This is a genomic window from Streptomyces sp. SM11, from assembly GCF_002910905.1.
Taxonomy (GTDB): Bacteria; Actinomycetota; Actinomycetes; order Streptomycetales; family Streptomycetaceae; genus Streptomyces.
Window position 1 is genome coordinate 1 of the sequence record NZ_NEUE01000244.1, and the last position, 103,577, is coordinate 103,577.

The 103,577-nt window shown below is 71.4% G+C and carries 62 protein-coding genes, 1 tRNA gene and 11 pseudogenes; 37 read left to right on the forward strand and 37 right to left on the reverse strand.

The window, feature by feature from the left end; translation table 11 throughout:
* The 8 genes and pseudogenes from B9S58_RS39385 to B9S58_RS25675 all read right to left on the reverse strand — a co-directional run.
* Positions 1–481 (reverse strand): HEXXH motif-containing putative peptide modification protein (locus B9S58_RS39385; RefSeq protein WP_258045012.1); only part of this gene is annotated, 481 nt, incomplete at its 3' end.
* A gap of 688 nt (positions 482–1,169) precedes the next feature.
* The gene (locus B9S58_RS40295) at positions 1,170–1,484 is read right to left on the reverse strand and encodes a hypothetical protein (protein WP_374935709.1); all 315 of its coding nucleotides are present in this window, start codon (positions 1,482–1,484) and stop codon (positions 1,170–1,172) included.
* Positions 1,445–1,765, reverse strand: coding sequence for a hypothetical protein (locus B9S58_RS39395; protein ID WP_258045014.1), 321 nt, complete (start codon positions 1,763–1,765; stop codon positions 1,445–1,447). The genes B9S58_RS40295 and B9S58_RS39395 overlap by 40 nt, the downstream gene beginning before the upstream one ends.
* Positions 1,766–1,920: 155 nt before the next feature.
* Positions 1,921–2,726: pseudogene (locus B9S58_RS25655) on the reverse strand (ATP-grasp domain-containing protein).
* Between the two features lie 31 nt (positions 2,727–2,757).
* Positions 2,758–4,011 carry a cytochrome P450 gene (locus tag B9S58_RS25660; RefSeq protein ID WP_103534411.1) on the reverse strand — a complete coding sequence of 418 codons (1,254 nt, stop codon included), beginning with the start codon at positions 4,009–4,011 and terminating at the stop codon, positions 2,758–2,760.
* The gene (locus tag B9S58_RS25665; protein ID WP_103534412.1) at positions 4,008–5,309 is read right to left on the reverse strand and encodes a cytochrome P450; all 1,302 of its coding nucleotides are present in this window, start codon (positions 5,307–5,309) and stop codon (positions 4,008–4,010) included. Before B9S58_RS25665 ends, B9S58_RS25660 begins: the two co-directional genes overlap by 4 nt.
* Before the next feature lie 236 nt (positions 5,310–5,545).
* Entirely contained in the window at positions 5,546–7,285 is a 1,740-nt protein-coding gene (locus B9S58_RS25670; RefSeq protein ID WP_103534413.1) for a hypothetical protein, read from the reverse strand.
* A 309-nt stretch (positions 7,286–7,594) separates the two neighbouring features.
* Positions 7,595–9,565: a regulator gene (locus tag B9S58_RS25675; protein WP_308457923.1), complete on the reverse strand. Its 1,971-nt coding sequence runs from the start codon at positions 9,563–9,565 to the stop codon at positions 7,595–7,597.
* A 140-nt stretch (positions 9,566–9,705) separates the two neighbouring features.
* Between B9S58_RS25675 and B9S58_RS25680 the strand changes: the two genes are divergently transcribed.
* The 6 genes from B9S58_RS25680 to B9S58_RS25705 all read left to right on the forward strand — a co-directional run bounded on the left by B9S58_RS25680 (position 9,706) and on the right by B9S58_RS25705 (position 15,668).
* Positions 9,706–10,413, forward strand: a complete 708-nt coding sequence (locus B9S58_RS25680) for a response regulator transcription factor (protein WP_103534414.1) — start codon at positions 9,706–9,708, stop codon at positions 10,411–10,413.
* The gene (locus B9S58_RS25685) at positions 10,406–12,379 is read left to right on the forward strand and encodes a HAMP domain-containing sensor histidine kinase (RefSeq protein WP_103534415.1); all 1,974 of its coding nucleotides are present in this window, start codon (positions 10,406–10,408) and stop codon (positions 12,377–12,379) included. Before B9S58_RS25680 ends, B9S58_RS25685 begins: the two co-directional genes overlap by 8 nt.
* Before the next feature lie 126 nt (positions 12,380–12,505).
* Positions 12,506–12,853: a hypothetical protein gene (locus B9S58_RS25690; RefSeq protein WP_103534416.1), complete on the forward strand. Its 348-nt coding sequence runs from the start codon at positions 12,506–12,508 to the stop codon at positions 12,851–12,853.
* Between the two features lie 111 nt (positions 12,854–12,964).
* Complete coding sequence (locus tag B9S58_RS25695; protein WP_103534417.1) at positions 12,965–13,615, forward strand: class F sortase; 651 nt, start codon at positions 12,965–12,967, stop codon at positions 13,613–13,615.
* 158 nt (positions 13,616–13,773) lie between these two features.
* Positions 13,774–14,766, forward strand: coding sequence for a sphingomyelin phosphodiesterase (gene sph / locus B9S58_RS25700; protein ID WP_103534418.1), 993 nt, complete (start codon positions 13,774–13,776; stop codon positions 14,764–14,766).
* Positions 14,767–14,837: 71 nt separating this feature from the next.
* Positions 14,838–15,668 (forward strand): N-formylglutamate amidohydrolase, encoded by an 831-nt coding sequence (locus tag B9S58_RS25705; protein WP_103534419.1) that lies wholly within the window; start codon positions 14,838–14,840, stop codon positions 15,666–15,668.
* Here B9S58_RS25705 and B9S58_RS25710 read toward each other — a convergent pair.
* Positions 15,628–16,131: a hypothetical protein gene (locus B9S58_RS25710; protein ID WP_258045019.1), complete on the reverse strand. Its 504-nt coding sequence runs from the start codon at positions 16,129–16,131 to the stop codon at positions 15,628–15,630. The two genes, B9S58_RS25705 and B9S58_RS25710, sit on opposite strands and share 41 nt — an antisense overlap.
* A 220-nt stretch (positions 16,132–16,351) precedes the next feature.
* Positions 16,352–17,578: a DNA sulfur modification protein DndB gene (locus tag B9S58_RS25715; RefSeq protein WP_103534420.1), complete on the reverse strand. Its 1,227-nt coding sequence runs from the start codon at positions 17,576–17,578 to the stop codon at positions 16,352–16,354.
* Between the two features lie 262 nt (positions 17,579–17,840).
* On the opposite strand from B9S58_RS25715, the gene B9S58_RS25720 reads away from it, so the two are divergent.
* The 6 genes and pseudogenes from B9S58_RS25720 (at position 17,841) to B9S58_RS25745 (ending at position 27,916) form a co-directional block, all read left to right on the forward strand.
* The gene (locus tag B9S58_RS25720) at positions 17,841–20,063 is read left to right on the forward strand and encodes an N-6 DNA methylase (RefSeq protein ID WP_258045020.1); all 2,223 of its coding nucleotides are present in this window, start codon (positions 17,841–17,843) and stop codon (positions 20,061–20,063) included.
* Between the two features lie 86 nt (positions 20,064–20,149).
* On the forward strand, positions 20,150–22,162 hold the full coding sequence (locus tag B9S58_RS25725) for a class I SAM-dependent DNA methyltransferase (RefSeq protein WP_103534422.1): 2,013 nt from the start codon (positions 20,150–20,152) through the stop codon (positions 22,160–22,162).
* Positions 22,159–23,415 carry a restriction endonuclease subunit S gene (locus tag B9S58_RS25730; protein WP_103534423.1) on the forward strand — a complete coding sequence of 419 codons (1,257 nt, stop codon included), beginning with the start codon at positions 22,159–22,161 and terminating at the stop codon, positions 23,413–23,415. The genes B9S58_RS25725 and B9S58_RS25730 overlap by 4 nt, the downstream gene beginning before the upstream one ends.
* Positions 23,412–26,590 (forward strand): annotated as a pseudogene (locus tag B9S58_RS25735) (type I restriction endonuclease subunit R). The gene B9S58_RS25730 and the pseudogene B9S58_RS25735 overlap by 4 nt, the downstream one beginning before the upstream one ends.
* Before the next feature lie 10 nt (positions 26,591–26,600).
* Positions 26,601–26,786, forward strand: a pseudogene (locus B9S58_RS25740) (ATP-binding protein); the annotation flags it as partial.
* 143 nt (positions 26,787–26,929) lie between these two features.
* Positions 26,930–27,916, forward strand: coding sequence for a hypothetical protein (locus tag B9S58_RS25745; protein WP_146063562.1), 987 nt, complete (start codon positions 26,930–26,932; stop codon positions 27,914–27,916).
* Between the two features lie 43 nt (positions 27,917–27,959).
* On the opposite strand, the gene B9S58_RS25750 is transcribed toward B9S58_RS25745, so the two are convergent.
* The 4 genes from B9S58_RS25750 to B9S58_RS25765 all read right to left on the reverse strand — a co-directional run bounded on the left by B9S58_RS25750 (position 27,960) and on the right by B9S58_RS25765 (position 32,581).
* Entirely contained in the window at positions 27,960–29,204 is a 1,245-nt protein-coding gene (locus B9S58_RS25750; RefSeq protein WP_103534426.1) for a VWA-like domain-containing protein, read from the reverse strand.
* Complete coding sequence (locus B9S58_RS25755; protein ID WP_103534427.1) at positions 29,201–30,454, reverse strand: MoxR family ATPase; 1,254 nt, start codon at positions 30,452–30,454, stop codon at positions 29,201–29,203. The genes B9S58_RS25750 and B9S58_RS25755 overlap by 4 nt, the downstream gene beginning before the upstream one ends.
* 104 nt (positions 30,455–30,558) lie before the next feature.
* A complete protein-coding gene (locus tag B9S58_RS25760) occupies positions 30,559–32,067 on the reverse strand; it encodes a hypothetical protein (RefSeq protein ID WP_103534479.1) in 1,509 nt (502 codons plus the stop codon).
* A gap of 253 nt (positions 32,068–32,320) precedes the next feature.
* On the reverse strand, positions 32,321–32,581 hold the full coding sequence (locus B9S58_RS25765) for an ALF repeat-containing protein (protein ID WP_181009460.1): 261 nt from the start codon (positions 32,579–32,581) through the stop codon (positions 32,321–32,323).
* Between B9S58_RS25765 and B9S58_RS25770 the strand changes: the two are divergent.
* Positions 32,501–33,847, forward strand: a pseudogene (locus tag B9S58_RS25770) (UvrD-helicase domain-containing protein); the annotation flags it as partial. The gene B9S58_RS25765 and the pseudogene B9S58_RS25770 overlap by 81 nt on opposite strands.
* A 245-nt stretch (positions 33,848–34,092) precedes the next feature.
* Here the strand turns inward: B9S58_RS25770 and rbsD are convergent.
* The 6 genes from rbsD to B9S58_RS25800 all read right to left on the reverse strand — a co-directional run bounded on the left by rbsD (position 34,093) and on the right by B9S58_RS25800 (position 40,629).
* Positions 34,093–34,482: a D-ribose pyranase gene (gene rbsD, locus B9S58_RS25775; protein ID WP_103534429.1), complete on the reverse strand. Its 390-nt coding sequence runs from the start codon at positions 34,480–34,482 to the stop codon at positions 34,093–34,095.
* Entirely contained in the window at positions 34,479–35,402 is a 924-nt protein-coding gene (locus tag B9S58_RS25780) for a ribokinase (RefSeq protein ID WP_103534430.1), read from the reverse strand. Before B9S58_RS25780 ends, rbsD begins: the two co-directional genes overlap by 4 nt.
* A gap of 57 nt (positions 35,403–35,459) precedes the next feature.
* Positions 35,460–37,418, reverse strand: coding sequence for a substrate-binding domain-containing protein (locus B9S58_RS25785; RefSeq protein WP_103534431.1), 1,959 nt, complete (start codon positions 37,416–37,418; stop codon positions 35,460–35,462).
* Entirely contained in the window at positions 37,408–39,012 is a 1,605-nt protein-coding gene (locus tag B9S58_RS25790) for a sugar ABC transporter ATP-binding protein (RefSeq protein WP_103534432.1), read from the reverse strand. Before B9S58_RS25790 ends, B9S58_RS25785 begins: the two co-directional genes overlap by 11 nt.
* The gene (locus B9S58_RS25795) at positions 39,009–40,025 is read right to left on the reverse strand and encodes a LacI family DNA-binding transcriptional regulator (RefSeq protein WP_103534433.1); all 1,017 of its coding nucleotides are present in this window, start codon (positions 40,023–40,025) and stop codon (positions 39,009–39,011) included. The genes B9S58_RS25790 and B9S58_RS25795 overlap by 4 nt, the downstream gene beginning before the upstream one ends.
* Positions 40,026–40,470: 445 nt before the next feature.
* Positions 40,471–40,629, reverse strand: a complete 159-nt coding sequence (locus B9S58_RS25800; RefSeq protein ID WP_258045024.1) for an acyl-CoA dehydrogenase C-terminal domain-containing protein — start codon at positions 40,627–40,629, stop codon at positions 40,471–40,473.
* 37 nt (positions 40,630–40,666) lie between these two features.
* Here B9S58_RS25800 and B9S58_RS25805 point away from each other — a divergent pair.
* Positions 40,667–41,400: pseudogene (locus B9S58_RS25805) on the forward strand (SpoIIE family protein phosphatase); the annotation flags it as partial.
* 33 nt (positions 41,401–41,433) lie between these two features.
* Here B9S58_RS25805 and B9S58_RS37325 read toward each other — a convergent pair.
* Together B9S58_RS37325 and B9S58_RS25810 are read right to left on the reverse strand one after the other, a co-directional pair.
* Positions 41,434–41,616: pseudogene (locus B9S58_RS37325) on the reverse strand (cytochrome P450); the annotation flags it as partial.
* A 1,056-nt stretch (positions 41,617–42,672) separates the two neighbouring features.
* Complete coding sequence (locus B9S58_RS25810; protein WP_103534434.1) at positions 42,673–43,365, reverse strand: TetR/AcrR family transcriptional regulator; 693 nt, start codon at positions 43,363–43,365, stop codon at positions 42,673–42,675.
* Positions 43,366–43,583: 218 nt separating this feature from the next.
* On the opposite strand from B9S58_RS25810, the gene B9S58_RS25815 reads away from it, so the two are divergent.
* From B9S58_RS25815 to B9S58_RS25830, 4 genes and pseudogenes are all read left to right on the forward strand, one after another.
* Positions 43,584–44,786: an MFS transporter gene (locus B9S58_RS25815; protein ID WP_219818914.1), complete on the forward strand. Its 1,203-nt coding sequence runs from the start codon at positions 43,584–43,586 to the stop codon at positions 44,784–44,786.
* Positions 44,783–46,639: an ABC transporter ATP-binding protein gene (locus B9S58_RS25820; RefSeq protein WP_103534436.1), complete on the forward strand. Its 1,857-nt coding sequence runs from the start codon at positions 44,783–44,785 to the stop codon at positions 46,637–46,639. Before B9S58_RS25815 ends, B9S58_RS25820 begins: the two co-directional genes overlap by 4 nt.
* On the forward strand, positions 46,636–48,375 hold the full coding sequence (locus B9S58_RS25825; protein WP_103534437.1) for an ABC transporter ATP-binding protein: 1,740 nt from the start codon (positions 46,636–46,638) through the stop codon (positions 48,373–48,375). Before B9S58_RS25820 ends, B9S58_RS25825 begins: the two co-directional genes overlap by 4 nt.
* 127 nt (positions 48,376–48,502) lie before the next feature.
* A pseudogene (locus B9S58_RS25830) lies at positions 48,503–49,182 on the forward strand (transposase); the annotation flags it as partial.
* Here the strand turns inward: B9S58_RS25830 and B9S58_RS39400 are convergent.
* The 4 genes and pseudogenes from B9S58_RS39400 to B9S58_RS25845 form a co-directional block, all read right to left on the reverse strand.
* Positions 49,108–49,281, reverse strand: a pseudogene (locus tag B9S58_RS39400) (transposase family protein); the annotation flags it as partial. The pseudogenes B9S58_RS25830 and B9S58_RS39400 sit on opposite strands and share 75 nt — an antisense overlap.
* Before the next feature lie 168 nt (positions 49,282–49,449).
* The gene (locus B9S58_RS25835; RefSeq protein WP_103534438.1) at positions 49,450–50,202 is read right to left on the reverse strand and encodes a TetR/AcrR family transcriptional regulator C-terminal domain-containing protein; all 753 of its coding nucleotides are present in this window, start codon (positions 50,200–50,202) and stop codon (positions 49,450–49,452) included.
* Between the two features lie 13 nt (positions 50,203–50,215).
* Positions 50,216–51,976 (reverse strand): ABC transporter ATP-binding protein, encoded by a 1,761-nt coding sequence (locus tag B9S58_RS25840; protein ID WP_103534439.1) that lies wholly within the window; start codon positions 51,974–51,976, stop codon positions 50,216–50,218.
* A complete protein-coding gene (locus B9S58_RS25845; RefSeq protein ID WP_103534440.1) occupies positions 51,973–53,844 on the reverse strand; it encodes an ABC transporter ATP-binding protein in 1,872 nt (623 codons plus the stop codon). The genes B9S58_RS25840 and B9S58_RS25845 overlap by 4 nt, the downstream gene beginning before the upstream one ends.
* A 1,057-nt stretch (positions 53,845–54,901) precedes the next feature.
* Here B9S58_RS25845 and B9S58_RS25850 point away from each other — a divergent pair.
* The 3 genes from B9S58_RS25850 to B9S58_RS25860 are packed head-to-tail and all read left to right on the forward strand — an operon-like array spanning position 54,902 to position 58,010.
* Complete coding sequence (locus B9S58_RS25850; RefSeq protein ID WP_258045026.1) at positions 54,902–55,969, forward strand: iron ABC transporter permease; 1,068 nt, start codon at positions 54,902–54,904, stop codon at positions 55,967–55,969.
* The gene (locus B9S58_RS25855; protein ID WP_103534441.1) at positions 55,966–57,135 is read left to right on the forward strand and encodes an iron chelate uptake ABC transporter family permease subunit; all 1,170 of its coding nucleotides are present in this window, start codon (positions 55,966–55,968) and stop codon (positions 57,133–57,135) included. Before B9S58_RS25850 ends, B9S58_RS25855 begins: the two co-directional genes overlap by 4 nt.
* Before the next feature lie 14 nt (positions 57,136–57,149).
* Complete coding sequence (locus tag B9S58_RS25860; RefSeq protein ID WP_219818916.1) at positions 57,150–58,010, forward strand: ABC transporter ATP-binding protein; 861 nt, start codon at positions 57,150–57,152, stop codon at positions 58,008–58,010.
* 346 nt (positions 58,011–58,356) lie between these two features.
* Here B9S58_RS25860 and B9S58_RS25865 read toward each other — a convergent pair whose 3' ends face one another.
* On the reverse strand, positions 58,357–59,022 hold the full coding sequence (locus tag B9S58_RS25865) for a GNAT family N-acetyltransferase (protein WP_181009453.1): 666 nt from the start codon (positions 59,020–59,022) through the stop codon (positions 58,357–58,359).
* 627 nt (positions 59,023–59,649) lie between these two features.
* Between B9S58_RS25865 and B9S58_RS25870 the strand changes: the two genes are divergently transcribed.
* The 14 genes from B9S58_RS25870 to B9S58_RS25940 all read left to right on the forward strand — a co-directional run bounded on the left by B9S58_RS25870 (position 59,650) and on the right by B9S58_RS25940 (position 94,693).
* Complete coding sequence (locus B9S58_RS25870) at positions 59,650–60,522, forward strand: aspartyl/asparaginyl beta-hydroxylase domain-containing protein (RefSeq protein ID WP_103534444.1); 873 nt, start codon at positions 59,650–59,652, stop codon at positions 60,520–60,522.
* A gap of 122 nt (positions 60,523–60,644) precedes the next feature.
* On the forward strand, positions 60,645–67,277 hold the full coding sequence (locus tag B9S58_RS25875; protein ID WP_181009454.1) for a non-ribosomal peptide synthetase: 6,633 nt from the start codon (positions 60,645–60,647) through the stop codon (positions 67,275–67,277).
* A 79-nt stretch (positions 67,278–67,356) separates the two neighbouring features.
* Positions 67,357–68,715, forward strand: a complete 1,359-nt coding sequence (locus B9S58_RS25880) for a SidA/IucD/PvdA family monooxygenase (RefSeq protein WP_181009455.1) — start codon at positions 67,357–67,359, stop codon at positions 68,713–68,715.
* 20 nt (positions 68,716–68,735) lie between these two features.
* Positions 68,736–74,855 carry a type I polyketide synthase gene (locus B9S58_RS25885; protein WP_181009456.1) on the forward strand — a complete coding sequence of 2,040 codons (6,120 nt, stop codon included), beginning with the start codon at positions 68,736–68,738 and terminating at the stop codon, positions 74,853–74,855.
* Positions 74,848–76,023: an acyl-CoA dehydrogenase family protein gene (locus tag B9S58_RS25890; protein ID WP_103534447.1), complete on the forward strand. Its 1,176-nt coding sequence runs from the start codon at positions 74,848–74,850 to the stop codon at positions 76,021–76,023. The genes B9S58_RS25885 and B9S58_RS25890 overlap by 8 nt, the downstream gene beginning before the upstream one ends.
* A gap of 43 nt (positions 76,024–76,066) precedes the next feature.
* On the forward strand, positions 76,067–82,060 hold the full coding sequence (locus B9S58_RS25895; RefSeq protein WP_181009457.1) for a non-ribosomal peptide synthetase: 5,994 nt from the start codon (positions 76,067–76,069) through the stop codon (positions 82,058–82,060).
* Positions 82,050–82,856, forward strand: coding sequence for an SDR family oxidoreductase (locus tag B9S58_RS25900; protein ID WP_103534449.1), 807 nt, complete (start codon positions 82,050–82,052; stop codon positions 82,854–82,856). Before B9S58_RS25895 ends, B9S58_RS25900 begins: the two co-directional genes overlap by 11 nt.
* A gap of 77 nt (positions 82,857–82,933) precedes the next feature.
* The gene (locus B9S58_RS25905; protein WP_103534450.1) at positions 82,934–83,926 is read left to right on the forward strand and encodes an ABC transporter substrate-binding protein; all 993 of its coding nucleotides are present in this window, start codon (positions 82,934–82,936) and stop codon (positions 83,924–83,926) included.
* Positions 83,927–84,028: 102 nt separating this feature from the next.
* Complete coding sequence (locus tag B9S58_RS25910) at positions 84,029–85,264, forward strand: MFS transporter (RefSeq protein ID WP_103534451.1); 1,236 nt, start codon at positions 84,029–84,031, stop codon at positions 85,262–85,264.
* A complete protein-coding gene (locus tag B9S58_RS37565; protein WP_181009458.1) occupies positions 85,261–87,072 on the forward strand; it encodes an ABC transporter ATP-binding protein in 1,812 nt (603 codons plus the stop codon). Before B9S58_RS25910 ends, B9S58_RS37565 begins: the two co-directional genes overlap by 4 nt.
* Positions 87,069–88,790, forward strand: coding sequence for an ABC transporter ATP-binding protein (locus tag B9S58_RS25925; RefSeq protein WP_103534453.1), 1,722 nt, complete (start codon positions 87,069–87,071; stop codon positions 88,788–88,790). The genes B9S58_RS37565 and B9S58_RS25925 overlap by 4 nt, the downstream gene beginning before the upstream one ends.
* Before the next feature lie 74 nt (positions 88,791–88,864).
* Positions 88,865–89,089 carry an MbtH family protein gene (locus B9S58_RS25930; RefSeq protein WP_103534454.1) on the forward strand — a complete coding sequence of 75 codons (225 nt, stop codon included), beginning with the start codon at positions 88,865–88,867 and terminating at the stop codon, positions 89,087–89,089.
* Positions 89,090–89,174: 85 nt separating this feature from the next.
* Positions 89,175–93,845 (forward strand): non-ribosomal peptide synthetase, encoded by a 4,671-nt coding sequence (locus tag B9S58_RS25935; RefSeq protein WP_103534455.1) that lies wholly within the window; start codon positions 89,175–89,177, stop codon positions 93,843–93,845.
* On the forward strand, positions 93,842–94,693 hold the full coding sequence (locus tag B9S58_RS25940) for an alpha/beta fold hydrolase (RefSeq protein ID WP_258045031.1): 852 nt from the start codon (positions 93,842–93,844) through the stop codon (positions 94,691–94,693). Before B9S58_RS25935 ends, B9S58_RS25940 begins: the two co-directional genes overlap by 4 nt.
* A 15-nt stretch (positions 94,694–94,708) precedes the next feature.
* Here B9S58_RS25940 and B9S58_RS40300 read toward each other — a convergent pair whose 3' ends face one another.
* Positions 94,709–95,110 (reverse strand): transposase, encoded by a 402-nt coding sequence (locus B9S58_RS40300; RefSeq protein ID WP_374935708.1) that lies wholly within the window; start codon positions 95,108–95,110, stop codon positions 94,709–94,711.
* A 440-nt stretch (positions 95,111–95,550) separates the two neighbouring features.
* Positions 95,551–95,700, reverse strand: a complete 150-nt coding sequence (locus B9S58_RS39405) for a hypothetical protein (protein ID WP_258045046.1) — start codon at positions 95,698–95,700, stop codon at positions 95,551–95,553.
* Here B9S58_RS39405 and B9S58_RS39410 point away from each other — a divergent pair.
* On the forward strand, positions 95,633–96,286 hold the full coding sequence (locus B9S58_RS39410; RefSeq protein WP_258045045.1) for a BrxA/BrxB family bacilliredoxin: 654 nt from the start codon (positions 95,633–95,635) through the stop codon (positions 96,284–96,286). The two genes, B9S58_RS39405 and B9S58_RS39410, sit on opposite strands and share 68 nt — an antisense overlap.
* On the opposite strand, the gene B9S58_RS25960 is transcribed toward B9S58_RS39410, so the two are convergent.
* A tRNA-Leu gene (locus B9S58_RS25960) sits at positions 96,265–96,352 on the reverse strand. The two genes, B9S58_RS39410 and B9S58_RS25960, sit on opposite strands and share 22 nt — an antisense overlap.
* 163 nt (positions 96,353–96,515) lie before the next feature.
* Here B9S58_RS25960 and B9S58_RS25965 point away from each other — a divergent pair.
* Positions 96,516–97,820: a DUF2254 domain-containing protein gene (locus tag B9S58_RS25965; protein WP_103534457.1), complete on the forward strand. Its 1,305-nt coding sequence runs from the start codon at positions 96,516–96,518 to the stop codon at positions 97,818–97,820.
* Positions 97,821–97,876: 56 nt separating this feature from the next.
* Here the strand turns inward: B9S58_RS25965 and B9S58_RS25970 are convergent.
* The 7 genes and pseudogenes from B9S58_RS25970 to B9S58_RS39420 form a co-directional block, all read right to left on the reverse strand.
* Positions 97,877–98,701: pseudogene (locus B9S58_RS25970) on the reverse strand (sugar phosphate isomerase/epimerase family protein); the annotation flags it as partial.
* Between the two features lie 56 nt (positions 98,702–98,757).
* Positions 98,758–99,486, reverse strand: a pseudogene (locus B9S58_RS40305) (IS3 family transposase); the annotation flags it as partial.
* 5 nt (positions 99,487–99,491) lie between these two features.
* Positions 99,492–99,818: a hypothetical protein gene (locus B9S58_RS39415; protein WP_258045033.1), complete on the reverse strand. Its 327-nt coding sequence runs from the start codon at positions 99,816–99,818 to the stop codon at positions 99,492–99,494.
* Between the two features lie 165 nt (positions 99,819–99,983).
* Positions 99,984–100,895, reverse strand: a complete 912-nt coding sequence (locus tag B9S58_RS25985) for a LysR family transcriptional regulator (RefSeq protein WP_103534460.1) — start codon at positions 100,893–100,895, stop codon at positions 99,984–99,986.
* Between the two features lie 114 nt (positions 100,896–101,009).
* Positions 101,010–101,792: a trypsin-like serine protease gene (locus tag B9S58_RS25990; RefSeq protein WP_103534461.1), complete on the reverse strand. Its 783-nt coding sequence runs from the start codon at positions 101,790–101,792 to the stop codon at positions 101,010–101,012.
* A 305-nt stretch (positions 101,793–102,097) separates the two neighbouring features.
* Positions 102,098–103,102, reverse strand: a pseudogene (locus tag B9S58_RS25995) (sugar ABC transporter ATP-binding protein); the annotation flags it as partial.
* A gap of 227 nt (positions 103,103–103,329) precedes the next feature.
* On the reverse strand, positions 103,330–103,577 hold a 248-nt coding region (locus B9S58_RS39420; protein ID WP_258045036.1), incomplete at its 5' end, for an ROK family protein.

Here is a 103,577-nt window from a genome sequence, read left to right on the forward strand (position 1 = left end):
GCCCGTCCACCGGTTCGCGCAGCCAGCCGTCGACGGTGCAGGTGAGACCGGCGACCAGCCGGCGGCCGGGCCCGGTGAGCCGGGCACGGGTCGCCAGGGTCCGCAGGACCGTACGGGTCTGGATGCGGCGGAGCGCGAACCGGAAGGGTGCCAGGTCCAGTGGATCGGCCGCCCGGTCACCGATCCGGGCCCGCCAGAATCCGGCGACACCGACGAAGGCGTACGCACCGTGGAGGAACCCCGGCAGATGGCGCGGGTCCGGGCACCACGGGGCGTAGTGCTCCTCCTCGCGGTCGTCGTCGAGCATCGCGAAGAGGTGGAGCAGCGCGCCGAGCTTGCTGTGCTGGAACTCGTGGACCATCGTTTCGGCCAGCGATGCGCCGTCCGGGGGCCCGGCCACCACCATCGAGCCGAACGCGTCCGCGGTGGAGCCACTGAGCCCCTCGACGGGGCCGTTCGGCAACTTCCCCGGCCAGGGCACGATGCGTCTGATCGCCTCGGGGCAGGGTCCCGGGGCCGGTGCCGCCGGAGACGGGGGTGGAACCGGCGCCGGAGCCGGAGTCGAGCAGGGTGACCGCTTCGGCGAAGAGCCGTCGCCAGGTGTCGAGCTCGCCGGGCGTCAGCCAGCGGGGCGGGACCGGCCGGTCGAGGTCGCGGTAGGGGTCGGTGTCGTCGAGGACGACCTCGGGCCCCCCGGGCCGGACCACGAGCCGGTGCGCCGACCACCACAGGGCGCTCTGCGGTGCGGTGAGCGGGCACACCGTCAGCGCGGTCGCCCCGGTGCCCCGCACGGTCGGCGTGAGGACCAGCTCCCGCTCCCGTACGCACGCGCGGACCGACTGGAAGCCCGGCAGCGGGATGCCCGGCAGCCGGGCGAGACCGAGCGTCGGCAGGGCCACCGCGCCCTCCCTGGCGGGCACGACGAGCTCGGCGGCCGTCCCGGCCCGCAGGGCGGCCACCAGGGCGACGGCGGCCAGATGCCCGGTCTCCACCCACAGCGGAGGGCCGGCGGAGGTGCCGTGCAGCCGGCGCAGCGTGCAGCTCGCTGGATCGCGAGGTGCTCTCGGGCCTGCGGTCCCAGGCGGCGAGACCGACGCCCTCGACGACGGCGGTCTGCAGCGCCTCCAGGCCGTGCCCCTGGACCGCGGGGGCGTCGAGAATGACCGCGGTCAGCGACTCGTCGCCGGCGCCGCGGGGCTCCCCGTGGCCCAGCGGTCCGACCACCGGCGCAGCGGTGCGCCCCGCTCGGCCGACAGGGCGGCGGCGGCCTCGACCAGGACGACGGCGGCCGGCAGACCGTCGGCGCGTGCGGTCATGTCCTGGGCGTGGTCGAAGAGTTCGGCCGGTTTCCGCTGTCCGGCAGCTCGCCGGGCAGCTCCTCGGCGAGGAGGGCGCGCAGCCGGTCGCCGTCGATGTCCGTGGCCTCGCCGAGCAGTCGGCGCGCCTACTGGGCGACGCCCTCGGCGAAGACGGGCGCGGGCCAGGGCCCCGGCCGCTCGCCGTCGGTCCGGATGCCCGCCTCGGCGGCGATCCGCTCGGCGTCGTCCTTGCCGGAGACGGCGCGGACCGCGTAGATCAGTGCCTCGGGGCCGCCGGGCCGGTGGATCACCTTGCGGACCAGATGCATCATGTCGATGCGGGGCGTGCTGTCCGGGTAGGTCAGTTCGACGTCGAGTCCGAACGCCACCGCGTTCACGAACTCGAAGCGCTGGCCCCGGTCCTTGACGCAGTCGAGCAGGGTCAGCTCATCGACCAGAGTCTGCACCAGGTCTGGTCCCGGGCGCCCGTGCGGGACAGCGTTGATCACCGACCATCCCCCGCCGAGTCGGTCCACCTCACATGGCTGACGGCGAAGTTACCACGATGAATCTTCGGCAACCAGGATCTTGTCCGGCCCCTTCGCCTCCTCCCGGACACCCCCTACGGCGCGGCCTCGGTGGGGCGGGCCCGCCGGAACGCCAGGTCCCGTTCACGGACCAGGCCGCGGGGGCCCGCCGAGCGGAGCACCACGTCCAGGGCACGGCCGGGGTCGGCGGCGTACAGGGTGCTGAACCAGGCCATGTTGGCCTCGACGACGGCCCAGTCGGCGGCACGGCCGGGCCGGCTCATGTACCCGACGTCCACGACGACGGCTCCGGGCAGGGTGTCGCCGCACTCGCCGGCGAGCCGGTGGGCGAAGGCGCGCACGGCGGCCTCCCGGGGGTGGCCCGCCAGCGGGGCCGCGTCGAGTCGCCCGTACCGGGCGTACTGGGATCCGGTGCGGATCTCGCCGTCGAGCAGGAAAAGCCTGAACTCATCTTCCCAGAGGACGACTTCGCTGATCTGGACGAGCGGGTCACCGGAGTCCGGCGGGAGTGGCGACAGGGAGGCGCCGTCCGGGTGGACGGCGGCGGGGAAGCTCTTGTCGGTGGGCGGTTTGACGAAGAGCGGGCCGGTGCGGCGGCGGGCCTCGGAGAGGGGCACCCGGCAAACGCTCCGGCGGGTGAAGGCGACCGGAAGGTCGTCCAGCCACCCGTCGTGCGGCTCCAGGAGCGCCGCCCCGAGGGGAGCGGCGACGCGGGCGGCGAAGCGCGGGCCTCCGTAGTAGTGCCCGTCCTCCCTCCCCCGGTACCGCTCGGGGACTCCGTCGGCGGGCAGCACGGCCACCTCCATGCCGCGTCGGACAGGAGGGAGGCCGTGCCGGAGCGGTGCGGCGCGAGCACCAGGAACCCCGGTTCCGATGACATACGACCTCTCCCCCGCCCGCCGGCACTGCCGTCAGCCCAGGAGGACGGGGAAGGCGGCCATGTCGTTCTGCGTCATCACCGGAAGCTTGGTGATCTCCTCGTCCGGGACGGCGAGGCGAAGTCCGGGGAAGCGCCCGAACAGGGCAGGCAGCGCGATGGCCGCCTCGACGCGCGACAGGGCCGCGCCGGGGCAGATGTGCGGGCCGTGGCCGAAGGTCATGTGGCGGCCCCGGGTGGGCCGGGTGATGTCGAAGGCGTCGGCGTCGGGGCCGTGCTGATCGGTGTCGCGGCCGATGGCCCGGTAGGAGATGACGACTCCTTCGCCCTTCCGGATCACCTCGTCGCCGACGGCTATGTCCTCGGTGGCGAACCGCATCAGCAGATGGGTGGTGGGGGTGTCCCAGCGCAGCGTCTCCTCGATCACCGCGTCCCAGCCGGCCTCTTGGGCGAGCACCATGCGGAGCTGGTCGGGGTGGGAGAGCAGGGCCCGCACCGCGTTGAGGACGAGGCCGATGGTGGTCTCGTGCCCGGCGGCGACCATGGCCTTGAGGTTGCCCACCACCTCCTCCTCGGTGAGTGGCTCGCCGCCCTCCTCGGCCAGGATCAGCGCGCTGGTGAGATCGTCCGTCGGCCGGGCGGTCCTCTCCCGGACGAGGCCGGTGTAGAAGACGTCCAACTCGGCCAGCAGCGCCAGGCGTTCGTCCTGCGGGGTGAGCATGGAGAAGAACGCCTTGTACTGCCTGGTCAGCATGGCGTGCTGGGACTCGTCGACGCCCATGAGCATGCCGACGACCCGCATCGGCAGCGGCTGGGCGAAGACCGCCTTCAGGTCGACGACCCCGTCCTCGCCCCGCGCGGCGTCGAGGTCGTCCAGCAGCTCCTCGGTGAACTTCTCGATGTCCGGGCGGATCGCTTCGAGCCGGCGCGGGGTGAGCGCCTGCGAGGTCTTGGTGCGCAGCCGCCGGTGCTCGGGCCCGTCGACCGTGAACATGGAACGCCCGGCGTCGATCATGCCGATCAGCGGCCACGCGTGCGTCACCACCCCGCTCTGCCAGAGTTCCCAGGCGTTGATGTCCTTCACCAGTCTCGGGTCGACCAGGAGTTGACGCGCCTCGGCGTGCCGGGTGACCGTCCGGGCCGGAACGCCGAGCAGGTCGATCCGGGCGAGGACCCCGGCGTCGCGCAGCCGTGCGGTCTCGCCGTCCAGGTCCTGGACCATGGGGTCGATGGTGATGGTCCCGGCGTTCCGGTCCGCTGGTGCGGCGTCGGCGTGCGGGCAGTTCACAACGCGTCTCCTGTCGTGCGTACGGGGGTGAAGCGGACGGGCAGCGCGGTCATGCCGCGCAGGAAGGCGGACGGCCGGCGAACCAGTTCGGCTGCGGGGACTGCCAGTTCGAGGTCGGGCAGCCGGTCCAGCAGCACCTCGATGCCGGTACGGGCGATGATCTCGGCGATCTCCTGGGCGGGGAAGGGGCAGCGGTACTCGCCGTGGCTGAACGCCAGGTGCGCGCTGTTGCCGCCCTGCCCGGAGCGGACGGCGGAGGCGGTGACCTGCTGCCGGATGTGGGGGTCCGCGTTGGCCGCGCCGAGGCCGAGGAGCAGCATGTCGCCGCGGGCGATGTTCCGTCCGCCGAGCCGGGCGTCGCGCGCGGCCCAGCGGCCGGCCAGGATCTGGGTGGGGCCGTCCTCCCAGAGCACTTCGTTCATGGCCTCGGCGACACTGTGCCGGCCGCCGGACAGGGCGTCGGCGAACTGGTCCTCGGTGAGCATCAACCGGGTGGAGTTGCTGATCCAGTCGGCGGTGGTCAGGTGCCCGGCCGCCGTGATGGCCATCAGGTCGAGCGCGTACTCCTCGTCGGTGAACGGCCCGGGGTGGGCGAGCATCCGGGAGGTCACGTCGTCCCCGGGCCGCGCCCGCTTGGCCGCGACGAGCCGGTGCATGTGCTCGCCGAAGCGCAGGTGTGCCTTCTGGGCCCCGGGCCCGCCGTCGGCGAGGTCCTTGAGCACCCGCGCGATGTCGGCGCCCTCGTCGTCGGGGAAGCCGACGAGCCGGGCGAGCACGAGGACGGGCAGCGGCTCGGCGAACTCGGCGACGAGATCGGCGGTGCCCCGGCTGCACACGGCGTCGATGAGCCGGTCGGCCAACTGCTCGCAGTGCTGCCGGATCTCGAAGGGGTCCGCCCCTTCGAGAGCCGGTACGACCATGTCGACGTGCCGGCGGTGCTCGGCCCCCGCGGTGAAGTAGATGGACGGCATGGGCGTCCCCACCATGGGCAGCAGCGGCCAGTCGGCGGGGATGTTCTCCCACTGGTTCCACAGCGAGACGTCCCGGGGGTACAGCTCCCCGTCGCTGGTGACCTGGTGGAGTTCCCGGTAGCCGATCACCAGCCAGGCGGGAAAGCCGCCGGGCAGTTCGACCGGGACGACGGGCCCGTGTTCGCGCCGCATGGACCGGTAGAGCACCTGCGGTTCGGTGTGGAAGCCGGGCCCGCCGAGGGCTACGGCACCCTTGCCGGCGCCCACGGGACAGCCTCCGCCGGCACCGGCCGTGGACGCGGGCGTGGCGGACGAGGGGTTCGGCATCGTACGGACTCCCGTGGCGGCGGCTTCGCGCGTTGTGACCATACGATCAACGCGGCACCACTATAAGGAGGTTGCATGAACCCTCGGAGCCCTTCGCAAGCATTCTTGCCCGAACTCCAAACGATTCGGCCTCGCTTTCCGCTCATTTCCCTATGACATCTGCACACCTTTGATCACAAGGTCGGCATCGGCGTGGATCATCGCCGGCCACCGCAGGGCATCGGCCCCGGCCGGAATCACGTCCGGGACGCGGACGGCGGGGTGAAGGCCACCTGGACACTCCACTGTCCGGTGCGGAGCGTCAGGCCGTCCGTCAGGTCCTTCGACCGCTCCGGGTCGGTCAGCCACAGATTGACGGCCGAGCCCAGGAGCACCGGATCGAGCGCGGGCCGCCGGGCGCCCCAGGCGCGTTCGGTGCGCGCCTCCAGCTGCCGCCCGCCACGCAGCCGGACCAGACAGCGGGTCTCGTCCAGCCGGGCGACCAGGACGTTGAGGTTCTCGTGGCGCAGGGCCGCGTCCGCGATCCAGTCGAGCGCGGCCACCTCCGCGTCCGTGACCGTGCGGGCCAGCACCTCCGCGGCGTCCGGCCAGTGGGGGTGGGTCTCCTCGGTGGTGACGGCGTAGAAGCCGAGAGCCCGCGTGTGGTGCCCCGCGACAAGGGGCCGCCGCTGGACCTCGACCGTGCCCCACGCATCGTGGGCGCCCGTCACGTCGTACGCCGTGACCGACGCCCGGCGCACCGGTTCGGGTGCCGGTACGGGGACGGGCCGCGGCGCCTCCCGGGGCACCCGGACCCCGCGCCCGGCGAGGAACTCGTACATCCGGGCCCGCGTCACCTCACCGGAGGTGTCGACCGACGCGAGCTGCCCGTCGACCACGGTCCTCAGCGCCGCCGGGTCGTGCCGGCGCGCCGCGTCCAGCAGTTGCGCGTGCACGTCCCCGTCGGGGTCCAGCCGCGGCGCGCCCCGTCCGAACGCGGCGGCGGGGGAGAGCGGGTCCAGCTCGTCGAGGCCGGTGGCCGCGAGCATCGTGACGCGGTCCGCGGCGGCCGAGTAGAACGACGTACTGCCGTGATCGCCGACCACCCAGTCGCCGGCCACCACCGCGGCCCGCCAGCCCTCCTGAGGCGGAATGATCATGAGTCCGGCGTCCATCGCGGCTCCGAGCCGTTCCAGCACACCGGCGGGACTGTGCCGGGCCCACACGTTGGGGTGGAAGACGGCCGCGACGGCGAACTCGTCGGCGGGGAGAGCGGTGACCAGCCGCAGCGGCAGTTCCGGATGCCGCCCGAGCAGCGAGTGCTCGCTCCAGGTGGAGTGGATGACGACCAGCCGCCGCCCGTCGACCGCGCCGAGCCGCTGGCGGTACCGGTCCCGGTGGGGCATGCTCGCGATGATGCGCTGGAAGCACCAGTCACCGACGGTCAGGGCGTACGGCGCCGCCTCGGGGCAGACCTCGGCGAGCCGGTCGATCTGCGCCTGGTGGGAGACGCCGATCGCAGCCGGGACCACCTTGCCCCGCCACATCAGCTCCCGCCGCGACAGCCCGGCGGGGGCGAGGGCGTCGCCCGTCGACTCGGTGACGAGGCGGTTGTACCCGGCGCCGTGCGGCAGCACCATCAGCGGGGCGTCGAGCCGCCGCATCGTCGGATGCACCGAACAGCTCACGGCCAGGTCGAAGGAGCGCCGGGTCGCCTCCTGCCAGCTCAGCACGTGGATCCCGAGGCCGGACAGATAGGAGTCGAGTCCGTCCGCGAACGCCGATCCCGGATTGACCGTGTAGTACTTCTCGATGCCGTCCTCGCTGCGCAGCAGATGCATCACGTCCGCCACCCGGGTGGCGGACGTGAGCGTCCGGGCCACTCCGAGCACCTCGGCCTTCGGCGGGTCCCAGGTGTTCCAGCGGGACGGGGCCGACCTGCCGGAACGACGGAACCAGCTGGACGGACGGCTCAGCAGCGATGACACCGAGGACAACGTGGCTCCGGGAAGAGGAAAGGAACAAGGACGGGAGGGAACAAGCGAGTGGAATGCGGGATGGACGGGATGCCGGGACGGCGGCCGACCCGCCGGGACAGGCCCGGCGCGGGCCCGGTGTCAGCCCGTGCCGGCCGGGGGGCTTCAGCCCCATCGCCTGCCGCAACGCCCGCAGTTTCTCTTCGCACGCGGCCCGCAGGGGCTCGTCCTCGGTCCGTTCGGCCAGCGAGACCAGCAGGGCGAGGGCCTGGTCGAGCTTGGCCAGCTGCTTGAGTTCCGCGGAGCCGTCGGCCGCGGAGCCCGCCGCGGTCACCGCCCGGCCCAGCTCCCCGAGTCCGGCGAAGGCACGGGCCCGGACCAGGTCGATCCTCGGCAGCATGGGGTCGTCGCCGGTGACCCGGGCGACGCCGGCCGCTTCGTCCAGTACGCCGAGAGCGGCGGCCCACCGCGCACCGGCCACCAGCGCCTGCCCGACGTTGTAGCTCTGCACGACGACGCCGTGCGGGTCCGGCACCGCGCGGTTGGCCTCCAGCGCTCGCTCGAACAGCTCCCGGGCCTCCCCGGCCGGTCGCGAGCCAGCGCGATCAGACCGCGGGTCTCCCACACGACACCGCTCAGCCGCGGGTCGGCGGCCAGGCCGAGCAGCTCCGTGGCGGCGGCCAGTTCGACGTCCGCGTGGTCGAGGTCGCCCTGTTCGTACGCGGCACGGGCGACCTGGTTCCGCATCCGGATCTCGGCGTCGGGACGGGCCTCGTGCTGGGCCGCCTCAATGCCCAGCCGGCCGGTCGCGACGCAGTCGGCGAGGTGTTTACGGCTGTGGTAGAGCGCCCACAGCGATTCGCACAGCCGCCACACGTCCTCGTACCACTCGTGCTCCGCGGCGGTCCGGACGATGTTCTCCAGATTGACGCGCTCGGCGTCCAGCCAGTCCAGTGCGTCGGGCCGCCCCACGAACAGCGGTTCCTTCGCAGAGAGTTCGGCCAGGGTGCGGACCGGCGGCGGCTGGATCCTGAACCGGTCACCGAGCACCAGCGCGTCCGCGTGCGCCGCCGCGTCCCGGTAGAAGTCCACGGCGAGCCGCAGGGCGGATCGCCGCCCGTCCTCGGGAAGCGCCCGCGCACACAGCCTGGCGTGGGCCCGCACCACATCGTGCAGCCGACAGCGCCGGGGCCGGTCCGGCGACTCCACCAGGACCGCGAGCCGGGACGAGACGAGCTCGCCGAGCGCCTCGTCGACCCGGACGGCACCCGTGGCCCGCAGCAGATCCGTCGTCACCGTCGTGCCGGGCAGGATCCCGAGGAGGTCGTAGAGATGCCGGGTGTGCTCGGACACCTCGGCGACCACCGAGTCCAGTACCGTGTCGACCGCCTCGCCCACGCCGCCCTCCCGAGGTCCCTCGCTCCCGCCCATGGCCGCTCCCTCCGCCTCATGTACGCCGTCGTCCCCCGTGCCGTACCGCCCGGCCGCCGTCAGATCACGCACCACGTCGTCGAGGGTCAGATGCGGCCGCGCCGCCAGCCACTCCACCGCGGCCCGCAGCGCCAGGGGGTGCCCCGCGCACAGCCGTACGACCTCCGCGGCGGTCCCCTCGTCGGCGTCCGTGTGCCAGCGGCGTACGAGCTCCGTCCCCGCCGCCTCGTCGAGCGGGTCGACACCGATCAGCACGGCCCCGTCCATCAGCAGCGACGGCAGGACCCGGCGGCCGGTCACCACGAGCAGCCCATCCGGCGGCACGAGCGCCCGGGCCTCCGGGGCGTGCTGGGCGTTGTCCACCATCACGAGCAGACGCTTCCCGGCGGCGACACTGCGGAAGAGAGCCGTGCACTCGGCGAGTCCGCCGGGCACATAGTCCTTGCTCACTCCGAGGGCGCGCAGGAACCGGCCGAGGACGGCGGCGAGATCGACCGCTCCGTCGCGGCGGAGGTCCTCCAGGTCGACGTAGAGCTGCCCCTCCGGGAAGAGCTCCTTCAGCTCCCGTCCCACGCTCTGGGCGACGAGCTGTGTCTTGCCGACCCCGCCGACGCCGACCACCAGCAGCATCCCCGGCCCCGGTTCGGCGGCGAGGGCCACGGCGGCGTCCCGCAGACCGGCGAGCTCCTTCGTCCGGTTGACGAACACCCCGCTGGGCGGGGGCCCCTGGCTCGGCGGGGCGTCGGGCGCCCTGTCCGGCATCCGAAGGCCCTCGATGTGCTGTGCCATCAGGACGGGCCCGACGATGACGGCGTCCCCCGACACCGTGTTGTACGTCGCTCCGCCGCCGTCGGTACCGAGGCTGTTCAACCCGTCTCCTTCCGCCGGTGCGGCCACCTCGCGCGGGTGAACGCGCCGCATCCTTTCCCGGCTCCCGTGATCCGGAACCCGCCCCGGCCCTCGCACTGTAGTCCCGCCGCTCTACGATCGGGGGCGTGTGCGCAGACGTCATGGTTGCCGAGGACGACGAGAAGCAGGCCGAACTCGTACGCCGCTATCTGGAACGGGAAGGACACGTCGTACGGATCGTGGGCGACGGCCTCGCCGCGCTCGACGCCGTCCGGCACCAGGAGCCCGACCTGCTTGTTCTCGATGTGATGATGCCCCGGGCCGACGGCCTGGACGTGGTACGGGTGCTGCGGGCCGAGGACCGCGAACTGCCCCTGCTGATGCTGACCGCCCGCTCGGCGGAGGACGATCTCCTGCTCGGTCTCGACCTCGGCGCCGACGACTACATGACCAAGCCCTACAGTCCGCGCGAGCTGATGGCCCGCGTACGCACCCTGCTGCGGCGGACCCGGCGGCCCGCTTCCCCGGAGCCGGTGGCCGAGGAACCCGTCCTGCGCGTCGGCGCCCTCGTGGTCGACCCGGAACGGCACGAGGTGTCGGTGGGCGGCGGGACGGTGGAGTGCACCCCGGGCGAGTTCCGGATCCTGGCGGCCCTGGCGGCGGGACCGGACCGGGTGTTCAGTCGTCAGCGACTGCTGGAGGAACTCCACGGGTTCGACCGCTACATCAGCGCCCGGACCGTCGACGTGCACGTCATGAACCTGCGCAAGAAGATCGAGCGGGCCCCGCGGCGGCCGGAGCGGCTGCTCACCGTTTTCGGCGTCGGCTACAAACTCACCGACCCGGCGAAGGCGACCCGGCGTGCGTAGGACGCGCGACGAGAACAGGGGAACGGGCCGGGCGCGGCTGCCGCTGCGCCGGAGCCTGCTGGGGCGGCTGCTCGCCGTTTCGGCGCTGGTGGCCGCTTGTTCGGTGGCGGCCACCGCCTGGATCGCCGTGCAGACCACCTCGGGCGCGATCAAGCAGGAACAGGGGCAGAACCTCACCGCGGACGCCCGGATCTACGACACCCTGCTGGACTACGCCGCCCGCAACCCGACCTGGGACGGGGTCGGTGCGACGGTGCGGGAGCTGGCCCGGGAGTCGGGCCGCCGGGTCGCCCTGACCACGCAGAGCCGGCAGCCGCTGGCCGACTCCGCCACCGGGGAGGCCGCCCCGACGTTCCCGCCGCAGGCGTCCGCCGTGGTCGACCCGTTGTCCGTGGACACCGTCCTGGCGGCGCGCGGCGCCGAGGGGCAGGGCACGGCGGCCGACCGGATCGATCCCCGGGCGGTGGGGCCGTTCCGGCTGTCGGCGGCCGACAGCCGGGCGTTGCGGCGGACCGCCGACGACAAGGTCGAGTGCCTGAACCGGGCGGGGATCGCCTCGGACGTGGTGGTCGGCGCGAGCGGCCGGCCCCGGGTGCAGGTCGTGGGCAACGACCCCGAACGTGCGCTGGGCACCCGTTGTGATCTCGCCGCCCTGGACACGCCCACCCGTTCGGAACGGAAGGCGCTCGACGCGCTCACCGAGCTGGCCGACGCCTGTCTGAAGCGCCAGGGCCGCGAGGGCGTACGGCTGAACAGCGACCTGTCCTGGGGCGACCCGGCCGGCGTGTCCCTGGCGCCCGGGTTCGGGCCGCTGCCGAGCGAATCCGAGCCTCGGGTGCCGGCGCCGGGTGACGCCCCCGCGAAGGAGGCCGCGCCGTCCGTCGTGACGCCGGAGCGCACCGGGGAGAACGACCGGGCCATCGCGTCCTGTGTGGGCACGGCCCGGAGCGAACAGCTCAGCTCGTACGTGGCCTCCCCCGCCCTCCTCTTCATCGGCGACGAGGGCGGCGCGACGCTGCCCGGCTTCGACCTCTCCCCCGCCAACACGGCCAGGATCGCCGGCGCGGCGGCGCTCGTGCTGGCCCTCACCGTGGGCGCGTCGGTGTTCGCGGGAGCCCGGCTGGTGCGCCCGTTGCACGCGCTGACGGGCGCCGCACAGCGTATGCGCGAAGGCGAGCAGCCGGAGTCGGTGCCCGTCACGGGGGACGACGAGGTCGGGCGGCTGGCCGCGGCGTTCAACGACATGTCCGCGCACCGGGCGCGGCTGGAGGAGCAGCGCAAGGCCATGGTGAGCGACGTCGCCCATGAGCTGCGGACCCCGCTGAGCAACATCCGGGGCTGGCTGGAGGCCGCCCAGGACGGACTCGCCGACCCCGACCCGGCGTTCGTCTCGTCGCTGCTGGAGGAGGCCGTAATGCTCCAGCACATCATCGACGACCTCCAGGACCTGGCCGCGGCCGACGCCGGGGTGCTGCGGCTGCGTCCCGAATCCGTCGAGGCCCGGGAGCTGCTGAGCCAGGTCGCCGCTGCCCACCAGGCGCGGGCGGAGAACGCGGGCGTCATGCTCGCCGTCGCGGCCACCGCCCCGGGCCTGGCCCTGCGCGCGGACCCGGTCAGACTCCGGCAGGCGGTGGGCAACCTGGTGTCCAACGCCGTGCGGCACACACCGGAGGGCGGGCGGGTGACGCTGCGCGCGTACGCCTCCGAGGTGGGCGAGGGGACGGTGCTGGTCGAGGTGACGGACACCGGATCCGGCATCCCGCCCGAGGACCTTCCCCATGTCTTCGACCGGTTCTGGCGCGCGGAGAAGTCCCGCAGCCGCCGCACGGGCGGCAGCGGCCTGGGCCTCGCCATCGTCCGCAAACTGGTCGAGGCCCACGGCGGCACGGTGGACGCGACGAGCGTCGTGGGCAAGGGTTCGGCCTTCGTCCTGCGGCTGCCCGGAACCACACCGTCCGGCCCCTGATGGGATGACCACGGCGTTCTGACAGCTTCTTCATATCTCCGCGCCAGCCTGGCGGCATGCCCCGTACCCGGCGCGAACCCGCGTCCGGGACCGTCACGGGGCCGAGTATGGAATGGAGCCATCCGTATGACCGCTTTCACCGCACGCTTCACCCTTCGTGCCGCCGTGCTCACCGCTGTCGCGGCCGGCGCGGTGCTGGTCCCGTCCGCCGCCGCCTTCGCGGACTCCTCCCCGAAGCCGTCGGAGCCCGCCGTCGTCGACCTGTCCGAGCGCGAGGCCGCCGATGACGCCTCGAAGGACGCCGACCGGCCGGCGGTGACACCGCGCGGCGGTGTCGCCGCCGGTGAACGTCCCGCCGGCAGCGGCGACAACAGCACCGCGGTGCTGGCCGGTTCGGTGGCCGGGGCCGCGCTACTCGCGGGCGCGGGCACGATCGTGCTGCGCCGCCGCTCGGCGGCCGGCCACAACGGCTAACCCGCACCGCTCACCTGCGCTGACCGTGGCGCCGCCCCGCACCGGGGCGGCGCCACGCCCGCTCGTCCGCCCACAGCACTTCCCCTGCCCGCACCGATTCCGGAGTCTCCTGTGCCGTCCCGTACGCCCCACCGCTTCCGGCGGACCGCAGCCCTGTTGACCGCCGTCGCGGCCTGCGTCGCCCTGGCCGGATGCTCGTCCGACGAGCCCTCCGCGCCCTCCTCCGCCGCCACGTCCGGCGCGCCCTCCGCCTCCGCTCCGGCGCAGGGCGAGGCCGTCTCGGGATCGACCGGGCCGCCCACGGCCGATCAGCCGGACCGGCCGGCCCCCACCCAGGTCTCCATCCCCTCGATCGGTGTGAAGAGCGCCCTCATGGAGCTGGGGCTCAACGCGGACGGCACGGTCGAGGTCCCGCCTTCGGAGAAGGGCATGACGGCGGGCTGGTACAGCGGCGGGTCCGTGCCCGGGGCGCCGGGGCCGGCCGTACTGATCGGTCACAACGACACCCGCTTCGGCCGGGCCGTCTTCCACGACCTCAAGAACATCCGCAAGGGTGCCGAGGTGCTGGTCCGCGACGGGGCGGGGAAGACCCTGCGCTACACGGTCACGGACAAGGAAGCGGTCAGCAAGAAGTCGTTCCCCACCGAGAAGGTCTACGGCCCGACGAAGGACAGCACACTGCGGCTCATCACCTGCGACGGGGAGTTCGACGCGAAAGGCCATACGGTCGACAACCTCATCGTGTACGGCACCCTCGTCTGAGCGGCGGCGCCCCTGAGCGGCGACATGTACGGCCGGGGGGAATCCGGATGGCAGTCGGCCTGACAGACTCGTGACATCCGATGTCTACCCATGGGTAACTACCGCTGCTTTGATGGGGGCACCCGGTAAGCCCCCCCCACTCAACCGCAGGAGACCTCGTGCCGAACACCGCACTGCGCCGTCTGACCGGCGTGGCTCTGTCCGCCACACTCGCCACTGTCACGCTCGCCGTGACCGCACCGCAGGCAGCGGCTGCCGAGACCCCCGCCGAGACCCCCTCGCTGCGCGTGCTCTCGTACAACGCGTTCCTTTTCAGCAAGAGCCTGTACCCCAACTGGGGCCAGGACCACCGAGCGGCCGAGATCCCGAAGACCTCGTTCTTCCAGGGCAATGACGTCGTGGTGATCCAGGAGGCCTTCGACAACGGCGCCTCCGACGCACTGCTGCGGAACGCCGCCGCCCAGTACCCGTACCAGACCCCGGTGGTCGGCCGGAGCAAGAGCGGCTGGGACGCGACGGGCGGTTCGTACGCGGCGGCGACGCCGGAGGACGGTGGCGTCACGATCCTGAGCAAGTGGCCGATCGTGCGCAAGGAGCAGTACGTGTTCAAGGACGCATGCGGCGGCGACTGGTGGTCGAACAAGGGCTTCGCGTACACGGTGCTGAACGTCAACGGCACCCGGGTCCACGTCGTCGGCACCCACGCCCAGTCGACCGACCCCGGCTGCTCGGCGGGCGAGGCGGCGCAGATGCGCAGCCGGCAGTTCAAGGAGATGGACGCCTTCCTCGACGCGAAGAACATACCGGCCGCCGAACAGGTCGTCGTGGCGGGTGACTTCAACGTCGACGGGCACTCGGCGGAGTACGCGTCGTTCCTCTCCGACGCCGGCCTCACCACGCCGGAGACCCGGACGGGCCACCCGTACTCCTTCGACACCCGTGACAACTCCATCGCCTCCGAGCGCTACCCAGACGACCCGCGCGAGGACCTGGACCACGTCCTGCACCGCGCAGGTCACGCCAAGCCGTCGGGCTGGAAGAACGACGTGGTCAAGGAGGAGAGCGCCCCCTGGACTGTGTCCAGCTGGGGCAAGAACTACACCTACACGAACCTCTCCGACCACTACCCGGTGATCGGTTCCGCCAACTGACGCCACGGGTGGGACAATCGAGGGCCTCCCCGCCCCGCCCTCGCCCGCCCCGCCCGTGAAGGACCCGCTCCATGAGCACCGCCCCCCAGCCGTCGTTCCGCCTCCTTCCCGGAAGCCCCGAGTCCCCGGTGCTGCTGCACGTACCGCACGGGTCCCGGACGATTCCCGGGGAGGTACGCGGCGGAATCCTGCTGGACGACGGTGCTCTGGAGCGGGAACTCGACCACATCACCGACTGCCACACAGCCGAACTGGCGGCCCGGGCGGCCGCGGCCTCGCCCGTCCGGCCCTGGTGTCTCGTCAACTCCCTCTCGCGCCTGGTCGTCGACCCCGAGCGCTTCCCGGACGACCGCGAGGAGATGCGCGCCGTGGGCATGGGCGCGGTGTACACGCACACCACCCACCGGGAACGGCTGCGCGCCCCGGACGTCGACGAACACCCTCTGCTGGAGCGGTACTTCCACCCGTACGCGCGGGCGGTCACGGAGGCCGTCGACGCCCGGATCGCCGCCACGGGCCGTGCGGTGATCGTCGACGTCCACTCGTACCCGACGGCTCCGCTCCCGTACGAGCTCCACGGCACCGGCCCCCGGCCGCCCGTCTGCCTGGGCACCGACCCGTTCCACACCCCGCCTCAGCTGCGCTCCCTGGCGGAGACGGCGTTCGCGGGCTTCGGCGGGACGGGCGTCGACAGCCCGTTCGCCGGTACGTACGTCCCGCTGGAGCACTACGGCACGGACCGCCGGGTGGCGGCCCTGATGATCGAGATCCGCCGCGACACGTACATGACCGAGCCGGGCGGGCCCGCGGGGCCGGGGCTCCACGCGCTGGCGGGGGCGCTAGTAGAGCTGGTGGGGGCGCTCAGCCGGCCTTCTTCCAGTCCTGACATCCGGTGGACTTGAAGATCTCCCCCTTGTTGACGGAGACCCGCCCACTGCCTTCCAGGTTTCCGTTGGCGATGATGGCGTCGAACTCCCCGCTGGAGTTCCTCGCCCGCTCCCAGTAGCACCCGAAGGAGTCACCGGGGCCGCCCGTCCTGTACGTACCGGGGCGCATCTCCTCCCCCACCAGGTATTCGCCGTCCCCACCCACGGTGGTGGGCGGCCCCTTGGGCTTCGGCTGCTTCGACGGCTTCGGCGGCTCCGCGGTGACGGTGGCCGTCTTCGTGACGGTGACCTCCGGGCCGGGTACCTTCACCTCCTTGGTCACGGTGATCCTCGGGGTGGGGCCGGCGTCCGAGGCCTCGGCCCGGGCCTCGTCGTCCGAGATACCGATGCCGACGCCGAGGAACAGGGCGACGGCCCCGACGGCTCCATGGGTCACCCACGCCTTGCCCCGCGACGGCTGCCGCGGGGAAGGGGGCACGAGCGGGGCCCCTTGCGGAGGCGCTCCCCACGGCGTGGTGGGCCGGCCGGGCTGATCGGTGTTTCCACCGAGCGGTCCCGGGAACCGGTGCTCGTCGGGCTGTCGCGGGTTCATGTGTGTGCTCCAGGTCCTGGTGATGCGACGACAAGGGGAAGGCAACAGGTGGCGGGCCGCCGGGACGCGTCGACCACCGATCCGTACGGCAGGCGGGGACGGGCGGTCACCGGCCGCGGATGCGGCGCCCCGCCTCCGTGGCCGGGTAGAGGATCGCGTCGGCGACGCGCCCCCCGGAGTCCTTGACGCCACCGCTGAAGTTGAGCCGCCCGGAGGCACCCGCCTTCGCCGCCACACCGTCCCAGTAGCGGGCGTCCCGTTCCCATCGGATGTCGGACAGCAGCCGGCTCAGCTGATCGGCGGCGAGTGCGTTCGACGGCTCGGCCCAGGGCGTGGTGTGGTGCACCGCGATGCCCAGCCCGGCGAGCACGGCCGGCGCGGTGAGGGCGCTCCGCGCGACGAAGTGGGCGCTGTGACCGGAGATCAGGCCCGCGAGCACGGGCACGACGCACCGTTCCACCTGCTGGGCGTCCGTCTCCGCGGGCAGCTCGTCCTCGTGCACGGTCTCCGCCGAGCGGGAGAGACCGCCCCGCCCGTAGACCGTCGTGATCACGAGGGCCCGGAGTGCGGAGAGGGTGATCACCTCGGGATCGGTCTTTCCCACCTGGCGCTTGCTCGCGTTGACCAGCTTGGCGAACGACATGATCCTGTCGTCGATCTCGACCTTGACGGCATCGGCGACACGATGGGCGAGGCGCGTGGCGAAGTCCCGCTGGTCCATCGACATGGCCAGGTTCTTGGCCACCACGACGCCCTGCACGTTCCGGTCGTAGAAGATCTGCCGGGCATCGGCCACGGACAGGTCCACGTACAGCTCGAAGGGGATTCGCACGGCCGCGAGTTCGGCGTACGTGAGGCCGAAGCGCTCCGGGTCGTCGTACAGCTCGTGCCAGGCGGTCGTCTGCGTCTCGCCGTCGATGGCGACGATCGAGGTGCCGGGCGTGATGGTCAGGGTCCGCAGTCCGGTGCCCGTCACCAGTTCGTCGCTGAGGGCGGCGAGCGGTCCCGCGTGCCAGAACGTGATGGGCGGGGTGGACCAGCCGGCGCCCAGCTCCCCCTTGACGCCGTCGGCGATGTACTCGGCGTACGAGCCGACGTTCTTCCCCTTCTGTGTGGACTTCAGCGCCCGCTGGACCAGCGAGCGCAGTTCGGCATGGCGGCGCACGGCCCCGGACGCGGCCTTCAGGGTCTTCACGTCCTCCTCGCGGCGGGGCGACGGAACGAGCTGGACGAGCGTCGGTACGGACATGGTCCCGATCACCGCGTCGGCCCGGAAGGGCATGACGGTGAGCTGGGTCCCCTCGATGACCGCGGTCGGCATGGTGATGCGCATGGCGATTCCCCCCTGGGATGGACGCCTCCACTCGGAAGCGTCCCAACATAAGCATCCCCATGAAAGCACTGTCAAACATCTTGACGTGGTTACTCGCTGGTGTAGGTTGTGAGCTGTTCCGCAGCAAGCGGCCACTGACCGCGTGGAGTCGTCGACCGTGTCTTCGACCGTCGCCAGGAAGCCGTTCACCACCGACAGATCGTTCGCAGCCGTTCGCAGCCCTTCGCAGACGTTCGCAACCGAGAGGCCCAGGACTCCCGCCATGCCCCAGCCATCCGCACAGGTGACGGCGGCAGAGATCTCCCGCATCGCGGGGGTCACGCGCGCCACCGTCAGCAACTGGCGCCGTCGGCACGACGACTTCCCGGCGCCGACGGGAGGCAACGAGAGCAGCCCGCTGTACGACCTGCCGGCAGTGCGGGCCTGGCTGGCCACGCGCGGCCACGCGACGGCCACGAACGCCCTGGAGGAGTTGCGCACCACCCTGCGCCTGCACCCCCGGGCCGGTGTCGCGGTGGCGAAGCTGCTCCCACTCGTACTCGCCGCGGCCCGCCGCGCTCCGGATGAGCTGACCGCCCTGGCCGAGCTGCCGGACGCCGACCTCGTCACCCACGCGGACGGCTCGGCCGCCCGGCTGGCCGACAGCGTTCCCGGCCCGGAAGCGGTGGCCTTCTCGCCGGAGGACACCGCGGTGCTGCGGGCGCTCGCCCTGTGCGTACGGGACGAGGGTGGCGAGGCGGCCCTGGGCGTCCTGGCGGAGCGGGAGCTGGAGGACACGGCCGCCAGTGGCACATACGTGACCCCGATCCAGCTCGCGGATCTCGTGGCCCGGCTGCTTCCCGGCCGGCCCGTCCGCGTGCTCGACCCTGCCTGCGGTAGCGGCTCCCTGCTCGCGGCGGCGTCCCGGCGGGGCGCGAGCGAGCTGTACGGCCAGGACAGCGTCCCCGTGCAGGCCCGGCGCAGCGCGGTCGGCCTGATGCTGGCGGCCCCGGAGGCGACGGTCACCGTAGGCATCGGGGACAGTCTCCGCGCCGACGCCTTCGGGCAGCTCACCGCAGACGCGGTCGTGTGCAACCCGCCTTACGGTGACCGGGACTGGGGTCATGACGAGCTGGCCTACGACCCGCGCTGGGCCTACGGCGTGCCGCCGCGCGCCGAGTCGGAGCTGGCCTGGGTCCAGCACGCGCTCGCGCACCTGGAGCCGGGCGGCCACGCGGTCATGATCCTCCCTCCGGCCACGGCGTCCCGGGCGTCGGGCCGCCGTGTACGGATGGACCTCGTACGCAGCGGAGCCGTACGGGCCGTCGTGGCCCTGCCGCCCGGCGCGGCGGTCCCCTTCCACATCGGTCTCCAGCTCTGGGTGCTGCAACGTCCCGGACCGACGGGCCCCGAACGCAAGTCGGTGCTGTTCGTCGACACGACGGAGGCCCAGACCTCGATGGCGGGCCGCCCCGGCGACGACCGCTCGTCCGGCGCGACGAGTACGGGCAGACGTGGTGGCGGCCCGAACGTGGGCTCCCCCCGAACCGGCCGCACCACGTTGGACTGGGCCGCCCTGTCGGAGATCGCACTGACCCACTGGGAGGCGTTCTCCGGGGCTCCGGACGAGTTCGCCGACGAGCCGGGGACCGCGCGCGCGGTCCCCGTGATCGACCTGCTCGACGATGTCGTCGACCTCTCCCCCGCCCGGCATGTGCGGGTCTCACGGACCGACGTCGAACCGGCGGAGCTGGCCCGGGAGGTGGACGAGGCACGCCGCCGTCTCGTCGTCCGCGCGGATTCCCTGGGCGAGGCGGCGCGCTCGGCCGACTGGTGCGCCGCCCCTGGCCCGGCGCCCCGCGAGTGGCGTACGGCCACGGCGGCGGACCTGGCCCGGGGAGGCGCGCTCACCCTGCTCCGTACCGCGCCGGAGACGCGGGAGCCCGATCCCGCCGGACCGGCCGCCCTCCCCGTGCTCACGGGCATGGACATCGCCCGGGGCACGGGGCCGACCGGCGACCCGACGGGCCTGCGTACGGAATCGGCACCGGTGGTCGCGGTGGGCGACGTGGTCGTACGCGCGGTCGCGGGCGGCGGCGGGGCGATGGCCCGCGTGGCGGACGAAGCGGACGAGGGCGCGCTGCTCGGACCGCAGGTCCATCTGTTCCGGCCCGACCCGTCGCGGCTCGACGCCTGGTTCCTCGCCGGTTTCCTGGGAGCGGAGGAGAACATCGCCGCGGCGTCGACCGGCAGCACGATCGTGCACGTCAGCCCGGGCCGGCTGCGCGTACCGCTCCTGCCGCTGGAGGAACAGCGCCGCTACGGCGAGGCGTTCCGCCGCGTGAACGAGCTACGGGCGGAGGCACGGCACGCCACGGAACTGGCCGAGCGAACGGCGGGGCTGCTGGCGGGCGGGCTGACTGGGGGCGGGCTGGTACCGCCGCCGGGGGCGGACGGCCCGTCGAACGCCGACACACCTGCGCACGCATCCGACGCTTCGGTCTGAATCGGCACCACGAACGTCACGTACCGACACACTTGTACGCACCCGTCCCGGTGGGGGCGGGGTCCGAAAGGAATCCGGGGAACCCCTTGAACAGCAGCAAGCACACGGAACTGGCGAACCACGCCTGGTCCGTCGCCGACCTCCTGCGCGGCGACTACAAGCAGTCCGACTACGGAAAGGTCCTTCTTCCGTTCACCGTGCTGCGCCGCCTGGAGTGCGTACTGGAGCCGACGAGGCAGAAGGTCGCCGAGACGGCGGCCCTGTACGAGAGCCAGGAGATCGACGGGGACTACTTCCTGCGGAAGGCGTCGGGTCACTCGTTCTACAACAAGAGCGCGCTGACGCTCAAGATGATCGCCGCCGACCCGCAGAACGCGGCGAAGAACCTTCAGGTGTACGTCGGTTCGTTCTCGGAGAACGCGGCCGAGGTCCTGGACAGGTACGAGTTCGCGCAGCAGATCAAGAAGCTGGACGGCGCGAACCTGCTCTACCAGGTGATCGGCAAGTTCACGGACCTGGACCTGCGCCCCGAGGTCGTGTCCAACCACAACATGGGCTACATCTTCGAGGAGCTGATCCGCCGCTTCGCGGAGCAGTCCAACGAGACCGCGGGTGAGCACTTCACCCCGCGCGAAGTCATCCGGCTCATGGTCAACCTGCTGATCGCCCCGGACGGCGACGCCCTGAGCCTGCCCGGCGTGGTGCGCACGGTCATGGACCCGGCCTGCGGCACGGGCGGCATGCTGAGCGCGGCCGAGGAGCACATCAAGGCGCTGAACCCGGACGCCACGGTGGAGGTGTACGGGCAGGAACTCAACCCGGAGTCGTGGGCGATCTGCCGGTCCGACCTGATGATCAAAGGGCAGGACCCCGAGAACATCTCGTTCGGCAACTCCTTCTCCGACGACGGCCACGCCCGGGAGAAGTTCGACTACCTGCTGGCGAACCCGCCGTTCGGGGTCGAGTGGAAGAAGGTCAAGGAGGACGTCGAGTACGAGTACAAGAACCTCGGCGACTCCGGCCGCTTCGGCGCGGGCCTCCCCCGTATCAACGACGGATCGCTGCTCTTCCTCCAGCACATGATCTCGAAGATGAAGCCGGTGGACGCGAAGGGCGGTGGCGGCTCGCGCATCGCCGTCGTCTTCAACGGCTCGCCGCTCTTCACGGGCGCGGCCGGCTCGGGTGAGTCGGAGATCCGCCGCTGGATCCTGGAGAACGACTGGCTGGAGGCGATCGTCGCTCTGCCGGACCAGCTCTTCTACAACACCGGCATCTCCACGTACTTCTGGATCCTGACGAACCGGAAGGACGCCCAGCACAAGGGCAAGGTGGTGCTGCTGGACGCGCGCGACCAGTGGGTCAAGATGCGAAAGTCGCTGGGCGACAAGCGCAAGGAGCTGGGTGACGGCACGGACGGCAGGCCGAACCACATCGGCGACATCACGCGCTTGTACGGGGACGCGGTAGCGGCTGCGGCGGATGTGGAACACCCGCCGCACGGCAAGGTGAAGGTCTTCGACAACACGGCCTTCGGCTACCAGCGGATCACGGTGGAGAGGCCGCTGAAGCTGCGATTCGAGCTGACAGAGGAGACGCTGGCGGCGCTGGAAACCTCAAAGGTGATCCAGAAGCTGCCGAACGCTTCAGCGCTCGTGGACGCTTTCAAGGCGATGGAGGCACCCCGGTCCTGGGCGACGAAGTCCGAGGCATGGGTGGCGCTGAAGGACGCGGCGGTGGCAGCCGGCACGACCTGGCCGGGCGGGGCTCCGTTCAGCAAGGCGTTGCGGGAGGCGGTGGGGGTGCGGGACCCGGAGGGCGAGGTCCAGCTGGTGAAGGGGCAGCCCGAACCGGACAGCGAACTGCGGGACTACGAGAACGTGCCGCTGGACGAAGACGTGGAGGAGTACCTGAAACGCGAAGTGCACCCGCACGTGCCGGACGCGTGGATCGACCACGCGAAGACGAAGGTGGGGTACGAGATCCCGTTCACGCGGCACTTCTACGTCTACGAGCCGCCGCGGCCGTTGGTGGAGATCGATGCGGATCTCAAGGCGCTTGAGGCGGAGATTCAGGCTCTGTTGGGGGAGGTGACGGAGTGACGTTCCCAACGACCTGGCCGACTCACCGGATCCGTTTCCTCTTCGACCGGCGCGATGTACGTGGCGCGGAGGCTCCCCTCGCCTCTGCCACGAAGAGCGGGGTCACCCTGCGCAGCGAGCTCGACTACTCGGTGTGGAATCCAGATTCCGACGTCAGCAACTACAAGCTTGTGGAACCGGATGATTTCGTCATCGGTCTACGGTCCTTCCAGCACGGGATCTCACACTCGACGGTGCGGGGCATCGTCAGCCCCGCCTATACCGTTCTGCGCCAGGCAGGCGCCCTGGATCCGCACTTCACCAAGCACTACTTTCGCTCCAGCCTGCTTATTTCCCACCTGGCCAACGTCACACAGGGGATCAGACAGGGCCAGGCCATCGACATCGAGGCGTTCCGGAACCTCCTCATGCCGGTTCCTCCCCTGGAGGAACAGCGCCGCATCGCCGACTTCCTCGACGTCGAGACAGCTCGAATCGACCGATTGATCGTCGCCACTCAGAAGCAGTCGGCACTCCTCAACGATCGGCTCATCGAGACGTTCAGAGAGCTGACGACAACGGGAGGCGGCGAAGAAACGGCGACTACGGGTGTGCCGTGGATGCCTCGTATGAACTCCACCTGGGCGCTGATGAAAATCGGCCAGAGTTTCAGGGCAAGCAGCGGAACGACGCCTCGAACCAGCGACTCCGCCTACTTCGGCGGAGAAAACTACTGGATCAACACGGGTGACCTCCGGGACGGGACCGTGGAAAGCCCGAAGAAGACCGTGACGGACCTCGCGCTGGCTGACTATCCCACATTGAAGGTCTACCGTCCCGGATCCCTTGCCGTGGCGATGTACGGGGCCACCACCGGACGGGTGGGCATTCTCGGAACGCCCGCATGCGTGAATCAGGCGTGCTGCGTTCTTTCCGAACTGGGACCGGTGAGTTCCCTCTACGCGTTCTTCTGGTTCCGTGGCCATCGCGAAGAGATCCTGAGACTGGCGTCAGGCGGCGGGCAGCCGAACATCAGCCAGGATCTCGTCCGTAGTTTGCGCCTGCCGGCCCCCTTTCCTCGCGAGGAGCAGGAGGAGATCGCCGCCCGGGCTGCCGCCGTGGAGACCGCCGTGTCACGCCAACGACAACTCCAGATGCGGCGCGCCCTCCTGTTGGCGGAACGCCGCCAGGCCCTCATCACCGCCGCCGTAACCGGCCAGTTCGACGTCTCCACCGCCGGCGGCCGTAACGTAGCGGACGGAGTACAGGCATGAGCCCCATCCACCACGAGTCCGCCTTCGGCGCGGCCGTAGTCTCCGCCATGTCCGAGCGCGGATGGCGCGAGGTCGGCCCGAGGACTACCGGGCCGACCTCGGCCTGGACACCAACGAACTGTTCGAGTTCATCCGCGAGACGCAGATCGACGAGTGGAACGACCTCCTCGCCGTCTACGGCAACGACGTCAACGAGGCCCAGCGCGGCTTCGCCCGCCGCCTCGACCGGGCCATCAGCGACGACGGCCTGCTCACCGTCCTCCGCAACGGCGTCAAGGACCGGGGCGTCCGCCTCCGCGTGGCCTGCTTCAAGCCGAATCTGGTCGCCGCCGACTCCGCCCTCGACGGCTACCGGGCCAACCGCCTCACGGTCGTACGCGAGCTCGTCTACGCCACCAAGCAGGCCGACTGGGGCAACAAGCTCGACCTGACCCTGTTCCTCAACGGCATCCCCCTCGCCACCGCCGAGCTCAAGAACCCGCTCACTCGCCAAGGCGTTGAGCACGCCAAGGAGCAGTACCGCACCGACCGCGACCCCACCGAGCTGATCTTCACGCGCCGCGTCATCGCCAACTTCGCCGTCGACCCGGACCTCGTCTTCGTCGCCACCCAACTCCGGGGCTGGAACACCCACTTCCTGCCCTTCAACACCGGTTCCAACAGCGCCGGCCAGCCCGGTGGAGCAGGCAATCCGGACCCGACGGCCTACGGCACGTACACCACCTCCTACCTGTGGGAACAGGTCTGGGCGCGGGACAACTGGCTGGACCTGCTCCAGCGGTTCGTGCACCAGCAGAAGACCAGGACGCCCGGTGGCGGAACCACAAAGACGACGATCTTCCCGCGCTTCCACCAGTGGGACGTGGTCAAACGGCTGACCACCCACGCCGCCACGCACGGCGTCGGGCAGAACTACCTCGTCATGGCCTCGGCCGGTTCCGGGAAGTCGAACACCATCGGCTGGCTCGCTCACCGCCTGAGCGATCTGCACGCCGACGCCGACCCGCGCACCCTCGACACCAAGGCCCTCGCGGCCGGACGGGTCAAGCCGGGAGCCCCGGTCTTCGACAAGGTCATCGTGATCACCGACCGCCGCAACCTGGACGCCCAGCTCCGGGAGACCGTCGGCAGCTTTTCGCAGACGGAGGGCCTGGTCGTCAAGGTCGACGAGAAGCACGGGGCGAAGAGCGAACAGCTCGCCCGCGCCCTCTCCCGCGACACGGGAAAGATCGTCACGGTCACCCTGCACTCGTTCCCCGCGCTGCTGGACCACATCAAGCGCAACCCGACCGAGCTCACCGGCACCAGCTTCGCGATCATCGTGGACGAGGCGCACTCCTCGCAGTCGGGCGACGCCGCCACCGCCGTACGGACGGCCCTCCGGGACCTCGGCCTGGACTCCGACTCGGAGGACCAGGGCACCACCGCCGTCACGGTCGACGACAAGCTGAAGAAGAAGGCCATCGAGCGCTCGCGGGCCGCGAACCTCTCGTACTTCGCGTTCACCGCCACCCCGAAGGCCAAAACGCTCGAACTCTTCGGCACGGAACACACGGTGGACGGCAAGGCGGTCTACCGGCCGTTCCACACGTACTCCATGCGCCAGGCCATCGAGGAAGGCTTCATCCTCGACCCGCTGCGGAACTACGTCACGTACAACACGTACTGGAAGCTGGTGAACCAGAACCCTGACGAGCGTGAGGTCGACCCCGCGAAGGCGAACGGCCTGCTCGCCCGGTACGCGCTCACTCACGAGCACACCGTCTCCCAGCACGCCCAGGTGATCGTCGAGCACTTCCTCGCCCACTCCCGCGGCCGGCTCGGCGGGCGGGCCAAGTCCATGGTGGTCACCGCTTCGCGGGACTCCGCCGCGCAGCTGGCCCGAGCGGTCAAGAGCTACATCAAGGACCGTGACTACGACACCAAGTACCCGGACCTGGGCGTGCTCGTCGCGTTCTCCGGCTCGCTCACCATCGACGGCGAGGAGACGACCGAGCCGAAGGAGAACGGCGGGATCTCGGAGAGCGCCCTGCCGAAGGCGTTCGCGTACACCCGTGCCGACGACAAAGCGGTGAACGCGGGCGGGCGAGGTCAGCAGGAGTACAAGATCCTGGTGGTCGCGGAGAAGTACCAGACCGGCTTCGACCAGCCGCTGCTGACGACGATGTACGTCAACAAGAAGCTGACCGGTATCTCCGCCCTGCAGACCCTCTCCCGCCTGAATCGCACCGCCGAGCGCAAGACCCAGGCGGACCTGGCGGTGCTCGACTTCGCCAACGAGGCCGAGGACATCCGGGAGGCGTTCCACCCGTATTTCGAGGAGGCCAACACCCTTCCGTCGGACCCGAACCTGCTCTACACCGCGCAAAGCCGGGTCATGTCGGCGCCGATCATCTCCGAGCCGGAGATGGACGAGTTCGGCGCCGCGTACTTCGAGGCGAAGGAGAAGGCGGCCGGTTCGCAGGCCAAGTGGGAGAAGCTGCACGCCGAGTTGTACCGGCTGCTCTCACCCGCCGTCGCCCGCTTCACCCCCCTCCTGGAGAGCGAGGAGGAGGACGACGTGAAGACGGCGGAGGACTTCCGCGCCGATCTCAACGACTACGTACGGAAGTACGGCTTCCTCGCCCAGATCGTGCCCTACCGCGACGCCGAGCTGGAACGCCTGCACCTGTACGGCCGCTACCTCCTCAACCGGCTCCCGCGCCGGGCGGACGGCGGCGTCGACATCGGTGAGATCGACCTCAGCCACCTGCGGGTCGAGAAGACCGGCGAGGTCGACATCTCCCTCTCCTCCGAAGGTCCCGCCGAGCTCAGGGGCTTCGGCGACGGTACGGGCGGGGCCGCGGAGGCCGAGAAGTCGCTGCTGTCCGAGCTGATCGACAAGTTCAACGCCAAGTTCGGGACGGACTTCACCGAGGAGGACGTGCGGAAGCCGTTCAACGAGGCGATGGCCGAGGGCAAGGTACGGGCCGCCGCCGTCGTCAACGACGAGAACAACTTCGGCAAGGTCTTCGACAAGGTCTTCGCCGACAAGATGGCCGACCACATCGCATCGACGGCCGGCATGGGGCGGCAGTACTTCGGCCCCGACAAGAGCTTCCGGTCCAACCTGGACCGCAGCGCACGCCGGGCGGCCTGGCGGATGATCCGCCGCGACGAGGGCGTTGACGAGTAGTCGACCCGTACGCGTGGAGGTCACCGACCCCCGGGGCGAACGCGTCCCCGCACTCGGCGACCTGTCGACCGACGACCAGGAAGGCGGCCGAGGGCTGCTCCTCGTAGCCGCCCTGACCGGCCGCTGGGGCTGGTTCCCCCGCACCGACGGCCCCGGAAAGACCGTCTGGGCCTCGCTCGACGTACGACCCCTCTGATCCGGCCCGAAACGCATGTGGTCGCTGCCTGCAGAGACACCACCAGCGGCAACGCTGGCGAAACTCAGCGGGGAGAAGCCGACGCGCCCCGACACGCGTAGCGCCTAAGCTCCAAGGGTCATCGCGTGGCGAGGGGGCCGGGGATGCGTGGGACTGGGCGAAGAGAGCGTGAGCGGGAACTGGAAGCCGAAGTCACGGCCTTCGGCGAGTTGTTGGCCGAGCACAGCTTCGCTCCGGGCGATCCCGGAACACCGTCGAAGGCGGTGGACGACTGGGCGCGCGCCCTCGACGCGTACGATGCGGCCTCTCGGGCCTTGCACCGCCGCAAACAGGTGAAGGTCGTACCCCAGCTGTTGCAGCAAGGCATGGACGCCCTGGTTGACCTGGAGGCCCGCGTCGCCGGCGAACCGCTGCCCCAACGGCTTCCGCCCTGCTTCTTCGACTCGCGGCACGGGCAGGCGACCACCGAGGCCAGGTGGGCCCCCAGCGGCGGTGCGAAGCGCCTCATCGCCGTGTGCGCGGCCGACGGCGTACGGCTCCGTGAGGATTCGCCCCATCTGTTCAGCGGGCATCCCGCCTCGGCCGACGAGGTTGACAGCCTGCCTCTGCGCCCTGCCGGCGACCTGCCCCTTCCGTGGGCGATCGGGCTGCTCGCGCTGCTCTTCGGCTACGCGGCCGCCCTGGCAGCCGCGGGCGACGGACCAGGAGCCGTTGTTGCCCTCATCGCTGCGGGGGCCTTCGGCGCAGTGGCCGCTCTCTCGGGTCTTCTCGTTGCGAGTGCCGCGGTCGACCTGTGGGCACTGGTGCGCCGCGGCCATCGGGCACAGGCGACTTTCGCGCGATCGACGGTCAGTCCGCACGGGGCTCGCCAGCACGTCTACGTGGTCACCGACGCCTCCGGCCGACAGCGTGAGTGCACGCGGGCGGCGGGGGGCGGAACCGGGAAACCCGTGCCGATCCGGTCCGTCTGGTATCTGCCGAGAACGGACGGCGCAGGCAAGGCGGTGAGTTCCTGGTCCCCCGTCTGGCTCCCTCTCCGCATTCTCGTCGGCCTGCCGGTCCTCCTGAGCAGCGCGGCTGTCACCCTGTACCTGATACCGGGACGTCTGATCATCGCTCTCCTGTCATGACTGCCGCACCGTCCCGCCCCCGGCGGCGAAGAAGAAGGTGTCGCTAACCGATCTCCACCACCCGCGCCCACGCCGGCGGTCGGCGAGGGACGTAGTCGGGGTTGTCCTCGTCCCAGGAGCGGCGCCTGTGGTCCCTCGGGAACAGGCCGATGACCGTGCGGCAGGCCGGTTGCGTGGCGGGCCACGGTGTCTGCCCGTCGGTCAGGACCACGATGGCGTCGGGGCGGGGATGGGAACGGAGCGCCTTGGCGAAGCCCGTGCGCAGATCCGTACCGCCGCCTCCCAGCAGCGGGATGCCCTCGGCCTGGCACAGCGGGTGCACGACCCGGGTCGCCGCGTCGCAGGCGAGGACGGTGACCAGGTCGCGGCTGCCGCCCACCGCACGGGAGATGGCGGCGACCTCCCGGAGGGCGCTGCCCAGTTCGACGTCGCTGACCGAGCCGGAGGTGTCGATGACGACGGAGACCCGGGGCGGTCGGCGGCGGAGGCTCGGCAGGACGACGCCGGGCAGTCCGGTGGAGCGGCGCGACGGACGGCCGTAGGTGTAGTCCTCCCCCGCGCCGGGCCCCGAGGCGGCCGAACGGACAGCGGCGCCCAGCAGATCCCGCCAGGCCTGCGGAGGATGGAACGCCTCCTCCGCCCATCGCTTCCACCCCTTCGAGGCGTTTCCCGGCCGTCCTGTGATGCCCTGCGCCACCCGGAAGCGGACCGCGTCTTGTTCGTGCGCGCTGAGCCCGTGCGCGCCGTCGGGCCCCAGATCCCATTCCCGCTCCAGCCCGTCGGCGCCGCTTCCGCAGTCCAGCCAGGCCAGGTCCTGGGTGCGCGATCCGAGGCGGAACTGGTACAGGTAGTCCTCCATCAGCTCGCCGGGCCGCAGGTGCAGAGTCGACGGGCAGACGATGCCCTTCGGGCTGGCCAGGCCGTCGCCGTACACGTCGTCGTTGATCTCGCAGTCGGCGGCGATGTTCATCCTCAGTCGCTCCCCCGGGCCGGTCAGCCCGCGCTGCCGGGCGACCCGGTCGCTGCGGCCGTGGTGGTCGCGCAGCAGGTGCGACACCTCGTGGACCCAGACCCCGGCCAGCTCCTCGACGGGGGTCCGGGCCACGAAGGGCGGCGAGACGTAGCACCGCCAGTGCCGGTCGACGGCCATGGTCGGGACCTGCCGTGACTCCACGGTGTGCAGGGCGAACAGCGCGGTCGCCAGGTAGGGGCGGGCCCGGGCCGCCTGCAGGCGGGCGGCGAAGAGTCTGTCCAGGTCGAGCGCGTTCGGCGCGTCCGTCGTCGTCATCGGCCCGCCGTCGCCTTCGCCGTGACCCGGGCCGCGGCCCGGTCCGCGCGCCCGGACACGGAGACGACGCCCGCGAGCTGTTCGATGGAGGCCGGTACGTCCCAGTCCTCCTGGCGCAGCGCGGCGAGGGTCGTCGCCGGGACGACCACCAGATCCGGGGCTCCGGACTCCAGCGCCCGGACGAGCAGCGCCCACGCCGCGTCCCAACGGGCCCTGTCCGGGCGGGCGCGGACCGCCGCGACGACCCCGTCCAGCGCGGCCTGGCGGAGATCGCCGCGCTCGGGCAGGACGGCGCCCGCCGGGTCGGCGAGGATGTCCTCGGGGTCCGGAAGGTCCATCCGGTCCAGGCTCGCCAGCAGTTCAAGGCCCGGGCCGTCCCCGACCGTGCCCCTGACCAGCAAGGACAGCACGTCCCGGGAGGAGCCGGCGGCGGTCGCGAAGGCGATCAGGTTCAGCGTCATTTCCCAGCTGCGCGGCGAGGGCCACGGGCCGCCCCGGCGGGTCTCCGTGGTGGGCAGCCGGTGCACGAGCGTGGGGCGGGCGGAGAGGAGTCCGCACACCGCACGGCGGGCGAAGTCCACGGCCTCGGGCAGCTTTTCGGGGTCGAGGCGGGGCAGTGTCGCGCGGGGCCAGGTGCCGGCGAGTCCTCGTACGACGACCTCGTGGTCGTGGGTCCACTGGAGGCGGACGAAACGGTTGGCGAGCGGCGGGCTCAGCTCCCAGCCGTCGGCCGCCGAGGAGCGCGGGTTGGCGGCGGCCACGATCCTTACGCCGGGCGGGAGTTGCAGTGCTCCGATCCGCCGCTCCAGTACGAGGCGGAGGAGCGCGGCCTGCACGGCGGGGGGCGCGGTGGAGAGCTCGTCGAGGAACAGCAGCCCGCGCCCCGCCCGTACGAGCCGAACGGCCCAGTCCGGCGGGGCCATCGGCACTCCCTGCTCGGCGGGGTCGTCGCCGACGACGGGCAGCCCGGAGAAGTCGGACGGCTCGTGCACGCTGGCGATGACCGTGGTGAGCGGCAGGTCCAGGGAGTCCGCGAGCTGGGTGAGGGCCGCGGTCTTGCCGATGCCCGGCTCACCCCAGAGCAGCACGGGCAGGTCGGCGGAGACCGCCAGGGTCAGCGCCTCCAGCTGGATGTCGGGACGCGGCTCGGTGGTGGTGTCGCGGAGAAGGCTCATCAGCGCGTCGGCGACGGCGAGTTCTGAGACGGGGGCGGCATCGGCGGGCGCGGCGGACGGAGTGTGCAACAGCATGGGAGATCACCTGGTGGTGTGCGAGAGGGCGAATGGGCATGGGTGGGTACGGGGCGGGCAGGCGCGGTGCGGTGCGGGGACCGACAGGCCCGGCAGCCCCGGGGTCAGCGGACGGCTGTGTGGCGCGGGCGCCGGGCCCGGCGGGGCCGGGGGTCGACGGGGCGGCGAGGGTCCGAGCGGCGACGGATGGGGCCGGGCCCGAGCAGGTCGGCCCGGAACAGTCCGTAGGTGATCCGCCGTTGTGCGGCGGCTTCCAGTTCGTCCCGCAGCGGGCCGTTGCGCAGCACCGCCTCCGGACCGAGCAGCCCTTCCACGACGGCCAGCGCACCGGCGATGTCCCCGTGGTCGAGGCGTTCCCGGACACCGGTGAGGCAGTCCGGCCGCCGGTACGCCTCGTCGATGGCCTGGAGGCAGGGCAGCGGAGTACCGGTCAGGGCGACCAGCAGCTCTTCGCGGCGGATCTCGGCCGGGTCGTGGTCCAGCGGAGCGAGGGCGCCTTCGACCAGGCCGATCCGGTGCTGCGCTCCCCGGCATTCCACGAGGCGCGAGGTTCCCGCCCGGTCCCCGGTACGCGAGCCGGCCGATGCCGGAACCGGGGCCGATGCCGATACCTGAACCCGAACCGATGCCGGAGCCGGGAGATCCGGCACGAGGGCCCCCGCTACCAGCGGGTGCAGCTGACCTGCCTCGATCGCCCCGGTACGGAGCAGGTCGAGGTCGGGCAGCACCCAGGTGGCCGCGTCCGGCAGCACCGGTGACGCGGTCGGCCCCCGGTCCGGGGTGACGGCGGCGATCCGCGCCACAGGCGTTCCGCGGCTGTCCGCCTCCCCGGCCGCCATGTGCAGGAGAAGGCGACTCCGGCCGCCCAGCCGCACGCTCACCGTTCCGCCCGGCCCCTGGCCCTCGGCCCGGAGCAGGATCGCCGCCTCCGCCGCCCACCGATCGACGGCGCAGCGGCGGTCCGCCGGCACGGCGCTCCACAGGTCCGGTTCAGCGGCCGCAGCAGCATCGCCGGTTGACCGGTCGTCGACGCCGGAGCGGATGCGCAGCTCATCGGCCCTGCGCGCATCCCACAGGTGACGATGCAGGTCGAGGCGGTAGCGCCGGTTCGGATGCGGGTGAGGGTGACGGCGGGCGCCCGGCTCGGTGTGCGAACCGTCCCACAGTGCGAGGCTGATCCGCTGCCCGGCGTCCGCCCAGGCGGGCGGGGTCCGGACGACCAGGTGCAGGGGGCCCGGCCCGTCGCGCTCGGGTGGGTCGTAGCGGGCCAGGGCGATGGTCAGCCCCGGGCGCAGCAGCCCGTGCGGGGCGATGCGCGGCAGGTGCCAGCGCAGCAGGTCAGGAGCCAGCCGGCGAAGGTCCGCCCGGATGCGGGCGGCGAGTTCGGGGCCGTGGCCGCGTGCCACGGAGCGGAGGCGGAAGTCGATGTCGACGCCTGCCGCGGCGCACGCTCCTGCCCAGTCCCCGGCCTCACGGCGGACGGTCGCAGTCTCGATCATCGGGGCCGGCACGGCGAACTCGCGCACGCGCGGCCAGAAGGACGGGGAGGACAGGAAGGAAGGGGAGGACAGGAAGGACGGGCGGGAATCCCGGTTCGCGGTCGAAGTGAGCATCAGCACTCACCTTGCGCGGACGGGTCCCCCAATCTGTTCATGGAGTGAGTCATCGCCGGGAGCCTAGCTCCGGTCACCGGGATCTGCCAGAGCTTTTTCCTCCGGTGGAACGCCGACCGGACGCCGTCAGGGCGCCCGCATCGCCCTGAGCAGCACTAACGAGCCACTCCACTGTCCGGAACAAGACGGCTCCCCCGTCGCCCCGTGCCGCCGGTGGACCTGGAACGCCCGCACCGGCCAGACTCGTCCCCAATCACGCAGTGGTCGGCCCCGTCCACGTCGACCGCATCCGCACAATCCCGGGGGACTTGTCCTCCGATCCCGAGTTCAGGGCAGCGCGACCGCTCTCCTGGACGTTGGGTCCGCCGCTGCTGATGATCTGTGCGATCTGCACGCGGAAGTCGTCGGACGCGGCCATGTACTGGCCCGTCTCCAGGAATACTCCGGCCCCGCCCAGGTCACCGGTGGCCCGGGCACGGGGAAGACCGTCGTCGCACTGCACCGCGTACGGCATCTGCTGGGGCACCTGCGCGACGGCGACCGCATCCTGCTGACCACGTACACGAACGCGCTCGTGGCCGCGCTGCGCGACGGGCTGGCCACGCTGGTGGAGGACGAGGCCCTGCGCGACCGCGTCGACATCATGACCGTCGACGCGTTCGCGGGGCGTGTCGTGTCCACATCGCGACGTCCCCTGCGAGGCGGCGAGGAAGAGACGCGGTGGGGGCAGGCGGCGCGGGCGACCGGGTTCTCCGGGACCGGGCAGTTCCTGGCTCAGGAGTACAAACACGTCGTCCTGGCGCAGGATCTGCGCACCCTGGAGGGGTACGAGAGCTGTGAGCGGCGGGGGCGCGGCAGTGCCCTGCCCAGCTCCTCGCGCGCGCTGGTGTGGCGCACGATCGAGGAGTTCACCGGTCGGCTGTCGGCCGACGGGCTGCGCACCTATCTCGGTACCTGTGCGGAGGTGGCGGACCTGCTGGAGTCCTGTGGCCCGCGCTATCGGCACGTCGTCGTGGACCAGGCGCAGGACCTGCATCCCGTGCAGTGGCGGTTGCTGCGGGCGGCCGCCCCGTCCCGCCCGGACGACCTGTTCATCGCGGGCGATCCGCACCAACGGATCTACGACTCGAAGGTGTCGCTGAAGGCCGTCGGGGTGAGGGTCGCCGGACGTTTGACGAAGATGCGCAAGAACTACCGCTCCACGCACGAGATCCTCAGTTGGGCGACCGCGCTGCTGGTCGGGCGGCCCTTCGAGCAGCTCGCGGACGACGCGCGCAACGAGACCCTGCTGGGCTACCGCTCGTCCCTGCACGGCACACGGCCCGAAATGCTCGGGGCGGCATCGGAGGCAGCGGAACTGGACGGGCTCGTGGAGCGGGTGCGCGGCTGGCTCGACAGCGGCATCGCCGCGGGCGAGATCGAGGTCAGCGCCCGGTTCAACAAGAACGGCGACAAGGCGGTGGACCGGCTCAGGCAGGCCGGCATTCCCGCGGCTCGCCTGCGGGGCGACACGGTTTCGGAGGCGGATGCCGTCCAGGTCGGCACCATGCACGCCTTCAAGGGTCTGGAGTTCCGGTCGGTCGCGGTCATCGGCGCGAGCGTCGGCGCACTCCCGTTCCCCAAGGCGGTGACACCCATCGAGGTCGACCGCCTTCAGCACGCCGCCGACCTGCTGGCGGAACGCTGCCTGCTCTTCGTGGCATGCACGCGGGCGCGGGACGACCTGTACGTGTCGTGGACCGGGGAGCCCAGCACCTTCCTGGTGGAGGCCGGGGTGTGAGCAGCGGCCGTGCCGCATCGCCGTCCCCTGGGTCCCGGCGGCCCCCACAACCTCCCCGGTAGCAAGGCATCTTCCGTTGCGCACCATACGTGGCGAAGTTGTCCGGTGGCGGCAGCGACGAACCGCACGAGTACACCGTGACCGGCTGAGCGGGGGACGAACGGCAGCGGACGGACCGCTCCCCCGCGTGGGGTGCGGCCCGTCCTCGTACCGACGTCGGATGGGTCCGGAAGGAGGGCGCCCGGTCAGAAGAAGGCCCCGCACCTCAGCAGTACGTTCGCGTACGGCCGGGCCTCCCCCGTCCGTACGATCAGGCGGGCGGCGGGCGTGAGCGCCTTCAGGTCGTCGTGCGGGACCAGTTCCAGCCCGGGGAAGTGACCGTCCAGGAGCACCGCGGCCTCCGGGTTGGCCTCGCGGATCTCCTCGGCGGCCGTCGCCCCCTCCACGACCAGCTCGTCGAGGAGGCCGTCCAGCACCTCGGCGAACGACGGGGTTCCGGCGCGGAAGGCCAGGTCGACGACGCGGGGGCCGGGTGGGATCGGCATGCCGGCGTCGCAGATCAGGACGCCGTCGCCGTGGCCGAGTTCGGCGATCGCGCCCGCCAGATGGCGGTTGAGGATGCCTGACTTCTTCACAGCGCGTCGACCTCCTCCAGCGTCGGGAACGACTCCTGCGCCCCCCGCGCCGTGACCGCGGCCGCGCCCACCCGGGCCGCGAAGGCCGCCGCCTCCCGCAGATCGTCGCCACGGCCCAGCCGCCAGGCCAGGGCCGCCGTGAACGCGTCCCCGGCGCCGGTCGTGTCGAGGGCTTCGACCTTCGGGCTGACCAGATGGTCCAGGGAGTCCGTGCGGCTGTCGGCCACCAAGGCCCCGGCGGCGCCCAGGGTGACCACGACCGAGCGGGGGCCGAGCGCGAGCAGCGCCGGAACCCAGTCGTGCGGGGTCTTCCCCGCGCCGTCGCCGAGGATGTACCGCGCCTCGTGCTCGTTGACCACCAGCGGATCGCAGGCGGCGAGCACCTCGTCGGGGAGCGGGGCGGGCGGGGACGGGTTGAGGACGAGGCGGGTGTCCGGCCCCCGGCCGCGTACCGTCTCGGCCACCGTGTCCAGGGGGATCTCCAGCTGTACGGAGATGACCCGGGCGGCGGCCAGCAGCGGGGCCGCCGCCCGGACGTCCTCGGGGGTGAGGCGTCCGTTGGCCCCCGGCGAGACCACGATGCTGTTGTCGCCCGAGGGGTCGACGGTGATCAGCGCGACGCCCGTGGGGGCTCCGCCCACCAGGACGCCGTCCGTGTCCACGCCCGCCGCACGCTGGGTCTCCAGCAGCAGGCGTCCGTGGTCGTCGTCGCCGACCCGGGCGAGCAGGGCCGTCCTGGCGCCGAGGCGGGCGGCGGCCAGCGACTGGTTGGCACCCTTGCCGCCGGGGTGGACGGCCAGGTCGGAGCCGAGGACCGTCTCGCCGGGCGCGGGGCGACGCTCGACGCCGATCACCAGGTCGGCGTTGGCCGACCCGACGACCAGCAGGTCGTACCGGTCGTCGGGGGCGTTGTCGTGCATGGGCGTGCTTCCTGCTTTCGTCGGTCCGGGATCAACGGGGCGGTTCACGGTCCGGGTTCAGGAGAAGTCGGCGACGTTCTCCCGGGTGACCACCTTGACCGGCACCTTCACCGTGCTCTCGACCTTCTCGTCCTTCGCGGCCTTCACGGCGTTCCGCACCGCGATCTTCCCCAGTTCGGCGGGCTGCTGGGCCACCGAAGCGTGCAGCGTGCCGGCCTCGACCGCCTTCAGACCGTCCGGGGTCCCGTCGAAACCGACGACCGAGACCGACTTTCCGGCCTTGCTGCCGAGCGCCTTGACCGCGCCGAGTGCCATCTCGTCGTTCTCGGCGAAGACGCCGGTGATGCCGGGGTGCGACTGGACGAGGTTGGTCATGACGTCCAGGCCCTTGGTGCGGTCGAAGTCCGCGGGCTGCTTGGCGACCACCTTGATGCCGGGGTACGCCTTGAGTCCCTCGGCGAAACCGGCCCCGCGCTCACGGCTGGCGGAGGTGCCCGCCGTGCCCTGGAGGATGACGATGCTGCCCTTGCCGCCGAGTTTGTCGGCCAGCGCGTCGGCGGCGAGCTTGCCGCCCGCCACGTTGTCCGAGGCGACGAGCGTGGCGGTGTCCGCCTTGTTGACGCCCCGGTCGGCGGCGATCACGGGGATGTCCGCCTTGTTGGCGCTGCGGACGCCCGGTCCGACGGCGTCCGAGTCCACCGGGTTGACGATGATCGAGGAGACGCCCGAACTGGTGAAGTTCTGGAGCTGGTTGGCCTGCTGGGAGGCGTCGTTCTGGGCGTCGGTGACGGTGAGGTCGATGCCCGCCTTCTCGGCCTCCGCCTGTGCGCCTTCCTTCATCTGCACGAAGAAGGGGTTGTTGAGCGTGGAGAGCGACATGCCGACCCTTGTCGTGCCGCCGGACGAGCCGGGGTTGAAGAAGGAGACCGCGCCGACGACGAGGGCGACACAGAGCGCCGCACCTGCGAGCTTGAGCGCTCCCTTGCGGCCGGCCCCCGGTGCGCCGGGTGCGGATCCCGCCGACGAGGCCGCTCCCGAACCGGCCTTGCGGCGCAGCGTGTCGAGCAGGACGGCGAGTGCGATGACGACGCCGATGACGACCTGCTGCCAGAACGCCGACACGGAGAGGAGGTTGAGGCCGTTGCGGAGGACCGCGAGGATGAGCGCGCCGATCAGGGTGCCGGAGGCCTTGCCCACGCCGCCGGCCAGGCTCGCCCCGCCGATGACGACGGCGGCGATGGCGTCGAGTTCGTACCCCTGGGCGGCCTGCGGCTGGGCGGAGACGAGGCGCGAGGCCAGGACGATGCCCGCGACGGCGGCGAAGAGGCCGGACAGCGCGTAGATGACGATCTTCTGGCGCTTGACGCGGAGGCCGGAGAGCCGGGCCGCTTCCTCGTTGCCGCCGATCGCGTACATCGAGCGGCCGATGAAGGTGCGCCCGAGGACGATCGCGGTGATCAGGCCCATCGCGATCATCACGAGGACCGGTACGGGGAGCCAGCCGCCGAGCGTGTCGCCGAGCCGCGAGACCGACTCGGGGAACGCGATCGGGCTGCCCTGCGAGATGACGAGGGAGAGGCCGCGGGCGATCGAGAGCATCGCCAGCGTCGCGATGAACGGCGGGAGTCTGCCGTACGAGACGAGGGCGCCGTTCACGAAGCCGCAGGCGATGCCCGTGGCGATCGCGAGCACGACCGCGAGGACGACCGGCACCCCGGCGGAGGTCGCCGACCAGGCGAGGACCGTCGCGGACAGGGCCGCCACCGAACCGACGGACAGGTCGATGCCCGCCGAGACGATGACGAAGGTGACGCCGAACGCGAGGATGGCGGTGACGGCGGCCTGGACGCCGACGTTCAGCAGGTTCTGGGTGGTCAGGAAGTCGCCGGAGAGCAGCGACATCACCACCACCAGGACGACCAGGGCGCTCAGCGCGCCGTTGTCGAGCAGGACGCGGCGTATCACGGAGACTCCGCCGCCCGTTCCCGCGTCACTCCTGGCTGTCTCAGTGGCCACGGGGGCCCTCCTCTTCCTTCATCGGTGCGGGGTGTCCGGTGGGTGTGGGTACGTCGGTGGGGGCGGGGCCCCGGGTGGTGGCCGGGGTGCCGACCGCGAGGGCCATCACCGCGTCCTGGGTGGCCTCGTCGGCGGGGAGCTCCCCGGCGATCCGGCCCTGGGCCATGACGAGCACCCGGTCGCTCATGCCGAGGACCTCCGGCAGATCGCTGGAGATCATCAGGACGGCGTGCCCGGAGGCGGTCAGCTCGTTGATGAGCTGGTAGATCTCGACCTTGGCGCCGACGTCGATGCCCCGGGTGGGTTCGTCGAGGATGAGCACCCGGGTGTCGGCCAGCAGCCACTTGCCGATGACGACCTTCTGCTGGTTGCCGCCGGAGAGCGTGCGGACATGCTGGCCGAGGCCGGACATGCGGACGCCGAGCTGCTGCGCGATACGGGCGGCGGCCGTGCGCTGTCCCTTGAGGTCCACGAGCCCGGAGCGGGTCGCGGACCTCAGGGTGACCAGGCCCAGGTTCTCCTGCACGGAGGCGTCCAGGACCAGGCCCTGGCCCTTGCGGTCCTCCGGTACGAGTCCGATCCCGGCGCCCATCGCGGCGGGGACGTCGTGCCGGGCGAGGCGCTCACCGCGTACGTCGACGGTACCGGCGTCGTAGGGGTCGGCGCCGAAGACCGCGCGCGCCACCTCCGTACGCCCGGCGCCGACGAGGCCCGCGAGGCCGACGACCTCGCCGGCGTGCACGTCGAAGCTGATGTCGTGGAAGACGCCGTTGCGGGTGAGTCCGCGCACCGACAGCAACGCGTCGCCGGTGTCCGGGCGTTCGCGCGGGTACTGCTGCTCGATACTGCGGCCGACCATGAGCTGGACGAGTTCGTCCTCGGGGGTCGACGCCGGCACCTGGTCGACGCTGCGGCCGTCGCGGAGGACGGTGACGCGGTCGCCGAGTGCGGCGATCTCCTCCAGGTGGTGGGTGATGAAGACGATCCCGACGCCGTCCTCACGGAGCTGGCGGACGATCGCGAAGAGCTTGTCGACCTCCTCGGAGGTGAGTACGGCGGTCGGCTCGTCCATGATCAGGACGCGGGCCTCCAGGCTGAGCGCCTTGGCGATCTCCACCATCTGGAGCCGGGCGATACCCAGTTCACGGACCTTGGCCTCGGGGCGTACGTTGACGCCGACCCGGCGCAGCAGCTTCTCCGCGTCCTGGCGCATCCGACGGTGGTCGATGAGCCCGAAGCGTCGTGGCTGGCGGCCCAGGAAGATGTTCTCGGCGACGGTGAGGTCGGGTACGAGGTTGAACTCCTGGTAGATGGTGGCGATGCCGAGCCGTTCGGCGTCCTGCGCACCATCGATGCGGACCTCGCGGCCCTCGGCCAGGATGCGGCCGCGGTCGGGGCGGTAGGCGCCGGAGAGCATCTTGATGAGGGTGCTCTTGCCCGCGCCGTTCTCGCCGAGCAGGACATGGACCTCGCCTCTGCGGAGGTCGAAGTCGACGTTGTCGAGCGCCACCACGCCGGGGAAGGTCTTGCGCAGACCTTCGATGCGGAGCAACTCGTCCGGTGCGGTCGCCAGTTGCTTGTCCGGTGCGGTCACCGGTCGCTCCTCTGGTTCGATGCGGCCCCACCGCACGAGCGGCGTGCGACGAGGCGGGCGGGCAGGGTGACGGACTGCGGGGTCCGCCCTTCGATGCTGTCGGCCAGCGCGCGCACGGCGGCCCGCGCCAGCTCGGCGGTCGGCTGGGCGATGGCGGTGATCGGCGGATCGGTGTGGACGAACCACGGGATGTCGTCGAAGGCTGCGAGCGCGATGTCGTCGGGGACCCGCAGCCCCCGGGCACGGATCGCGTCCAGTGCGCCGAGCGCCATCAGGTTGTCGGCGGCGAACACGACCTCGGGCGGCTCGGGCAGGGCCAGGAAACTCTCGGTGGCCCTGCGGCCGCTGGCCGCCTGGAAGTCGCCCTGCCCGATATAGGCGTCGGGCAGGGCGAGCCCGAGCTCCCGCAGTGCGTCCCGGAAGGCCTCGACGCGCTCGTTGCCGGTGGTGGTGGCGGCGGGCCCGGCGATGATGGCGAGCCTTCGGTGACCGAGTCCGTGCAGATGCGCGACGAGGTCCTTGACCGCGCCCGTACCGTCGGCACGGACCACGGGGACGTCGATGCCGGGGATCCAGCGGTCCACGAAGACCATCGGCGTACCGCTCAGGGCGACGTCCCGCAGCACCGGGGAACCACCGTCGGCGGGCGACACCAGGAGCCCGTCGATCCTGCGGTCGATGAGCGTGCGGATGTGGTGGTCCTGGAGCTCGGGCCGCTCGTCGGCGTTGCCGATGATGACGCTGTAGCCGAGCGCGCGGGCCTCCTCCTCGACGAAGCGGGCCAGCTCGGTGAAGTACGGGTTCAGCACATCGCTGATGACCAGGCCGAGGGTGCGGGTCTGGGCCGTGCGCAGCGAGCGGGCCACCGCGTTGGGCCGGTAGCCGAGGGCCTCGACGGCGGCGAGGACGCGGGTACGCGCCTCTTCACTCACGGACGGATGGCTGTTCAGCACGCGCGAGACCGTCGCGACGGACACGCCCGCCTCGGCCGCGACATCCTTGATGCCCGCCATGTCCGGACCACCTCCTTGTGGTTTCCGTACGCCTCGAAACCGGGGGCCGACCGTGACGGACCGGTGACAGACCGGTGGCACGACGACCGTGGAATCGATTACACGGATGATTGGAATCGATTCCACGACCGAAAGCAAGACCCCCTCCCGCCTCCGAGACCGGATCGTGACGGGAGGGGGTGGCGGCTGCCGGAAACCCTCGTTCAGCCCCTGCCCTGATCCGGCCGGGCAACCACGGCCGACGCGATGCGGCGGAAGGCCGACCAGGGGTGGTGGCACGTGACAGCGGAGGTCCGCGGGCCGGAGTGCGTTCCGCCGAGCCGTCTCGCCCGGGTCGACGACGCACCGAGCGTCCACCTGGGCGGCCGCCTCCGGGTGCTCAGCGTGCCGATCGCCGGACTGTCCACGCGCACCCGGGCAGTGCCCCGAGGTACCGAACGGCCTCTCAGAACGCCGCCTCCGGGAGCTCCATCAAGGAGAGGTCGGCTCCCTCCACGATCAACCGCCGCGGAGGGACCAGCGGCAGGACGATACGGGCGAAGAACTTCGCCGCGGCGACCTTGCCCTGGCAGAAGGGCCGGTCCTTGGCCGAGGCGGCAGGCAACTTCCGCAGTGCCACTTCCGCCTGCCGCTGGAGCAGATACGCCCTGGCGAGCGCGGGTCATCCGCCACCGCTGCTGGTGGACGCCGCGGGGTGCGCCACGCACGTCGACGTGCCGCCGGGCGCTCCGCTCGGGGCCGGCGTCATTCCGTACACCTCGGTCCGTCTGTCGGAGCCCGTCGGAAGCCGGCTCGTGCTCTACACCGACGGATTGTTCAAGACCCGCACGGATGATGTGGACACCCAGCTGGAGCGGCTGCGCGAGACCGTGTCGCGGATGGACCCCGCTCACCTGGGCACTCTGGTGACGTCCGGGGCGGGATCCGGCACCCGCTTCGACGAAGCCGTCATGCTGATGGCCACCAGCCGTTCCGCTTCCAGCGGGGGCGACGTCGTCGTCTGGGAGCTGCCGACCGACGCCACCGCCGCTTCCGCCGCCCGCCGGCTGGTCAGGGAGCAGCTCGACCGGTGGAACCTGGCCGGGCTGGCCGACACCACCGAGCTCGTCGTCAGCGAGCTGGTCGGCAACGCTCTGCGTTACGGAGGCGGCCCCGGTCAGCTGCGGCTGCTGCGACACGACCGGTGACGGTCGAAGTCACCGATACGGGAGCGGACCTCCCGCATATTCAGCCCCCGACCCTCAGCGACGAAGGCGGCCGGGGCCTGCAGCTCATCAACATGCTGTGCCGACGCTGGGGTTCCTGCCGGACGCCCACCGGCAAACTGGTCTGGGCCGAACAGGACGTCACCACCTCTGCTTCCGCCCCCGACTGATCTGGACCAGTCCGCCGGATCGGCCCCGGAGCAGCGATGGCGGCCCACCCCGAAGGAAAGGTGGTCGCGCACGTTTGCCCGGTGCGGACAGAGCTGCTCCGGGTTCTCGAAGATCTCGGTGTCCGAGCCCGTGGACGCCGCCATCAGCAGCAGCGAAGCCCCCTTGGGCACATCCACATCGGACAGGGTCACGGGCCGGTCGGTGACCCGCCGCCAATTCGTGGGTGACCGGCGACGGTCCGCACGTAGCCGGTGAACCGGGTCGCCTTAAGGACGCCGCCCCCGCTGCCGGTGAGCGCCCTGTGCACGATCTCGTGGCTGCCCTCCGCGAACCCGCAGAGGGCCAGATCGCGTCCACCACAACAACAAAGCCGGTCAAAGCGACAAAGTGTCGCTTTGACCGGCTTTATTCGGTCGGTTGACCCTGGTGGCCAAACGACACAATGTCCTGGCCTGAGCTGATGAGCCCCGCCGGAAGTGATCGTTCCCAGTTCGGACAAGATCAGTTCCCAGGAGATCGCCTCTGGTGACCCCTGTGGGTGTCACCAGAGGCGAGCAGGCCGGTAGCATAGGCGGTCGCCCGGCAGGGGCGTGGCCCAGCGCGGATCTAGTCTCGCCGTTTCACTTGGATACGGCCGACCTTGGGGAGGAAACGCGAAAGTGCGTTCCTGACCTGGAACGATGAACCGTGCTGAGGGGCTCTGTCGGTCCACATCAGGCGTTCCTCACCGACATACTCCGGGGATGTATCGGCCCAGCAGCGCCTGGAGGTCCGCCACCGCGAGCATGCCACCGTCGAGGACCACATCCGATGCGGCACGACCACCGGCTTGGCCCGATTCCCCTCCCGCGACTTCGACATCGACACTGTCCGGCTCGAAATCAGCCTCGCGGCAATCGACCTGCCGGCCTGGACCCGTGTCCTGCTGCTCGACGGCGAACTCGCCACTGCCGAGCCGAAGAAACTCCGCTACGGCTGCTGCACGCCGCCGCCCGCCTCACCCACGGCGGTAGACGTCTGCGCATGCGGATACCAGCGACCTGGCCCTGGAGGAACGACCCGGCCACAGCCTTCCACCGCTTCGCCGCCCTGCCCCGACTTGGCGGCTGACCGGCAGCCCCTCATCCACTCACGCCCCGAGAGACCTTGAAGAACCCGGCCACCGCGCCGGGATCCCTCCATGCTCGAACACCGAAAACGCGTCAGCCACCCGACGGTTCCCCTCAGCAACGCCTCATCGCCCCAACCGAAACAGCGAGACTGAGAAGCGCTCACTGACCGCCGCACTGAAGTGCTGCCACCCCCGCGATCGTGCTCTCGACGATGTAGTCGTAGTAGCGTCGGCGCTCGAGCCGTGCGGCCGCACCCCCGTCAAGAAACGGCTGCATGAACTGGTCGAGCATTGGGGCGATGTCGGGGATCTGAGCACCGGCGCGCTCGAACTCCGCCATCAGCGCGTGGTGATCGCGTGGACCATCGTCCTCGTGCATCAGCCTGTCGTCGCCCGTTGAGACGGTCATGAGTGCGTTGTTCAACATGGCCGCATAGGCGAAGCTCGCGTTCTCGGCGAAACCCGCCCCGACCAACTTCGCAATCCCGGCCTGGAGTATCGGAAGCACGGCCGGAAACGCCGGGCCGTGCATGAGCAGCCATTTCGCGGTACCTGGACACGAAGTCACGCGTGGGTAGATGTCCCCCAGCAGAACGCGGAACCACTCCTGCCATGCCAACTCCGAGGGCGGCACCGCCAGCCCTCCTGTGGTGCGCTCGGTGACACGGCGAGCAAGAAGATCCTTACCTCCTACGTGGTGGTACACGACCGGCGGTGTGACATCGAGATGACGCGCCAGATCACGGATGGACCACCCCCACAGGTGAGCCTCGCGTGTGAGTTGAACGGCACCATCGATGACGCGCTCCGGCGTCATGCCCACATGGAACGGGCTCGTCGAGGTCTCTGTCATGTGTGAGCCTCCTCAATCCTTCGTCACCCATTCTCACCGACATCGACACCCCTTGACGGCGAAGTTAGGCATGCCTTACTTTGCTTCTGGCCCATTATTACAGCGTTAACATGGCCGCCCGCTCATCCACTGCCCGCGTAAGGGACACCATGACCGCACATCACCCACCGGGGCCGACCGCCGCACCCGAAGCGGCTCAGAGGGAACCGCAGGTACCCTTGCTGCTCGGCGCGATCTTCCTGGTCTTCCTCGGCCACATGAGTCTCAGTCCGATCATCGCTCCGCTGTCGCGCGAGGTCGGACTCGCCGAATGGCAGGTCGGGGCGACCGTCAGCACAGCGGCACTGGCCGTGGTACTCACCAGCCAGTTCTGGGGCCGACGCTCACAGTCGCTCGGGCGCAAGCCGGTACTCGTCACCGCATTCGCGATCGCCACCGCCGCGATGATCGGGTTCGCGATCGTGGCCTGGCTCGGCATGACGGGAGCGATCGCCGGAACCGCGCTCTTCGTCGCCTTTCTGCTGCTGCGCGGAGTTGTCTTCGGCGGCGCGATCGCCGCGGTGCCGCCGACCGCCCAGGCGTACATCGCCGACATCACAACCGACGAGAAGGCCCGCGTCAAAGGGATGGCCGGTGTCGGATCAGTGCAGGCCATGGCAATGGTCGGCGGTGCACTCGTCGGCGGCGCGCTCTCGACGTTCGGGTTGATCGTGCCGCTGATCGCGATTCCCGTGCTCATGGCAGCCGCGCTGTTTCTGCTCGCCACACGGCTGCGCCCCGAGTCACGACACGAGCTCATCCCCTCCCCGGCACACGTGAGCCCACTCGACTCCCGAGTGTGGCCCTTCCTGGTCGCCGGATTCGGAATGTACACCTCACTGGGCTTCATCCAGGTCATCATGGGATTCCTCATACAAGACCGACTTGACCTGGAATCAGCACTGACCGGCGTCGTCACCGGCGGCACGCTCCTTGCCGCCGGCATCGGCCTCATCCTCGCTCAAGCGATCATCGTCCCGCGCGTGAACTGGACGCCACCGAGGCTGCTGTGTGCCGGGAGCACCACCGCCGTGTTCGGGTTCATCCTGCTGACCCCCGATCTCGGACTGGCACCGCTTGTCGCCGCGAACGTCCTCATCGGGATCGGGCTCGGGATTGCGACGCCCGGGTACACGGCAGGTCCGACCCTGCTGGTGAGGCGCGACGAGCAGGGCGCGCTGGCCGGTCTGGTCAGCGCCACCAACGGGCTCACCTTCGTCGTCGCCCCCATCGTCGGCACGGTGCTGTACGGCATGGCTCCTTCCCTGCCGGCCCTTGTGGGCGCGGTGATCATGGCGGCGGTTGCGCTGTTCACGTTCACCCACCCGAGGTTTCGCAGAGGATTCCGATCCCACCCCGAAGACATGAGACAGGCGCTATGAACGACAGCGAGACACTGCGACGGTTCGAGAAGACCGAACGGGTGAACGACGCTCAGACCGGCGCGGCCGACCTCACTCTGTGGCGCATCACCTCACCGGTCAACCGCGAGATCTATACCGGCATGGCGGTCTCCTTCGTGAGCCTGGTGGCCTGGCTCGCAGCGACGGTGCTGTTCGTGCCGATCACCTACGAACTCATGTCGGGTTCTCGGTCGACGAGCCGGATCTGGACCTTGTTCGGCATCAGCGTGACGCTCGTCGCCCTGGCATTCGTCTGCCGAGTGCTGTCGTTCCGCATCTCTCATCTGGGCGCGTTCCGGCTGGAGCAGATCCTCCGTACAGAGATGGCTTCCCATCTGGCCAAGGTCCCCCTCGGATACGTGGTCAGCGCCGGATCCGGTGCCCTGAAGAAGGTCATCTTCGATGATGTTCGCGCACTCCACGGCTTTGTGGCCGACAGCACTCCGCTGTTCGCGAAGACGTTCGCCGCCCCTGTTCTCGGCACTGTCGTGATGCTGGCCATCGATTGGCGCATGACGTTCGCTGCGCTGTCGGTGTTCCCGATCGCCCTGATCGGCTTGCTCTTCGCCTTCCGAGACTACGGGGAGGCCCGCGAGAGAGTCGATGCCGCCAACGAACGCATCAGCGTCGTCATCAACGAGTACGTCCAAGGCATGAGCGTCGTCCGAGCGTTCGATGATGGCTCGGGATCGTTCGATCGCTACAGAAGCGCCCTCGACGAGTCGACCGACGCGTTGCGGGAGTGGACCAGCAAGACCCAGACGGGTGCCTTCGTCGCGCGGACCTTGTTCGCGGCCCTGCCCTCGGTGCTCGTCGTGCTGCTCTTCGGGTTGCCGATGCACCAGAGCGGCTCCCTCGAGCTGCCGGTTCTGGTGGCCTTCCTCCTGCTGGGGCCGACGGTCAACGCGTCCATCGAGCCCATCATCTGGCTGCAGCACCACCTGATCAGCGCCGACGCCGCGGTCAAGCGGATCGGCCTGTTCCGCCGGGTGAAGCCGATCCCCGAGGTGGAAGCCGGCAGCGCCCCGCGCGACGGCTCTGTCGAGTTCCGCAATGTCACGTTCCGCTACGACGGACGAAACGACGAGGCGCTGTCCGACGTCAGCTTCAGACTGCCCGAAGGCACAGTGACAGCCCTGGTCGGCCCGTCGGGCGCGGGGAAGAGCACGGTGGCGCAACTGATCCCGCGGTTCTGGGACGTCACTTCGGGCAGTGTTCTCGTCGGCGGTGTCGATGTACGTGACATGACCGCAGACCAGCTCATGAGCACGGTCGGGTACGTGTTCCAATCGCCGTTCCTGCTCAACGACACGATTCGCGCCAACATCCGCCTCGGGCGGCCTGATGCCACCGACGCCGACGTCGAAGCTGCTGCCAGAGCGGCCCATATACACGACTTCATCGTGAACCACCTTCCCAACGGCTACGACAGTGTCGTCGGGGAACGCGGCACAACCCTCTCGGGCGGGCAGCGACAGCGCGTCACGATAGCGCGAGCCATCCTCCAGGACCATCCGATCATCGTCCTCGACGAGGCCACAGCCTTCGCCGACCCCGACAATGAGGCCAGGATCCACCGGGCGCTGGCCGAGTTGGCCGTCAACAAGACCGTGATCCTCATCGCGCACCGCCTGTCCACGGTGCGCGATGCCGATCAGATCTTCGTGCTCGACCAGGGCCGCGTCAGCGAGCAGGGAACCCATGACCAGTTGGTCGCCGACTGCGGAGGCTACGCCCGATTGTGGGCGCACTTCACAGATGCCCAGGAGTGGGGGCTTCGGTCGAGCCCCTCCGACCCGGCCGAGGTCGAGCACACGGAGGTCTACCGGTGATCACCACCCTTCAGAGCCTGATCGATGCCTGCGGCACGCGGGCACCGCTGATGAAGCAAGCGCTTGTGATGTCCGTTCTCTCGTCAATGGCCCAGGGCCTGGCCTACGGCCTTCTGATTCCCCTGTTCTTTGCCATGGTGAGTGGCTCGGGCGACGCCTGGGGATGGTTGAGCATGATCGCCGCGCTGGTGCTGGTCGACGCGGGCCTGCGATTCTCCGGCAGCCGCATAGAGTGGCGCATCCACATGGAGGTCGCCGACGAGACGCGCACGCGCCTCGGAGAACAGCTGAAACGGATACCCCTGCAGCAGTTGCTACGACGAGACACCGGCGACCTCAACAACGTGCTCACAGGCAACGTCAACGACGTCGTGTCGGTCGCCGGAGGGCTTTTCGGCATCGTCATCAACAGCATCGTGGCGCCCTTCGCAGCAGCCATCGTCCTGCTCTGCTTCGATTGGCGGCTCGCATTGTGCATGGCGGTGCTCTTCCCTCTTGCCATTCCCCTCTACCGACTCATGAGGAACCGCGCGGCCCACGAGAATCGAGTCTCGGCCGCCGCGTACGCCGACACGTCCTCTCAGCTGATCGAGTACGCCCAGGGGGTGGCCGTGCTGCGGGCGACCCGTCAGGTGGGCGCACAGTCGAAGCGACTGCAGCGCTCCCTGACACGCCTTCGAGAAGCGCAGATGCACAGCACAAGGCTCGGAACCATGCCGTCGATCGCGATGTCGGCCATCGTCCAGATCGGAATCCTCGGCATCACGGCGTTCTCCGTACTACTCGCCTTCGATGAACCCGCCGCGGTGCCCGTGGCGCTGGGCATCATCGTCGCCAGCATCCGGTTCAGTGAACCCCTGGCACAGTTCGCCAGCATGTCGCAGATGTTCGACTTCATGCAGGCGGCCGTTGACCGCATCCAGGCGCTGTCGAGCCTCGAACCACTCCCCGTCCTCGCCGGCGGCGGGCCTCCGACGTCGTCGGAGATCACCTTCGAAGGAGTGACCTTCGCCTACGACCGTGCCGGCGAGCAGGCTCTGACGGATGTGTCGCTGGTGGCGCCACCCCGGAGTCTGACCGCTTTGGTCGGGAGTTCCGGTAGCGGCAAGACGACGATCACTCGACTTCTGACCCGCTTCGCCGATCCGCAGAGCGGGCGCGTAACGGTCGGCGGGACCGACATCAGGACGCTCTCCCAAGAAGCCCTGATGGCGCGGTTCTCGGTCGTGTTCCAGGATGTGTATCTCTTCGATGATTCGATACGGGCCAACATCCGCCTGGCGAAGGCCGATGCCACCGAGCAAGAGATCATCGACGCGGCCATGGCGGCCAACTGTCATGACTTCATCTCAGCGCTGCCGAACGGATACGACACCAAGGTCGGCGAGAGCGGCGGATCACTGTCCGGCGGTGAGCGTCAGCGGATCTCGATCGCGCGGGCGATTCTCAAGGACGCGCCGATCGTGATCCTCGACGAGCCGACGTCCGCGCTCGATACCGAGAGCGAGGTCGCTGTCCAACGCGCCATCGACCGGCTGGTTCGCGACAAGACGGTCGTCGTGATCGCTCATCGTCTGTCGACCATCGCGGCCGCCGATCAGATCCTGCTTCTCAACGAAGGACGAGTCGTGGAGCGCGGTACTCATCTGGACCTGCTCGCACGGAATGGCCGCTACGCCGAGATGTGGAACGCCCAGCTCGCCGACCGTCACTGGCGGATCAGCGCCGCACCATAGGCGCCGGCGTTCGTGGCACCGGTGGCGCATCTGTCAAACGAGCGGCTCTGGCCGGTAGTCGGTGGTGACGCCGGGTAGCTTTCGTGATCACGTTCGCGTGATGGATGTGAACTCCCTTGTAGCGGAGGTGTTGTCGGGGTTGTCGGCGTTGGTCGTGGAGGACGTAATGGACGGCGGACGTGGTGATTGTCACGGCTCGCACCCGGCAAGACGCGGTGCCGTGTCCGGTGCGCGGGACGCCGACGGCGAAGGTGCACGGGTGCCAACGGCCGGATGGTGACGGACGTGCCGGTCGATAGCCGCCCGGTCGTCGTCCGGGTCCGGCGGCTGGTCTGTCCGGTGCTGGGCTGCCGACGGCAGACCTTCCGCGAGCGGATTGCCGGGTTGCTGGAGCGCCATCAGCGCCGCACAGTGCGGCTGGCGGGCCAGATATCGCAGGTGGCACGGGAGTTATGCGGCCGGGCGGCGGCACGCCTGGCCGGCCTGCTGGCCGTGCCCGTTTCCCGCAGCACCGCGCTGCGCCATCTGCGGCGCCTGCCGGTGCCGCAGCAGGCGGTCCCGCAAGTGATCGGCGTGGACGACTTCGCCCTGCGCCGCCGACACCGATACGCCACGATCATCACGGATGCCGAGACCGGCCGACGCGTCGCGGTCCTGCCCGACCGCGAGGCGGCCACCCCCGAGTCCTGGCTGCGGGAGCACGGCAGCGGTGTCGCGGTTTCATGGCCGTTCCAGCGTGGGCGCGAGGGCGGCCAGCAGGTCGACAGCCTCGTGTATGCAGCGGTAGACCGTGGTGATCCCGATGCGGAAGCCCGCGGCAAGGCGGGCTCAGGTGTCGCCGCGGCGCAGGCGGGCCAGGAAGGGCAGAGCCTGCCGGCCGCCGGTCAGGCGACGCCGGCGCGAACCGATCCGAGGGGGGCGGTATCCTGCGGAAGACCGAAGGGGTGCCGCAGAGTGCGGCTGGGCAGATCGATGAGGGCGGACAACCACGCGAAAGCTGCTGGTAGACACGGGTGACCTTGATCGAGAACCCGACTACCAGGAGCTTCCTTCATGCCCTCCGGGGCTGCTGGCTCAACGACCCGTCGGGTTGGACGAGATTCCGTGGGCAGCTCCGGAACCGGTCTGGGCGCCGATACGGTCCGCTTCCAGGCCGGTGAGCAGCACCTCGATGGTGTGGCGGAACATTGCCTCGCGTGGCGTGTCGGACTCCTCCGACCAGCCGTGCAGCCAGGTCAGCAGGGTCGCCCAACCCGCGCCGGCCTCAGGCGGCGGGTCCATCGCCAACAGGGCCGCGGCACGGTCGCCGTAGCCGTGGAGCCTGCGGTCGTCGTCCAGCGCGACCAGTAGGACGGCGGTGTTGAGCAGGACGCCGTAGGCGACCGGGGCCTGCTCACCGAAGCCCGCGTCGGTGAGCAGGCCGATGCCCCTGTCCATGATCGGCAGCGCGGCGGGCACCGTCGCCCCGTCGCGGGCCAGGCGTCGGGCGACACCTGGGTAGCGCGCCAGGAGGGCGCGGCTCGGGAAGAGCAGGTCCCGGAACCAGTCCTGCCAGCTGCGGTCGGCGGGCGGGATGGGCATCGTGGCCACCACGCGCTGGACGACGGCGTCCACGACGGCCTCCCGGTCGCCGACGTGGTAGGCGATGGTATTCGGCCAAGTGCCGAGTTCCTGGGCGAGCTGACGGATGGTCCAGCCGTCGAGACCGTGCTCCCGGGTGAGTTCCAGTGCGCCGTCGACGACCCGCTCAGCGGTGAGTCGGGGCCCCCGTCGCCCCTGGGGGCCGGTTCCTGCGGAGGTCGTCGGATCACCGGGTTTCGCTGCCATGGGCGTTACCGTCTCACACCGTGCCGTGCAGGTCCGGGGCGGGCTGGAGGCGCCACCCATGGGCGCGCAGACGTTGCCGCCAGAAGGCCGCGTACCGTCCGTCGGCAGCGAGCAGCTCCTTATGGGTGCCGCGTTCGTTGATCCGGCCCTCGTGCAGGACGAGGATCTGCTCGGCCCGGATGACGGTGTCGAGCCGGTGCGCCACGACGAAGACCGTGCGCGAGGCCGTGAGGGCGGCGAGCGCGGCGGTGATGGCTGCCTCGTTCTCCGGGTCGACGGCCGCGGTGGCCTCGTCGAGCAGCACGATCGGCGCCTCCTTGAGCAGGGCGCGGGCGATGGACACGCGCTGGCGTTCCCCACCGGACAGGGCGGTGCCGCCCTCGCCGACCTGAGTGTCCCAGCCGTCGGGCAGCCGTGCGAGGATCTCGTCGACGCGAGCCGACCGGGCGACCTCGCCGAGTTCGGCGTCGGTGGCGTCGGGGCGCGCGAGGCGGATGTTGTCGGCGATGCTGCCCTCGAAGAGGTAGACGTCCTGGAAGACGGGCGTGATGAGGCCGGCTCGCTGCTCGGCGGTCAGCCGACGCAGGTCGACGCCGCCGATCCGGATGGCGCCGCCGTCGGGACCGGGGTCGAGGAAGCGGGCGAGCAGCCGCAGCAGTGTGGTCTTCCCCGCGCCGGACGGGCCGACGATCGCGGTGGTGGTGCCGGGCTCGGCGGTGAAGGTGATGTCGCGCAGTACGGGGGGGAGGTCCGGGGCGTGCGCGAAGGTGAGCCCTTCGGCCTCGACGCGATGTCCGTCCAGGGTGGAGGGGGTGGTGGGTTCGGGGAGCGGAGGTGTGGCGAGGACCTCGTTGATCCGGTCCAGGCTGGCCCGCGCCACGCGCAGCTGGGCGCCGTACTCAGCGGTGGCGGTCAGCGGTTCGGCGAACCTGGCCAGCAGGGCCAGCAGGGCGACCAGCTCCGGGGTCCGGCCGGGGTCGTGCAGTGCGAGCGCGGCACCGACGACGATCAGTGCGGTGAACACCAGCTGCACCGTGAGGGCGTTGGCGCCGAGCGCGGGCAGGGTACGGCTCAGCTGGCGCCTGCCCGCCGCGTGCTGGGCCGTCAGGGCGTCGGCGAGCTGAGTGTGGGCGTCCCCGGTGCGCCCCGCGGCCCGCAGTACCGGCTGCAGGCGGGCGTACTCGACGACCCGGTCGGCAGCGTCCGCGGCGCTGTGGTGCAGTTCCTCGTCGACCTCGGCGGCTCGGCGAGCGGCCCAGGCGAACACCGCGAACACGACCGGCACGGCCGCGATCGCACACAGCCCGAGCCGCCAGTCGATGATCAGCATTCCGGCGACGACGGTGAGCGGGGTGACCGCAGCGGAGACCAACGGCTGGAACATGTGCGCGGGCAGGCCCATGATGTCGACCACGCCCTTGCTGGTCAGCTGGCCGACGCGGCCGACCCGGTCCCCGCCGAACCAGCCGATCGGAAGCTTGGCGAGGTGATCGCCGAGCCGGTGGTGAAGCGTGCGCGAGATCAGGTGCCCGAGCCGGAACCCGAGCTGTTGCCCAACGTACGACACGGGCCAGCTGACCAGCACGGTCGCGGCGAGGACGAGGAACCAGCGGGCGGCCGCGGTCACGTCCCCGCGCAGTAGCTCGTTCAGGACCGGCACCAGCAGGACGTACGCGATGCCCTGCAGAACGCTGTGGAGAACGAGCGCGGCGAGGTAGCGCAGGTAGGCGGGGCGGTTGTCGGAGCCGAGGAGGGCTCCCAGGCTGCGGATCACGGCGTCTCTTCCTTGGGCTGGGCGTGGGCGTCGGAGTGGGCGGTGGCCTCGGTACGGGAGTCCGGCGCGGCGGGCACGGTCTGGGCGTGCCACAGCTGTGCGTACCGCCCGTCGGCGGCCAGGAGTTCCTCGTGCGTACCGCGCTCGACGATCCGCCCCGCATCGAGCACGAGGATCTGGTCGGCCGAGGTGACGGTGGACAGACGGTGGGCGATCACCAGCACCGTTCGGCCCGCGGCGAGCCGGGACAGGGCGTCCTGGATGGCCGCCTCCGATTCCGGGTCTGCCCATGAGGTCGCCTCGTCGAGCACCAGCACGGAGGTGTCGGCCAGCAGCGCGCGGGCGATGGTGACCCGCTGCGCCTCGCCGCCGGACAGGTGGGCGTCTTCGCCGTAGACCGTGTCGTAGCCGCGCGGGAGAGCACGGATCACATCGTGGATCCGTGCCGCCCGGGCCGCCTCGACGACCTCGTCCCGGCTGGCGCCGGGGCGGGCGAGGGCGATGTTGTCGTGCAGGCTCAGGCGTGGCAGGCCGACGTCCTGGAGGACGAACCCGACATGCCGGTAGAGTGTTTCGGCGGGAATCCGGCGCAGATCGGTGCCGCCGAGCAGGACCGACCCGCTGTCGGGGTCCGTGAACCGGGGCAGCAGCCCGGCCAGCGTGGACTTGCCCGCGCCGGACGGGCCGACGAGCGCCGTCACCGTACCGGGTTCGAGTACGGCGTCCAGGCCGTTCAGAACGGGCACGCGTCCCTCGTAGGCGAAGGACACCGCGCGGAGCTCGACCCGGTGTCCGGCCGGCTGCCCCGGTGCGGTGGTCTCGGGGAGGGTGGGCGTGTCCAGCAGGGCGGTGATGTTCGACGCCGCGCCCCGGGCCAGTTGCAGGGCGGTCACCGAGTGTTCCAGGTTGAGCAGCGGGCCCGCCAGGCCGATGCCGAGCACGAGGAAGGGCAGCAGGTCGACGGGCTCGGACCAGCCCGCGCCGACGAAGCCGAGTCCGGCGCCCAGGATCACCAGCAGCATGGTCGGCCCCGACACGGCGGCCATGGCGATGGCGAACGGCCGCAGCATGGGCTGGGTCCAGGCGTGGAAGGCGTCGGCGAAGGCGTCGGTCTCACGAAGGAACCGTTCGTGCGCCCGCCGCGCGTGCCCGAATGCCTTGACCACCGCGATCCCGCGCACGAATTCGACGGCTGCGGCGTTGATGCGCCCGAGTGCGGTGACGTAGCCGCCCATCTGCTCCGCGTAGCCACGGCTGATGCGCGCGTAGGCGACGGCGAAGAACAGCAGCGGGGTCAGGCTGATCAGAGCGAGCCTCCAGTCCGCCCAGAAAAGGTACGCCAGTACGGCGAGGGGGGTGACGAGGGCACCGACGAAGTCGTTGGCCGCGTGCGCCACCAGGGTGTGCAGCGCGGACACCTCGTCCTGGACGGTGGTCTTGATCCGGCCGCTGGATCGCTGGCCGAACCAGCCGAGCGGCACCCGGTCCAGCCGGCGTATCACCCGGACCCTGACGTCATGGCTCAGGTCGGTGTCGGCGTAGTGGCTGACCCCGCCCGCCGCGCCGACCAGTGCGAAGCGGAGCAGGAAGGCGACGGCCGCGACGATCACGACCGTCCACACCCGGTCCCGGTCCACGGGCGGGCTGAGTAGCGTCACCGCCAGCTCGCCGATGCAGATGTACGGGACCACGGCGGCCAGCGAACCGAACGCCTGGCAGACCGCGCCCACCGCGATCCGGCCCCGCACCGGTGCGATGAGCCGACGCAGCGCCTCGGCTTTGGTGGCGGAGGCGCGTCCGGCGGCGGGTGCCGGTCCGGCGGTGGTCGGCGGGGGCTCGGTGGGTGGTGCGGTGGATGTGGCGGCCACAGTGTCTCCTCGCGTGCAACATGCTCGTCGTAGTCGTCCGGCCCGTCAGGATCGTCGGGCTTCTCTGCTGGTCGGGCTGGTCCTGCTTCCACGGCCCCGGATCCATCGCCGCTTCGTGGTCGCCCGCGGGTCGACGTACGACAGGGTCGGCGCCCCCGTCCGGCCCTGTCGTACGGCTGTGCGACGACGTGGTCACACGGCCCCATAAGCCGATCCCGGCGCTCCCCCGGGCGCGTCGAACGGCGGAACCGCCCAAGCGGTTACCCGTGGAACGCAAGTAAGGCTAACCTAATTGGACGCCGTCCAATAACTTCAGCCTGGATCGGTGGCATCCATGTCGACAATCTGCCGAACCAGAGAGAGGGGGGCCTGCGGGGCGGTGAGCAGTGGGCGGCCACAGCACCCCGGTCCGGCACAGGCCGTCGCATGCCTCGACCCAGGCGGCGGTCCGCCCGGCCTCGACGTCGGCGTGACCCGCGAAGGAGCTTCACGCAGTCGTCTCGGTCTCGGTGTCGAGCGGGTCTCCACCAGGGGGCGCGTCGCACGGTCCGGTCCCAGGTACGCAGGAGGCCGGAAGGTGAAAGGCCAGGACGAAGGCCCGTTTCATCGGGAGCGCGAACATCGTCGAGTCAGCCCAGAGGGCGGCACATCACCTCGGACAGTGAAGCTCTTGGTGAAGGCCGGCCCCGTCTGCTGCGGAAGCCGGGAAGTCGCTGCCGCCGAAGTCCGCCGAACTCGCCGCCGACCCTGTGCCGTGCGGGCGAGCCCTCCAGAGGTGGAGGCGTCGCCACCTGCCTGCACACCGGACTGCGCTCCGCCGACCTGAAGTGCACTCTGTGTGCGGTTCGGGCTCCCGGTCACCCCGAGGCGGCCGGCGTCGGCGGACCCGGCCTTGAGTCAAGGCCCCGTCCGCACGGGGCGACACCGTGTCCGCCCTGCGTGATGACGCCCCATGCACAGACGACCGCACGCAGGGGTGGCTTTCAGGACGCCACACCCGGCATCCAGAATGAGGGTAGGCTAACCTAAGTCGATCATCCATGCAGTGGAGGAGTCTGTGATCGAAGCGCGAGCCGTACCCCGGGTCCCACCGGAGATCCGACCGGCACGGCAGCGGCTCACAGGAGTCGGCGGCCGGCGCCGCTGGGTGGGACTGCTGGTTCTGCTGGGGGTGGCGGCGCTCACCGTGCTGCTCTCCGTGGCCCTGGGGACCAAGCCGCTCTCACCGGGCCAGGTATGGCATGGTCTCTGGAGTCCTGAGGGCCTGGAGGCGGACGTCATCGTCCGAGACCTGCGCCTGCCGCGCACCTGGCTCGGACTGGTGGCCGGTGCTGCGCTGGGGGTGGCCGGGGCCTTGATGCAGGGGCATACCCGCAACCCCATCGCCGATCCGGTGGTCCTGGGCATCAGTGCTGGTGCGGGAACGTGCGTGGTTGCTGCCGTCTTCCTGCTGGGAGTATCCGGCCTCTACGGCTATGTGTGGTTCGGATTCCTCGGTGCCGCCGCGGCCAGCCTTCTGGTCTACGGTGTGGGGCTGGTCGCCAGAGGTGGCGCCACTCCTGTCACGCTGGCGCTGGCGGGTGCCGCCGCGCACGCGCTCTTCACGGCGCTCACCGCTGGCATGGTGCTGATCGACCGGCAGGCTCTGGAAATCTACCGGTTCTGGACGGTGGGCACGGTCTCCGGCCGCCCGATGGAACTCGTCGTGCAGATGCTCCCCTTCATCCTGGTGGGCCTGGCACTGGCCGCTGCCAACGCCGGCGGGCTGAACGCCCTGTCGCTGGGGGAGGACACGGCTCGGTCGCTGGGGCTACGCGTGGGTCCCACCCGGGCGATCGGCATGGCGGCCATCACCGTGCTGACCGGCACCGCTGTCGCCGTCTGCGGGCCGATCGGCTTCGCCGGGCTGGTCGCCACACACATCGCGCGGTACTTCACCGGGCCCGACTACCGCTGGATCCTCGCCTACGCCGGGCTCCTCGGCGCCTCACTGGTGGTCCTTGCCGACACCCTCGGCCGTCTGGTCGCCCGACCCGGAGAGCTTCAGGTCGGCATCATGCTCGCGCTGATCGGCGCCCCGGTCTTCATCTATCTGGTGAGCCGCCGAAAGCCGGTGGGACCATGAGCCTCCCCACTCCGCCTGGACCGCCCACGCAGGGCTCCTCGGCGCCCCTGGGCGCCGCCGCGACCGCCGAGCTGGACGATGCCCGCTCCGGCCCCCGGTCGGCCGTTCCCGGACGTCGGCCACTGCGCGCGGGTCCGCTCTCCGCCGTCTGGCGCCCCCGGCAGATCCTGGTGCCGCTGCTGATCGCCGCGATGCTCTTCGGGGCCGTCGTGGTAAGCACCGCCCGCGGCAGCGGATCCCTCTCAGCCTGGGAGGTGGCCCTGCGCCTGCTGGGCGGCGGTAACCCGGATCACGACTTCGTCATCTTCGAACTCCGCCTGCCGCGCGCCCTGATCGGCGTCCTGGTGGGCGGCGCGCTCGGGCTGGCCGGAGCGATCATCCAAGGCCTCGCACGTAACCCGTTGGCCAGCCCGGACATCCTGGGCATCACCAGCGGAGCCGGAGCCGGCGCCGTCACGGTGATCGTCCTGGGCGGCTCCTACGGCAGCGTCAGCGGCCCACTGGCAGACATCGGCATCCCCGCCGCCGCTGTCGGGGGAGCACTGATCGCAGCCATGGCCGTCTACCTGCTCGCGGTGCGACGGGGAATCTCCGGCTACCGGGTGCTGCTGGTCGGCGTCGGTGTGAACGCGGTTCTCGGCAGCGTGCTCTCCTGGCTGCTGGTCAAGGCCGACATCGCCGATGTCGGCCGCGCGCTGGTCTGGCTCAACGGCAGCCTCGACCAGGGCGCCGACTGGTCCACCGTCCGGACCGCCTCCCTGGTACTTGCCGCGCTGGTGCCTGTCGCCCTCGCACTCTCCTTCTCCTTCGGGGCCCTCGCCTACGACGAGGACACCACGCGAGGCCTCGGCGTGCGCATGACCGGTTCCCGGGCGGCGCTGCTTCTCACCGCCGTGCTCCTCACCGCCACCGCGACCGCGGCGGCCGGGCCGGTCGCCTTCGTCGCGCTGGCAGCACCGCAGCTGGCACTTCGGTTGGCCCGCACCGGCACACCGCCGCTGCTCGCCTCCGGCCTGTTGGGGGCGGCCGTCACGGTGTGGGCCGACGTGCTGGGCCGTACCACCTTCGGCGAACTGCAACTGCCGGTCGGCGTTCTGACGGCCGCGCTCGGCGCGCCCTACCTGCTCTATCTGCTCGTCCGAAGCGGAAAGGCCCGTATCTCATGACGGAGACCATCAAGATGGGCACGACGGCGGGGACTCCCGTGCCGCAGGAGCCGAAGGCGGCCGGAGCACATCGGGCTCCGGTGCGGCTGCGTGCCCGGGGCCTCACCCTGGGATATGCGGAGCACCTGGTGATCGAGGGACTCGACCTGGAGATTCCGGACGGTTCGTTCACCGCTGTCATCGGCCCCAACGGCTGCGGTAAGTCAACTCTGTTGCGGGCCCTCGGGCGGCTGATGAAGCCACGAGCCGGCGAAGTGCTGCTGGATGGCAGCCCCCTGCACCGGATGCCGACCCGTCAGGTGGCCCACCTGATAGGGCTGCTGCCGCAGTCTCCCGTGGCACCCGAGGGCATCAGCGTCGCAGACCTGGTCGCCCGGGGGCGGCATCCCCACCAGAGCTGGTACCGGCGCTGGTCCAGCGAGGACGAGGCGGTTGTGGCCCGGGCGATGCGGGCCACCGGTACCTACGAGCTGGCCGAGCGGAACCTGGACGAACTCTCGGGCGGACAGCGCCAGCGCGCCTGGATTGCCATGGCACTCGCCCAGGACACCGAGGTGCTGCTGCTGGACGAGCCCACCAACCACTTGGACCTGGCGCACCAAGTGGAGGTCCTGGACCTGGTGCGGGCGCTGCCCCGGGACCTCGGGCGTACCGTGGTGCTGGTGCTGCACGATCTGACGCTGGCGGCCAGATACGCGGACTGCCTGGTGGCGATGAAGGACGGGCGGATCGTCGCACAGGGCGCGCCGCGGGATGTGCTCGACGAGGAGTTGCTGCAGGAGGTGTTCGGGCTGCATGCCCGGGTCCGGCACGACGAGGAGACCGGTTGCCCGTTGGTGATCCCGCTCAGCCGCTCGACCGAGCAGGGCGGCTGAGCGCGGATGAGGAGGAGCCGGGCCTGAATCGCGCGGACGTGCATCGCGGACGAGTGGCCCGGACGACGGTCGGAGTGCCGCCCATCGGACGGGCCGGTACAGCCGACGCCCGGCCCGACCGGCACCGGTCGCGAGGTCGCCGCGCTCGGTCCTCGCTGCCGGACGGGGGGCGTCGAGCCGCCCGCGCCGTATGCGGGTCTCCCCGGCACTGACGTGGAGGCAGGACGAACAGGTCTTCCGAACGGATGTGAGTGCGGGGTGGGTGCTGATCCGGCACGAGGGCCCACCTTCCGCTGACGGGATGAGGTGGGCCGGACCCGGACCTTCCGGCGTGGAGTGGGCCGTGTCAGCAGGTGGCGGTGCCGGTGGAAACCGCCCAGGAGGGTCGGCCGATACCGGGCAGCTTCCGCCCGTCGCGGCCCCGCGCGTAGAGCGCGATGTGCCGGTGGCGTACCCGCACCTCCCCCAGCAGCGACGCGCCGTTCTTCTCGATCATCCTGCGAGAGGCGGAGTTGGCCGCGTCGGGTTCGAAGACCACGGTGTCACAGGCGGGATCCCGGGCCAGGAACTCGTCGGTGATCTCGCCGACTATCCGGGACCCCAGCCCCTGGCCGGTGTCGGCCGGATCTGCTATGGCCAAGTGAACACTCAGGTCGTGCGGTCGTGCCTGGTAGTGGTGGCCGACGATGTCCTGGGCCATCCGGTAGAACTCCATGTAGGCGATGGGGCGCCCGTGCTGTTCGACGATGACGGGCCTGGAGTACCCGGTGCGCAGCTGGGCCCTGATGTGAGCGTCCCAGCGTTCCAGTGGCCAGTCGTACTCCCAGCCCTTGGCGGTGTGCGGCCGGTTCATCCACTCACAGATCATCTCGATGTCGCCGTTGTCCGTCCGGGCATCGCGGAAGAGCAGTTCGCCCCGGTGGAGGCCGGTGGGCGGCGGTGGAACGGCAAGCCAGGAGGCAGGCAGCCCGTCGGTGGCATAGCGGGGCAGTACAGGAGGGATGGCGTTCACGGGGCGGCTCCATGGAGGGGCGGGTGTCCGAGGTGCGGGGCTCCTGCGCGGGACATCCGAGGCGACCGGGGCTGCCGGCTGCGCTCTGTCCACCCTGCGGGCGTGGTTCGCGACCACGCAGGCCGTTCCCTCGGGACGGGGCCGGACATCCTGAGGCGGCTGCCGGAAGTCTGCAGTACGCGGGAAGGTCATGGCAAACCGTGCACCGGTGAGGCGCAGATCACGTCGTGGTTGTTCTCGGGATGCCGAAGCCCTTGTGGACAGCGCCCTGTTGGGCTGTGGCCCGGGCTTCACGGCGGTTTCGGTAGGCCGGATGGCACAGAGCAGAGCCTGACCAACTTAGGTAAGGCTTGCCAAAGTAAAGATTCATCCAATAGCGTCACGATCAGCCAACTCGGCCAGAGCGATTCCGAGTTGTCCAGGGGAGTGCGTGCTCCTGCGCCACGCCACCCCCCGGCACGGCCCCTTGCGGGGCTCGTGCCGTTCCGCACGGAGGGTCGGCCGGACCCCAGCCCGTGATGCCAGGCCTCGCCGTCAGGACGCGCGAACGTAGCGCCGACGGAGGGCGGATGCCGTTCCGTCGGCCCCGCGCGGCCACCAACCCGCGCCAGAAAGGGTGTCTTCCACGTGCGATCGCACATCCTCGGACAGCTAGACCTCGACGACAGCAGACTCGCCCCGGACCTCGCCTACCTCGCCTCCGTACCCCGTGGAGAGGAGGGCTACGACGAGTTCAGCAACGGGTACTGGAAAAACCTCCCGCTGTGGAACGCCAGCGGTGACGCCGGGGACGACCTGTACCGGGACACCTGCTCACCCGCCCAACTCACCGAGCACGGCAAGCGGGTCGGCTACCTGAGGGAGCTGGTCGAGAGCGTCTTCGACACCGACCGGATCACCATGGTCCGCACCCGGAACCTGGTGGACGCCGTGGTGATCCCCCACCGGGACTTCGTGGAACTGGGGCGGGACGCGGAGCAGTACTTCCGGGTTCTGATGTTCCTGGAGCCCAACTCCGCCGCGCTGCACTCCGAGGACGACACCGTGCTCAACATGCGCCCCGGAGAGATCTGGTTCCTGGACGCCGGGGCGGTACACGCCGCTGCCAACTTCTCCGCGGACAGCAGGCAGATGCTCTGCGTCGACTTCGCCTTCGACGGTCCGTACGAGGAGGCGGACGTCTTCCGCGACAAGTCCTACCACCGGCCCGGTGCCGAGGCCCGGATCATCGAGCGTCCCCAGCTCCCCGCCGAGCGGCGGGAGGCGATCCTGAAACTCGGTGAGGTGGTGGACCGCTCCAACTTCAAGGAATTCCTCTTCCTCCTCGCCAAGGTGCACTTCCGCTACCACGTACCCGCCGAGGAAACGTACGGCTGGCTCCACTCGATCGCCGAGTCCTCCGGAGACGACCTGCTGGTGCGCAACGCCGTGGAGCTGCGTGACTACACCATCGGCGCCCGCACGCTGAGCGAGCGCTTCTCGCTCAACTCCTGGTCGTAGGAGACGGGCGTCATGGGGCACCGACCGGCGGCCCATGACGCCCGTCGATCGGCGAGGCCGCACCCGGCGGCGACGGGACGGACGCCCCACACCGGGGAGGAAGAGCGATGAGGAGAGGCACGATGGGCGGAACGGACACCGCTGCGGCGGAGCGGGACCGCAGACGCAGACTGGCGGCGCTGCGCAAGCGCATGGCCGAGAGCGACGGGGGGGCGAGAGGGCGTACCGGGCCCAAGCCCGTCGCCTTCGCACCCGGAGCCACGACCCCGGCAAGCCCCGCGCAGCAGCGGCTGTGGCTCCAGCACGACGCCGACGCCACTGGCGCCGCACTCAACGTGGGCACCGCCCTGACCTTGCGCGGTCCCATCGACATCCCCGCCCTGACGACAGCCGCCCGCACGGTCGCCGGCCATCACGAGATCCTGCGGACCCGCTACAACCTGACCGGCACGGGCGAGCTTCTGGCCGTCCCCGATCTGGCTGCCGACACGTTGCCGGTGACCGTCGTCGACACCCCTGGCGGCGGCTCGGACGCGCTGATCGCCACCGAACTGCGCACCCCCTTCGACCTGGAGGCCGCGCACCCGGTACGCCTGACCCTCTGCGTCGAAGGGCCCGACCACCACACACTGGTCCTGGTCGCCCACCACATCGCCTGGGACGACGCCTGCTGGCCGATCTTCTTCGACGACCTCGCCGCCGCCTACCAGGGACACACCCCCGCCCCCGCGGTCCGCTACGCCGAGGCCGCCCATGCTATGGAGCAGGAGCGCACGGTGGCGACGCCCCTCCTCCGCCGGCACTGGGAGGAGGCCCTGGCGGGTGCGGACCCGGCCACCGGGCTCGGCAGCGCCGACGCCCAGGAGCACACAGGCACCAGCCGTTCCCATGAAGTGGCTCTGGAGGCGTCCCTGTCCGGCGAGGTCGAGGAACTTGCCAGGCAGCGGTCCACCACCCCCTTCGTGGTGCTGCTCACCGCCTTCGCCGCAGGGCTGCGTCGGCACACGGGCAACGAACGGGCCCTGATCGGGACCCCGGTGACGCAGCGGGACAGCGAGCTGTGCGACCGCTCTCTGGGCTACTTCGGCAACGTCGTCCTGCTGCCCCTTGCCGTGCCTGCCGGGCACAGCCTGGGCAAGGCAGTGGAACGCACCGGACACACCGTCGCCGAAGCCCTCCAGAACCAGGACCTGCCCTACAGCGAGGCCGTACGGCTGCTGGGTGCCGCCGGTCGGCCCCGGCCGGTCGAGGTCAGCTTCGGCGTCGAGGACGCCGGGGTCCATCTGACACTGCCCGGCGTGGCCGTCGATGCCCGCGCGGTGCGCGGCGGAATCGGGCAGGCCCCGCTGTCCGTGATGGCTCGCCGTGCCCTGGACGGCCGCTGGGTTCTGCGCTTCGAATACCTTGAGGACGCCTATCCCGCCGGCCGGATCGACTCCCTGGCACAGACCTGTCTGCGGGTCCTGCGAGCTGCCCTGAAGAACCCCGGCACCTCCTTCGCCGAGCTCCCGCTGATCACCGAGGAGGAGCGCGAACTGCTTCTGAGCCGGGGTGCGGCCCCGGCCTTCGTCGGGCCTTGGCGCTCCGTGGTGGAGCGGATCGAGGCGCAGGCCGCCGCCCGGCCCGCCGCGGTCGCGGTGCGCACGGCAGGGACCACGCTGACCTACCGCGAGCTGAACAGCCGCGCGGCCGCCGTAGGCCGCTGGATCGCGGCCCGGGGCATCGGCTCCGAGGACCTGGTCGCCTGCGCACTCGGCCGCACCGTGGACAGCGCCGTGATCGCACTCGGAGTGCTGAAGTCCGGTGCCGCGTTGCTGCCCTTGGACGTCACGCACCCGGCCGACCGCCTGGCGGGCCTGCTGGCCGAGGCGGCACCGCGCCACCTGTTCACCAGTGCGGACACCGACGACCGGGTGCCCGGGGACGCCGTTCCGCGGACCGTCGTCGACTCGGCGTCCTGGCAGGCCGAGCTCGGACCACTCTCGGGTCGGGGCGAGCTGACCGACCGTGACCGGGTGCGCCCGCTACGTCCGCAGAACCTGGCGTACGTCATCTACACCTCCGGCTCGACCGGCACGCCCAAGGGCGTGGGCACCACCCATGCCGCACTCGGCGATCACCTGGAGTGGCTGATCGGCCACTTCCGGGACACTCACGACGAGGGCGAGACCGTCCGCTGGCTACGGCTGGCTTCCCCCGCCTTCGACGTCTCCCTCGGTGAGCTGCTGGGCCCGTTGTGCTTCGGCGGCGAAGTACTGGTGCCCCGGGCAGGCGCCGAGTCCGACCTCAATCTGCTCTTCGCCGAGCTGGCAGCGCTGGAGGCCACCGTTGTCCACGCCGTGCCGTCGTTCCTGAACTACCTGGCTGCGGCGGCGCCGGAGAGACCGCTGTCCTCGCTGCGCTGGCTGCCGGTCGGCGGCGAGGTGCTGCCCGGCGAGCTGGCCGACCGGGTACGCGCCCGGTTCGGCAACGGTGGCAGGGTCACCATCGGCAACTACTACGGGCCCACCGAGACCACCCAGTCCGTCACCGGCTACCGCGTCGAGGGCCCGCAGGGGCACCGCACGGTCCCCATCGGGCGGCCCAAGTGGGGCAACACCGCGCTGCTGCTGGACCCCGCACTCGGTCTCACCCTGCCCGGCGAGACGGGAGAGCTCTACCTTGAGGGGAGCTCGCTGGCCCGCGGCTACCTGGGGCGCCCGGCGCTCACGGCCGAGCGCTTCGTGCCCAGCCCCCTCACCCCCGGCCGTCGGCTCTACCGCACCGGGGACCTGGCGCGCTTCGGGCCCGACGGTGAACTCGAGTTCGCCGGCCGGGCGGACGACCAGGTCAAGATCCGCGGCTTCCGGGTGGAGCCGGGCGAGGTCGAGGTGGCGCTGCGCGCCCAGGACGGCGTACGGCAGGCCGTCGTCGTCGCCCGCGAACAGGCGGAGACCGGAACCGGCCTGGTCGCCTACCTCACCCCGGCTGGAGAGCAGGGCATCGACCTGCCGGCACTGCGCGCCCGACTGGCCGCCGCGCTCCCCGCCCACATGGTGCCCGGATCCTTCGTCCTTCTGGAGGAACTGCCGCTGACCCCGGCCGGTAAGACCGACCGCCGCGCTCTGCCCGAGGCGCCGTCAGAGGAGACAGCTGCCTTCCGGCCGCTCGACGGACGTCTGGAGCGCGAGATAGCCGAGCTCTTCGCCGAGCTCCTCACCCCGGCCGGCGAACCGGCCGCCGGACAGGCAGACGACGGAGGACCGACGGCCGGCGGACGCCGCGTCGGCTCCGACACCTCCTTCTTCGAACTGGGCGGTCACTCCCTGCTGCTCACCCGCCTCCTCTCGCAGGTCCGTCGCCGGTACGACACCACCGTCTCCGTACGGGACGCCTTCAACCGCGCCACCCCCGCCGGACTGGCCCGGCTGGTCCGCGAGAGCGCGACGGGCGAACCGGACCTCGGGCCCGCCCCGCCGCTGACCGCGCGGCCCCGTCCGGACACCCTCCCCCTCTCCTTCGCCCAGCAGCGCATCTGGTTCGTGGACCGGGTCGAGACGAACAGCACCACCTACAACGTGCCCATCGCCCTGGATCTCGCCGGTCCTCTCGACACCGACGCGCTGCGCGGCGCCCTCGGCGACCTGATGCTCCGGCACGAGAGCCTGCGCACCGTGTTCCCCGATCACGAGGGCGTCGGCCGCCAGCAGGTCCTGGACGACCACCGGGTCCAACTTCCGGTGACCGGGACGAACTCCGACGACCTGCGCTCCGTCCTCGCCACAGCCGCCGCGCACCCCTTCGACCTCACCCGTGAACGGCCGCTGCGCGCCGCGCTGTTCCGCGTCTCCGAGCAGCACCACGTGCTCTCCCTGCTGCTCCACCACATCGTGTGCGACGAGATCTCGGCAGGTCTGCTCGTGGACGACCTCACCCGCGCGTACGCGGCGCGGCTGGACGGCGGCGGGCGGGACGGCTCCCCGGTACTGCCCCCGCTGCCCGCCCAGTACGCCGACTACGCCCTGTGGCAACGGGAGCGGCTGGAAGCCGCGGACGGCCCGGCCGACCGGCTGGCGGAGTTCTGGCACGGGTACCTGGCCGACCTGCCGCAGGACACCGCCGTCACTCCGGACCGCCCACGCCCGGCCCGGCCCGACCCGGCCGGCGGCGTCGTCCCCTTCACCTTCGACGCCGACGTCCGGCAGGGCGTCGAACGGCTTGCCGAGGCGACGGGCGCGACACCCTTCATCGTGCTGCAGGCGGCCGTCGCCACCCTGTTGTGCAAGCTCGGCGCCGGCGATGACGTGCCGCTCGGCACCCCCGTCGCCAACCGGCCCGACGAGGCGGTGACCGAGGCCGTCGGCCTCTTCGTCAATCTGGTGGTGGTACGCAACGACCTCACCGGGGACCCCACCCTGGAGGAGATCGTGCGCCGCGCCAGGACACGCGCCGTGGACGCCTACCACCACGCCGAACTGCCCTTCGAGCGGATGGTCGAGGAAGCCGGTGCCGAACGCTCGCTGAGCGTCAACCCGCTCTTCCAGGTACTGGTCCAGCTGCGGGACGAAGAGGACCTCACCCGGACGGCGGGCGGGCTGCGCTGGCGCTCGCTGCCCCAGCACACCGCCACCGCCAAGTACGACCTCTCCGTCAACTTCGAGCCCAGCGCACGGTCCGGAGGATGGGCCGGCGAGCTGATCTACCGGCGCGACCTCTACGACGAGGCCACCGTGCGCCGGCTGGCCGACCGGCTCGGCCTGGTCCTGCGCGCCATGGGAGGGGAGCCCGGCCGCAGACTGCACACTCTGGAACTGGTCACCGAGGAAGAGCGCCGGCTGATCCTGCGGAAGTGGAGTAGCGGACCGCAGGCCGCCCCCGACCTCGCCGAGACCCTGCCAGCGCTCGTCGAACGGTCCCGGGGCGCATACAACCTGCCCGGCGGTACCGAGCGAACGGCTGTGGAGTGCGCGGGCCGCACCATCGGCTACACCGAACTCCACCGGCGCAGCGACCGGCTCGCCCGGCTGTTGCTGGCGCGCGGCGCGGGCCCGGACCGCTTCGTCGCCATAGCCGTACCCCGCTCCATCGACATGGTGGTCGCGCTGCTCGCGGTCGTGAAGACCGGAGCCGCCTACCTGCCGCTGGACCTGCGACTCCCGCCCGATCGACTGGCTTACATGATCGACGACGCGGCCCCCGTCGCCGTTCTCACCCGCTCGGACGCCACAGCCGGCCTGCCCGACACCCGCACGGCCTCGCTGCTGCCGCTGGACGGCGCCGAGACGGCGGCCGAACTCGCCGCGCAGTCCGACGAGCGGCTGCCCGAGGAGGTGTCCCTGCACGCCCGGGGCGAGAACATCTCCTACTTCCTCTACACCTCCGGATCCACCGGTGTGCCCAAGGGCGTGATCGGCACCCAACTGGCCTACGCCGCCCGGCTTACCTGGCAGCCCCTGCGCTACCCGGTGGCCCAGCCCGATGTCCGGCTCTGCCAAGGCTGGCTGAGCTTCCACGACGGCGGCTGCGAGATACTCGCCGGCCTGATCGCCGGGGCCCGCCTGATCGTCGCCGACGAGGCGGAGGCCCGCGACGTGGGCAGCCTGGTCGGCCTGATCGAGAACAATCCGATCGGGCAGGTGACCGCGGTTCCCACCGCCATCAACGCGCTGATCGACGCCTCCCCGGAGGCGGTCCGCTCGGTACCCCGCTGGATCAGCAGTGGTGAGCCCATGACCCCGACCCTGCTGCGTCGGCTGCGGGCAGTGGCACCTGACGCGGAGATCGTCAACAACTACGGTGCCACCGAGCTGAGCGGCGGTGTCGTCCGGGGACCGATGCACCGTCACGGTCTCCACCTGGGCACCCCCGTCGACGGCGCCCGGGTGCTGGTCCTGGACCGCCACCTCAACCTCTGCCCGCCCGGAGTGCCCGGCGAGGTGTACGCCGCGGGCCACCAGGTGGCCCGCGGCTACTGGAGGCGCCCCGGCCTGTCCGCCGCCCGCTTCCTCCCCGACCTCTACGGTGACACCCCCGGCACCTTGCTGTACCGCACCGGGGACCGGGCCCGCTGGAGCCGGGACGGCCGGCTGCTCTTCGACGGCCGCACCGACCACCAGGTGAAGCTGCGCGGCATCAGGGTGGAACTGGGAGAGATCGAGGCCGCTCTCCGCCTGGCGCCCGAGGTGGCCCTGGCCGCCGCCCGTACCCACCGGGAGAACGACTCCACCCAGCTGGTCGGATACGTCACCCTGGCCGATCGGAGCACCGACCGGGACGCGGCGCTCGCCTCCGTCCGCGAGCACCTGTCCCGGGAACTGCCCGTCTACCTGCACCCGTCGGTGCTCACCGTGCTGGACACCATGCCGCTGACCGGTTCCGGCAAGGTGAACCGGCCCGCCCTGCCACTGCCGGACCTGCGTACCTCCGGTACCCGGCAGCCTCCGCGCGGTGCCACCGAGGAGGCCGTGGCCGCGCTCTTCGCGGACGTTCTCGGTGCGACGGACATCGGGCGCGAGGACGGCTTCTTCGCCCTCGGCGGGGACAGCATCATCTCCGTCCAACTCGCCAGCCGTGCTCGTGCCAAGGGGCTGGCGATCACCGCGCAGATGGTTTTCGAGAACCCCACCGTCGCCGAACTGGCCGAGGCATGCGACCGCGCCGAGGCCGACACCCACGACCGGGCGGCGGCCCCCGGCGTGTCGAGGCCGGACACCGAGGTCTCCGGCCTCGACAAGGAAACCCTCCAGGCGCTGCTCGGCAGCTGGAAGAGAGCCTGATTTGCCCGCCGCGACACCCCCGAAGACCCCCGCAACCCCGCCCCCGGCGGGACCGTACGGAAGCTGGAGCACTGAGCCGATGGAGTCGCTGTCCCTTCAGGACGCCGAACGGCGCTTCGGCGCCGGGAGAGCCGAGACGCGAGGGCTGATCTGCGTCGTCGGCGCCGGCCCCAAGGCGCTGGCCACCGCGGCCAAGAGCCAGGTGCTCAGGGAACTGGGCGTGGAAGCCCCTCGTGTGCTGGTCGTCGAACCCTACGGTGTCGGTGCCAACTGGACGGCGGCCGGCGGCCGCACCAACGGTCGTCCGCGGTTGTCCACCAGCCCGGAGAAGGACCTCGGATTCCCCTACACCTCCCAGGGACACGGCACGGCGATCGATGCCTCGGTCAACACCCTGATGCAGAAGTTCTCCTGGACGGCGTTCCTGGTTTCCGCGGGTCGCTACGCGGCCTGGGTGGACGCCGGCCGCCCCAGCCCACGCCACCTGGACTGGGCCGCGTATCTCCGGTGGGCCGCCGAAAGGACCGACTTCCCCCTGGTCAGCGGCTGGGTGCGCCGACTGGAGACCTCCTGCGGCCAGTGGGAGGTCACGGTCGAGGGAAGCAGCGGGGGATCCGCCGCCCTCTGGGCCGACCGCGTCATGATCAGCGGACCGGGCCCGCACGGCGGCAGGCTGGCGGACGACGCGATCTGCACCGTCGAGGAGTTCTGGCGACTGGGCCTGGACACCACGCTGGTCGACCCCGCCGTCGCCGTGGTCGGCGGAGGAGAGACCGCCGCCGCGGTCGTCGAGGATCTGGTGCGCCAGCACTCCGGCCGGACCACCGTGATCAGCCCGTACCCCGTGGTGTACAGCCGTGGCGAGGGCTTCTTCGAGAACGCCCTCTACTCCAGCCCGGAACGCTGGCGCGAACTACCGGAGCAGGACCGCCGCGAGGTCATCGCCCGTACCGACCGGGGGGTCTACTCGCCCCGTGCCATCGAGGCCATCACGACCGAGGCCACGGTGCTGCACCAGCAGGGCACCGTCACCGCCGTGCGCCGTGCGGACACCCAGGTGGAACTGGAGCTGCACAACCCGGGACGTGCCGCGCGCACCCTCCGATTCGACGTGGTCATCGACGCCACCGGAGCTCGCCCCGACTGGTTCCTGGACCTGCTGGCGGACCGGGCCCGGTCCGCCGTCGCGGCGATCGTCGGCGACGCCCCGGAGACCGCGGAGGCCCTGGAGCGGCACATCCGCGCGGACCTCTCCCTGGACGGACTGCGGCCCAAGCTGCTGCTTCCCACCCTCGCCGCCTATGCCCAGGGCCCCGGGTTCGCCAACCTGAGCTCCCTCGGGCTGCTGTCCGACCGCGTCCTGGCGGAGAGCCGGGACACCTCCGCGCCCGCCACACGGCCACGGGTCTCCCTGCCCGAGGGCGGCGAGCCGGCATGACTCACCCCGAGCATGGCGCCGTGCAGCGAGACCCCCGGGCGGAGGACGCCCCGCAGCGGGCCCGCCAGGACATCGCTGTCGTCGGTCTCGCCTGCCGGGTGCCAGGCGCCGACACCCCCGACGAGCTCTGGCACCTGCTGACCGAGGGCCGCCGCGCCAACGGCCGCGCGCCCGACGGCCGCTTCGCGGCCGCGGAAGTACCGGTCGAGTTCCGCACCCGGATCGGGCAGGGTTCCTACCACCCGGCCGCCGGGTGCTTCGACGCCCGGCTCTTCCGCATGTCCGACAGGGAAGCCGCCGCCGTCGACCCGCACCAGCGGTGGGCCCTGGAGCTGGCCTGGACCGCCCTGGAGGACGCCGGCCAGGACCCCTCGGCACCACGCGAGCGCGGCCTCGGTGTCTTCGTCGGTTCCATGGGCGCCGACTGGGCGATGGAACAGGCCGCCCGCCGCCGCGACGCCATCGGACCGGGAACCCTGGCAGCCACCACGCCCTCGATGATCGCAGCCCGGGTCTCCCACGCCTTCAAGCTGCAGGGCCCCAGCCTCGTCGTCGACACCGGGCAGTCCTCCGGGCTGGTAGCCGTCCATCAGGCCGCGCAGGCGATCCGAGCGGGCGACTGCTCCGGGGCACTGGTGGTCGCTGTCAACCTCAACCTGTCCACCGAGAGCGCCACCGCCACCGCCTCGTTCGGGGGCCAGTCACCTTCCGGTCGCGCCACGCTCTTCGACGACGACGCCGACGGATATGTACGCGGCGAGGGCGGCGCGGCCGTCCTGCTGCGCCCCCTCGCCGACGCGCTGCGCGACGGGGACCGCGTTCACGCGGTGCTCAGGGGCAGCGCCGTCACCCACGACGGCTCCGGCACCCTGCTGGTCCCCGCCCCCGAAGCGCATGCCCGGACCATCCGGCGGGCCTGCGCCGACGCGGGGGCCGCCCCCGAAGCCGTCGGTTTCGTCGAACTCCACGGCACCGGCACCCCGGTCGGCGACCGCGCCGAGGCCGACGCCCTCCAGCAGGTCTTCGCCTGCGCCGGGGGCACCGGACCCGCTGTCGGCTCGATCAAGACCACCGTGGGCCACTTGGAGGGCGCGGCCGGGCTCCTCGGCCTGGTCAAGGCGGTGCTGGTGGTCGCCCGGGGAACGGTTCCGGGCACGGCCGGGCACCGGGGCGGCAGACTCGCCCGCCGCCTCGCCGACGACGGCATCACCGTGCCCGCGTCCCCCGAGCCGTTGCCACCGGGCACCCTCGCGGGTGTCAGCTCTCTCGGCATGGGCGGCACCAACTGCCATGTGGTGCTCGCCCCGCCGCCCGTGCCCGCGTACCTGTCCACCGGGCAGCCGGGCAGCGACGCGGAGAAGTCCGCACCCGAGGCCGTCCCCATGACGCTGTCGGCGGCCACGCCCGAGTCGCTGCGCGTCACCGCTGCCGCGCTGCGCGACTGGGCCGAGGCGCGAGGGGAGCGGCTGGCCCGGCCCGGAGCCCTGGCCTCCATCGCCCGCACGCTCACCACCCGGCGTGCCCGACTGCCTCGGAGAGCCTCCTTCACCGCCTGCTCGGCAGCCGAACTGACCGACCGACTGGACCGGATCGCACAGGGCACCGGGGGGCGTGCCGTGCACCTGGGCGCAGGGCCCCGGACCCGCACCGCCTTTCTCTTCCCCGGGCAGGGTGCCCAGCGGACCGGAATGGGCAGCAGACTTCTCGAACTCCCCGGCTACGCCGAACGGTTCGACGCCGTGGCCGCACACGCCGACCCCCTGCTCGACATCCCGCTGCGCGAGCTGCTCCGTGACCGCCACGGAGTAGCGGAGGAGAACGCGCTCCACGACACCCGCTACACCCAGATCGCCCTGTTCGCCCACGGGGTCGCGCTCAGCGGCCTTGCGGAGGAGCTCGGTGTACATGCCGACGTCTTGGGCGGCCACTCCGTCGGAGAGCTCACCGCCGCCCACATCGCGGGCGTGCTGGACCTGGCCGACGCCGTACGGCTGGTGGTCGCGCGCGGCGCCGCCATGGCCGAAGCCGAGCCCGTGGGCGCGATGGTCTCGGTACGAGCCGAGGAGAGCCGGGTCCGCGAGACGCTCGACGCCCACCACTTCGAGGTGGACATCGCCGCCCTCAACGGCCCCGCTTCCACCGTCATCTCCGGTGACCGTGCCTCCGTGCTCGCCTGCGCCGAGGCGTTGCGGGCCCGGGGGTACCGCACCCGGATCCTCCCGGTCCGCCATGCCTTCCACTCCCGGCACATGGACCCGGTGCTGGCGCAGTTCCGCGCGGCAGCCGCCGCGATCACCTACCGCAGGCCGACGCGACCGGTGCTGTCCAACCTCAGCGGCCGGTTCGCCGAGGGCGGGGACCTGACCACAGCCGATTACTGGGTACGGCACATCCGCCGCACCGTCCGCTTCGGCGACGGCCTCGCCACCCTGCGGGCCGACGGAATCCGGCTCTGCCTCGAACTCGGTCCCACCCGCATCCTGACCCCGCTGGTGAGGGACGCCGAAGACGGCGGCCCCGAGACCGCCGCCGCCTCCTTCGGCCACGAGGAGGACGCCGAGTACGCCGCCTTCCTGAACGCGCTGACGCTCGCCCGGTCCCACGGCCACGCGGTGCGGTGGCACACGCTGCCGGGGCTGGACGCACCCGGCTGGACGCCCCTGCCCACCTACCGCTTCACCGGACGCGACCACGGGTCCGGCCGGCGAGCCGAAGCCGGCTCCCGCCGGGCCGACGAGGCGGCCGGTGCCCCGGGGGCGACGCCGGATGCCCCGAGAGACCCGTCGGCCCTGGTGCGCGCGGCGATCGCCGACGTACTGGACATCACCGACATCCACGCCCGATCGGCCGACACCCCTCTCGCCGACCTGGGGGTGACCTCGGTCGGCGGGCTGGAGCTGCGTGCCGAACTGGCCTCGCGTACCGGCCTGGACCTGGCCGCGTCGCTTCTCTACGATCACCCCACCCCCCGGGCCCTGGCCGAGCACATCGCCGCCCGCCTCCGGCAGCACCGTGCCGGGCAGCCGCGCTCGCCTGTCCCCGCGCGACCCGTACGCGGCTCCGTCGGCTCCGGACCGGAGCACGACCCCGTCGTCATCGCCGCGGCGGCCTGCCGCTACCCCGGCGCGGTGTCCTCCCCCGAGGAACTGTGGCGGCTGGCGTCCTTCGGGCCGTACGCCGTCGGGGGCTTCCCCGACGACAGGGGACCGCACTGGGCCGACGAGCGGATCCGGGTGCGATCCGGCGGGTTCCTCGCCGACGTGGCAGGCTTCGACGCCGCCTTCTTCGGCATCTCACCGCGTGAGGCGCGCGCGATGGACCCACAGCAGCGCATCATGCTCGAACTGTGCTGGGAGGTGCTGGAGCGTGCCGGGATCGATCCCCGTTCCCTGCGCGGCACCGAGACGGCGGTGTTCCTCGGCGCGATGGCGGGTGACTACGCACAGGCCGCCCACGAGGCCGGCGACGAACTCGGCGGACACGAACTGACCGGCACCTCCAGCGCCGTCCTCTCCGGGCGCATCGCCTACCAGTTGGGCCTGACCGGGCCGGCGCTGACCGTCGACACAGCCTGCTCCTCCTCCCTGGTCGCCCTGCACCTCGCGGTCCGCTCGCTCCTGCAGGACGAGTGCGAACTCGCCCTGGCCGGCGGGATCACCGTGATGTCCACCCCCAGGATGTACCGGGACTTCCAGCGCCTCGGGGGACTGTCCGCGAACGGCCGCTGCCGGCCCTTCTCCGCCGACGCCGACGGCACGGTGTGGAGCGAGGGAGCCGGCGCGGTGGTGGTGACCCGCCGGTCCGAGGCACGACGCCGAGGTCTGCCGGTGCTGGCCGTCGTCGCGGGCAGTGCGGTCAACCAGGACGGGGCCAGCAACGGCCTGACGGCCCCCAGCGGAACCGCGCAGCGGCGGGTCGTGCAGCGGGCGCTGGCCGATGCCGGCCTGCGCCCCGCGGACATCGACGCCGTCGAGGCGCACGGAACCGGAACGGTGCTGGGCGACTCCATCGAGGCGCAGGCGTTGATCGAGAGCTACGCCACGGACCGGGCAGGTGCGGAGGGCGACCCGGCGGTCGGTCCGGGGCCTCTTCGCATCGGTTCTCTGAAGGCGCTGACCGGGCATACCCAGGCCGCGGCGGGAATCGGCGGAGTCATCGTGCTCGTCGAGGCGCTGCGCCGCGGCGAACTCCCGCCGACCCTGCGCGGCAGCGAGCCGACGCCCAAGGTGGACTGGCCGCCGGACGCCGTGCGCATGCTCACCGAGCCCGTCCCGTGGCCGAGGGCGGCCCGCACCCGCCGGGCCGCAGTCTCCTCCTTCGGTATGAGCGGCACCAACGCCCACCTCATCCTCGAAGACCCGGACCCGCAACCGATCCCGACGTCGATTCCTGCCCCGGTCCGCAGCCCGCAGGCCCCTCGGGGAACCCGCTCGCCCCGGGCCTCCCTGCCGTTCGTCGTCTCCGCCGCCTCGCGCGAGGCGCTCGAATCCCAGCTGGGCCGGGTGCGCGAGGCATTGGTCGAGACCCCCCGATCGGGTCTGCCGGAGGCTGCCCGGACCCTCGCCACCCGCCGGGCCGCACTCTCCCACCGGGCCGCCGTCGTCGCGCACGACCACGCGGACCTGCTCGTCGGCCTGGACGCGGCACGGACCGGTGCGCCACGGGAAGGCGTGGCACGCGGCACCGCGCACGGCGAGTACGCCGTGGCCTTCGTCTACCCCGGCCAGGGCTCCCAGTGGCCGGGCATGGGTCGGCTGCTGCTGCGGGAGGCCCCGGTCTTCGCCCGCGAGGTGGACCGCTGTGCGGACGCTTTCGCTCCGCATGTGGGTTTCTCCGTCACGCGGTTGCTGGCCGGTGAGGAGCCGACCGGTGTCACGGACTCCCTGGAGGGCGTCCAGGTGGCGCTGTTCACGATGATGGCCGGGCTCACCGCCCTGTGGCGGAACGGCGGAGTGGAGCCGGACCTGGTGCTCGGCCACTCCCAGGGGGAGGTGGCGGCGGCCTACGCGGCCGGGGCTCTGACCCTTCAGGACGCGGCGGCCGTGGTCACCACCCGGGCGCGGCTGCTCTCCTCGCTCGCGGGCAGCGGCGCCATGACGGTGCTCGGCCTGGACGAGGACGGGACCAGGCGGCTGCTCGCCGAGCGCCGCGACGGCTCCGTGGAGGTCGCCGTCTGCAACGGTCCGGGCAGCACCGTGGTCTCCGGGCCGCCGAAGGCCGTCGCCGCACTGGCCGACCACTGCCGACGCGTCGGGATCCGCACCGTCGCGGTCGCCGTCGACTACGCCTCGCACTCCGCGATGGTGGAGCCGGTGGCCCGCCCGCTGACCGGCCGACTCGCAGGGATCGCCCCGCGCCCGTCCCGCGTCCCGTTCTTCTCCACCACTCGGGCCGACTGGCTCACCGGGACCGAGGTGGATGCGGGGTACTGGTACGAGAACCTGCGCGGCACGGTCCGCTTCGCGGACGCGGTGGCCGCGGTCAGCGACTCCCGCCCCACCGCTTTCGTCGAGATCAGCCCGCACGAGGTGCTTACCGCTCCGATCACCGCACTGCTGGACGGACTCGGGGAGCGGCCCGCGCCCGTCGTCGGCAGCCTCCGCCGCGACCAGGGCGGCCACCACGACTTCCTCGCCCGGCTGAGCTACGCCTGGACTCAGGGTGTCCCGGTTTCCTGGGGCAGTGCCGCGCCCGGCGGACAGACAGGCCACTTCCAGGACACCGAGGGGAACGGGGAACCCGCCGCACTGCCGCCCACGCCCTTCCGGCACCAGCGGTACTGGATCCGGACGGACGCTCCGGCGCCCGCCCGGCCGGTCCTGCCCGCACCGCCCGCGTCCTCGGCCGAGGACGCCCCGCGCACGGCGTCGGCCCCGGCGGATGCAGAGGCGGCCGTGCTGGCCCAGGTCACCGAAGTACTGCACCTTCCACCCGGACAGGCGGAAGAGGAGGACGAACGGTCCTTCCGGGAACTGGGGCTGGACTCGTTGACCACGATCGATCTGCGTCGCCGCATCCGGGAGTCGCTCGGCGTACCGGTGCCGATCGGCGTCTTCCGGACCCATGACACCCCGCGGCGGCTGGCCCGCTGGGTGCGTGACCACCTGACCACCACCGAGGAGGAGCGGCGTGATGTCTGAGACAGCACCACGATGGACCGAACTCACCGCGGCCGACGCCGCGTTCACCGAGGAGCGGCTGCCCGGCCTGCTCGACCGGCTGGCCGGGCACCCCCTGGCCGAGCTGGAGTCGTCCGCAAGCCCGGTCCTGCCACTGTTCCGTGAGGCGGGCGGCCCCGGGCTGCTGATCCCCACCCACCACGGCGGCCTGGGCCTGGACTGTGGCCAGGCGCTGCGGGTGCAGTCCGCGCTCTCCACCCGCTCCCCCTCGCTCGGCGTGGGCACGATGATGCACCACCTGGCGGTGGTGTCCTTCGTGGAGTACCTGCGCGTCCACGTGGGCGACGACGCGCCGCAGTGGTCGCTGCTCGCCGCCGTCGCCCGCGACCGCCGGCTCCTCGCGTCGGCTTCCTCCGAGGCCCGCCGCGGCGACGACGCCCTCGTGCCGCGGACCACCGCCACCGCGGTCGCCGGGGGGGAGGAGTTCCTGCTGAGCGGCGCGAAGAAGCCCTGCAGCCTGGCGCGTTCCATGGACATCCTCACCACCAGTGTCCGAGTGTGCTCCGAGGACGAGAGGGACGGTACGGTCGCGCTCGCCGTCATTCCCGCCGGCCTGGACGGAATCCAGGTGCGGCCGTTCTGGAACAGCCCGGTGCTGGCCGCTGCCGAGAGCGAGGAGATCGTCCTCGACGAGGTGCGGGTTCCCGCCGTGATGTTGCTGCCGGGCGGGCACCCGGAACGCGGCATGGACGAGCTCCAGACCCGGGCCTGGATCTGGTTCGAGATCCTCGCCTGTGGCACCTACCTGGGCACCGCCCAGGCGCTGTTCGACCGGGCCGCACACGCCCCGCGCACGGATCGCCGTGGCCTGGGAGAGGTCGCCGCCGACCTGTACGCCTGTCGGGCGGCCTGCGCCGCCGCGGCGGGGACCTTCGACGCGGGCGCCTCCGCCGAGGAGGCCATGGCCGTCGCACTGATGGCCCGGCTGCACGTGGAGGAGCGCCTGCCGGAGTTGTGCTCCCGGCTCGCCCGGCTGCTCGGCGGACTCGCCTTCGTCACCGGCCCCGACCCGGCGTATCTGATGTCCGCCGCCAGGGCGCTGGCCTTCCACCCGCCCGGTCGGGGGCCCGCCGCCGACTCCGCAGGCCGGTACCTGGCCGGCGAGCCGCTCGACCTTTCCATTTTCTGAGGAGCACGACTGTGTCATGTCATCGTTCGGAGGCGGAGTAAGCATGGGGATGCCGATAGCCCACCTGGTGCTGCGGGTTCGGGGCGAGCTGCCTGCTGGGCGCTGGGTGACCGCCGCGGGGCAGGGTGATCGCCCAGCCGCGCACACCGCCACCGCCGACCTCTCCGGGAGGGAGCCCGCGGCTGCCCTGGCCGGCTTCCGGGAGTTGCAGCGGGCGCAGTGGCACGACGCGCTGTCCCGCCCGGACGGCGACTGGACGCTGCGCGTGGCGCGGATGCCCACCGACCCCGCGGATCCTCGCCAGACGCACCTCGTCTCGTTGGCCGCGCCCCGGTCGGCGGTCTCCGCCCACCTGCCGTACACGGCGGCAGCCATCCTGTGTGCCGGGCTCCGGGACGGCTCGCCCGCACCTCAGCCGGACGCCGGTACCGGCTCCGACACCGGTGCCGGTGCCGCGCCGCGCCCCAGGTTCGCCGAGCGGCGCCGCGTCCATGTCTCCGTACCCGACCGGATCCCGGGGCCGCACCTGCGTTCCTGGCTCTCCACCCTGCTGCCGGCGGCCTCGCCGGGAAGCGTCCGCGACGCCACCGAGGGTCCCGACGACGCGCCCTGGCACACAGCGCACGCGCCCGACCCGGAGGGCGGGTCCCTGCTGCTGGTCGACCAGGTCTGGGTACTGGGTCTGCCCGAGGACGCCGCAGGCCCGGGCCGTACCGTCACCATCGAGGAGCACAGCGAGGACCCTCGGCACGCCTACCCACTGGCCGTCGGGGTGAGCCTCGGGCAGGACGGCGGCCGTACCGCCGTCGTCGACCACGACGTCACCGCCGTGCCCCGAGCCGACGCCGACCGGCTGGCCACGCGCATCACCCGTGGTGAAGCCCTGCCGACGCCGGACGCCACCGCGCTGCCCGTCCGTATCGCCCGCCGTATCACCGGTACGCCCGACGCCCCGGCCGTCATCCGGGGCGACAGTCGGCTGGACTACAGGACACTGGGCGAGCGCTCCGCCGCGCTGGCGGGACTGTTGCTGCGGCACGGCCACGGGCGGGGCAGCGTCATCGGAGTCGCGCTGCCCCGCTCGGCCGACGCCGTCGTCGCGATCGTCGCGATCCTCCGTATCGGCGCCGCCTACCTGCCACTGGATCCCGCCTACCCGCGACAGCGCCTCAGCTACATGGCACAGGATTCCGGGGTGCGGACGGTGCTCGGTGTCCGCACCACCCTGGACGCCTACCAGGAACTCGACACCATCGCGGTGGACGCACCGGAATCCGCCGCCGGCGAGAGCACGGCCGGCACCGGGGACCACTGGGCGCCGACCGGGCCCGACGACGCCCTGTACGTGCTCTACACCTCCGGATCGACCGGTGCCCCCAAGGCCGTGGTGCACACCGTCGGCGCCATCGGCAACCTGGTGGACTGGCACGGCCGAACCGCCACCGCCGAGACCGACGGCCGGGTCCTGCAGTTCGCCAGCCTCAACTTCGACGTCGCCAGCCAGGAGATACTGACCGCCCTGGCCGCCGGAAAGTGCCTGGTGCTGCCGGAGGACGAGGAGCGCACCGACCCCGAAGCGCTGGTCCGGCTGCTGGCCCGGCAGCGCGTCACCGAGTACTTCTGCCCTCAGGTGATGCTCCAGGAGGTGTGCCGCGCGGCACGGGAGACCTCCACCGCGCTTCCCGAACTGCGGCACGTCTACCAGTCCGGCGAGCCGCTGGTGATGAACGACTGGGTCGCCCGTTTCCTGGACGCCCATCCCCGGGTCACCCTGCACAACCACTACGGCCCCACCGAGACCCACGTCATCACCGGCTTCCCGCTGTCCCGGGGCGGCCGCGGCCACGCGCACGGACCGGTCCGCCTCGGCCCGCTGCTCGACACCTGTACCGCCTACGTGCTCGACGAGGAGTTGCGGCCGGCGGTGGTCGGCGCGGTCGGCGAACTCTACGCCTCCGCCCGGCAGCTGGCCCGCGGCTACCTGGGCCGCGCCGCGATGACCGCCGAACGTTTCGTCGCCGCCCCCTTCGGACCTCCCGGTTCCCGCATGTACCGCACCGGTGACCTGGTACGCCAACTTCCGGACGGGGAACTCTGCTACGTCACCCGAGCCGACTTCCAGACCAAGATCCGCGGCCACCGGGTGGAGCCGGACGAGGTGACCGCCCACCTCTTGGACGCACCTGACGTGGCCAACGCGGCCACCGCCGCCCGCACCACTGCCGACGGCACCAAGTTGCTGGTCTCCTATGTGGTTCCGGCCACCGGCGCCGCACCGGACCTGGCCGACCGGCTGCGTGCCCGGCTGGCCGCCGTACTGCCGCAGTACCTGGTGCCGTCCGCCGTGGTGCCCCTGGCCGCTCTCCCGCTGACACCCAGCGGCAAGGTGGACAAGGCCGCGCTGCCCGAGCCGGCGACCGCCGACCGGTCGCCGGCCCGCGCCGACGTGGGCGGAACCGTCTGGGAGATCGCCCGCATCTGGGCCGAGGCCGTCGGGGCCGCCGCACCCGGACCGGAGGACGACTTCTTCCAGACGGGCGGCAGCTCGCTGGCGGCCATCGCGGTCGTCGCCGCCGTTCGAGGCCGCTTCGGGGTCCGTATCGGCGTCCGGGACATCACCGCCCATCCGCGACTGCGCGACTTCGCCGCCCTGGTGGAGAACCGCGCCCGGGGGACCCGGGAGGAGGGCGGCGGCCTCGTCCTCGTAGCACGCCCCGACCTGCGCTTGGAACCCTTCGACCTGCTCGACCAGCAGCAGGCCTACCTCATCGGCAGGGGCGGCGACATCGAGGGCGGCGGCGTCGCCTGCCACCTCTACCTGGAGTACGAGGGACGCGAGGCGACCGGCCCGGACGACCCCGGCGGTCTGAGCATCCGGGACGCGGAGCAGGCCCTGCGCCAGGTCATCGAGGCCCACGACATGCTGCGTACCGTCTTCGACGAGAACACCATGACCCAGCGGGTGCTCCCCGCTGCCGACGTGCCGCCCTACCGCTGCGAGACGGTGGACGCCACCGCCGATCCCGCGGCTGCCGCGGAAGTACGCCACCGGCTCTCCCACGAGACCCGTCCGCCGGATGTCTTCCCCCTGTTCAGCGTGGTCTTCGTGCGGCTGCCCGGTGGACTGCTGAGGATGTGCGTGAGCATCGACGCGCTACTGGCCGACGCGCGCGGCGTCCAGGTGCTGTTCGACTCCTGGGCCGCCGCGCTGCGCGGTGAGGCCGCCGCCCGCCCCGGGACCCCCTCCTTCCGGGACTACGTCGCCGCGGTCGCCCGGATCCGCGAGACCTCCGAGTACCGGCGGGCCGAGGCCTACTGGGCCGAACGCCTCGACTCCCTCCCCGAGGGCCCCCGACTGCCGCGCCGCAACGACCCGGACGCGTCCGCCTGCGCCCCCGTCTTCGTCAACCGCCGCCATGTCGTCGATGCGGAGAGGTGGTCCCGGGTGTCCCGGGCCGCCTCCGAACGCGGGCTCACCCCCACCGTGGTGGTGCTGGCCGCCTATGCCTGGGCACTGGCTCAGTGGGCCGACGAGCCGCGCTTCATCCTCAACGTGCCGCAGATGAGCAGGCACCCCGTCCACCCCCGGATGGACGAGGTCCTGGGCGAGTTCGCCTCTTTCACCCTGCTGGAGGTCGATACCGCGGGCGCCTTCTCCTTCGAGGCGCTCGCCGCCCGGATCCGGGACCGGCTGATGAGCGACCTGGACCACCGGCACTTCAGCGGCATGGACGTCACCCGTGAGCTGATCCGTCGCCGGGGCGGTGTCACGGGCGCGCTCGCCCCCGTCGTGATGACCAGCGAACTCGGCGTCGGTGACGGCGTGGACCGGATCCTCGACGGCCGACTCCAGGAGACCTTCGCGCTCAGCCAGACCCCGCAGGTCTGGATGGACCTCCTGCTGCGGGAGCGCGAAGGGGCCTTGGTCCTCAACTGGGACGTGGTCGAGGACCTCTTCCCGGCGCCCGTGGTGGACGGCGTCTTCCGGCTGCTCACCGGGCAGCTGGAATCGTTGGCCCGCGACGGCGCCGCCTGGTCAGCCCGCCTGCTCCCCGCCCTCACCGCGGAGCAGGCCGAGGAACGGGACCGGGGGCCGCACCGCGACCCCGCCGGGGTCTGGCCGCACACCGCGATAGCGGAGCTGGCCGCCGCAGACCCCGGAGCGACCGCCCTTGTCGAGGGCGAACTCGCCGTGACCCGGGGCGGGCTCGCCGCCGCCGCCGGGGCGGTGGCCGAGGCCGTCGGCGCGGCGCGCGGTGGCCCCGCCTCCGCGGCCGAGCCGGTCGCGGTGCTGCTGGAACGCGGCTGGCTGCAGTACGCCGCCTGCCTCGGCGTGCTGGAGGCCGGCCACCCCTATCTGCCCCTCGACGACGATCTGCCGCCCGACCGTATCGCCACCGTTCTCCGCCGTGCCGGAATCCGGCTGGTCGTCACCGACGTCTCCACCGACCGCACCGCCGAGCTTGCCGCCCTCGATGGTGTGAGAGCTGTGGACGTCTCCGCGGTGCGGCCGGACGCCACGCCGCCTCCCGGACCGCCTCGGGCCGACGAGCGTGGGCCGGAGGACCTGGCCTACGTCCTCTTCACCTCGGGGTCCACCGGCGAGCCGAAGGGGGTGCCGATCACTCTCGGCGGTCTGGCCAACTGTGTGGAGCACACCGTCGAGTCCTTCGGCCTGAACTCCACCGACACCTCGCTGGCCGTGGCCTCGCTCCACCACGACCTGTCGCTGTTCGACCTGTTCGCGGTCCTGGGCGCCGGTGGCACGGTCGTGCTGGCGGGGCGCGGCTGCGCCACCGACCCCCAGGAGTGGGCCAGGACGGTCGCCCGCCACGGAGTGACAGCGCTGTGCGCGGCGCCCGCCGTCGTCGAGATGCTGCTCGACGGTGCAGGAGCCGGCGGGGCCCTGGAGCCCCTGCGACTGGTCCTCACCGGCGGCGACTGGGTGCCCCGGCCGCTGCTGAGCCGACTCCGCCGGGCCGCCCCCAAGGTTCTGCCGGTGAGTATCGGCGGCCCCACCGAAACAACCGGCTGGAACATCTGGTACCCCGTCCCGGACCCGGACGCCGACAGCGGGGAGTGGACCACCGTCCCCTACGGCCGCCCCATCTCCCGTACCCGCTACCGGGTCGTCGGCGCCGATCTCACGGACCGTCCGGAGTGGGCGACGGGCGAGCTGCTGGTGTCCGGGATCGGGGTGACGCCCGGGTACCTGGCCGACCCCGTGGACGTACGCCGTCGCCACCACACCGATCCCGACACCGGAGAGACCTACTTCCGCACCGGCGACCTGGGCCGGTGGCGCGACGGCGTCATCGAGTTCATCGGCCGCCGGGACGACCAGGTCCAGATCCGCGGCCATCGGGTCGAGCCGGGTGAGCTCGCGGCCTTCCTCAACGGCTGCCCCGGGGTGCGGCGGTCCGCCGTGCTGCCCCTGCCTCCGGGCGAGCGGCACGCCGTCCGGGGGCTGGCCGCCTTCGTGGTCGTCGACGGCGACGCCGAACCCGGTGACACCGCCGAAGCCGTCCGCGCGGAGGCCCGGCGGGGACTGCCCGCGCAGCTGCGCCCGCAGCGGGTCGTCGTCGTGGACACGCTGCCCACCACCCGCAACGGGAAGGTGGACCGCGAGGCCCTGGCCCGCCGCTACGAGGAGGAGCAGGACCGGGCCGGTTCCGCCGCCCCGGAGGGGACGGCGGCGGAACCGGAGGACGCCCTGCGGTGGCTGGTCCGTGAGATCTGGTCGCGCCACCTGGACGGTGTGACGGTCGGTCCCGAGGACAACTTCTTCGCGCTGGGCGGCGATTCCCTGACCGTCTCCCGCATGGTCGTCGAACTGAGGGAGGTGCTCGGCGGTGCCCGGATCCGGCCCGGCGGCGTCTTCGCCACCCGCAACGCCGCCGAATTCGCCGCCCACCTGCGTCGGACGGAGGAGGACCCCGGCCGGCTGGCGGAGATCGCCGAGCTGTACCGGGAGGTCTCCACGATGACCGACGACGACCTGGACGCCTATCTGGAGGAGGGCCCCCATGCAGGCTGAACCGGCACCCGAAGCACCCCGGGCCCGGCCGCGCGCCCTGATCACCGGTGCCAGCTCGGGGCTCGGCGCCGCCTTCGCCGACCGGCTGGCCCGGAACGGACACGACCTGGTCCTGGTCGCCCGCGACGCCGGGCGGCTGGCCGAAGCGGCCCGGCGGGCCGAGGAACGCCACGGTGCGCACTGCGCCGTGCTCGTCGCCGACCTCGCGGACGCCGCCGACCGGCGGAAGGTCGCCGAGCGCATCGAGGAGGGCGTGGACATCCTGGTCAACGGCGCAGGCTTCGGCGTATCCGGGAGCTTCTGGGAGCTGGGCCGGGAAGCCCTGGAGGACCAGCTCGCCGTCAACGTGACGGCCCCCCAGGAGTTCACCCATGCCGCGGTGCGCACCATGCTCGGCGGCAACGGCGGGACCGTGGTCAACCTCTCCTCCATCACCGGCCTCATTCCGGGCCGGGGGTCCACCTACGCCGCCTCCAAGGCGTGGACCCGCTACTTCTCCCAGGGGCTGAGCGCGGCCCTGCGGGGGACGGGGACACAGGTGATGGTGCTGTGCCCGGGCTTCGTCCGCACCGAGTTCCACGCTCGTGCCGGAATCGACGTCCGCCAGGTCTCCGAGGGCTGGTGGATGGACCCCGACGAGGTCGTCGACCGGTGCCTCAGTGATGTGGCGCGCGGTCGGACGTTCTCACTGCCGGGACTGCGCAACAAGGTCTTCATCTCCGTGGTGTCCCGGCTGCCGAGACCGCTCGCCCAACGCGTCAACCGGATGCTCGGCAACGCCGGCGCCCGCGCTTGACCGCACGACCGAACACCGCAGAACACCCCCTGCCGCGCTCCGCGGCTACGCACCACCAGGAAAGCGAAGAAACAAGAATGAGAACTCGCCGAGCCCTCGTCGCAGTGGCGCTGGCCCTTCCGATGTTGCTGACCGCCTGTGGCGGCGGCGACCCCGAGCCGGCCGACGCCGCCAAGAACCCGGCCGCCCCGGCCCTCCGGGAGGTCACCCACGACCTCGGCACCGTGAAGGTGCCCACCGAGCCAGAGGCCGTCATAGCCCTCGACGAGGTCGCCGGACTGACCCTGCTCTCCCTCGGCATCGAGCCCGACGCGGTCTACCTCGCCAGCGCGCAACCGCGCGCTCAGGAGATCCTCGCCGCCCACGGCGTGGAACTGCGCAAGATCGAGGTCGGCAAGACACCCGAACTGGAACGGCTCACGGAGGACGACCCCGACCTGCTGGTCGGCACCGGAGCGGCCGGGGCCACGGGGCAGAACTACAAGAGCCTGAGCCGACTGGCCCCCACCGTCGTCCTGCCCATCGAGGGCGAGTGGCGCGAGATCGTACGCCGCACCGCGGGCTTCTTCGGCGAGAAGGAACTCGGCGAGCGCCAGATCACCGCGGCCGAGACCGTACTGGGCACCGCCGCCGACGCGGTGGAGGGCGAGCGCACGCTCTCGCTGCTGGGCAACTCCTTCGGCTCCAACGACTTCACCATGCCGCCGCACGTACCCATCTCCACCCTGATCGCGGAGGCCGGCTTCACCCGTCCCGCCTTCCAGCAGAAGGAGGCGGAGGGCTACTCGGTGCCGCTGTCGAAGGAGTACCTGCCGGAGCAGGACGCCGAGCTCATCGTCGTCCCGCGCGGTGAGTTCTACACCCCGGACGCGCTGACCGACAACCCGGCCTTCACCGCCACCGGAAAGGTCGTCACCCCCGACGCCGACGTGTGGTTCGGCATGTCCGGCTTCGCCTTCTACGCGTCCGCCCACGACCTGCGCACCCTCGCCTCCGGCAAGGGTGAACTCAGCTCGGCCGGCAACATCCAGGACATCTGGACCGCCTTCCTGGGAGCGACCAAGGCCTGACGCGGAGCGCTGCGCCACAGCGGACACGCGGTGCCCCCCGCGGCCCCGGGGGGCACCGTGCCACCAGCCGAGACAACAGGCCGAGGAGACGATCAGCCGGCGATGGCCATCGAGACGACGAAAAGGAAGGGCACGGCGATACCGCTGTGGCTCCCCGTGCTCTTCCTGACGATATTCACCTTCTACACGGACGACCATGTGATCGCGGGCATCCTGCCCGAGATCGCGGCCGGCCTCTCCGTCTCCCCGGCGATGGCCGGGCAGCTGGTGACGGTCTTCTCCCTCACCATCGCTGTCGTCACCCCCGTGGCCGGCCTGCTGCTGGCATCCACCGCCCGTAGGACGGTGGTGCTCGCGGCCCTGGCCGTGTTCACCCTCGCCAACCTCACCGCGACGGCCGTCGACCACTACGCCGCCATGGCCGCGCTGCGGGTGGCCGCCGCACTGTCCGCAGCCGCCGCCACCCCGCTGATCTTCGCCGTCACCGTGGAACTCGCCCCGGACGCCCGCCGCGGCCGCTACCTGTCCACACTGGCCCTCGGCGTCACCGGTTCCATCGCCTTCGGCGTACCGCTCGGAAGCTGGATCGGCACGTCCTGGGGCTGGCAGGCCACCTTCGGGGCGATGGCGGCCTGCGGCGCGGGGTGCCTGGTGCTGGTCGCCCTCACCCTGCCCGCCACAGCGCCCAAGCCACCCGTGCCCATCCGCCGGCAGCTGCGGGCGCTGGCCGCCCGTCCCATCCTCCTGGCGCTGACCGGCGGGGGGCTCGCCATCATGGGTTCGGTCATGCTGCTCACCTACCTGGTGCCTTTCCTGGAAGGTGTGCTGACCGAGCCGGACGGCACACGAGCCGTCGCCTTCGCCGTGCTCGGCGCGGCCGGCACCGTGGGAGTCCTCGCGGGCGGCTACGCCACCGACCGTCTCGGCCCCGACCGCACCATCCGCTGGGGCCTGGGAATCTTCACCGTACTGATGCTCGCCCTCGTGGCGCTCTGGCTGCTGCGCCCCGTGCCACCGGCCGTGCTGCTCGCGCTGATCGCCCTCTGGGGTCTCACCGCCTATCTCAGCGCACCCGCCGTGCAGACCCGGCTGTACGAGGTGGCAGGAGACCTCACGGCCCAGGCACTGGCCCTCAACACCAGCTTGGGCTACCTCGGCATAGCCGCCGGCGGTGCCATGGGCGGCATGATCGTCGCCCGCGCCGACGCCGGCTGGCTGCCCGCCGCCACCGCCGTCACCTCGGTGCTGGCCCTGGTCCTGATCACCCTGGCCTTCCGCGGGCCGCACGACACCGGCGCCCGCGCGGGCTCCACCCAGCGAGACGGAGCCACCCAGTGAGCGCCCAGACCTCCGACGCGACACCCGAGCCCACCACTCTGGGCGCACTGCTGCGCCCGGTGCAGGGACGGCTCGCCCTCACCGCGCTGTGCTCAGCGGTGGCCGCCGTGGTCTCCGTGGTGCCGCTGGTCTGCCTGGTGGAACTCGCCCGGATCCTGCTGCCCGGCCTCACCGGGAGCCCGATCGACGAGGGCGACGCATGGACCACCGTCGTCGTCGCAGCCGCCGCGCTGGCCCTGCGGCTGACGCTCCTGCTGTGCGCCTCCACCATCTCCCACCTGGCCGACGTCAGGCTGGGGTCCCTGCTCCGTCGCAGGGTCGTCGGCCACTTGGGCCGCGTCCCGCTGGGCTGGTTCACCCAGCGCAACTCCGGCCTGGTAAAGAAGGCCGTCCAGGACGACGTCGGCTCACTGCACCACCTGGTGGCGCACTCGGTCACCGAGCTGACCACCGCGCTGGTGGTGCCTACCGCCATCGTCGGCTACCTGCTGCTGTCCGACCCGCTGATGGCCGTGATCACCCTGGTCCCGGTGGCCGCCGGCATGCTCGGCCTCAAGATCGCCACCCGGGGCACCACCGAGAAGCTCATCGAGTACGCGGGCTCGCAGGCCCGCCTCGGCTCCGTCACCGTGCAGTTCACCGACGGCATCACCGAGGTCAAGACGTTCGGCACCCTCGGCCGGGCCCACGACGCCTACCGGGAGGCCGCCGAGGACTTCGACGACCGTCACCGGGACTGGATGCGCTCCAGTTCCGCCGGGGCGACCTTCATGGAACTGGCCCTCTCACCGATGACCCTGCTGCTGACCACGGTGCTCGCCGGGGGAGCCCTGGTGCACTCCGGATACCTCGGCGGCCCGTTGGAGCTGCTGCCCTTCGTCGTCATGGGGCTGGCAATACCCGCGCCGGTGCTCGCCGTCGGCTTCAACTACCACGCCCTGCTCGCGGCCCGGGGCGCCGCCACCCGGGTCCGGGAGATCCTCGCCGAGCCCACCCTCCCCGCACCGGCCGAGCCCGCGGCCGCACCGGACGCCGGCGCCGCCCTGCGCCTGGAGTCGGTGGACTTCGACTACGGCGACCATGCCGCCCTGCGCGGCATCAACCTGACGCTCCGTCCCGGAACCATGACCGCCCTCGTCGGTGCCTCCGGATCGGGCAAGTCGACCCTCGCCAAGCTCGCGGCCCGCTTCCACGACCCGTCCGCGGGCCGGATCACCCTGGGCGGCACGGACCTGCGCGAACTCTCCTTCGGGGACCTCTACACGCACATCGGCTTCGTCTTCCAGGACACCACGCCGCTGCGTGTCTCCGTCCGGGACAACATCCGCCTGGCCCGCCCCGGCGCCGAGGACGCCGAAGTCCTGCGTGCGGCCGCCGCCGCACAGCTCACCGAGGTGATCGAACGCCTCCCAAGAGGCCTGGACTCCGTCATCGGCGACGACGCCAGACTCTCCGGCGGCGAGTGCCAGCGCATCGCCATCGCCCGCGCCATCCTCGCCGACCGGCCGCTGCTCGTCCTCGACGAGGCCACCTCCGCAGTGGACCCCGACAGCGAGGCAGCCATCCAGCAAGCGCTCAGCGCGCTCTGCGCGGCCCGGACCCTCCTGGTGATCGCCCATCGGCTGCACACCGTACGCGGCGCCGACACCATCGCGGTGCTCGACGGCGGCCGGATAGCAGAGCAGGGCACGCACGAGGAGCTGCTGGCGAACGGTACCCGCTACCCGGACCTGTGGGCCGCCCACCAGGGCGGCGAAGAGCCCCACCGGCCCGACGACACCACGGAAAGCGAGCTGTCGCCCCGATGATCCGCTCCCTGTTCGCCCTGCTCGACCCGGCGGGCCGCCGACGGCTGCGCGCCCTGCTGATCCGCGTCAGCGTCGCAGCCGTCCTCCAGGGGCTCGCCGGCTGCACCCTCATCCCCTTGCTCAGCGGCCTGTTCACCGACGACTGGGACGCGGTGTGGATCTGGGCCGCGGTGCTGGCCGGCCTGGTGCTGGCCCACCACACGGTGATGCTGCGCAACCACCGCCACGCCGGTGAACTCTCCAGCGTCCTGCTGCGGCTGCTCCACGCCCGGCTGGGCGAAGCGCTGACCCGCATACCCCTGGGGTGGTTCGCCGAAGGGCGGGCGGCAACCGTCAATCGGCTGGTCACCAAGACCGCCCTCGACGTGGCCACCGCCCCCGCCCACCTGGTGGCCCCGGTGGTCGCGGCGGTGGCCACCCCGGCGACCATCATCGCCGTAACCCTGGCTGTGCAATGGCAGGTCGGGATCGCCCTGCTGCTCGGCGCGCCGCTGCCACTGCTCGCCTACCGTCTCTACCTGCGGGTCATCGAGCGCGTCGAGGACACCTGGGAGGCCGGCACCAACCGGGCCTCCGAGCGGATCCTGGAGTACGCGCGACAGCAGCCGGTGCTGCGAGCCTACGGCGGCGGCAACGCCCCGCTGGACCGGGCCCTCACCGACCAGGACGCCGGCGCCCGGGGCATGGTGCTGGGCAACTCGGCGGCCACCGCGCCGCTCTTCCTGGCCCTGCAGGCGGTCCTCACCGCTGTGCTGGCCCTCGTCGTCCTGCTGGCCCTGGGCGGTGGGGACATTACGGTGCTGATCGCGGTGATGGTGCTGTCCGTGCGCTTCGTCGAGCCGCTGACGGCCGTCGCCGAGGTCGCCGGGGGCCTGCGCATCGCCGCCGTGGGACTGCGGCGCTTCCGCGAGGTTTTGGACACCCCGCCGTTGCCGGAGCCCGAACGGCCCGCGAGCGCCGGGCCCCCGTCCGTGGAGTTCCGCGAGGTGACCTTCGGCTACACCACGGGCCGCCCGGTCCTGCACGCGCTGTCCTTCCGCGCCGAGCCCGGCACGCTGACCGCGCTGGTCGGGCCCTCCGGCGCCGGGAAGTCCACCGTCCTCTCCCTGCTCGCCCGTTTCCACGACCCGGACAGCGGGTCCGTGCTGGTCGGTGACCGGGACGTACGCGAGCTGGGCACGGAGCAACTGCTGAGCCGGGTGGCCCTGGTCTCCCAGCACCCCTACCTCTTCGAGGAGTCCATCGCCGAGAACATTCTGCGCGCCCGTCCCGGCGCCCGCCCCGAGGAGCTGGACCGGGTGATCCGGCTGGCCCGCGTCGACGAGATCGCCGCCCGGCTGCCGGACGGCCTCGGCACCCGTGTCGGAGAAGGCGGGGCCACCCTTTCCGGGGGCGAGCGGCAGCGGGTCTCGATCGCCCGTGCTCTGCTCAAGGACGCCCCGATCGTGCTGCTGGACGAGGTCACCTCCTCACTCGACGCAGTCAACGAACGCCTGGTCCAGCAGGCCGTCACCCGGCTCGCCGCCGACCGCACGGTGCTGGTGGTCGCCCACCGGCTCGAGACCGTCGAAGGCGCCGACCGGATCCTGGTGCTGGACGAGGGCCGCATCACCGAGTCCGGCTCCCACGAGGAACTGCTGCGGCACGGTGGCGTCTACAGCCGATTCGTCGACCGCCGCCACCGGAGCGCCGCCTGGCACCTCACCGGCACCGGTTGAGCGAGCCCCCTCTCCGGCCCGAACCCGAACCCCGGAACCACAACCCCAACCCCAACCGAGAACGGAGTCACGCCATGAGCACCAACCCCTTCGACGACGACAACGGCCGCTTCCACGCAGTGGTCAACGACGAGGACCAGTACGCCCTGTGGCCCGCCTTCCGCGAGATCCCCCCGGGCTGGCGATCCGTCCACGGTGAGGCCACCCGCCAAGAGGTCCTGGAGTTCATCGAGAACACCTGGACCGACATGCGCCCCCGCAGCCTGCGGGAGGCGATGGCCGCAGACGACGCACGATGACGCGCCGGGCGGGGGCGGACCCCTCCGCTCCCGCCCACCCGCAGAACCACGACCAACCGCCCCAGCGAACGACGAGGAACCCGCGGTGGCCTTCACCGGCAGGCATGACATAGCCGAGATCCTGGCACTCGGCCCGCTCCAGCACGGGCTGTACTCACTCAACCGGCTCCACCACGACCACCCCCGTACCGGCGGGCCGGCGACGGAGCCCGAGTCCGACGGCTACGCCATCGCCGTCCTGACCGACTTCCACGGACCACTGGACCCCGAGCGGCTGCACCGCGCGCTGCGTACCGTGCTCACCCGGCACCCCCAGTTGACGGCCAGCTTCTGGGACCAGGACCTGCCGCACCCCGTCCAGCTCATACCCGCGGCCGTCGAGGTGCCGTGGCGTGTCGTCCGGATGACGCCCGTGGAGTTCGACGCCCACGTCGAGGCCGAGCGAGAGCTCCCGTTCGACCTGGCGGCCGGGCCGCCGCTGCGCGTCACCCTCGCCCGGCTGGGAGCGGAACACCACCGGCTGCTCTGCGTCTTCCACCACATCGTGATCGACGGGTGGTCGGTACCCGTCTTCTGGAACGACCTCGCCGCGGCCTACTCCGAGGACAGCCCCGAACCGGTCCGGACCCACCCCGCCTACCGGGAGTACATCGGCTGGCTGCGCCGCCAGGACGGCGCAGCGTCGCTCGCCGAGTGGAGGCGGGCCCTGAGCGGATTCGGCGAACCGACCGTCGTGGCCTCCGGCACCCGGGTGCACGGCGAGCCACACCGGGCGGTCCTCACCATGCGATCGCTCCAGGGGCCGCCCCTGGAGACGCTGCTGAACCGGGTGCGTACGGCCAACCTCACCGTCAACACCGTCGCCCAGGCGGCCTGGGCCGTCCTGCTCAACCGGCTGACGGGGCGTGAGGACGTGGTGTTCGGCGTCACCGTCTCCGGCCGACCCGAGGAGGTGCCGCAGATCGAGTCCGCCATCGGGCTGTTCATCAACACCATCCCCGCCCGCGTCACCCTCGACCGCGACGAACCTCTGATCGACCTGTGCCGCCGGATCCAGCGCGACGCCGCCAGGCAGCGGTCCCACGGCTACACCGGCCTCAGCGAGATCCAGCGTGCGACCGGACACGGCGACCTCTTCGACACCTTGATGATCTTCCACAACACGCCCAAGGGAGCTGCCCGGGACACTCTGGACCTCGGCGGTGCGGTGACCATGTCGCCGGTTTCGATGGACAGCTACACCCACTACCCGCTGACCGTCGTGCCGTTCCTGCTGGACGACCGGCTCTACGTCAACGTCGACCACATCGACGCCCTCCTCGGCGGGCTCGACCCGGGCCGACTGGCCGAACGGTTCCTCCAGACCATGCAGGAGATCGCCGCCGGTGCCGCCGACCCCTCCCGTACCCACCGGGATCTCGACATCCTTCTCCCGGAAGAGCGGGCCGAACTGGCCCTCCTCGCCGACGGCCCCCCCGCCCCGAACCCCCGTCAACAGCCAGGCCGCGGCACGGACCACGGTGTGCACCGGGAGTTCGAGCGGGCCGCAGCCCGCCACCCCGACCGGATCGCCGTACGCGACCGCCGGGGCGAGGTCACCTACCGCGAGCTCGACCGCTGGTCCAACACTCTCGCCAGACGCCTGCGCTCCACAGGCGTCAGCCCGGAGGTCAGGGTCGCGATCGCGCTGCCACGTACCCGGGAGTACCTGGTCGCACTCCTCGCCGTACTCAAGGCCGGCGGCACTCTGGTACCGCTCGACCTCACCGCACCGACCGACCGCAACACCACCATCGCCCAGCTCGCACGCGCCCACCTGCTGATCGCCCTGCCCGGGGAGCAGGACTGGTGGGACGGCCCGCGCTGCGCACCCGGCACACCCGGTTGCGCCGACGCCCCCGGTGCCGCCGAGCCACTCCCCGGCGGCACCCACCCGGAACAGGCCGTCCACGTCGTCTTCACCTCAGGATCCACCGGCGAGCCCAAGGGCGTGGTGGCCACCCACCGCGGGCTGGCCACTCTGCTGCACGCCCACCGCACCGAGATCTACGGCCCGGTGACCGCGGGGACCACCACACCCCTGCGGGTCGGGCACTCCTGGTCCTTCGCCTTCGACGCCGCCTGGCAGCCGCAACTGGCCCTGCTCAGCGGCCACACCCTGGAACTCTTCGACGAGGAGGACCAGCACGACCCGGCACGGCTGGTCCGCGGCATCCGGGACCGCGACGTGGACATGCTGGACACCTCACCTTCGATGTTCGCCCGGCTGTCCGAGGCCGGGCTCATACAGGACGGCCGCTGCCCGCTGCGTATCCTGGCCCTCGGCGGGGAGGAGATCTCCCGCGGTACCTGGGACACGCTCGCCGGCCTGCGCGGCACCCGCGTCCACAACTTCTACGGCCCCACCGAGATCACCGTCGAGGCCGTCAACGCCCGGGTGCGGGCGGGGGAGGAACCCGCGATCGGGGCGCCCGCCCCCGGCTCCCGCGCCCTCGTACTCGGGCCCGACCTGCGTCCTGTGCCTCTCGGTACACGGGGCGAGCTGTACCTGGGCGGACTCCAGGTGGCACGTTGCTACGAGTCCCGCCCCGCGCTGACCGCCGAGCGCTTCGTGCCCGATCCGGAGACAGGAGAGCGCCTCTATCGCACCGGGGACGTGGTACGGCGCGACAAGGCCGGCCGCCTGATCTTCCTCGGACGCGCGGACGCGCAAGTGAAGATCCGCGGCTACCGGGTGGAACTCGCCGAGGTGGTGACCGCGCTGGAGGCGAGCGCCGACGTGGCCAAGGCCGTCGTCGTCCCGTTCGCGAACGGACAGGGCAGGGCCCTGGCCGCGTACGTGGTCGCCTCCCGCACGCTCAGGGAGACCGGCCGGCCCCTGAACCCGGTGGCGCTCCGCGACGAACTGGCCGGCCGGGTTCCGTCCTACCTGATTCCCGCCCGCATCACCGTGCTGGACCGCATCCCGCTGACCCTCAACGGCAAGGCCGACCTGCGGGCCCTGCCCCGACCCACGGGTGACCACGCGACAGGCACCGCCGCCCGGCCGCCGCGCACCCCCACCGAGCACGCCGTCCACCGTGCGGTACAAGCCCTGCTCGACGCGTCGGAACTCGACTGTGACGATGACCTCTTCCACCACGGCCTGGACAGCATCACAACCATCTCCCTCGTAGGCGAGCTCCGCCGGGCCGGGCTGTCCTGTACCCCTCGGCAGGTGATGACGCACCGGACCATCGCCGAACTCGCCCGGGTGATCGACGACACGCAGACCGCCACCGCGCGCCCCGAACAGCTCGCCGCCACGGACACCGGCAACGACGCCGTCCAGGAGGTGACAACCCCGGTCCTGGACTGGTTGTACGGGCTGGGAGACTACCGTCGTTTCGCGCTCTCACAGTTGATCACCCTGCCGCCGGACCTCGGCCTGGAGCAGGCCGAGGCCTTGCTGGAGGCGGTCCGCCGCGCCCATCCCCAGCTGTCGGCCCGAGCGGTCGCCGGGGCGGACGGGCACCTGCGGTTGGTGAACGGACCAGGCCGGGCCGCACCGGAAGAGAAGCCTCCGGCGATCCTCGCCGAGGAAACGCACGAGGAGCTGACGCCCTCCGTGGTGCTCGCCGCGGCCCGCCGCGCCTGGAACCGGCTGGAACCGGCCGACGGGGCGATGCTGGTCGGCGTGCTGCTTCGCGAGAGCCGCTCCGGTCGGACCCTCTTGTTCCTCGCCGCCCACCACGCCGCGGCGGACCTGGTCTCCTGGCAGATCATCCTCGCCGATCTGGCGGCTGCTTCTGCCACCCGAGGTCTCGGGGGATCCGCCGTGATCGACGTGCCGCGCGAGCACACCTCCATGGCAGCCTGGTCGCGGACGCTCGCCCGCCGCGCCCAGGGCCCGGAGCCGGCCAGGCAGGAGCACTACTGGCGAGGCGTCGACAAGGAGGTGGCCAGGGCACTCCGGCTTGCCCCAGCCGCACCCCGGCCGCCCACCGGCACCCGTGGCGCGCTGCGCTCCCACCGGGTCCGCGCGGACGCCGGTTCGACCGCGGCACTGCTGCGCCACCGTACTTCCCCACCCGAGGTCGCGCTGCTCGCGGCCACGGCACTGGCGGAAGCGACCTGGCGGGCTGCTCATTCCACCTGCGCCGGTGCCGGCCTGGCTCTGGTCAGGGAGGGGCACGGCCGCCGCGACGAGCTGGCCGAGCCCTATCACGACAGGCGGGACGGGCCGGTGGACACCTCCCGTACCGTCGGCTGGTTCAACGTGCTGCATCCGTTGGTGCTCGAATCCGGCGGACAGCGCACCACCCTGGAATGTGCCGAGCATGACAGCTTGCGGGCCCTGCGACTGCTGGCGTCCGTACGCGAGGAGCTGGACGCCGTTCCGTACGGCGGCTTCGACTGTCCCTCCGCCCGGCCTGCCGGTGAGGCGGCACCGGACATCCTCTTCAGCTATCTGGGCCGCGTCGACCGTACGCCGCCCGCGAACGCCGCAGAGGAACGTCCATGGACCGTCATCGCCGACGAGGCACTGGCCCGGGAGTTCCCCGAGGACAGTGAACCCGAGCTACGGCAGGCCTTCGCTCTGGAGCTCATATCGGCGGTGCACCCCGGGCCCGACGGACCGGAGTTCGAGGCAGTGTGGCGCCACGACCCCGGGGTCGTGGCGACGGCCGACATCGAGGAGCTGGCCCACTACTGGGTTCGGGCCCTGACCGTGCTGGCCCGAGCGGTCCGGCAGCAGGAGAGGAACGAGAAGTGAACGGGACCATTGAAGCGGGCGGGATCACCCTGTCCTACGAGGAGACCGGTAGCGGCGAGCCCGTCGTACTGGTCATGGGCGCGGGTTCCCCGGGGCGGGTGTGGCGTCCGTATCAGGTGCCGGCGCTTGCGGCCGCCGGATTCCGGGTCATCACCTTCGACAACCGGGGAGTGGGAGACAGCTCGGAGTGCCCGGAAGGGTTCACGCTGGCCGACCTCACCGACGACCTCGCTGCCGTCGTCGAGCAGGTCGCGGGCGGCACCGCCCACGTGGTGGGCACCTCCCTTGGCGCCCGGATGGCTCAGCGGCTGGCGACAACACGGCCCGAGCTGGTCGACCGGCTCGCTCTGCTGGCGACCAGAGGGCGAGCCGACGCCTCGCTCACCGCCTACGTCCGAGCCCAGATCGCGGTCCAGCAGCAAAGCCTGGTCCTCCCTCCGGAGGTGTTGGCGACGATGGGAGCACTGGCCAACCTGTCCCCCGCGAGTCTGCGCGACGAGGTCACCGCCGAGGACTGGCTCGCCATGCTGAGCATGGCGCCCCCGACACCGTCGGCCGGAGTGCGGCGCCAGTTCGAAGCCGCGCTGACCCACTTCCCGGACACCGTTTCCGAGCTGGGCTGGATCACGGCTCCCACCCTGGTGCTCGCGTTCGCCGACGACCGGCTCTCCCCGCCGCACCTCGGTATCGAGGTGGCCGGAGCGATCTCCGGGGCTCATTGTGAAGTAGTAGCGGACACAGGCCACTTCGGCTACCTGGAGCGGCCCGACGAGGTCAACGACCTGCTGGTCGACTTTCTCACCGACCGTTTCTCTCGACCGGACCGCTCCAGTGTGCGGCGGAGGTAATTGTTGCCCCGGGCCTTACTGATGACAGCAGCCCGGATGCCGAGGAGCTTCGTCGGCCGCGACAGGGTCGGCCACGTCTCGCCGTCTGCCCTGATCCTGCTCAGCGGCCCGTCGTGGGGCATGACGTGAGGGACTCAGCCCACGTGGGCCGCTGTACTCGGACGGGCCTGGGTCGCCGAACTCACCCGGGGGCTGGGCTTGATCCAAGGCCGTGGCTCCGATCGAGGCCGACTGGTCGACCAGGGCCGTTCCGTGCTTGGCCTGGAGTTGCCCGAACAGCTCGCGGAGCTTGGGCTCGGTGTCGGGCAGGCGTTTGTCAAACGCCTTCTTCCCGGCTGGGGTGACGGCTGTGGCGTGGTGTTCGCCACTGCCGACGTCCAGGCCCAGGTGGACGTCGATGCCGCCGGTCTCGATCACGTGCGTCCTCCGGTGGCGTCTCTGCCCGGCCTCGTCCACGGCACCGATCGCCTCATTCACCCTACGAAGAGACTCCCGACCTGCGGAGAGTCGGTGGCCATGCCCCTAATCAGCAGTCAGCCAGTGCCTCTGGGCCTGGTGACACTACCCCGGATCATGTTCAACAGGGAGGGCATGCCGGGCCCGGAGGCCGGCAGCCCCGTTGCGGGGCCACCGAAGAAGGATGTGGAGTGTCGGTGGCCAGTTAGATTCCCCGCTGGCGGCCACCTGACGAGTAGTAACTTGGCCACGAATCTCGCTACAGTCAGTAGCGGAGCAGAGTGCACTACCCCGGGCAACCCGCGCTCGGTCAGCACGTCACTTCCGAGCCAGCGGTTCCGGTCGGCCTCGAGGTGAGCGGGAACACTGAACAAGTACCTTGAGTAACTCATGCGTAATTCTCAGTGAGGATTGGTAATGCCGTACTCTCCACTGCTGATCAAGCCCATGCGGGAAGAGCTGACCAGCATCGGCTTCGTCGAGCTGGGCACCGCCGACGACGTCGACCGCGCCATGAAGAAGGCCACCACCGGCGTGACCCTGGTGGTCATCAACTCCGTTGACGGCTGCTCAGCCGGCATGGCGCGCCCCGGTGTCCGGCTTGCCCTCGAAGGTGACGCCAAGCGCCCGGACCAGCTGCTCACCGTCTTCGACGAGCAGGATGTCGAAGCCACAGCCCAGCTGCGCTCCTACTTCGCGGACGTCCCCCCGTCCCACCCTTCCATCACCCTCTTCAAGGACGGCGAACTCGTCCACTTCGTCCCTCGCCACCGCATCGAAGGCCGCGACGCCCAGAGTCTCGCCATCGACCTCGAGTCCGCCTTCAACGAGTTCGGCCAGCAGCGGGTCTGTCAAGAAAAGCGGCCTCCCCGCCCGTCGCCGCCCCTCCAACCGTCACAAACTCAAAAACCCCCGCGACTGGACCCCGGGCGGCTACCTCCCCGGCACCACACCCGAGAACTGATCCACCCCACCCCTCACACCCCATCTGAACAGCACAAACGCATCTGGCCCTCTGCGAACCCGCAGAGGGCCAGATCACGTCCACCACAACAACAAAGCCGGTCAAAGCGACAGAGTGTCGCTTTGACCGGCTTTATTCGGTCGGTTGACCCTGGTGTCCGAGGGGGGACTTGAACCCCCACGCCCGATAAAGGGCACTAGCACCTCAAGCTAGCGCGTCTGCCATTCCGCCACCCGGACAAGGTGTCTGCCGTTCGCGGTGCGTTCCCCGCGTCGACATGGAAACCATACCAGGGGTTCGGCGCGCCCTTCACCCGCATATCCCGTGGTCAGTGCGGTGCGGCGTGCCGGTGCGACCTCGGCGTCCCCGGTCCGCGGAGGTCCCGGGGCTACCTTCGCGTCCATGAGTGATCGCGGCTACCGCCGGCCCCGTCCGCTGTCCCCTCTGCGTGAGCATCTGCGTGACACGTTCTGGTTCGCCCCGACCATGGGGTTCGTCTGCGTGTTCGTACTGTGGCTGGTCGCCACCGAGCTGGACGACGCGATCGTCTCGCTGCTCCAGCGGGAGGGGGCGTACGACGAGCTCGGCGAGCTGATCGCGTTCTCCCAGGACACGAAGACGATCGTCACCACGATCAGCTCGGCGATGATGACGTTCATCGGGGTCGTGTTCAGCATCTCGCTGGTCGCGGTGCAGATGGCGAGCGGCCAGCTGACACCCCGGGTGGTGCGGATCTTCGTCAGGAGCCGGATCAGCAAGCTCACGCTGACGGTGTTCCTGGCGACGTTCCTCTTCTCGCTGCTCGTGCTCTCCTCGTTCGAGAGCGAGACCGACCCGCGCCGGGTGGTCTCGGTCCCGCTCGTGCAGAGCCTGCTCATTCTGGTACTGCTCGGGCTGAGTCTGTTGCTCTTCGTCGTCTACGTGAGTGCGACGCTGCGGCTGATGCAGGTGGGGCCCGTCGTCGACAGGATCGCGCGGGACTCGTTCCGGGTGCTGGGCAGGATGCCGCGGGGGCCGCGGGGAGAGGTCGAGCCGGGGCCCGAGACCGCGCGGGTGATGTACGAGGGGCGGGCCGGGGTGCTGCGGGACGTGAACACGGCACGGCTGGTCCGGGCCGCGCGGCGGCAGGACGTCGTACTGCGGCTCATCCCGCGGATCGGCGACTTCGTGGTACCGGGGACGCCGGTCCTCGCCGTCCACGGCGGGGCCGTGCCGCCTCGGCACCGCCTCCGGTACACGGTGTCCGTCTCGGTGGAGCGCACCCTGCACCAGGACCTGGCGTTCGGGCTGCGGCAGCTCACGGACATCGCGCTGCGGGCCCTGTCGACGTCCGTGAACGATCCGACCACCGCCGTGCAGTGCCTGGACCGGATCGTGCAGTTCCTCGCGGCCGTGGCACCTCTGCCGCTCGGCACCGTCCACCACCGGGACCGGGCCGGGCGGGTGCGCCTCGTGCAGGACGGTCCGGGGTGGGACGACCTGGTCGACCTCGCCTTCGAGGAGATCCGCTGGTGTGTCGCCGGGAGTCCCCAGGTGACGCGGCGGCTCATGGCGGGCCTCGACGACCTGCTGCTGCTCGCCCCCGAGGACCGGAGGATGTCTCTGGTCAGGCATCGTGCGCTGCTCGTCCAGACCGTGGAGCGCACGGTGCCGGTGCCCGCCGACCGCGCGTTCGCCCTGCTGCCGGACCGCCAGGGCATCGGGTAGCCCCGGCCCTGCCGCCCGGCCCGCCGGAGAGCCTCCGGCGGGCCGGGCCTCACGCGTCAGTCGCCGCAGCGGCCCTCGCGCAGGGAGTACAGGTGCTCGCTCGACTTGCGGGCGAAGGCGAGCGACTCGACCGGGTTGTCGTGCTCGGCCTGCCAGTGGTGGTACGTCCGGCCACGGTGGGTCCGGCCCGTGACCTTGGACAGGAACGTCTTGTAGTCGATGTCCCCGTCGCCGACGTCCGACATGCGGTAGCCGTCGCGCGTCGCGTCGTCGCGGACGCCGTCCTTGACGTGGAACAGGGGGTAGCGGTCCGGGTTCTTCAGGACGTACTTCAGCGGGTCGAGCGGGGCCGGGCTGCCGTCCACGCGCTCGCTGAAGCGGAACTGGGCGCAGAACGCCCAGTAGATGTCCATCTCCAGGTAGACGAGGTCCGGGTCGGTCTCTTCGAGCAACACGTCGTAGAGACGTACGCGCGGCTTGTCGGTCGCGAAGGAGAACTCCTCGGCGTGGTTGTGCTGGTAGAACTTCATGCCGCGCTTACGGGCGGCCGCCCCGTACGTGTTGAAGTCCTCGGCCGCCCGCTTCCACCCGTCCACCGTGTCGCCGTAGCGGAACGGGCCCGAGGCCGTGCCGATGTGCTTGAGGCCGAGGGCCTGGGCGTCGTCCAGGACCTTCTCAAGGTTCTGGGCAAAGGTGTAGGCGCCGGGGTTGTTGTCGTCGTAGTAGCCGACGTGGCTCCCGATCGGGTTGAGGCCGTGGTCGCGGGCCAGCCTCTTGAGCTGGGCCAGGGTGATGGCGCCGGCCGAGCCCTGGGTGTAGCCCGCGAACTCGATCTCGTCGTAGCCGTACTTCTCCAGTTCGGTGAAGACGGGGCCGAAGCCGCGATCTGGGAGAGGGTCTTCCAGGGCCGCTGTGGTTTGATCAGCTCGGTCTTGAACAGGCCGATCGTGCTCTCCATCAGGGCGTTGTCGTACGCGTCGCCGACCGAGCCGATCGATGCCGCGATGCCGGCCACGTCCAGGTGTTCGGCCAGCTTGAAGCTGGTGTATTGGCTGCCCGCATCGCTGTGGTGTATCAACTCGCCCCGAGTATGGGGGTGTTCATCGCGGTCGCGCTGCCACAGCGCCATTTCCAGAGCGTCCAGGACGAGCCGGGTCTCCTTCGACGTCGCGGCGGACCAGCCGACGACGCGACGGGAGAAGGTGTCCACGACGAAGGCGACGTGGACCACCCCGGCCCAGGCCGCCACATGCGTGAAATCCGCGACCCAGCAGCGGTTCGGCGCGGTGGCGACGAAGCCGCGGTCCACCCGGTCCGGTGCCCGCTCGGCCTGCTGGTCCGGGATCGTGGTGATGACCTTCCTGCCGCGGACGGCGCCGGTGATGCCCAGCTCGCGCATCAGCCGCTCCACGGTGCAGCGGGCCACCGCATGGCCCCGCCGGTTCAGCTCCCGCCAGATCTTCCTCGCCCCGCAGACACGGCAGTTGTCGATGTGGACCTGCCGGATCAGCTCCCTGAGTTCCGTGTCCCGCACGGTCCGGGCGGACGGGGCGGCCATGCGTTGGTGGTGGGCGTAGTAGGTGGAAGGGGCGATCTGGCAGTCGTGCTCGGTGAGCGTCCTGCAGATCGGCTCGACCCCGCCGAAGCGGTCCCGGTGCTCGTCGATGAACGCTACGAGCGTGTGTGTGGCCGGTCGGGCTCGGCCGCGAAGAAACTCGCCGCCGCCTTCAGGATCTCGTTGGCCCGCTTCAGCTCGGCGATCTCCTTCTTCATCGCCTTGAGCCGGGCCGATTCCTCCGTGGTCGTCCCCGGCCGTGCCCCCGCGTCGATCTCGTGCCGCTTCAGCCAGTTCCGCAGCGTCTCACGGGAACCGATGCCGAGCTTCTCGGTGACCGCCTGCAGAGCGGCCGTCTCGTTCGGGTAGCCGTCGCGCACCTCAGCGACCATGCGCACCGCACGACGGCGGAGCTCAAGCGGGCAACGGGAAGGTCGTGCCATGACTCAATCCCTCCATGGAATCAAGCCTCCACCCGACCCGGGGCGGTTCAGTTCGTAACCTGTCAATCATTGGTGGGGAGCTTGCCCTCTTCGAGGACCTCGCCCGTGCCGACTGGCCATGGCGCCCCGGACGAGAACGCAGGAGTCTCCCGTTCGCCGGACGGTTCAGCCCGGTGTGACGCAGCGTGCCTCGAAGGCGGCCCGGACGAGGTCGAGCAGGAGGGGCCGGGCCCCGAAGAGGGGTGAGTCGCGGTGCAGGGTGAGGAGGTGTCTCCCGATCAGAGGGTCGCCCGTGAGCCTGCGCATGGCTACGCCCTCACGTGCCCGGGCCGACCCCTGGGCCAGAGCGACGCCGACGCCTTGGGCGACCAGGTCGCAGAGGATGCTGAGGTCTCCGATCCGGTGGGGTGACATCCGGGGCGCGAATCCGGCCGGGGCGCAGGCGTCGGCCAGGGCCCCGTAGTCGTCGCAGCCCAGGTCGTGCGGCGGGAGTAGCCACGTCTCGTCGGCGAGGTCCGCGAGATCGACCCGGTCCTGTCCGGCGCGGGGGTGGCCCGCCGGAAGGATCACCACAACGGGTTCAAGTCCGATGACGTCGACGATGACCCCCTCGGGCGGGGTCGCGCCGAAACCGTCCAGGTCGACCAAGCATCCGGCGTCGACGGAACGGTCCTCAATTCCATTCATCGCGTCCCCCGTGGATGAGAACTGGACAAAGGTCACTGGATTGGTCACCGCGGCGGGCAGATGCAGCGTCAGGTGGCTCAGAATCGGCCCGGAGCTGCCGCCGACCGCTACCGGCTCCGCACCGTCCGCCGGGCGGAGCCGGTAGCTGCGAATCCGGTCGGCGCTGACCACTGCGGTCCGCGCGTGCGCGAGCACCAGTTCGCCGGCCCGTGTGGGTGCAACGCCGCAAGCCGAGCGCTCGAAGAGCGGTTGGCCGAACGACGCCTCGATCCGCCGCAGTTGGGTGGTCATAGCTGGCTGAGAGAGAAACAGGGCGGCGGCTGCCCTGGTCAGGCTGCCCGCTTCGGAGATTGCCAGCAGAATGCGGAGATGCCGCAGTTCCAGGTCCATGGCTGGTTGAGGCTAGTTCACGCGCGGTGTCATGTCCACGATGTGAGAGGAGGCGGTCCTGTGTGGGCCGGACAGACGCTCGCCAGCCCGGCCCGCCCCCTCTCGGCTCCGTGGCTACAGTGCGCCGGTGTACTCCTGGATCCAGGATCGCCAGGCAGCCAGGTCCGTGTAGACGGCGCCGCCGACACCACAGGTGTCGCTTCCACTGCCGCTGCGACTGGTGGCGCCGGCCAGTTCGAGGCGGCCGTTTCGGTTGACCAGGGCGGGACCGCCGGAGTCGCCGTAGCAGGCGGTGCTGGAGGTGGTGCCCGCGATGCACAGCTCACGGCTGTTCACCATGCCCGAGCAGGAACTGTCGGGCAGAACCTTGGTCTCCAGCTGCTTGAGGTAGCGGGGCGCCGAGGAGGAGCAGCCGCGCTGCGGACAGGTCTGGCCCCAGCCGAGCAGCCGGGTGGCGGAATTGTCAGCGGGAGTGGTGGCGGTGATCGGTACGGGCGTGTTGGAGACCTGGCTGCTGAGGCGGAGCAAGGCTATGTCCTGACCGGCCATGCTCTGACTGGTGGACGGGCGAACGATCTGTGAGACGCCGGCCAGAGTTCCCCCGCTGAGGTGGTCGTTGGAGCCTACCCTCACGCGCAGGGATGAGGCCGGGAGCGCGCCATTGCCGTATGTACAGTGCAGGGCCGTGACCATCCAGCCCGGGGAGATGAGCGAGGCACCGCAGTAGTGGCCGCCGCCGTTGACCTGGATGGAGCCCATGAACGAGTAGGTGGAGGTGGCCTGCCCACCGCCGACGATGGGTTTCGGAGCGGCGGACGCGGCGCCGGTGAAGGCCGGGGCGGCGACGGCCACGCCGAGGGCGATGCCCGCGGCGATCAAGGAGCGAGGCAGGAGCATGAGAGATCCTTCGTGAGGGTGACGTGGGAGGCGTGGCGGCGGGCCGGTCTCTGCTCGTGGTCCCAGCTTGTTCGTGGCCCGTCAACCTGCCGTCCACCGAAGTATGTGAGGCGGTCGTACCGGTCCGCCAATGCCAGCGACCCATAACATCCGGGAGTACCAGGCGGTAGTCCCGGGTCTCCCGGCCAACCCGGACCGCCGCGTCGCAGATCCGGGGTCGGCAGTCTCCGAGGCTCCCCCTGCGACAGGTGGCAATCTGCCCAAAGGTTCAAAAGGATGCGACATGCGCGAGTTGACAGGCTCTAGATCAATCGGCGGACGCTGCCGGGGCGGAGCTGCTCGCCGGCGACGGTGACGGTCCCGGTGCTCGCCCGGCGGGCTCCGTAGATCGTCTCCAGGATCTCCGAGCGGCCCGAGCCGACGAGTCCGGCCAGGCCGACGATCTCGCCCGGTCGGAGTTCCAGGTCCACGGGGGCGAACTCGCCCTTGCGGGAGAGGCCTTGGACCCGGAGAACGGGTTCCGCGGTGGCGGCGGCCGGCTCTTCCGGGCGCGGCGGGAAGACATAGGCGACGTCCCGGCCGGTCATCATGGCAACGATGTCGCGGGTGGGAGTGTCTGCGGCGGGAAGCCCGACGGCGACGGTCCGGCCGTCCTTGAAGACGGTGACCCGGTCGCCGATGCGGCGGATCTCCTCAAGACGGTGCGAGATGTAGACGACGGCCACCCCGTCGGCGGTGAGGCTGTCGACGATCCGGAAGAGGTTGTCGACCTCGTCGGGGTCGAGGGCGGCGGAGGGCTCGTCCATCACGATGAGCCGGACGTCGTGGGAGAGCGCCCGCGCCATGGAGACGATCTGCTGCTGGGCGGCGGAGAGGTCCCCGACCGGCCGGGCGGGGTCGATCTCCGGGTGACCGAGGCGGGCCAGGAGCGCCTTCGCCGCGAGACGTCCCTCCCGGGTGCGGACGATGAAGCCCGCGCTGGTCGGCTCGTGGCCGAGGAAGACGTTCTCGGCGACCGAAAGGCCCTCGACCAGGTCGAGTTCCTGGTAGATGGTGGCGACGCCCAGGCGCATGGCCGCGATCGGCGACTTGAGCTGGACGGTTTCGCCGCGCCAGGTGATCTCGCCGTCGTCGGGCTGGTGGGCTCCGGCGAGCACCTTGATGAGGGTGGACTTGCCCGCACCGTTCTGGCCGAGGAGGCAGTGGACCTCGCCGGCCTGGACTTCCAGGGCGACGCCGTCCAGGGCGCGGACGCCCGGGAAGAGCTTGGTGATGCCGGACATCGTGAGCAGGGGTGGTTCTGGTGCCATGACGAATCCCCTCGGCGAATGGGGTCTCCCCTGCTCGGGCGGTACCGAGGGGCCGGGGAGGGCCGGTGATGCGGACAGGGCGCAGGGCTGGAGGTGCCGTGGAGCCGGCGGCACCACGAACGGCTGCTGACTAGTACCTGACGAGCTGATACCTGACGAGTACCTGACGGATAACGAGTCGCACTGACGAAACGCTGCCTCAGTGCGGTGGTGCGTACGGCCTGTGGTCAGGCCGGTGAGAAGAGGTGGTCGCTGATGAGCCGGGCCGCGCCGATCACTCCGGCCGCGGGCCCCAACTCGCCCAGCACGATCGGGAGATTGCCGGTGGCCAGGGGCAGGGACTGCTTGTAGACTTGGGTCCGGACACTGGCGAGGAGGTTGTGACCGAGGCCGGTGACCCCGCCGCCGATCACCACCAGGCCGGGATTGAAGAAGCTGACGAGGCCGGCGATGACCTGTCCGGCCCGGTTGCCGC

Bases quoted from the DNA above. Each gene is read 5' to 3' on its own strand.
- B9S58_RS25665 (WP_103534412.1), bottom strand. From the start codon at position 5,309: ATGCCGAACCCCTCGTCCGCCACGCCCGCGTCCACGGCCGGTGCCGGC.
- B9S58_RS25680 (WP_103534414.1), top strand. From the start codon at position 9,706: ATGGTTGCCGAGGACGACGAGAAGCAGGCCGAACTCGTACGCCGCTAT.
- B9S58_RS25690 (WP_103534416.1), top strand. From the start codon at position 12,506: ATGACCGCTTTCACCGCACGCTTCACCCTTCGTGCCGCCGTGCTCACC.
- B9S58_RS25705 (WP_103534419.1), top strand. From the start codon at position 14,838: ATGAGCACCGCCCCCCAGCCGTCGTTCCGCCTCCTTCCCGGAAGCCCC.
- B9S58_RS25715 (WP_103534420.1), bottom strand. From the start codon at position 17,578: ATGCGCATCACCATGCCGACCGCGGTCATCGAGGGGACCCAGCTCACC.
- B9S58_RS25720 (WP_258045020.1), top strand. From the start codon at position 17,841: ATGCCCCAGCCATCCGCACAGGTGACGGCGGCAGAGATCTCCCGCATC.
- B9S58_RS25745 (WP_146063562.1), top strand. From the start codon at position 26,930: ATGCGTGGGACTGGGCGAAGAGAGCGTGAGCGGGAACTGGAAGCCGAA.
- B9S58_RS25750 (WP_103534426.1), bottom strand. From the start codon at position 29,204: ATGACGACGACGGACGCGCCGAACGCGCTCGACCTGGACAGACTCTTC.
- B9S58_RS25755 (WP_103534427.1), bottom strand. From the start codon at position 30,454: ATGCTGTTGCACACTCCGTCCGCCGCGCCCGCCGATGCCGCCCCCGTC.
- B9S58_RS25760 (WP_103534479.1), bottom strand. From the start codon at position 32,067: ATGCTCACTTCGACCGCGAACCGGGATTCCCGCCCGTCCTTCCTGTCC.
- B9S58_RS25765 (WP_181009460.1), bottom strand. From the start codon at position 32,581: ATGCCGTACGCGGTGCAGTGCGACGACGGTCTTCCCCGTGCCCGGGCC.
- B9S58_RS25780 (WP_103534430.1), bottom strand. From the start codon at position 35,402: ATGCACGACAACGCCCCCGACGACCGGTACGACCTGCTGGTCGTCGGG.
- B9S58_RS25795 (WP_103534433.1), bottom strand. From the start codon at position 40,025: ATGGCGGGCATCAAGGATGTCGCGGCCGAGGCGGGCGTGTCCGTCGCG.
- B9S58_RS25810 (WP_103534434.1), bottom strand. From the start codon at position 43,365: ATGACAGAGACCTCGACGAGCCCGTTCCATGTGGGCATGACGCCGGAG.
- B9S58_RS25820 (WP_103534436.1), top strand. From the start codon at position 44,783: ATGAACGACAGCGAGACACTGCGACGGTTCGAGAAGACCGAACGGGTG.
- B9S58_RS25835 (WP_103534438.1), bottom strand. From the start codon at position 50,202: ATGGCAGCGAAACCCGGTGATCCGACGACCTCCGCAGGAACCGGCCCC.
- B9S58_RS25855 (WP_103534441.1), top strand. From the start codon at position 55,966: ATGAGCCTCCCCACTCCGCCTGGACCGCCCACGCAGGGCTCCTCGGCG.
- B9S58_RS25860 (WP_219818916.1), top strand. From the start codon at position 57,150: ATGGGCACGACGGCGGGGACTCCCGTGCCGCAGGAGCCGAAGGCGGCC.
- B9S58_RS25875 (WP_181009454.1), top strand. From the start codon at position 60,645: ATGGGCGGAACGGACACCGCTGCGGCGGAGCGGGACCGCAGACGCAGA.
- B9S58_RS25880 (WP_181009455.1), top strand. From the start codon at position 67,357: ATGGAGTCGCTGTCCCTTCAGGACGCCGAACGGCGCTTCGGCGCCGGG.
- B9S58_RS25890 (WP_103534447.1), top strand. From the start codon at position 74,848: ATGTCTGAGACAGCACCACGATGGACCGAACTCACCGCGGCCGACGCC.
- B9S58_RS25895 (WP_181009457.1), top strand. From the start codon at position 76,067: ATGGGGATGCCGATAGCCCACCTGGTGCTGCGGGTTCGGGGCGAGCTG.
- B9S58_RS25900 (WP_103534449.1), top strand. From the start codon at position 82,050: ATGCAGGCTGAACCGGCACCCGAAGCACCCCGGGCCCGGCCGCGCGCC.
- B9S58_RS25905 (WP_103534450.1), top strand. From the start codon at position 82,934: ATGAGAACTCGCCGAGCCCTCGTCGCAGTGGCGCTGGCCCTTCCGATG.
- B9S58_RS25910 (WP_103534451.1), top strand. From the start codon at position 84,029: ATGGCCATCGAGACGACGAAAAGGAAGGGCACGGCGATACCGCTGTGG.
- B9S58_RS25925 (WP_103534453.1), top strand. From the start codon at position 87,069: ATGATCCGCTCCCTGTTCGCCCTGCTCGACCCGGCGGGCCGCCGACGG.
- B9S58_RS25930 (WP_103534454.1), top strand. From the start codon at position 88,865: ATGAGCACCAACCCCTTCGACGACGACAACGGCCGCTTCCACGCAGTG.
- B9S58_RS39405 (WP_258045046.1), bottom strand. From the start codon at position 95,700: ATGACCACCAGGGTCACGCCGGTGGTGGCCTTCTTCATGGCGCGGTCG.
- B9S58_RS25965 (WP_103534457.1), top strand. From the start codon at position 96,516: ATGAGTGATCGCGGCTACCGCCGGCCCCGTCCGCTGTCCCCTCTGCGT.
- B9S58_RS39415 (WP_258045033.1), bottom strand. From the start codon at position 99,818: ATGGCACGACCTTCCCGTTGCCCGCTTGAGCTCCGCCGTCGTGCGGTG.
- B9S58_RS25985 (WP_103534460.1), bottom strand. From the start codon at position 100,895: ATGGACCTGGAACTGCGGCATCTCCGCATTCTGCTGGCAATCTCCGAA.
- B9S58_RS25990 (WP_103534461.1), bottom strand. From the start codon at position 101,792: ATGCTCCTGCCTCGCTCCTTGATCGCCGCGGGCATCGCCCTCGGCGTG.